At 68.5% G+C, this 111,737-nt stretch carries 104 protein-coding genes, 4 pseudogenes and 3 riboswitches (1 of these 111 running past the window's edge); of the genes and pseudogenes, 54 read left to right on the top strand and 54 right to left on the bottom strand.

The features are described from left to right. Positions 1–745: the 5' portion of a uroporphyrinogen-III C-methyltransferase gene (cobA, locus tag Q3A80_RS11160; protein ID WP_446329100.1), read on the bottom strand. Its footprint begins 65 nt before the window's first position; the window shows 745 of its 810 coding nt (coding positions 1–745); the start codon lies at positions 743–745; its stop codon lies off the left edge, out of view. A gap of 110 nt (positions 746–855) precedes the next feature. Beyond that, positions 856–1,090, bottom strand: a riboswitch (cobalamin riboswitch). A gap of 69 nt (positions 1,091–1,159) precedes the next feature. Continuing rightward, positions 1,160–3,298 carry a TonB-dependent receptor gene (locus tag Q3A80_RS11155; RefSeq protein ID WP_446329099.1) on the bottom strand — a complete coding sequence of 713 codons (2,139 nt, stop codon included), beginning with the start codon at positions 3,296–3,298 and terminating at the stop codon, positions 1,160–1,162. Between the two features lie 153 nt (positions 3,299–3,451). Continuing rightward, a riboswitch (cobalamin riboswitch) is annotated at positions 3,452–3,714 on the top strand. Between the two features lie 189 nt (positions 3,715–3,903). Between Q3A80_RS11155 and Q3A80_RS11150 the strand changes: the two genes are divergently transcribed. The 8 genes from Q3A80_RS11150 (at position 3,904) to Q3A80_RS11115 (ending at position 13,312) form a co-directional block, all read left to right on the top strand. Then, positions 3,904–4,962, top strand: a complete 1,059-nt coding sequence (locus tag Q3A80_RS11150; RefSeq protein ID WP_446329098.1) for a HoxN/HupN/NixA family nickel/cobalt transporter — start codon at positions 3,904–3,906, stop codon at positions 4,960–4,962. Positions 4,963–4,988: 26 nt separating this feature from the next. Continuing rightward, positions 4,989–6,086, top strand: a complete 1,098-nt coding sequence (cobW, locus tag Q3A80_RS11145) for a cobalamin biosynthesis protein CobW (protein WP_446329097.1) — start codon at positions 4,989–4,991, stop codon at positions 6,084–6,086. 4 nt (positions 6,087–6,090) lie between these two features. Further along, positions 6,091–9,909: a cobaltochelatase subunit CobN gene (cobN, locus tag Q3A80_RS11140; protein WP_446329096.1), complete on the top strand. Its 3,819-nt coding sequence runs from the start codon at positions 6,091–6,093 to the stop codon at positions 9,907–9,909. Next, positions 9,906–11,012, top strand: coding sequence for an ATP-binding protein (locus Q3A80_RS11135; protein WP_446329095.1), 1,107 nt, complete (start codon positions 9,906–9,908; stop codon positions 11,010–11,012). The genes cobN and Q3A80_RS11135 overlap by 4 nt, the downstream gene beginning before the upstream one ends. A gap of 68 nt (positions 11,013–11,080) precedes the next feature. Next, entirely contained in the window at positions 11,081–11,701 is a 621-nt protein-coding gene (locus Q3A80_RS11130; protein WP_446329094.1) for a vWA domain-containing protein, read from the top strand. 83 nt (positions 11,702–11,784) lie between these two features. Then, positions 11,785–12,237 (top strand): YaiI/YqxD family protein, encoded by a 453-nt coding sequence (locus tag Q3A80_RS11125; RefSeq protein WP_021160082.1) that lies wholly within the window; start codon positions 11,785–11,787, stop codon positions 12,235–12,237. 121 nt (positions 12,238–12,358) lie between these two features. Continuing rightward, positions 12,359–12,949, top strand: coding sequence for a DUF1993 domain-containing protein (locus Q3A80_RS11120; protein ID WP_446329093.1), 591 nt, complete (start codon positions 12,359–12,361; stop codon positions 12,947–12,949). 39 nt (positions 12,950–12,988) lie between these two features. After that, positions 12,989–13,312: a low molecular weight protein tyrosine phosphatase family protein gene (locus tag Q3A80_RS11115; protein WP_446329092.1), complete on the top strand. Its 324-nt coding sequence runs from the start codon at positions 12,989–12,991 to the stop codon at positions 13,310–13,312. 316 nt (positions 13,313–13,628) lie between these two features. On the opposite strand, the gene Q3A80_RS11110 is transcribed toward Q3A80_RS11115, so the two are convergent. Then, complete coding sequence (locus Q3A80_RS11110) at positions 13,629–13,868, bottom strand: hypothetical protein (RefSeq protein WP_446329091.1); 240 nt, start codon at positions 13,866–13,868, stop codon at positions 13,629–13,631. A 275-nt stretch (positions 13,869–14,143) separates the two neighbouring features. Here Q3A80_RS11110 and Q3A80_RS11105 point away from each other — a divergent pair. The 4 genes and pseudogenes from Q3A80_RS11105 (at position 14,144) to Q3A80_RS11090 (ending at position 18,924) form a co-directional block, all read left to right on the top strand. Then, positions 14,144–15,323: pseudogene (locus Q3A80_RS11105) on the top strand (CaiB/BaiF CoA transferase family protein). A 186-nt stretch (positions 15,324–15,509) separates the two neighbouring features. Continuing rightward, positions 15,510–16,811, top strand: coding sequence for a CitMHS family transporter (locus Q3A80_RS11100; RefSeq protein WP_446329090.1), 1,302 nt, complete (start codon positions 15,510–15,512; stop codon positions 16,809–16,811). A 142-nt stretch (positions 16,812–16,953) separates the two neighbouring features. Then, positions 16,954–18,120 (top strand): acyl-CoA dehydrogenase family protein, encoded by a 1,167-nt coding sequence (locus Q3A80_RS11095; RefSeq protein ID WP_446329089.1) that lies wholly within the window; start codon positions 16,954–16,956, stop codon positions 18,118–18,120. A 60-nt stretch (positions 18,121–18,180) separates the two neighbouring features. Beyond that, positions 18,181–18,924, top strand: a complete 744-nt coding sequence (locus Q3A80_RS11090) for an IclR family transcriptional regulator (protein WP_446329088.1) — start codon at positions 18,181–18,183, stop codon at positions 18,922–18,924. 111 nt (positions 18,925–19,035) lie between these two features. On the opposite strand, the gene Q3A80_RS11085 is transcribed toward Q3A80_RS11090, so the two are convergent. The 5 genes from Q3A80_RS11085 to cobG form a co-directional block, all read right to left on the bottom strand. Beyond that, the gene (locus tag Q3A80_RS11085; RefSeq protein WP_446329087.1) at positions 19,036–20,391 is read right to left on the bottom strand and encodes a chitinase; all 1,356 of its coding nucleotides are present in this window, start codon (positions 20,389–20,391) and stop codon (positions 19,036–19,038) included. A 372-nt stretch (positions 20,392–20,763) separates the two neighbouring features. Beyond that, positions 20,764–22,497, bottom strand: coding sequence for a precorrin-3B C(17)-methyltransferase (gene cobJ / locus Q3A80_RS11080; protein ID WP_446329086.1), 1,734 nt, complete (start codon positions 22,495–22,497; stop codon positions 20,764–20,766). After that, positions 22,494–23,228: a precorrin-2 C(20)-methyltransferase gene (locus tag Q3A80_RS11075; protein ID WP_446329085.1), complete on the bottom strand. Its 735-nt coding sequence runs from the start codon at positions 23,226–23,228 to the stop codon at positions 22,494–22,496. Before Q3A80_RS11075 ends, cobJ begins: the two co-directional genes overlap by 4 nt. After that, positions 23,225–23,851, bottom strand: coding sequence for a precorrin-8X methylmutase (locus Q3A80_RS11070; protein WP_446329084.1), 627 nt, complete (start codon positions 23,849–23,851; stop codon positions 23,225–23,227). The genes Q3A80_RS11075 and Q3A80_RS11070 overlap by 4 nt, the downstream gene beginning before the upstream one ends. Beyond that, positions 23,844–25,217, bottom strand: coding sequence for a precorrin-3B synthase (gene cobG / locus Q3A80_RS11065; RefSeq protein ID WP_446329259.1), 1,374 nt, complete (start codon positions 25,215–25,217; stop codon positions 23,844–23,846). The genes Q3A80_RS11070 and cobG overlap by 8 nt, the downstream gene beginning before the upstream one ends. A gap of 107 nt (positions 25,218–25,324) precedes the next feature. Next, positions 25,325–25,513: riboswitch (cobalamin riboswitch) on the bottom strand. 204 nt (positions 25,514–25,717) lie between these two features. Between cobG and cbiE the strand changes: the two genes are divergently transcribed. From cbiE to cobM, 4 genes are read left to right on the top strand one after another with little or no spacing between them, the layout of a single operon-like run. After that, positions 25,718–26,953, top strand: a complete 1,236-nt coding sequence (cbiE, locus tag Q3A80_RS11060; protein ID WP_446329258.1) for a precorrin-6y C5,15-methyltransferase (decarboxylating) subunit CbiE — start codon at positions 25,718–25,720, stop codon at positions 26,951–26,953. After that, positions 26,953–28,041, top strand: a complete 1,089-nt coding sequence (locus Q3A80_RS11055) for a cobalt-precorrin-5B (C(1))-methyltransferase (protein WP_446329083.1) — start codon at positions 26,953–26,955, stop codon at positions 28,039–28,041. Before cbiE ends, Q3A80_RS11055 begins: the two co-directional genes overlap by 1 nt. Continuing rightward, positions 28,038–28,769: a cobalt-precorrin-6A reductase gene (locus tag Q3A80_RS11050; protein ID WP_446329082.1), complete on the top strand. Its 732-nt coding sequence runs from the start codon at positions 28,038–28,040 to the stop codon at positions 28,767–28,769. The genes Q3A80_RS11055 and Q3A80_RS11050 overlap by 4 nt, the downstream gene beginning before the upstream one ends. Before the next feature lie 43 nt (positions 28,770–28,812). After that, a complete protein-coding gene (gene cobM / locus Q3A80_RS11045) occupies positions 28,813–29,541 on the top strand; it encodes a precorrin-4 C(11)-methyltransferase (protein WP_446329081.1) in 729 nt (242 codons plus the stop codon). Positions 29,542–29,707: 166 nt separating this feature from the next. On the opposite strand, the gene Q3A80_RS11040 is transcribed toward cobM, so the two are convergent. After that, positions 29,708–30,412: a glutathione S-transferase N-terminal domain-containing protein gene (locus tag Q3A80_RS11040; protein WP_446329080.1), complete on the bottom strand. Its 705-nt coding sequence runs from the start codon at positions 30,410–30,412 to the stop codon at positions 29,708–29,710. 604 nt (positions 30,413–31,016) lie between these two features. On the opposite strand from Q3A80_RS11040, the gene Q3A80_RS11035 reads away from it, so the two are divergent. The 6 genes from Q3A80_RS11035 to Q3A80_RS11010 all read left to right on the top strand — a co-directional run bounded on the left by Q3A80_RS11035 (position 31,017) and on the right by Q3A80_RS11010 (position 36,251). Beyond that, complete coding sequence (locus tag Q3A80_RS11035) at positions 31,017–32,183, top strand: ABC transporter substrate-binding protein (RefSeq protein ID WP_446329079.1); 1,167 nt, start codon at positions 31,017–31,019, stop codon at positions 32,181–32,183. A gap of 49 nt (positions 32,184–32,232) precedes the next feature. Next, on the top strand, positions 32,233–33,312 hold the full coding sequence (locus tag Q3A80_RS11030; protein ID WP_446329078.1) for an ABC transporter ATP-binding protein: 1,080 nt from the start codon (positions 32,233–32,235) through the stop codon (positions 33,310–33,312). 49 nt (positions 33,313–33,361) lie between these two features. Beyond that, entirely contained in the window at positions 33,362–34,234 is an 873-nt protein-coding gene (locus Q3A80_RS11025; protein WP_446329077.1) for an ABC transporter permease, read from the top strand. After that, positions 34,234–35,157, top strand: a complete 924-nt coding sequence (locus Q3A80_RS11020; RefSeq protein ID WP_446329076.1) for an ABC transporter permease — start codon at positions 34,234–34,236, stop codon at positions 35,155–35,157. The genes Q3A80_RS11025 and Q3A80_RS11020 overlap by 1 nt, the downstream gene beginning before the upstream one ends. A gap of 185 nt (positions 35,158–35,342) precedes the next feature. Continuing rightward, entirely contained in the window at positions 35,343–35,780 is a 438-nt protein-coding gene (locus Q3A80_RS11015; protein WP_446329075.1) for a hypothetical protein, read from the top strand. 258 nt (positions 35,781–36,038) lie between these two features. Next, positions 36,039–36,251 carry a hypothetical protein gene (locus Q3A80_RS11010; protein WP_446329074.1) on the top strand — a complete coding sequence of 71 codons (213 nt, stop codon included), beginning with the start codon at positions 36,039–36,041 and terminating at the stop codon, positions 36,249–36,251. Positions 36,252–36,530: 279 nt separating this feature from the next. On the opposite strand, the gene Q3A80_RS11005 is transcribed toward Q3A80_RS11010, so the two are convergent. Continuing rightward, entirely contained in the window at positions 36,531–36,770 is a 240-nt protein-coding gene (locus Q3A80_RS11005) for a hypothetical protein (RefSeq protein ID WP_446329073.1), read from the bottom strand. On the opposite strand from Q3A80_RS11005, the gene Q3A80_RS11000 reads away from it, so the two are divergent. The 5 genes from Q3A80_RS11000 (at position 36,769) to Q3A80_RS10980 (ending at position 41,490) form a co-directional block, all read left to right on the top strand. Continuing rightward, positions 36,769–37,959: a CaiB/BaiF CoA transferase family protein gene (locus tag Q3A80_RS11000; RefSeq protein ID WP_446329072.1), complete on the top strand. Its 1,191-nt coding sequence runs from the start codon at positions 36,769–36,771 to the stop codon at positions 37,957–37,959. The genes Q3A80_RS11005 and Q3A80_RS11000 overlap by 2 nt on opposite strands. An 18-nt stretch (positions 37,960–37,977) precedes the next feature. Then, on the top strand, positions 37,978–38,940 hold the full coding sequence (locus Q3A80_RS10995; RefSeq protein ID WP_446329071.1) for a hydroxymethylglutaryl-CoA lyase: 963 nt from the start codon (positions 37,978–37,980) through the stop codon (positions 38,938–38,940). Between the two features lie 25 nt (positions 38,941–38,965). Beyond that, positions 38,966–39,349 (top strand): VOC family protein, encoded by a 384-nt coding sequence (locus tag Q3A80_RS10990; protein ID WP_446329070.1) that lies wholly within the window; start codon positions 38,966–38,968, stop codon positions 39,347–39,349. A 289-nt stretch (positions 39,350–39,638) separates the two neighbouring features. Then, positions 39,639–40,466 (top strand): alpha/beta hydrolase, encoded by an 828-nt coding sequence (locus Q3A80_RS10985; RefSeq protein ID WP_446329069.1) that lies wholly within the window; start codon positions 39,639–39,641, stop codon positions 40,464–40,466. 130 nt (positions 40,467–40,596) lie between these two features. Next, positions 40,597–41,490: a LysR family transcriptional regulator gene (locus Q3A80_RS10980; protein WP_446329068.1), complete on the top strand. Its 894-nt coding sequence runs from the start codon at positions 40,597–40,599 to the stop codon at positions 41,488–41,490. 79 nt (positions 41,491–41,569) lie between these two features. Here the strand turns inward: Q3A80_RS10980 and Q3A80_RS10975 are convergent, their stop codons facing one another. From Q3A80_RS10975 to Q3A80_RS10965, 3 genes are all read right to left on the bottom strand, one after another. Next, the gene (locus Q3A80_RS10975) at positions 41,570–43,027 is read right to left on the bottom strand and encodes an MFS transporter (protein WP_446329067.1); all 1,458 of its coding nucleotides are present in this window, start codon (positions 43,025–43,027) and stop codon (positions 41,570–41,572) included. Next, positions 43,024–43,215, bottom strand: coding sequence for a hypothetical protein (locus Q3A80_RS10970; protein WP_446329066.1), 192 nt, complete (start codon positions 43,213–43,215; stop codon positions 43,024–43,026). The genes Q3A80_RS10975 and Q3A80_RS10970 overlap by 4 nt, the downstream gene beginning before the upstream one ends. A 201-nt stretch (positions 43,216–43,416) precedes the next feature. Then, a complete protein-coding gene (locus Q3A80_RS10965) occupies positions 43,417–44,637 on the bottom strand; it encodes a hypothetical protein (protein WP_446329065.1) in 1,221 nt (406 codons plus the stop codon). 535 nt (positions 44,638–45,172) lie between these two features. Between Q3A80_RS10965 and Q3A80_RS10960 the strand changes: the two genes are divergently transcribed. The 4 genes from Q3A80_RS10960 to Q3A80_RS10945 all read left to right on the top strand — a co-directional run bounded on the left by Q3A80_RS10960 (position 45,173) and on the right by Q3A80_RS10945 (position 47,504). After that, the gene (locus Q3A80_RS10960) at positions 45,173–46,273 is read left to right on the top strand and encodes an NAD(P)H-dependent flavin oxidoreductase (RefSeq protein ID WP_446329064.1); all 1,101 of its coding nucleotides are present in this window, start codon (positions 45,173–45,175) and stop codon (positions 46,271–46,273) included. A 137-nt stretch (positions 46,274–46,410) separates the two neighbouring features. Continuing rightward, positions 46,411–46,782 carry a GFA family protein gene (locus Q3A80_RS10955; RefSeq protein WP_446329063.1) on the top strand — a complete coding sequence of 124 codons (372 nt, stop codon included), beginning with the start codon at positions 46,411–46,413 and terminating at the stop codon, positions 46,780–46,782. Next, a complete protein-coding gene (locus Q3A80_RS10950; protein ID WP_446329062.1) occupies positions 46,779–46,922 on the top strand; it encodes a hypothetical protein in 144 nt (47 codons plus the stop codon). The genes Q3A80_RS10955 and Q3A80_RS10950 overlap by 4 nt, the downstream gene beginning before the upstream one ends. Positions 46,923–47,048: 126 nt before the next feature. Beyond that, positions 47,049–47,504 (top strand): MarR family winged helix-turn-helix transcriptional regulator, encoded by a 456-nt coding sequence (locus Q3A80_RS10945; RefSeq protein WP_446329061.1) that lies wholly within the window; start codon positions 47,049–47,051, stop codon positions 47,502–47,504. A 160-nt stretch (positions 47,505–47,664) separates the two neighbouring features. On the opposite strand, the gene Q3A80_RS10940 is transcribed toward Q3A80_RS10945, so the two are convergent. The 7 genes and pseudogenes from Q3A80_RS10940 to Q3A80_RS10910 form a co-directional block, all read right to left on the bottom strand. Continuing rightward, on the bottom strand, positions 47,665–48,414 hold the full coding sequence (locus Q3A80_RS10940; protein WP_446329060.1) for a GNAT family N-acetyltransferase: 750 nt from the start codon (positions 48,412–48,414) through the stop codon (positions 47,665–47,667). Between the two features lie 140 nt (positions 48,415–48,554). Further along, on the bottom strand, positions 48,555–48,884 hold the full coding sequence (locus Q3A80_RS10935) for a DUF4148 domain-containing protein (RefSeq protein WP_446329059.1): 330 nt from the start codon (positions 48,882–48,884) through the stop codon (positions 48,555–48,557). A 73-nt stretch (positions 48,885–48,957) separates the two neighbouring features. Next, positions 48,958–49,284, bottom strand: a complete 327-nt coding sequence (locus Q3A80_RS10930; RefSeq protein WP_446329058.1) for a DUF4148 domain-containing protein — start codon at positions 49,282–49,284, stop codon at positions 48,958–48,960. Positions 49,285–49,348: 64 nt separating this feature from the next. Next, positions 49,349–49,768, bottom strand: a complete 420-nt coding sequence (locus tag Q3A80_RS10925) for an organic hydroperoxide resistance protein (RefSeq protein WP_446329057.1) — start codon at positions 49,766–49,768, stop codon at positions 49,349–49,351. A gap of 274 nt (positions 49,769–50,042) precedes the next feature. Continuing rightward, a pseudogene (locus tag Q3A80_RS10920) lies at positions 50,043–50,513 on the bottom strand (RidA family protein). A 288-nt stretch (positions 50,514–50,801) separates the two neighbouring features. Then, positions 50,802–51,104, bottom strand: a pseudogene (locus Q3A80_RS10915) (helix-turn-helix domain-containing protein); the annotation flags it as partial. Positions 51,105–51,460: 356 nt separating this feature from the next. Then, entirely contained in the window at positions 51,461–51,946 is a 486-nt protein-coding gene (locus Q3A80_RS10910) for an aminoacyl-tRNA deacylase (protein ID WP_446329056.1), read from the bottom strand. Between the two features lie 468 nt (positions 51,947–52,414). Here Q3A80_RS10910 and Q3A80_RS10905 point away from each other — a divergent pair, with 468 nt between their 5' ends. Beyond that, a complete protein-coding gene (locus Q3A80_RS10905) occupies positions 52,415–52,702 on the top strand; it encodes a YciI-like protein (protein WP_446329055.1) in 288 nt (95 codons plus the stop codon). A gap of 19 nt (positions 52,703–52,721) precedes the next feature. On the opposite strand, the gene corA is transcribed toward Q3A80_RS10905, so the two are convergent. Then, positions 52,722–53,699 carry a magnesium/cobalt transporter CorA gene (corA, locus tag Q3A80_RS10900; RefSeq protein ID WP_446329054.1) on the bottom strand — a complete coding sequence of 326 codons (978 nt, stop codon included), beginning with the start codon at positions 53,697–53,699 and terminating at the stop codon, positions 52,722–52,724. A 179-nt stretch (positions 53,700–53,878) separates the two neighbouring features. Between corA and cydX the strand changes: the two genes are divergently transcribed. After that, positions 53,879–54,031 (top strand): cytochrome bd-I oxidase subunit CydX, encoded by a 153-nt coding sequence (gene cydX, locus Q3A80_RS10895; protein ID WP_446329053.1) that lies wholly within the window; start codon positions 53,879–53,881, stop codon positions 54,029–54,031. Next, on the top strand, positions 54,028–54,654 hold the full coding sequence (locus Q3A80_RS10890) for an AAA family ATPase (RefSeq protein ID WP_446329052.1): 627 nt from the start codon (positions 54,028–54,030) through the stop codon (positions 54,652–54,654). The genes cydX and Q3A80_RS10890 overlap by 4 nt, the downstream gene beginning before the upstream one ends. A gap of 105 nt (positions 54,655–54,759) precedes the next feature. On the opposite strand, the gene Q3A80_RS10885 is transcribed toward Q3A80_RS10890, so the two are convergent. Continuing rightward, complete coding sequence (locus Q3A80_RS10885) at positions 54,760–55,860, bottom strand: saccharopine dehydrogenase family protein (protein ID WP_040144221.1); 1,101 nt, start codon at positions 55,858–55,860, stop codon at positions 54,760–54,762. Positions 55,861–56,494: 634 nt separating this feature from the next. Next, positions 56,495–56,959 carry an Lrp/AsnC family transcriptional regulator gene (locus Q3A80_RS10880; protein ID WP_006481526.1) on the bottom strand — a complete coding sequence of 155 codons (465 nt, stop codon included), beginning with the start codon at positions 56,957–56,959 and terminating at the stop codon, positions 56,495–56,497. A gap of 333 nt (positions 56,960–57,292) precedes the next feature. On the opposite strand from Q3A80_RS10880, the gene Q3A80_RS10875 reads away from it, so the two are divergent. Together Q3A80_RS10875 and Q3A80_RS10870 are read left to right on the top strand one after the other, a co-directional pair. Beyond that, the gene (locus tag Q3A80_RS10875; protein ID WP_446329051.1) at positions 57,293–57,838 is read left to right on the top strand and encodes a Spy/CpxP family protein refolding chaperone; all 546 of its coding nucleotides are present in this window, start codon (positions 57,293–57,295) and stop codon (positions 57,836–57,838) included. A gap of 129 nt (positions 57,839–57,967) precedes the next feature. After that, positions 57,968–58,399: a PGDYG domain-containing protein gene (locus Q3A80_RS10870; RefSeq protein ID WP_446329050.1), complete on the top strand. Its 432-nt coding sequence runs from the start codon at positions 57,968–57,970 to the stop codon at positions 58,397–58,399. A gap of 58 nt (positions 58,400–58,457) precedes the next feature. Here the strand turns inward: Q3A80_RS10870 and Q3A80_RS10865 are convergent, their stop codons facing one another. From Q3A80_RS10865 to Q3A80_RS10830, 8 genes are all read right to left on the bottom strand, one after another. Then, positions 58,458–58,820: a DUF3022 domain-containing protein gene (locus Q3A80_RS10865; protein ID WP_446329049.1), complete on the bottom strand. Its 363-nt coding sequence runs from the start codon at positions 58,818–58,820 to the stop codon at positions 58,458–58,460. Between the two features lie 12 nt (positions 58,821–58,832). Then, complete coding sequence (locus Q3A80_RS10860; RefSeq protein WP_446329048.1) at positions 58,833–59,621, bottom strand: YhfC family intramembrane metalloprotease; 789 nt, start codon at positions 59,619–59,621, stop codon at positions 58,833–58,835. Positions 59,622–59,675: 54 nt separating this feature from the next. Next, the gene (locus Q3A80_RS10855) at positions 59,676–60,719 is read right to left on the bottom strand and encodes a LacI family DNA-binding transcriptional regulator (protein ID WP_446329047.1); all 1,044 of its coding nucleotides are present in this window, start codon (positions 60,717–60,719) and stop codon (positions 59,676–59,678) included. 361 nt (positions 60,720–61,080) lie between these two features. Beyond that, a complete protein-coding gene (locus tag Q3A80_RS10850) occupies positions 61,081–62,046 on the bottom strand; it encodes an NAD(P)-dependent oxidoreductase (RefSeq protein WP_446329046.1) in 966 nt (321 codons plus the stop codon). A gap of 5 nt (positions 62,047–62,051) precedes the next feature. Then, positions 62,052–63,332 (bottom strand): MFS transporter, encoded by a 1,281-nt coding sequence (locus Q3A80_RS10845; RefSeq protein ID WP_446329045.1) that lies wholly within the window; start codon positions 63,330–63,332, stop codon positions 62,052–62,054. Positions 63,333–63,496: 164 nt separating this feature from the next. Next, on the bottom strand, positions 63,497–64,489 hold the full coding sequence (locus Q3A80_RS10840; RefSeq protein ID WP_446329044.1) for a sugar kinase: 993 nt from the start codon (positions 64,487–64,489) through the stop codon (positions 63,497–63,499). Between the two features lie 28 nt (positions 64,490–64,517). Beyond that, a complete protein-coding gene (locus Q3A80_RS10835; RefSeq protein WP_446329043.1) occupies positions 64,518–65,282 on the bottom strand; it encodes a sugar phosphate isomerase/epimerase in 765 nt (254 codons plus the stop codon). Between the two features lie 162 nt (positions 65,283–65,444). Then, positions 65,445–66,338: a LysR family transcriptional regulator gene (locus tag Q3A80_RS10830; protein ID WP_446329042.1), complete on the bottom strand. Its 894-nt coding sequence runs from the start codon at positions 66,336–66,338 to the stop codon at positions 65,445–65,447. 111 nt (positions 66,339–66,449) lie between these two features. Between Q3A80_RS10830 and Q3A80_RS10825 the strand changes: the two genes are divergently transcribed. Both Q3A80_RS10825 and Q3A80_RS10820 read left to right on the top strand, forming a co-directional pair. Continuing rightward, positions 66,450–67,535 carry a YeiH family protein gene (locus Q3A80_RS10825; RefSeq protein WP_446329041.1) on the top strand — a complete coding sequence of 362 codons (1,086 nt, stop codon included), beginning with the start codon at positions 66,450–66,452 and terminating at the stop codon, positions 67,533–67,535. A gap of 115 nt (positions 67,536–67,650) precedes the next feature. Next, positions 67,651–69,384: a ClcB-like voltage-gated chloride channel protein gene (locus Q3A80_RS10820; RefSeq protein WP_446329040.1), complete on the top strand. Its 1,734-nt coding sequence runs from the start codon at positions 67,651–67,653 to the stop codon at positions 69,382–69,384. 82 nt (positions 69,385–69,466) lie between these two features. On the opposite strand, the gene Q3A80_RS10815 is transcribed toward Q3A80_RS10820, so the two are convergent. Continuing rightward, positions 69,467–70,087 (bottom strand): TetR/AcrR family transcriptional regulator, encoded by a 621-nt coding sequence (locus Q3A80_RS10815; RefSeq protein ID WP_446329039.1) that lies wholly within the window; start codon positions 70,085–70,087, stop codon positions 69,467–69,469. Positions 70,088–70,273: 186 nt separating this feature from the next. On the opposite strand from Q3A80_RS10815, the gene Q3A80_RS10810 reads away from it, so the two are divergent. The 4 genes from Q3A80_RS10810 to Q3A80_RS10795 all read left to right on the top strand — a co-directional run bounded on the left by Q3A80_RS10810 (position 70,274) and on the right by Q3A80_RS10795 (position 77,300). After that, positions 70,274–71,383: an efflux RND transporter periplasmic adaptor subunit gene (locus Q3A80_RS10810; protein WP_446329038.1), complete on the top strand. Its 1,110-nt coding sequence runs from the start codon at positions 70,274–70,276 to the stop codon at positions 71,381–71,383. Then, positions 71,380–74,523 carry an efflux RND transporter permease subunit gene (locus Q3A80_RS10805; RefSeq protein ID WP_446329037.1) on the top strand — a complete coding sequence of 1,048 codons (3,144 nt, stop codon included), beginning with the start codon at positions 71,380–71,382 and terminating at the stop codon, positions 74,521–74,523. The genes Q3A80_RS10810 and Q3A80_RS10805 overlap by 4 nt, the downstream gene beginning before the upstream one ends. 2 nt (positions 74,524–74,525) lie before the next feature. Continuing rightward, on the top strand, positions 74,526–76,142 hold the full coding sequence (locus Q3A80_RS10800; protein ID WP_446329036.1) for an efflux transporter outer membrane subunit: 1,617 nt from the start codon (positions 74,526–74,528) through the stop codon (positions 76,140–76,142). A 129-nt stretch (positions 76,143–76,271) separates the two neighbouring features. Continuing rightward, positions 76,272–77,300, top strand: coding sequence for a MerR family transcriptional regulator (locus tag Q3A80_RS10795; protein WP_446329035.1), 1,029 nt, complete (start codon positions 76,272–76,274; stop codon positions 77,298–77,300). Positions 77,301–77,516: 216 nt separating this feature from the next. On the opposite strand, the gene Q3A80_RS10790 is transcribed toward Q3A80_RS10795, so the two are convergent. Then, positions 77,517–78,899 (bottom strand): sigma-54 interaction domain-containing protein, encoded by a 1,383-nt coding sequence (locus Q3A80_RS10790; protein ID WP_446329034.1) that lies wholly within the window; start codon positions 78,897–78,899, stop codon positions 77,517–77,519. 250 nt (positions 78,900–79,149) lie between these two features. Between Q3A80_RS10790 and Q3A80_RS10785 the strand changes: the two genes are divergently transcribed. The 3 genes and pseudogenes from Q3A80_RS10785 (at position 79,150) to Q3A80_RS10775 (ending at position 82,173) form a co-directional block, all read left to right on the top strand. Next, the gene (locus tag Q3A80_RS10785) at positions 79,150–80,034 is read left to right on the top strand and encodes an MBL fold metallo-hydrolase (RefSeq protein ID WP_446329033.1); all 885 of its coding nucleotides are present in this window, start codon (positions 79,150–79,152) and stop codon (positions 80,032–80,034) included. A gap of 93 nt (positions 80,035–80,127) precedes the next feature. After that, positions 80,128–81,348 (top strand): annotated as a pseudogene (locus Q3A80_RS10780) (NAD(P)/FAD-dependent oxidoreductase); the annotation flags it as partial. A gap of 18 nt (positions 81,349–81,366) precedes the next feature. Beyond that, positions 81,367–82,173 carry a sulfite exporter TauE/SafE family protein gene (locus Q3A80_RS10775; RefSeq protein ID WP_446329032.1) on the top strand — a complete coding sequence of 269 codons (807 nt, stop codon included), beginning with the start codon at positions 81,367–81,369 and terminating at the stop codon, positions 82,171–82,173. Positions 82,174–82,284: 111 nt separating this feature from the next. Here the strand turns inward: Q3A80_RS10775 and Q3A80_RS10770 are convergent, their stop codons facing one another. The 4 genes from Q3A80_RS10770 to Q3A80_RS10755 all read right to left on the bottom strand — a co-directional run bounded on the left by Q3A80_RS10770 (position 82,285) and on the right by Q3A80_RS10755 (position 86,370). Next, positions 82,285–83,106, bottom strand: coding sequence for an ABC transporter permease subunit (locus Q3A80_RS10770; protein ID WP_446329031.1), 822 nt, complete (start codon positions 83,104–83,106; stop codon positions 82,285–82,287). Next, positions 83,103–84,032, bottom strand: a complete 930-nt coding sequence (locus tag Q3A80_RS10765) for an ABC transporter permease subunit (RefSeq protein ID WP_446329030.1) — start codon at positions 84,030–84,032, stop codon at positions 83,103–83,105. The genes Q3A80_RS10770 and Q3A80_RS10765 overlap by 4 nt, the downstream gene beginning before the upstream one ends. Beyond that, on the bottom strand, positions 84,029–85,189 hold the full coding sequence (locus Q3A80_RS10760) for an ABC transporter ATP-binding protein (protein WP_446329029.1): 1,161 nt from the start codon (positions 85,187–85,189) through the stop codon (positions 84,029–84,031). Before Q3A80_RS10760 ends, Q3A80_RS10765 begins: the two co-directional genes overlap by 4 nt. Before the next feature lie 86 nt (positions 85,190–85,275). Then, on the bottom strand, positions 85,276–86,370 hold the full coding sequence (locus Q3A80_RS10755; protein WP_446329028.1) for a polyamine ABC transporter substrate-binding protein: 1,095 nt from the start codon (positions 86,368–86,370) through the stop codon (positions 85,276–85,278). Between the two features lie 340 nt (positions 86,371–86,710). Between Q3A80_RS10755 and Q3A80_RS10750 the strand changes: the two genes are divergently transcribed. Next, complete coding sequence (locus tag Q3A80_RS10750) at positions 86,711–86,914, top strand: DUF1289 domain-containing protein (RefSeq protein ID WP_446329027.1); 204 nt, start codon at positions 86,711–86,713, stop codon at positions 86,912–86,914. 80 nt (positions 86,915–86,994) lie between these two features. Here the strand turns inward: Q3A80_RS10750 and Q3A80_RS10745 are convergent, their stop codons facing one another. From Q3A80_RS10745 to Q3A80_RS10735, 3 genes are all read right to left on the bottom strand, one after another. Next, on the bottom strand, positions 86,995–87,636 hold the full coding sequence (locus Q3A80_RS10745) for an OmpW/AlkL family protein (RefSeq protein WP_446329026.1): 642 nt from the start codon (positions 87,634–87,636) through the stop codon (positions 86,995–86,997). A gap of 65 nt (positions 87,637–87,701) precedes the next feature. Next, on the bottom strand, positions 87,702–88,892 hold the full coding sequence (locus tag Q3A80_RS10740) for an NAD(P)H-dependent flavin oxidoreductase (protein ID WP_446329025.1): 1,191 nt from the start codon (positions 88,890–88,892) through the stop codon (positions 87,702–87,704). A gap of 129 nt (positions 88,893–89,021) precedes the next feature. Beyond that, positions 89,022–90,458 carry an aldehyde dehydrogenase family protein gene (locus Q3A80_RS10735; RefSeq protein ID WP_446329024.1) on the bottom strand — a complete coding sequence of 479 codons (1,437 nt, stop codon included), beginning with the start codon at positions 90,456–90,458 and terminating at the stop codon, positions 89,022–89,024. A gap of 257 nt (positions 90,459–90,715) precedes the next feature. On the opposite strand from Q3A80_RS10735, the gene Q3A80_RS10730 reads away from it, so the two are divergent. Next, entirely contained in the window at positions 90,716–91,081 is a 366-nt protein-coding gene (locus tag Q3A80_RS10730) for a hypothetical protein (protein ID WP_446329023.1), read from the top strand. Between the two features lie 22 nt (positions 91,082–91,103). Here the strand turns inward: Q3A80_RS10730 and Q3A80_RS10725 are convergent, their stop codons facing one another. Next, entirely contained in the window at positions 91,104–91,568 is a 465-nt protein-coding gene (locus Q3A80_RS10725; RefSeq protein WP_446329022.1) for an Lrp/AsnC family transcriptional regulator, read from the bottom strand. 133 nt (positions 91,569–91,701) lie between these two features. Here Q3A80_RS10725 and Q3A80_RS10720 point away from each other — a divergent pair, with 133 nt between their 5' ends. Then, positions 91,702–92,748 (top strand): zinc-dependent alcohol dehydrogenase family protein, encoded by a 1,047-nt coding sequence (locus Q3A80_RS10720; RefSeq protein WP_446329021.1) that lies wholly within the window; start codon positions 91,702–91,704, stop codon positions 92,746–92,748. Positions 92,749–92,959: 211 nt separating this feature from the next. Here the strand turns inward: Q3A80_RS10720 and Q3A80_RS10715 are convergent, their stop codons facing one another. After that, positions 92,960–94,552, bottom strand: coding sequence for an ABC-F family ATPase (locus Q3A80_RS10715; RefSeq protein WP_446329020.1), 1,593 nt, complete (start codon positions 94,550–94,552; stop codon positions 92,960–92,962). A gap of 168 nt (positions 94,553–94,720) precedes the next feature. On the opposite strand from Q3A80_RS10715, the gene Q3A80_RS10710 reads away from it, so the two are divergent. Next, positions 94,721–95,173, top strand: coding sequence for a lipocalin-like domain-containing protein (locus Q3A80_RS10710; RefSeq protein ID WP_446329019.1), 453 nt, complete (start codon positions 94,721–94,723; stop codon positions 95,171–95,173). Between the two features lie 129 nt (positions 95,174–95,302). On the opposite strand, the gene Q3A80_RS10705 is transcribed toward Q3A80_RS10710, so the two are convergent. Continuing rightward, a complete protein-coding gene (locus tag Q3A80_RS10705; RefSeq protein ID WP_446329018.1) occupies positions 95,303–97,612 on the bottom strand; it encodes an AsmA family protein in 2,310 nt (769 codons plus the stop codon). A 153-nt stretch (positions 97,613–97,765) separates the two neighbouring features. On the opposite strand from Q3A80_RS10705, the gene Q3A80_RS10700 reads away from it, so the two are divergent. Together Q3A80_RS10700 and Q3A80_RS10695 are read left to right on the top strand one after the other, a co-directional pair. Further along, on the top strand, positions 97,766–98,467 hold the full coding sequence (locus Q3A80_RS10700) for an ABC transporter ATP-binding protein (RefSeq protein WP_446329017.1): 702 nt from the start codon (positions 97,766–97,768) through the stop codon (positions 98,465–98,467). Then, positions 98,464–99,267, top strand: coding sequence for an ABC transporter permease (locus tag Q3A80_RS10695; RefSeq protein WP_446329016.1), 804 nt, complete (start codon positions 98,464–98,466; stop codon positions 99,265–99,267). The genes Q3A80_RS10700 and Q3A80_RS10695 overlap by 4 nt, the downstream gene beginning before the upstream one ends. Positions 99,268–99,309: 42 nt before the next feature. On the opposite strand, the gene Q3A80_RS10690 is transcribed toward Q3A80_RS10695, so the two are convergent. The 3 genes from Q3A80_RS10690 to Q3A80_RS10680 all read right to left on the bottom strand — a co-directional run bounded on the left by Q3A80_RS10690 (position 99,310) and on the right by Q3A80_RS10680 (position 101,752). Continuing rightward, positions 99,310–99,783, bottom strand: coding sequence for a PliI family lysozyme inhibitor of I-type lysozyme (locus tag Q3A80_RS10690; protein WP_446329015.1), 474 nt, complete (start codon positions 99,781–99,783; stop codon positions 99,310–99,312). Positions 99,784–100,023: 240 nt separating this feature from the next. After that, entirely contained in the window at positions 100,024–100,575 is a 552-nt protein-coding gene (locus Q3A80_RS10685) for a DUF6013 family protein (protein ID WP_446329014.1), read from the bottom strand. A 160-nt stretch (positions 100,576–100,735) separates the two neighbouring features. Then, positions 100,736–101,752, bottom strand: coding sequence for a zinc-binding alcohol dehydrogenase family protein (locus tag Q3A80_RS10680; RefSeq protein WP_446329013.1), 1,017 nt, complete (start codon positions 101,750–101,752; stop codon positions 100,736–100,738). A 130-nt stretch (positions 101,753–101,882) separates the two neighbouring features. On the opposite strand from Q3A80_RS10680, the gene Q3A80_RS10675 reads away from it, so the two are divergent. Together Q3A80_RS10675 and serB are read left to right on the top strand one after the other, a co-directional pair. Further along, positions 101,883–102,824 carry a LysR family transcriptional regulator gene (locus tag Q3A80_RS10675; protein ID WP_446329012.1) on the top strand — a complete coding sequence of 314 codons (942 nt, stop codon included), beginning with the start codon at positions 101,883–101,885 and terminating at the stop codon, positions 102,822–102,824. A 189-nt stretch (positions 102,825–103,013) separates the two neighbouring features. Beyond that, positions 103,014–103,859, top strand: coding sequence for a phosphoserine phosphatase SerB (gene serB / locus Q3A80_RS10670; RefSeq protein WP_446329011.1), 846 nt, complete (start codon positions 103,014–103,016; stop codon positions 103,857–103,859). Positions 103,860–103,935: 76 nt separating this feature from the next. Here serB and Q3A80_RS10665 read toward each other — a convergent pair whose 3' ends face one another. The 4 genes from Q3A80_RS10665 to rimO all read right to left on the bottom strand — a co-directional run bounded on the left by Q3A80_RS10665 (position 103,936) and on the right by rimO (position 108,269). Continuing rightward, positions 103,936–105,120 carry a cystathionine beta-lyase gene (locus tag Q3A80_RS10665; RefSeq protein WP_446329010.1) on the bottom strand — a complete coding sequence of 395 codons (1,185 nt, stop codon included), beginning with the start codon at positions 105,118–105,120 and terminating at the stop codon, positions 103,936–103,938. Between the two features lie 110 nt (positions 105,121–105,230). Beyond that, positions 105,231–105,773, bottom strand: coding sequence for a hypothetical protein (locus tag Q3A80_RS10660; RefSeq protein WP_446329009.1), 543 nt, complete (start codon positions 105,771–105,773; stop codon positions 105,231–105,233). 204 nt (positions 105,774–105,977) lie between these two features. After that, positions 105,978–106,904 (bottom strand): sugar kinase, encoded by a 927-nt coding sequence (locus Q3A80_RS10655; RefSeq protein ID WP_446329008.1) that lies wholly within the window; start codon positions 106,902–106,904, stop codon positions 105,978–105,980. A 3-nt stretch (positions 106,905–106,907) separates the two neighbouring features. Continuing rightward, positions 106,908–108,269 (bottom strand): 30S ribosomal protein S12 methylthiotransferase RimO, encoded by a 1,362-nt coding sequence (gene rimO, locus Q3A80_RS10650; protein WP_446329007.1) that lies wholly within the window; start codon positions 108,267–108,269, stop codon positions 106,908–106,910. 285 nt (positions 108,270–108,554) lie between these two features. Here rimO and Q3A80_RS10645 point away from each other — a divergent pair, with 285 nt between their 5' ends. Next, positions 108,555–108,809 (top strand): hypothetical protein, encoded by a 255-nt coding sequence (locus Q3A80_RS10645; protein ID WP_446329257.1) that lies wholly within the window; start codon positions 108,555–108,557, stop codon positions 108,807–108,809. A 79-nt stretch (positions 108,810–108,888) separates the two neighbouring features. On the opposite strand, the gene Q3A80_RS10640 is transcribed toward Q3A80_RS10645, so the two are convergent. The 4 genes from Q3A80_RS10640 to Q3A80_RS10625 all read right to left on the bottom strand — a co-directional run. Continuing rightward, positions 108,889–109,686: a lysozyme inhibitor LprI family protein gene (locus tag Q3A80_RS10640; RefSeq protein ID WP_446329256.1), complete on the bottom strand. Its 798-nt coding sequence runs from the start codon at positions 109,684–109,686 to the stop codon at positions 108,889–108,891. Between the two features lie 397 nt (positions 109,687–110,083). After that, positions 110,084–110,650 carry a polyhydroxyalkanoate synthesis repressor PhaR gene (phaR, locus tag Q3A80_RS10635; protein WP_011549704.1) on the bottom strand — a complete coding sequence of 189 codons (567 nt, stop codon included), beginning with the start codon at positions 110,648–110,650 and terminating at the stop codon, positions 110,084–110,086. Between the two features lie 118 nt (positions 110,651–110,768). After that, positions 110,769–111,509, bottom strand: a complete 741-nt coding sequence (locus Q3A80_RS10630) for a 3-ketoacyl-ACP reductase (protein ID WP_059583517.1) — start codon at positions 111,507–111,509, stop codon at positions 110,769–110,771. A gap of 119 nt (positions 111,510–111,628) precedes the next feature. Further along, a partial coding sequence (locus Q3A80_RS10625; protein WP_446329255.1) for a hypothetical protein occupies positions 111,629–111,737 on the bottom strand: 109 nt, incomplete at its 5' end.

The following is a 111,737-nucleotide window of genomic DNA, read 5'->3' as shown; positions in this document are numbered from 1 at the left end:
TCACGACGATCGCGGGCGAGCCGATGCCGGTCGCGCTCACGCGTTCGACGATCGTATCGAGCGTCGCGAGCACGTGCCGCTGCACGTCGCGCGTCGCGTTCTCGATCGCCGCGCACGGCGTGTCGCCGGCAAGGCCGCCGTCGCGCAGCGCGGCCGCGATCGCATCGAGCCGGCGAATGCCCATGTAGATCACGATCGTCATCCGCGTCGCGGCGAGCGCGCGCCAGTCCGGTTCGTCGGCGCCCGCGCCGTGGCCCGTGACGAAGATCACGCCCTGCGCGTCGCCGCGATGCGTGACCGGAATGCCGAGCGCGGCCGGCGCGGCGATCCCGGCCGTGATGCCGTTCACGACTTCGACCGGGAAACCGGCCGCGCCGAGCGCGAGCAGTTCCTCGCCGCCGCGGCCGAACACGAACGGGTCGCCGCCCTTGAGCCGCGCGACGCTGCGGCCCGCGCGCAGGTGCGCGAGCATCGCCGCGACAATCGCTTCCTGCGGCGTCGACGCATGGCCGCCGCGCTTGCCGACATGCTCGATGCGCGCGTCGGCGCGCGCGTGGCGCAGCACGTCCGGGTTCACGAGATCGTCGACCAGCAGCACGTCGGCCGCGGCGATCGCGCGCACGGCTTTCAGCGTGAGCAGATCGGCGTCGCCGGGGCCGGCGCCGACGAGCCAGGCGCGGCTCACCGGGCGCGGCACGGCGCGCACCGTGCGGTAGCGGTGGAAAGGGGACAGCGAGCGGCACATCGGCGGCCGGCGGACAGGCAGGGCATGGCGGATCGGGCGAAACCCGCGCACGCGCGGGCGGAATGCGCACCCGATCCGTCCCCCGCGGACAGGGCGTTCGGCGAGCCTTTGGCTCGCCCCTTGCGTCGGCCGGTATCCGGGCTGGCCGCTTGCCAGGCCGCAGCCTTCCCGCCCTGGCGGGCAGTGGCATCGCGGGCGGCCTGGGCGCGTGCGGGGGAACCGCGGCGCGCGGGCGGCGTACCGTTGCGGGGACAGCACAGGCCCGGCGGATTCCCGCCTCCTGTTTCCCGTTTAACTGCATGCGCGGGAATGCGCATGCGAGCACCGAACGCGGCGCATACGATAGCACAGGCTTGCACGATGCAAGCCGCCCGGCGCGCCGGCTGCGCGGGGCCGGCGCGTGGGCCGCCGGGATCAGAACCTGTACGCCGCCGTCAGCGTGAACGTCCGCGGCGAACCTGGCATGATCTGCGCAGTGCTCGTCGCGTTCGAGTAATAGTCGCGATCGGTCAGGTTGACGGCCGCCAGCGTCACTTCGAGGTCGCGTGTCCGGTATCCGGCCTTGCCGTCCCAGCGGACGTAGCCGGGCAGCTTGAGCAGATTGTCCCGCTCGGCATGGCGCGCACCTTCGTAAATCAGCCCGAGTTCCGCGAAAAAGCCGAGCAGCGGCGCGTGGCTGACGAACAGGCTGCCGTTCGACGACGACACGCCTGCCGGCCGCTTGCCCGCGTACTTCGGCTCGGCATCGACCACCCGCGCGTGCTGCCATCCGATGCCGCCGCGCACGAACCAGTCGCCCGCGAGCCGGCCCGCGACGCCCAGTTCCAGTCCGCGATTGCGCTCGAGGCCGGTCAGGTCAAAAAATCCCGGCCGGATCGGATCGGCGACGCGGCGGTTGTACAGGTCGAGCTGGAACAGCGCGAGAGTCGTACTCAGTGCGCCGCCGCGCCAGTCGCTTTTCACGCCGACTTCGTATTGGCGCGTGTATTGCGGGCCGAGATCGTTGGCATTGCCGCGTGCGTTCGGCGTGATTCCGATCAGGTCGCCGCCGACCGGCGCAAAGTTCTTGCTGTACGACGCATACATGCTGTGCGCAGCGACCGGCGACCACACGACGCCGAGCCGCGGGCCCCACGCCGTCGTCGTGCGCCGCGAGCGCAGGTTGTCCAGAACGTTGCTGGAATCGACGTCGAAGCGTTCCCAGCGCAGGCCGCCGAGGAGCTTCCACGATCGTCCGAGCTCGACCCGGTCCTGCGCGAAGACCGCATAGTCGCTGACACGATGGCGGTTCATCGCGAACGGCCGGAGGGCCGAGCCGGCAGGTACGGCGCTGTCCGGTCCAGTGATCGGGACCGGTGCCGCGCCCGCCTGCAGGAGCTTCGGCGCGCGCCGTTGCCAACCGTATTCGATGCCGAGCAGCAGGTCGTGCAATGCCGGCCCTGTCGCGAGCCTGCCGCTCAATTCGATGCCGGTCTGCACATTGAGATGCGTCATGTCCTGCACGTAGCGCGCACGCGGCACGTGTCGGTAGTCGCGCGGTTTCGCGACGTAGCTCTGCGTGACGTAGGTATTGTCGAACGTGCTGTGCAGATCCAGCACGCTCAGCGCGTGCCGGACCTGCCAGTCGCCGCCGAGCGCGTGGGTGAAGACCGAGCGCCAGTTCATGTTCGCGTCGCGGATGGTGTCCTGGCCCGCTGCGCCGAAAAACGTCGTCCGCGACGCGGCCGGCAGCGAGAACGCGACCGGCCTGCCGGCCGCGTCGACCTCGGCGACCGACGCGGGCAGACCGCGATCGGGCACGCGCTTGTAGGCGTCGTATTCGAACTGCAGCAGCCAGCTTCGCCGCGCGTCCTGCCATTTGATCGAAGGCGCGACGTACTGGCGTGTGCCGTCGACGTGGTCGCGGAAGCTGCGTGCATGTTCACGCCCGGCGTTGAGCCGCATGCTCCATGCGCCGGACAGCATCCGGTTGAGATCGACCGATGCGCCGAGACGTCCGTCACTGCCTGTTGCGGCCGAGACATTTCCGAAGTTCTCCGGCAACGGTTGCTTGGTGATCCGGTTGATGACGCCGCCGCCGCTGCCGCGCCCGTACAGCGCTGCGGCCGGCCCCTTCAGCACTTCGATGCGCTCGATGTTGCCGAGGCTGCGCACGTATTGCGCATCGTCGCGCATCCCGTCGAGCAGCAGGTCGCCTGCGCCGGAAAAACCGCGAATGCGGAACGAATCGAAGCGTGTATCGGACGTGTTCGACATGCCCGGCACGCCGGCCAGCGCATCGGCAAGCGTGCGGCCGCCGTAGGACAGCGCTTCGTCGACCGAGACGCTGTCGACGGTTTGCGGTACGTCACGCGGGTCGCTGGCGGTGCGGGTCGCCGTGCTCACGCTGTCGGGACGAGGATCGTACGGGTGGCGGCGGCTGCGCACGTCGATCGCGGACAGTTCGTCGTCGAACTCGGCCGCCGCGAGGGGGGACGGCGCAACGCCCGCAATCGAGCACAGCGAAAGGGCCAGCAAAGGAAAACGCCATCCGGATATCTGCCGTTTTGACATGAATATTCAAGGATCACTGAATGAGCCGCCTCGCGTTGCCGTTGCGTCAATGCCGTGTTGTTGTCGGGCAAAGTTTATCTCGTTCAGGTGAAAACGACAATCATTCGCGTTTGCCGGCTGCCGGCCGCCTTGACGCTCCCCGCCCCGCCAACCTACACTCGCACGCGTTTTGGTGCTCGCGCGTGCTGCTCCGGCGCGCGCAGTTAAACGGGAAACAGGGAGCCTGCCTGCACCGCAGTCGAGCCAACCTGTGCTGCCCCCGCAACGGTAAGCGAACGCGTCGCGCCCAGCGCGACGCAGCGCCGCTTCGCCGCATGCCTGCCGCATGCGGACGACCGCCACTGGATGCCATGCATCCGGGAAGGCGAAGCGGCGTGTTCGTCAGCCCGGATACCGGCCAGAACGTGGGGTTCAGCGCCGCGGGGAGGCGGCGCATCGTCCACGGCCGCAGTACGCCCGACGCCCGAGCGTTTTCCGCTTCCCCCGCCGATCCGTCCGTCGCCTGCATGCGCAACGGGCCGGGGCGGCGAGCGGCAGGCGGCGCGGGCAGGGCCGGCGGCAGCCGTGTTGGCATTCATCATGTCGACCGTTCGCAAAGGAGCATCATGCTCGACTCGTTCTTCCGCCTGTTCAACGACAGCCCGTCCGGGCTGCGCGGCAAAATCGTCGCGATCTACTCATTGCTCGTCGCCTTCAACATCGCCGCGTGGATCTGGGCCTTCGTCGCGTTTCGCGACCAGCCCGTGCTGTTGGGCACCGCGCTGCTCGCGTACGTGTTCGGGCTGCGCCACGCGGTCGACGCCGACCATATCGCCGCGATCGACAACGTCACGCGCAAGCTGATGCAGGAAGGCCGCAGCCCGCTCGGCGCGGGCCTGTTCTTCTCGCTCGGGCATTCGACGGTGGTGATCGTGATGTCGGTGGCGGTCGCGCTGACCGCGGCGTCGCTCGCGCGCTTCGAGAGCATGAAGACCTGGGGCGGCGTGATCAGCACGAGCGTGTCGGCGTTCTTCCTGCTGGTGCTCGCGGCCGCGAACCTGCTGATCCTGATCTCCGTGTACCGGACGTTTCGCGCGGCGCGTCGCGGCGACGCGATCGTCGATGCCGATCTCGACATGCTGATGAACCAGCGCGGCGTGCTCGCGCGCCTGTTCCGGCCGCTGTTCCGCCTCGTGTCGCGCAGCTGGCACCTGTATCCGGTCGGCTTCCTGTTCGGCTTCGGCTTCGATACCGCGACCGAGATCGCGCTGTTCGGCATTTCGGCGACGCAGGTGCAGGGCGGCATGTCGTTCTGGTCGGTGATGGCGCTGCCGGTGCTGTTCACCGCGGGGATGACGCTCGTCGACACGACCGACGGCATCCTGATGATGGGCGCGTACCGCTGGGCGTACGTGCGGCCGATCCGCAAGATCTACTACAACATGACGATCACGTTCGTGTCGGTGCTGGTCGCCGCGCTGATCGGCGGCATCGAGGTGCTGGCGCTGCTCGCGGACAAACTGTCGCTGCAGGGCCCCGTCTGGGATTTCTCGACGATGGTCGCATCGCATTTCGGGATGCTCGGCTACGTGGTGATCGGTCTGTTCCTCGCGTGCTGGATCGTGTCGGCCGCGATCTATCGCGTCAAACGCTACGACGAGATCGACGTGACGCTCTCGGCCTGACTCCCTCATTCGACACAGGACTTACCATGACCCTACGCAAGCTGCCCGTCACGATCGTCACGGGCTTTCTCGGCAGCGGCAAGACCACGCTGATGCGTCACATCCTGCAGCACGCGCAAGGCCGCCGCATCGCGGTGATCGTCAACGAATTCGGCGAACTCGGCATCGACGGCGAAATCCTGAAGGGCTGCGGCATCGGCTGCGACGACGCGGCGGGCGCCGATGGCGCGCAACGCGAAGCGTCGGGCCAGCTGTACGAACTCGCGAACGGCTGCCTGTGCTGCACCGTGCAGGAGGAGTTCTATCCGGTGATGGAAGCGCTCGTCGAGCGCCGCGCCGACCTCGATCACGTGCTGATCGAGACGTCGGGCCTCGCGCTGCCGAAGCCGCTCGTGCAGGCGTTCAACTGGCCGACGATCCGCAACAGCTTCACGGTCGACGCGGTCGTGACCGTCGTCGACGGACCGGCCGCCGCGGGCGGCCAGTTCGCGGAGAATCCGCAGGCCGTCGACGCGCAGCGCCGCGCGGACCCGAACCTCGACCACGAATCGCCGCTGCACGAGCTGTTCGCCGATCAGCTGTCGTCCGCCGATCTCGTGATCGTGAACAAGGCCGACCTCGTCGCCGACGCGCAATTCGCCGAGATCGAAGCCGCGATCCGCGACGAGATCCCGCCGCACGTGAAGATCGTGCGCGCGACGCGCGGCGAACTGGATCTCGCGATGCTGCTCGGCCTCGAAGCGGCGTCGGAGGAAACGATCCACCTGCGCCACGACCATCACGGCTCGGCCGACGACGGCGATCACGACCACCATCACGACGATTTCGATTCGGTCGTGGTATCGGGCGACGCGGGCTCGCGCGATGCGACGATCGCGGCGCTCCAGCGGGTCGTCGAGACCCATACGATCTACCGCGCGAAAGGCTTCGCCGCGCTGCCCGATGCGCCGATGCGGCTCGTGATCCAGGGCGTCGGCCGTCGCTTCGACAGCTATTTCGACCGCCGCTGGCAGGACGGCGAAACGCGCGCGAGCCGCTTCGTGCTGATCGGCGAGGATCTCGACGCGGCCGCGTTGCAGCGCGCGTTCGACGCGGCCTGCGCGGCCGAATTGCAGCAGGCATGACGCGATGCATTTGCTGCGCACCACGCCGGGCGGTTTCGTCGACGATACGCAGGGCGTCGTCCGGATCGATCAGCAGCCGGCCGATATCGTGATCCTGAGCTCGGCCGACACGACGCTGTCGCTGCTCGCGAGCGTCGTGCCGAAGCTGCCGGCCGGCTTCCCGAGCGTGCGGCTCGCGAACGTCACGTTCCTGCGGCAGCCGGCGTCCGTCGACTTCTACGTCGACGACGTGCTGCGTCACGCCAAGACGGTCGTGATCGATCATCTCGGCGGCGAAGCGTACTGGCCGTACGGGATCGAACAGGCGGTGTCGCTCGCGTCGAAACGCAAGCAGCAGCTCGCGATGTTCTCGGGCGACCTGCAGGAAGACCCGAACCTCGTCGCAAAGAGCACGGTCGCGCCCGCGCTGTGCCGGCTGTGGTGGCGCTACCTGCGCGAAGGCGGCATGCACAACGCCGAAGCGCTGCTGCGCAGCATCGCGTTCCATACGCTCGGCTTCGGCGACGAACCCGAGCCGCCGCGCCCGCTGCCGGCCGCCGCGCTGTATCACCCGGCGCGCGACCCGGCGAGCGTCGACGACTGGCGCGCACGCTGGACGCCCGGCGCGCCGGTCGTCGCGATCCTGTTCTATCGCGCACACTGGCAGGCTGCGAACACGGCCGTATTCGACGCGCTCGCCGATGCGCTGGTGCGCGAAGGGCTCAATCCGCTGCCGATCGCCGTCACGTCGCTGAAGGACGCGGTGAGCCGCGAGATCATCGCGCAGCTGTGCGACACGCAGCGCGTCGCGCTCGTGCTGAACACCACGGCGTTCGCGGCCGGCGCGATCGACAGCGCCGAGCCGGACGTGCTCGCCGGCGACGCGCCGGTGCTGCAGGTGATCCTGTCCGGCGGCAATCGCGACGCGTGGGCGGCCGACAACCAGGGGCTGCATGCGCGCGACATCGCGATGCATATCGCGCTGCCGGAAGTCGACGGGCGCATCGTCACGCGCGCGGTGAGCTTCAAGGGGCTCGCGTATCGCTGTCCGCACACCGAAGTCGACGTCGTGCGCTATCAGCCGGACGCCGAGCGGATCGCATTCGTCGCGGCGCTCGCGCGCGGCTGGTGCCGGCTGCGCACGCTCGGCAATGCCGACAAGCGCATCGCGCTGATCCTCGCGAACTATCCGCAAAGCGAAGGGCGGATCGGCAACGGCGTCGGGCTCGATACGCCGGCGTCCGCGTTGCGCGTGCTCGCGGCGCTGCGCGACGCCGGCTATGCGGTGGCCGATCTGCCGGCCGACGGCGATGCGCTGATTGCGCGGCTCACCGAAGGCGTGACGAACGATCCGGCCATGCGCGCGCTGCGCCCGGCGTTCCAGAGTTTCGCGCTGGCCGACTACGTCGCGCATTTCGCGCGGCTGCCGGCCGCCGTACGCGACGCGCTGAACGCGCGCTGGGGCCCGCCCGAAGCGGATCCGACGCTGCGGCACGGGCGCTTCCCGATCGCCGGCTGGCGCGCCGGCAACGTGTTCGTCGGCATCCAGCCGTCGCGCTCGCGCGACGACAACGACTATGCGAGCTACCACGATGCGGAGCTCGTGCCGCCGCACGCGTATCTCGCGTTCTATTTCTGGCTGCGCGATGCGTTCGCGATCGATGCGGTCATCCACCTCGGCAAGCACGGCAATCTCGAATGGCTGCCGGGCAAGAGCGTCGCGCTGTCCGACGCGTGCTGGCCCGACCTGACGCTCGGGCCGCTACCGCATCTGTATCCGTTCATCGTCAACGATCCGGGCGAGGGCAGCCAGGCGAAGCGCCGCGCGCAGGCGGTGATCGTCGATCACCTGATGCCGCCGCTCACGCGCGCGGAAAACTACGGCCCGTTGCAGGACCTCGAGCGGCAGGTCGACGAGTACTACGAAGCGTTGATGGTCGATGCGCGGCGCGCGAAGCTGCTGCGCAAGACGATACTCGCGACGATCGCCGAGCATCGGCTGCACGACGAGCTGAGCGTGTCGCCGCCGCGCGATGCGGGCGACGAGGACGCGCTGCTCACGCGCGTCGACGCATGGCTGTGCGAATTGAAGGAAGCGCAGATTCGCGACGGGCTGCACGTGTTCGGCGCGTCGCCGGTCGAGCGCCAGCGGCGCGACACGCTGCTCGCGCTCGCGCGCTTTCCGGTCGGCGACGGCAACGGCGAACGCGCGGGGCTGATCGGCGCGCTCGCGCGCGATCTCGCGCTCGGCGACGGTTTCGATCCGCTCGCGGCCGACTGGGCCGTGCCGTGGACGGGCCCGCGGCCGGCCGTGCTGCAGGCGCTCGACGCATCGCCGTGGCGTCATGCGGGCGATACGCGCGAACGGCTCGAACGGCTCGCGCAGCAGTGGCTCGATGGGCTGTGCGCGGCCGACGGCGGCACTTCCGACGAGATCGCCGGCGGCGCGGTGCCGCCAGGCGACTGGCCGCACACGCTCGCGGTCATCGAACGCGTGCGCACGGCATTGATACCCGCGCTCGACGCCTGCGGCCGCGAGGAGCTGCGCCAGCTGCTGCGCGGGCTCGACGGCCGCTTCGTGCCGCCGGGGCCGAGCGGCTCGCCGTCGCGCGGCCGTCCCGACGTGCTGCCGACGGGCCGCAACTTCTATTCGGTCGATACGCGCGCGGTGCCGACGCAGGCCGCGTGGTCGCTGGGACTGAAATCCGCGCAGCAGCTGATCGAGCGCCATCTGCAGGATCACGGCGACTATCCGCGCGCGATCGGCCTGTCGGTCTGGGGAACGGCGACGATGCGCACCGGCGGCGACGATATCGCGCAGGCGTTCGCGCTCATCGGCGTGCGGCCGAAATGGGCACACGGCAGCCATCGCGTGACAGACTTCGAGATCCTGCCGATCGACATCTTCGACCGGCCGCGCATCGACGTGACGCTGCGCGTGTCGGGTTTCTTCCGCGACGCGTTCCCGAACCTGATGCATCTGTTCGACGCGGCCGTGCAGGCCGTCGCCGCACTCGACGAGCCCGAGGAACTGAACCCGATCCGCGCGCGGATCGAGCGCGAACGCGCGACCTGGATCGCGCAGGGCGTGGCACCGGACGAAGCGCGGCGCCGCGCCGGCTGGCGCGTGTTCGGCGCGCGGCCGGGCAGCTACGGCGCGGGCCTGCAGGACCTGATCGACCGGCGCCGCTGGCAGACCGACGCCGATCTCGCCGACGCGTACCGCCAATGGGGCGGCCATGCGTATGCGCAGAACAGCGCGGGCGACGCGGCGCCCGACGTGTTCGGCGCGCGGCTCGCGACGATCGACGTCGTCGTGCAGAACCAGGACAGCCGTGAACACGACATCCTCGACTCGAACGACTATTACCAGTTCCAGGGCGGAATGACGGCGGCCGTGCGTCACTTATCCGGGCGGCAGCCGAGCATCTATCACGGCGACCATGCGAACCCGGCCGCGCCGAAGATGCGCACGCTGCGCGAGGAAATCGCGCGCGTGATCCGCTCGCGCGTCGTCAACCCGAAATGGCTCGACGGCGTGAAGCGCCACGGTTACAAGGGCGCGGCCGAACTGGCCGCGACCGTCGACTACCTGTACGGCTATGACGCGACCGCGCGCGTGCTGTCCGATCACCAGTACGCGCTCGTCGCCGACGCGTACCTGTTCGACGACGACACGCGCGCGTTCCTCGAACGCCACAATCCGCACGCGCTGCACGGCATCTGCGAACGCTTCGTCGAAGCGATGCAGCGCGGGCTGTGGCAGCAGCCGGGCGACTATCGCGAGCGGATCGAAGCGGTCTGGCTCGACAGCGAACAACTCCAGGAAGGGGAGCGACGATGACCGATCCGACAACCCGTCGCGCCCGCGCGGCATTTCCGTTCACGGCGCTCGTCGCGCAGCAGCCGCTGCAGCAGGCGCTGCTGCTCGCGGCGATCGACCCGTCGCTCGGCGGCGTGCTCGTCAGCGGGCCGCGCGGCACCGCGAAATCGACCGCCGCACGCGCGCTCGCGGAGCTGCTGCCGGAAGGCGAATTCGTCACGCTGCCGCTGTCGGCGAGCGACGAACAGGTCACGGGCACGCTCGATCTCGCGCATGCGCTCGCCGACAACGGCGTGCGCTTTCGGCCGGGGCTGCTCGCGCGCGCGCATCGCGGCGTGCTGTACGTCGACGAGGTGAACCTGCTCGCGGACGGCCTCGTCGACACGCTGCTCGACGTCGCCGCGAGCGGCGTGAACGTGGTCGAGCGCGATGGCGTGTCGCACGCGCACGACGCGCGCTTCGTGCTGGTCGGCACGATGAATCCCGAAGAAGGTGAACTGCGCCCGCAACTGCTCGACCGCTTCGGGCTGATGGTCGAACTCGAGAACTGTTTCGACGCCGCGCAGCGCGAACGGATCGTGAAGGCGCGGCTCGCGTTCGATCTCGATCCGGACGCGTTCCGTGCGCGCCATGCGGCCGCGCAGCGCGAACTGCGCGAGCGGATCGATGCGGCGCGCGCACGGCTGGCGTCGCTGGATTTCGGCGATGCGGTGCATGCGCGCGTCAGCGCACTGTGCATCGACGCCGCTGTCGACGGCCTGCGCGCCGACCTCGTGATGTTGCGCGCCGCGCGTGCGCTCGCGGCGCTGGAGCAGGCCGACGCGGTGACGGTCGCGCATGTCGAATGCGTGGCCGACGCGGTGCTGCGTCATCGGCGTCACGCGCATACGCCACCGTCGTCGGGCGCGTCGAGCGCGCCGAATACGTCGCAATCGGACGGAGAACGCGGCCGCGACCGCGACGGTCGCTCGCCGCCGGACACGCGCGGCCATTCCGACGATCGCGCCGGCACGGCAACCAACGACGCGTCGGCATCGCAAGGCGACTGGGGCTACCTGCCGCCCGAACCGGCCGGGTTGCGCGACGTGAAAGGCGTGGTGCCGCTGCCGCTAAAAAAACGCTGAGCCATCGAGCCGACGCCGCCGCGAACACCGTTCGCGGTCCTCGATGGCAGCCAGGCGCTGCCGCGCGCGTGCCGGGTACGGTGCGCGCCGGCACGGCCATTGCGTGGCCCGCGACGCTCGCCGCGAAGCGCGGCGGCCCGCTGCACGCCGGCCATCTGCGTTTTCGCAAACAGGCCGGCGCGCCGCGCGCGCTCCATTGCTTCGTGCTCGACTGTTCGGCATCGATGCTGTCGCACGAACGGCTCGCACTCGCGAAAGGCCTGATCGTCGCGTATTTCGACCAGGCCGCGCGCGAGCGGATGGAAACCGCGCTGATCTGTTTCGGCGGCGACGGCGCCGCGCGGCGCTTCGGCCCGGCCGTGCCGCGCTGGTGGAACGCACGCTGGCTCGAACCGGTCGACGGCGGCGGCGGCACGCCGCTCGCGGACGGCATCGCGGCCGCCGCGCAACTGCTGGCGCGCGACGCACGCCGCGCGCCGGTGTCGGCGCCGGACAAGCAGCGCTGGCTGTGGGTGCTGTCCGACGGACGCACGCGCGAAACGCCGCCGAAGCCGGCAGATGCCGATCACGTCGTGTTCGTCGATTTCGACGACGCGGCCGTGCGGATCGGGCAGGGAAAGCGGCTCGCCGATGCATGGGGCGCGCAATGGATGACGGCAGCGTCGCTGAGCGCGGGGGCGGCCGGCTGATCGACTCATCGGACGATCGATTGCACGGAACGCGCGGCGGCGCTGCGCTATGATCGCCGTTTCTGCTTACCGGAACGCCTGCCATGCAAGTACTCGTCGATGCCGACGCGTGTCCCGCCGTCATCAAGGACATGCTGTTTCGCGCCGCGCGTCGTGCCGAGATCTGCGTGACGCTGGTCGCGAACCAGTTCCTGCGCACGCCGCCGTCGCCGTTCATCAAGGCGGTGCAGGTGCCGGCCGGCTTCGACGTCGCCGATGCGCGGATCGTCGAGCTCGCCGAAGCCGGCGATCTCGTGATCACCGCCGACATCCCGCTCGCCGCCGCCGTCCTCGACAAGGGCGCGCATGCGCTCGACCCGCGCGGCAACTGGTTCAGCCGCGAGAACATCGAGGAACGGCTGTCGACGCGCGCGATGATGGACCAGCTGCGCAGCGCGGGCATCGACACGGGCGGCCCTGCGCCGTTCAGCGCACGCGACGGCAAGGCGTTCGCGTCGCAGCTCGACCGGTTTCTCGCGCGCCACGGCAAGCCCTGACGCACGCGCGTGCCGGCGCGGCGATGCGTCACGGGTTTCGCGCCGGATCGTCCGCTGCGGCAGAATACGCATTCGCGCCGTCATCGATCGCGACGCGCGAACGACCCATCGGAGGACATGCATGTCACTGACACAACTCCTCGTTCCGACCTTCACCCAGATGCTGCGCGCGCAATCCGCGTGGCTCGACAAGGCCGTCGCGCACCGGCAGGCCGCGTCCGATGCGTCCGATGCGCCCGATGCGCCCGATGCGCTGCTGATGCTGAAGCTCGCGCCCGACATGTATCCGCTCGCCGCGCAGGTACGGTTCTCGTGCTTCCAGGCGATGGAACCCGTGCACCGGCTGCGCGGCGAGCCGCTGCCGGAGGCGCTGCTGGCGCTGCGGGAAGCCGGCTGGCATGCGGATGCGCAGCCGGGCACGCTGAGCGATGCGCAGGGCATTCTGTCCGGCACGATCGGCTTTCTCGGCGAACTGGCGCCCGATGCGCTCGATCACGGCGCCACGCGGCCGATCGCGCTCGAATTGCCGAACGGCATCGCGTTCGACTTGACCGGCGAGCAGTACGTGCGCGACTGGGCGCTGCCGCAGTTCTACTTTCACGCGATCGCCGCGTACGCGATCCTGCGCCATCACGGCGTCGAGCTCGGCAAGGCCGACTACGTGCCGCACATGCTGGCGTACGTGCGGCCCGGCACGATTCCGCAGGGTTGAACGCGTGAGCCAACGATCCGGCCGCAGCGCGCGGGCGTGATGCGCGCGCTGTTCATCTGCAGCCGCAACCGGCTGCGCAGCCCGACTGCCGAAGCTGTCTTCGCGGCATGGCCGGGCGTCGAAACCGACTCGGCAGGCCTCGCGCCCGACGCGGACACGCGTTTGTGCGCGGCGCAGCTCGAATGGGCCGAGATCGTGTTCGTGATGGAGCGTGCGCACAACGCGAAGCTGTCCGCCCGGTTCGGCGCGCTGTTGAAGCACAAGAAGATCGTCTGCCTCGATATTCCCGATCGCTACACGTACATGCAGCCCGAACTCGTTGCGCTGCTCGAGCGCAAGGCCGGGCCGTTGCTGCGCGGGTAAGCGGCGCCGGGCCGGTTCAGCGAGAACGAAGCGCGCCGTCGGCGAGGGCTCCGCTGTCGGCGAGGGCTCCGCTGTCGGCGAGGGCCCGCTATCGTCGAGGGCCTCGAGCCGTGCTTTCTCGATCAGCTTCCGATGGCGGCGTCCCGCGGCATCTCGCCCGACGCCGGATCGATCGTGCCGTTCCCAGTGCCCGGCGCGACGGGGGGCGGGGCGTGCGGCTCGCCTGATCACCATTGCGACACCGCGCAAACCGCTACGCCGCTCCTGCCTGGTGTTCGCTGGCCTGACACATGGGTATCGCGTCACGCAGCATCGGTCACACGTGCGTGTAGATCGCCGGGTGACCCGGCTTCCCGGATCGTCCATCGCGCCGTTTGTGCAGAGCCCGCCGGTGATGCGGCGGCGTCACGTGCGGGCGCGCGGGCGCGGGCCGGGCCTTCGGCGCGGCAGCGCGCGGCTGCGCCTGTCCTTCGCCGAAATGGAAGGTCTGGGTCTGCGCGCGGGCGGCGCCCAGCGTCGACACCAGCACGAGCGCTGCGAGCAGGATGCGTTTCATGGATTTCGCCTTTCTTCAGCCCGGATGAGCCGTTCCCGACAGCTTAGCGAACCGCGGCCCGGCGCCGCAACCGGCCGGCGTTCGGTGTCGATTCCCGTCGCGCCCGGCGGCATGCGTTGCCCGGTCGCCTGGGCATACCCGGCTTGACAACGAAATTCCCGAGTGTGAATATAAATTCACGCACAAGAATTATCATTCCAGTCCGGGAAACCGGGGCGCGATGGACGCCCCGGCGACACCGGCGGTCCGAACAACCGGAGTCAGGAGCGAGACGCATGGCGGAGCACGAGCAGCAGGGCGCGTTGGCGGGGTTGCGCATCATCGATCTGTCGCGGGTGCTGGGCGGCCCGTACGCGACGCAAATCCTCGCCGACCACGGCGCGGAGGTGATCAAGGTCGAACCGCCGTCCGGCGACGAGACGCGCACGTGGGGCCCGCCCTTCGACGGCGACACCGCGTCGTATTTTCTCGGCGTGAACCGCAACAAGCTCGGCATCGCGCTCGACCTGACGCAGCCGGAGGACCGCGAGCGGCTGCTCGGCCTGCTCGAGCACGCCGACGCGCTCGTCGAGAACTTCAAGATCGGCACGATGGAGCTGGGGGCTCGGTTTCGATGCACTGCACGCGCGCTTTCCGCGCCTCGTGTATTGCCGCGTGTCGGGCTTCGGCGCGGACGGGCCGCTCGGCGGGCTGCCGGGCTACGATGCGGCCGTGCAGGCGCTGGCCGGGCTGATGAGCGTCAACGGCGAAGCGGGCGGCGCGCCGCTGCGCGTCGGTGTGCCGATCGTCGATCTCGTGACCGGGCTGAACGCGGCGCTCGGCGTGCTGATGGCGCTGCGCGAACGCGATGCGAGCGGGCGCGGGCAGTTCGTCGAGTCGACGCTGTTCGACTGTGCGCTGTCGATCCTGCATCCGCATACGCCGAACTTCTTTCATTCGGGGAGGGCGCCGGTGCGCACCGGCAACGCGCATCCGAACATCACGCCGTACGACAGCTTCCCGACCGCGAGCGTCGACATTTTCCTCGCGGTCGGCAACAACGGGCAGTTCGCCGCACTGTGCGACGTGCTCGGCACGCGCGACTGGCTCGACGATCCGCGCTTCGCCGACAACCGCGCGCGCAGCGCGAACCGCGCGGCACTGCGCGCGCTGCTCGAAGCGGCGCTGGCTGCCCACGACGGCGCGGCGCTCGCGGAGCAACTGATGCGCCGCGGCGTGCCGTGTGCGCCGGTGCTCGGGCTCGACGCGGCGCTCGACCATCCGCACGTCGCGCATCGGCAGATGAAGGTCGAACTTGGCCGGCATCGCGGCATCGCATCGCCGATCAAGCTCGGCCGCACGCCGGCCACGTACCGGCGGCCGCCGCCCGCGCTGAACGAACACGCGGCGCAGGTGTTTGCCGGCGATCCGCGCGACGATGCGGACAACGACGACCGCGAGCCACGCCGGAACTGACCCGCAACGCGGCGCGGCCGGCGACACGCGTGACGGCGCCGAAAACGACGACCACGGTCAACGCCGGAACCGCTCCGCAACGCGGCGCGCCGCCGTGCACCGGCGCCGAGTACCACGTACCACGTACGCCCTTTGGACACATGCCGGCCCGCGCACCGCGCGAGGCCGCGCAACAGGAGACACATCATGCTCGCATGGATCGGCGCGATCGCGATCGTCGCGCTGTTCGGCCTGATCATCACGAAGCGGCTGTCGCCGCTCGTCGCACTGATCGTCGTGCCGGTAGTCGCATCGCTCGCGGCCGGCTTCGGCCTCTCGACCGGCAAGTTCATCGTGCACGGCGTACAGAACATCGGGCCGATCGCCGGCATGTTCGTTTTTGCGATTCTATTTTTCGGAATCCTCACTGACGCGGGCATGCTCGATCCGATCATCGCGGGCGTGCTGCGCGTGATCGGCTGCCATCCGCCGCGCATCGTGATGGGCTCGGCGCTGCTCGCGCTGCTGATCCATCTCGACGGGTCGGGCGCCGTCACGTTTCTCGTCACGCTGCCCGCGATGATGCCGCTCTATACGCGGCTCGGGATGGACCGGCGGATCCTCGCATGCGTCGCGTCGATGGCCGCCGGCGTCAACTTCCTGCCGTGGGTCGGCCCGATGCTGCGCGCGTCCGCGGCATTGCACATTCCGGGCTCGGCGATCTTCACGCCGATGATTCCGGTGCAGATCGTCGGGCTCGTGTTCGTGTTCGGCACCGCGTACGTGCTCGGTGTGCGCGAGGCGAAGCGGCTCGGGCTCGATCGCGCCGGCGCGGCCGCACTCGCGATCGCGCCGCGCGAGCTGAGCGACGCCGAGCGCGCGCTGCGCCGCCCCGGACGCTTCCGGATCAACGTCGCGCTGACGCTCGTCGTGCTCGGCACGCTGGTATCGGGCGTCGTCGACCCGATGGTGATGTTCATGCTCGGCACGGTGGCCGCGCTCGTGATCAACTATCCCGACGTGCGCGCGCAGCGCGAACGGATCGACGCGCATGCGAAGGCCGCGCTGATGATGGCGAGCGTGCTGCTCGCCGCCGGCGCGTTCACCGGGATCATGTCCGGCACCGGGATGCTCAAGGCGATGGCCGAGGTCGTCGTCGCGCACGTGCCGGTCGAGCATGCGCGCCACATGCCGTTCGTGCTCGGCCTGCTGTCGATGCCGCTCAGCCTGCTGTTCGATCCCGACTCGTTCTACTTCGGCGTGCTGCCGGTGCTCGCGGAAAGCGCGAAGCTGCTCGGCGTGCCGCCGATCCAGATGGCGCAGGCCGCGCTGCTCGGGCAGATGACGACCGGTTTCCCGGTCAGTCCGCTCACGCCCGCGACGTTCCTGATCGTCGGCCTGACCGGCGTCGAGCTCGCCGAGCACCAGAAATTCACGATTCCGTTCCTGTTCGCCGCGACCGTGCTGATGGTGTTCGCCGCGGTCGCTGCGGGCGTGTTTCCGTTGTGACGGCGCCCGGATCGGTCGCTTCGCGTGTTGCCGCCGATGCAGCCGCCCGCCAACGGCGCCTGCGTTGGCGCGGCAACTCCGCAGCGGCCCGGCGTTGTCCTGAGAACGGCGCGGCCGTTCACGTTTTCCTGGAGAGCAATCCATGCAGTTCGACCTGACCGACGACCAGCGCACGATCGAACGCGCGATCGAGAAAATCTGCGAGCGCTTCGGCGACGACTACTGGCTCGAACGCGATCGCGCGGGCGGGTTTCCGTCCGATTTTCACGCGGCGCTCGCCGAGGCCGGCTGGCTCGGCATCGCGATGGACCCGGCCCACGGCGGCGCCGGGCTCGGGATGACCGAGGCCGCGCTGATGATGCGCACGATCAGCGCGTCGGGCGCGGGCCTGTCCGGCGCGTCGGCCGTGCACATGAACATCTTCGGGCTGAATCCGGTGCAGGTGTTCGGCAACGACGCGCAGAAGGCGCGCTTCCTGCCGCCGCTGATCGCCGGGCGCGACAAGGCCTGCTTCGCGGTGACCGAGCCCGACGCGGGCCTCGACACGACGCACCTGACCACGCAGGCACGCCGCGACGGCGATCATTACGTGCTGAGCGGCCGCAAGATCTGGATCTCGACCGCGCAGGTCGCGAACAAGATGCTGATCATCGCGCGCACGACGCCGCTCGACCAGGTCGCGAAGCCGACCGACGGTCTGAGCCTGTTCTACACCGATCTCGACCGTTCGCGCGTCGAGGTGCGCGAGATCGAGAAGATGGGCCGCAAGGCCGTCGATTCGAACATGCTGTTCATCGACAACCTGCGCGTGCCGAGCGACGACCTGATCGGCAACGAAGGCGACGGCTTCCGCTACCTGCTGCACGGGCTGAACCCGGAGCGGATCCTGATCGCCGCCGAGGCGATCGGCCTCGGACAGGCGGCGCTGCGGCGTGCGACGCAGTATGCGTGCGAGCGCGTCGTGTTCGGTCGGCCGATCGGGCAGAACCAGTCGATCCAGCATCCGCTCGCGCACGCGTGGATGCAGCTCGAGGCGGCGTGGTTGATGGTGATGAAGGCCGCGACGCGCTACGACGCGGGGCAGTCGTGCGGCGCGGAGGCGAACGCCGCGAAGTACCTCGGCGCGGAAGCCGCATTTCAAGCGTGCCAGACGGCGATCGCGACGCACGGCGGGATGGGCTATGCGAAGGAATACCATGTCGAGCGCTACCTGCGCGAGTGTATGATTCCGAGGCTCGCGCCCGTGAGCCCGCAACTGATCCTGTGCTACATCGCGGAGAAGGTGCTCGGGCTGCCGAAGTCGTACTGACCGTAACGACCCGGCGGTTCGCCCGGCGCGCGGCTTCCCGTTCCGAATCAAGCGCTCGTCATGGACGTCAAACTCGTTGCCCGCACGCTCGACCTGTTCGAGCTGTTCGCCGCCGAACGGCGGCCGCTGCCGCTGACCGAACTCGCGCGCCTGCTCAATGTGCCGGCGTCGAGCTGCCTGGCGATGGCGCGCACGCTCGTGAGCCGCGGCTATCTGTACGAGGTGCGCAAGCGCGGCGGCTACTACCCGACGCGGCGTCTGCAGACCGTCGCCGCCGCGATCGACGCGACCGATCCGGTGGTCGACCTCGTGCATCCGCATCTGGTCGCGCTGCGCGATGCGAGCCGCGAGACGGCCGTGCTCGGCAAGATCCAGGGCGCGTCGGTCACGTATCTCGACGTCGTCGAGTCCGAGCAGGCGATCCGCTATACGCGCCAGCCGGGCGAGTTGCGGCCGCTGCATGCGAACTCGATCGGCAAGGCGATCTTCGCGGAACTCGCGCACGACGCGCAGCAGGCGCTCGGCGCGCAGTTGTCGTTCGAGCGCTTCACCGATGCGAGCGTGCCGGACCTGCCGGCGCTCGTCGCGCAGACCGCGCGGTTTCGCGAACTCGGCTGGGCGGAGAACTTCGGCGAAAGCGCACCCGAGCTGTCGGCGATCGCGGTCGCGCTGACGCTCGACGGCGACTGGTACGGGCTGTCGGTCGTCGGGCCGACCGAGCGGATCCGCCAGCATCGCGACGCGCATGCGGCGCTGCTGGTTGATGCGAGAGCGCGGCTGCTGGCGGAGCAGGGGCGGGGGTAGCAGGGGCTGTGAAGCGCGGCACTCGCTTCGGCGGCCGTTCGCCGGGATGCCGGGCAGCATCCGCGAATGGCCGCGGGCCATCATGCGCCGGTGCGTCGCGACTTCACGACGTCAGGACTTGACCCACACGCCGCCGGCGCTCGGGTTGTCGCCTTGCGTCCACCATTTCGCGCAATATTTCGCGCTTTGATAGATGACGCACGTGCCGCCCTGGTACGCGGTCGTTGCCGACCAGACGGGTGTGCCGCCACCGACGGGCTTCCAGGCCGCGGCCTGACCGGGCACGTCGCCCTGCGTCCACCATTGCGCCTGGTACGTCGTGCCCTGATAGGTGACCGTCGCACCGGCCGTATAGACCTGGCCGGCCGACCAGGGCGCGCCGGGCTGAGGCGTGCCGCCACCGGAGTCGCCGCCGTAGTTCGGGTCCTGCGTGACGCCCGCACCCCACTTGCCGCCGAGCTTGCGGAAGATCGACGCAAACGCGTACGGCTGCTGCGCGATGCCCGAGCAGGTCGGCGCCACATACGCGCCGTTGTTCGGGCACGGCTGATCGCGGCCGACCGACCAGTTGCCGAAGAAACCGTAACCGTTGTTGACCGCCGCGTTCAGCACGCTGTGCGCATTCGCGAGCGTGAAGGTTTCGCCCTGCACGTCGTTCATCCCGATCATCGGCGTGACGCCGACCAGCTGCCACAGTTGCGCGCCGGTCTTCGGCTGGCCGGCTGACTTGAACGCCGTGTCGAGCTGCGCGTAAAGCGCCTGCGCGGCGCCGATCGCGGCCGCGCCCATGTCGATGTTCGTGGGGCCGTAGTCCATCGTCATCAGGTTCACCACGTCGAACGCGACCTTGTTCGCGATCGCCGCGGTGACGACGTTCACGCCGTCCTGCGTGAGCCCTGTCGGCATCGTCGGCAGCGTCAGCGTCACGTGCAGCGGCTTGCCTTTCGCCGCGTAATCGGACTGCAGTTGCGCGACCGCCTGGAAATTCCGCGTGACGGCGGCGCTGTCCTGTTGCGACGCGCCTTCGATGTCGAAGTCGACATGCGTGAGGCCGTACGTGTCGATCACCGTCTGGTAGGCCGTCTTCAGCGCGGTGACGGTCGAGCACGCCTGCATCAGCGGCGTGCCGTTTGCACCGCCGAACGACACGGCGATCTCACCGCCTTTCGCGCGATAGCTCGCGATCGACGTCGACAGCGACGCGAGCAGATCGCCGCGCGCGCCGTTGCCGATCGGCTGCACGCCGCCCCAGGACGGCGCGCAGCCGCTGCCGGCGACCACGAATGCGAGCGTGAACTGCTGGATGCCTTGCTGGACGCCGATCCGGTCGACCAGCGGCGTCGGGTAGAGCGTCACGTCGACGAACGGCGCATAAACGCCGGCGCCGTGGGACACGCTCGCCATGGCGAGCAGGCAGCTCGCGGCGAGCGCGCGCGGGATGAATCGCGGCAACACGTTGTTGTTCATTGTGTTCTCCAAGTGGAAGAGGGATACGCTGGCCCGCGTATCGCCGCGGGCGGATACAGCCCATGCCCGCCCGGCGGCGTGCCCATCTTGGAGGATTCGCGTCGAATCGTGAACGCTTAGGTGTTCTTTTCGTTATTCGATTACCGATACGTAACGATCTTGCCGATTCGATCGCATATCGAAACGCGGGGCGGGCGCTTTTTCCGACGGGCGGCAACCGGCCGACGTGATCGGGCGCCCGCACGCGACGGATACCGGCGAACACCACGCGCACCCGAATGGACCGGTTGCAGCGAACCGGCATCGCGGGCCGGGAAACCGGTCATCGAGCGACGCAGTCTGCGCGCGGCGTGCCCTGTGCAGCGGCGCCGCTCAGCGATACCACCGCGGCGTATAAACCCACTCACGCCCGCCACCGATCGCGAAACGCCGCGTCGTCGACGAACCGACGATCACCATCGTACGCATGTCGACCTGATCGCTGCGCAGTGCGCCGAGCGTCGTCGTCGCGAGCGTCGCGCCGGGGCGGCCGATGTCGCGGCCGAGCACGACGACCGTATCGGCCGCGCGGTGCGCGCGCACGGCGTCGAGTGCCCGATCGAGCTGCCACGGCCGCGCACGCGAGATCGGGTTGTAGAACGCCATCACCAGATCGGCCTGCGCCGCATGCCGCAAGCGCGTCTCGATCACGTCCCACGGCTTCAGGTTGTCCGACAGCGAGATCGCGCAGAAATCGTGGCCGAGCGGCGCGCCGGCCTGCGCGGCCGTCGCGAGCGACGCCGACACGCCGGGCTCGATCCGCAGCTCGACTGCCGCCCAGTGCGGATCGCGCGCGTCGTCGAGCGCCTCCAGCACGGCCGCGGCCATCGCGAACACGCCGGGGTCGCCCGACGACACGACCGCGACGCGCCGGCCCGCGGCCGCCAGCTCGAACGCATGGCGCGCGCGCTGCATCTCCTCGCGATTGTCGGTGCCATGCACGCGCTGGTCTGCGCGGAACGGGCCGGCCATCGTCACGTAGGTCGTGTAGCCGAGGATGTCGGTCGCGTCCGCGAGCGCGCTGCGCGCGGCGGGCGTGAGCCACGCCGCATCGCCCGGGCCGAGGCCGAGCACCGTCAGGCGGCCGCGCGCGCGGCCGATCGTTGCCGGATCGACCGGCTGTGCCGCGACCGCGCAAGCAAGGCCGTTGGAGGTCGCGCGCAGTGTGTGCGCGACGCGCAACGTGCTTCCAAGCAGCGCGGCGGCATCGGATGCGCCGGCGCGAACGCGTTCGTCATCGGCGTCGAAATCGGCGAACCGCAGCGGCACGCCGAGCGTCCGTGCGGCCGCTTCAACGTGTGGATCGCCGAGCAACGCGGCCGGCGCGACGAGCGCGGCGAGCGCCAGCCGTGCGAGCCCGTTTGCATCGAGCAATGCGTCGATGCGTTCGGCAAGCGATGCCGCAGCGTCGGCCGACACGCTGCTCGCATCGATGCCGACGACGACGCTGCGCGGATGAATCACGAGCTCGTCGCGCGCGCCGCGCCATGCTTCGGGCGTCACGCGGATCGCATGCGCGGCCGCCTCGTCGCGCGGCAGCGCGACGTCGTCGAGCCATGGCGCCGTGCCGTCCACACGCGTGGCCGCACCCGCGAGCAGGTCGGACACGAAGCGCTTGCCTTGCTGCAGATCGGCGAGCGCGTAGCCGTCGGGCGGATTGAGCACGCATGCGCCGAACCGCAGCTCGCCGCTCGTCGTGATCGCCGGCGCGACCCCGAGGCAGTCGGCGATTTCGCGCGCGATCACGTTCACGCCGGTCAGTCCGCCGAGCAGCGGCACGACGGCCGAGCCGTCTTCCGCGACTGCGAGCACTGGCGGCTCGACACCCTTGTCGGCGAGTGCGGGCGCGACGCAACGGATCACGATGCCGGCCGCGCACAGCGCGACGATCGGCAGCCCGCGCGCATAGAGTTCGCGCAGGTGCGTGCCGAGTTCGTCGAACGGCACGTCGGCGTCCACGCGTGATGCGAGCCCGTGCACGACGGCACCCGGATAGCGCGCCTGGATGCGGCGTGCGGTGTCGAGCGCGCCCGCGCCGAGAATCACGATCGCGGGCGGAGTCGTCATCCTTGCCATTTTTCCCCCGGCACGACGAGCAGCGAGAAATACGGCGACGCCATCGGATCGACTTCGTCGAGCGGCACGATGCGCTGCGTCGCCATCGTCGCGCGTTCGACGTACAGCGCGCGCTTCGCGAGCCCGAGCTCGTCGAGCACGCGCCGCACCTTGTCGAAGTTGCGGCCGAGCTTCATCACGACGGCCGCGTCGGCCTGCGCGAGCCGCGCGCGCAATTCGTGCTCGGGCAGCACGCCCGACAGCACCGACAGGCTCTGGTTCCGATAGACGAGTGGCTGGCCGAGCACGGCCGTGCTGCCGAGCATCGCACACACGCCGGGGATCACTTCGGTGTCGTAGCGCGGCGCGAGGCGGTCGTGCAGATACATGTACGACCCGTAGAAGAACGGATCGCCTTCGCAGATCACCGCGACGTCGCGCCCCGCATCGAGATGCGACGCGACGATCTCGGCGGCCGTGTCGTAGAAGTCGGCGATCACCGTCTCGTAGCAGAGCGGCGGCGCCAGCGCCTCGGTCGTCACCGGATAGACGAGCGGCAGTTGCGTCTGCGTATCGACCAGGTGCGCCTCGACGATCCCGTACGCATTGCCTTTCTTGCCCTTCGCGACGAAATACGCGACGACCGGCGCCGCCTGCAGCACCCGCAGCGCCTTGATCGTCATCAGTTCAGGATCGCCGGGGCCGACGCCGACCCCGAACAGACGTCCGCGCACGGTTTTCATTCGGCCTCCGTCGCGAGTGCGTTGACGGCGGCGGCGGCCATCGCGCTGCCGCCGCGGCGGCCGAGCAGCGCGACGTACGGCACGCCGCGGCTGTCGGCGTCGAGCATCGCCTTCGACTCCGCGGCACCGATGAAGCCGACCGGAAAGCCGAGGATCAGCGCGGGGCGCGGCGCGCCGGCGTCGATCATGTCGAGCAGGTGGAACAGCGCGGTCGGCGCGTTGCCGATCACGACGACGCTGCCGGCCAGGTGCGGGCGCCACAGTTCGAGCGCGGCGGCCGAACGCGTGTTGCCGAGTTGCCGCGCGAGATCGGGGACTTCCGGTTCGCCGAGCGTGCAGATCACGCGATTGCCGGCCGGCAGCCGCGCGCGCGTGATGCCTTCGGCGACCATCTTCGCGTCGCACAGGATCGGCGCGCCGGCCGCGAGCGCGGTGCGGCCCGCCGTGCCGGCGCCGGCCGAGAAGCGCAGGTCGTACACGACATCGACCATCCCGCACGCATGGATCACGCGCACCGCGAGTTTCTCGAGATCGGGCGGAACCCGCGACAGGTCGGCCTCGGCGCGGATCGTCGCGAACGACTGGCGGTAGATTTCCTGCCCGTCGCGAATGTAGTCAAGCATCGGTGGTGTCCTGGCTGTGCCGCGCGCCCGTCAGTCGGGCCGCGGCCTGGTCAATCGTCAGATGGCGCGCGAGCGGGGCGCCGAGGCCCGCGCCGGCGTCGCGCCGGTAAAGATCGTAGTGCGCGGGCGCGACCGCGACGAGCGTGTGCGTCGCCGGATGCGGCAGCGCGCAGTGGCGCTCGCAACCGGTCACGTGCACGTCGAGCGGATGGCCGACGCGCGCGGCGAGCGCGAGCGCATCGCGTTTCGTATCGGCGTGCGACTTCGCGCAGCCCGCGCTGCCGGCGCACGCGACCAGCGCCGCGAGCGGATCGGACGGCGTGCACACGAGACCGAGCGCCGCCAGCGCGTCGAGCACGGCAGCCGCGCGTTCGTGGCGCACGCCGTGCACGAACACGCCTTGCCACGGCGTCATCGTCAGCGTGCCGTCGCCATCGGCTTCGGCCAGGGCCGCGAGCCGTTCCAGCTGCGTCGCGTCGAGCCGCCCGAGCACGAACTGCGCGCCGACGCTGCAGCGGTTCGCGTCGCGCGACGCTCGCGCGCCGAAGCGCAGCGCGGCGTCGGCATGCGGCCGGCGCCAGCCGGCCAGTGCGCGATCGGCTTCGAGCGGGAAGGGCGCGTAATGCTGCGCGCGCGCGCGCAATGCCGGTTCGGCGCCGCTCGCGAGCAGCGCACGCATCCGCGTGACGTCGGCCGGCGCCAGATCGAGGAACGCGAGCAGCAACGCGCGCACGAGCGCGACGGCCTGGTCGGGCGCGACGTCCAGCGAAGCGGGGCGGTCGTCCGGCGCGACGGGCGGGCAGCCGGCCAGGCCCGCGGCCATGCGCAGCGCGCCGTCGCCGCGGCGCCAGGCGGCGAGCCAGATGTCGTGCGGATGATCGAGCGCCGCGACGGATTCGCCGCCGTCGAGCTGGATCGCGAATTTCGGCGACAGTTCACCGCGGCGCGGCTCGCGCGCGAGCATGTCGAGCAACGGCGTGGCGAGTGCGCGGCTGTCGAGCAGCGCGTGGGGATCGCGCCCGGCGAGCGGGCTGAGCATCAGGTTGCGGACGTCGTCGCTCGCGGCGAGCGCGGCGCGGCTGTCGTTCGTGACGGCGGCAGCGCCATCGGCGCTCGGGCGCGGGCCGAGCCCCGCATCGAGCAACGCGTCGGCCAGCGCATCGGCCGCGCCGTCGCGGATGCCGCGCAGCTGGAGATTCGCGCGGTTGGTCGCGTCGATCGCACCGGAACCGTACGCGCGGGCCGCTTCGGCGATCGCGCGCGCCTGCCGTGCGTCGACGCTGCCGCCGGGCAGCTTGATCCGGCACAGTCCGCCGTCGGCGGCCGCGACGACGCGCACGAGCCCCGGGCAAGCCGACGGGCGCACGACAGGCGAGGCAGGATTCGAATCGGGGGCGGATCTCAACGGGATACCGGGACAGTGTCGCGCCGCGGCCAACGCATCGGTACACCCCGCCCGACGCCGACTGGCACGCACGCACTTTCAGGCCGGCAGGTCTCCTGGCTGACAGGTCGACGCCTGCTCCCGGCCTTCCCGGTGAAACCAGTGGCGTGAGGGGGAGATCGGCTCGCTGTCTACAGTTGCGGGGGCAGCCACAGCGGCGCGATGCGCCCTGTGTTCCCTCTTCGGCCCCGAAGGGCACCGGCGAACGAACGGCCGTAGGATACCCGATTTCACCGGCGCTTCGCGACCGCAGGACGGGCACCGCGCTTGCAGCGGAACACGGCCCGGCGGCGGCAACCCCGCAGATGAAACGCGCGGTGGAACACGGTACCATGCCGACTTTCGCAATGCGGACCGCCGCATCGGCGCCCTCACGGCCGCCGCGCGGCGACTCGATGGAACCGGACGATGGGGAAGGGTGCATGACGGCGTGGCTGACGGTAGTGGGCATCGGCGACGACGGTTACGCGGGGCTCGGTCGTAGCGCGCGGCGTGCGCTGCTCGATGCGACGCGGGTCGTCGGCGCGAAGCGGCATCTCGACATGCTGCCCGCGCGGCTGCGCGCCGAGCGCGAAGCGTGGCCGTCGCCGTTCGAGCTGTCGGGCCTGCTCGCGCGCCGCGGCGCGCCCGTGTGCGTGCTGGCGAGCGGCGACCCGATGCTGTTCGGCGTCGGCGCGACGCTCGCGCGTGCGCTTTCTCCGGACGAATGGCGCGTGCTGCCCGCGCCGTCGTCGCTGTCGCTGGCGGCCGCGCGGCTCGGCTGGGCGCTGCAGGACGTCGGCACGGTGTCGCTCGTCGGCCGTCCGCTCGCGACGCTCGCGCGCCACCTGCTGCCGGGCCGGCGCCTGTTCGTGCTGAGCGCCGACGGCCGCACGCCGGCGACGGTCGCCGCCGAACTCGCCGCACGCGGCTTCGGCCCGACCCGCATCAGCGTGTTCGAACATCTCGGCGGCCCGCTCGAGCGGCGCATCGACGGTCTCGCGCAGGACTGGAACATCGACGAAACCGCCGCGCTGAACCTCGTCGCGCTCGACTGCGAGGCCGGCCCCGATGCGCCGCGCCGCGCGCTGACGCCCGGCCTGCCCGACGACGCATACCGCCACGACGGCCAGCTCACCAAGCGCGACATGCGCGCGCTGACGCTCGGGCGCCTCGCGCCCGCACCCGGCGAACTGCTGTGGGACGTCGGCGCGGGCAGCGGTTCGATCGGCATCGAATGGATGCGCGCGCATCCGTCGTGCCAGGCGATCGCGATCGAGTCGCATGCGGAACGCCAGCGCTTCATCGAGCACAACCGCGACGCGCTCGGCGTGCCGGGCCTGCAACTCGTCGCCGGGCGCGCACCCGATGCACTGTCGGGCCTTGCTGCACCCGACGCGATCTTCATCGGCGGCGGTGCGACCGCGGCCGGCGTGCTCGGCGCATGCTGGTCGGCGTTGAAACCCGGCGGCCGGCTCGTCGCGAATGCGGTCACGCTGCAGGGCGAGCTCGCACTCGCCGCGTGGCGCGACGCGCACGGCGGCACGCTCACGCGCGTGTCGCTCGCGCATGCCGAGCCGCTCGGCCGCTTCGACACGTGGCGGCAGCCGTTGCCCGTCACGCTGTACGACGTGCGCAAGCCCGATTCCACCGGCACGGACCTCGCGGAACCCGCGTGATGCGCGACGAAACCCCCGAACAGCCGGCGCCGCTGCGCTTCGGCTACACGACCGGTAGCTGCGCGACCGCGACGTCGCTCGCGGCCGCGCGCCTGCTGCTGACGGGGCACGCGGACGATGCGGTCGAAATCGTGTTGCCGAAGGGGCAGCACGTGATGATGCGGCTCGAGTTCTGCCGGGCCACGGCCGACGGCGCCGAGGCCGGCACGATCAAGGATGCCGGCGACGATCCGGACGTCACGCACGGCGCGCTGATCTTCGCGCGCGTCGCGCTGGCCGCCGCGCCGGGCGTGCGCTTTCATGCGGGGCCGGGGGTCGGCACGGTCACGCGCGCGGGGCTCACGCTGGCGATCGGCGAACCGGCGATCAATCCGGTGCCGCGCCAGATGATGACCGCGCACCTCGACGCGCTCGCGGCCGAATGCGGCTATGCAGGCGGCTTTGAAGTAACGATCGGCGTCGACGGCGGCGAGGCGCTCGCGCTGAAGACGATGAACCCGCGCCTCGGCATCGTCGGCGGATTGTCGATCCTCGGCACGACGGGCATCGTGCGGCCGTTCTCGTGCTCCGCGTATATCGCATCGATCCACCAGGGCATCGACGTCGCGCGCGCGAACGGCATCGCGCACATCGCCGCGTGCACCGGCAACGCGAGCGAGGATGCGATGCGCGCGCACTACGGCCTGCCCGACATGGCGCTGATCGAAATGGGCGATTTCGCCGGTGCGGTGCTCAAGCATCTGCGCCGGGCGCCGATCGAACGCGTGTCGATGTGCGGCGGCTTCGGCAAGCTGAGCAAGCTCGCGGCCGGCCATCTCGACCTGCACAGCCGGCATTCGAGCATCGATCTGCAGCTGCTCGCGCAGTGGGCGGCAGAGGCCGGCGCGAACGATGCGCTGCAGGCCGCGATGCGCGCGGCGAACACCAGCCAGGAAGCGCTGAAGCTCGCGCTCGCGGAAAACGTGCCGCTCGGCGACATCGTCTGCGCGCACGCGCTGCGGGTCGCACGCGACATCGTGCCGGCATCGGTCGCGGTCGAAATGTTCGCGATCGACCGGCAGGGCCGCTTCGTCGGGTGCGCACGATGAGCGCGCGCATCCTGTTGCTCGGCGGCACCGGCGACGCGCTGAAGATCGCGCGTGCGCTCGGCCCGCACCATGTGTACAGCCTCGCGGGCCTCGGCAAGGTGCCCGACGACTTGCGCTGCGACGTACGCGTCGGCGGATTCGGCGGAGCAGCGGGGCTCGCCGCGTATCTGCGTGGCGCCGGCATCGGCCTCGTGATCGACGCGACGCATCCGTATGCCGCGCAGATCAGCGCGAATGCCGCGGCCGCCGCGCACGACGCGGGCGTGCCGCTGTGGGCGCTGCGCCGCGCGCCGTGGACGCCTCAGCCCGGCGACGACTGGCGAATGGTCGACGACTGGGCCGGCATCGAGGCCGCGCTCGCGCCGTTCCGGCGGCCGCTGTTCACGCTCGGCCGCGAACCGCTCGCGCATCTCGACGCGATCCCGCCGCATCAGTTCTGGCTCGTGCGCTGTCTCGACCCGCATCCGGGCAACGCGCGCGCGCAGGTCCTTGCCGCGCGCGGGCCGTTCACGCTCGACGGCGAACGCGCGCTGTTCGCGCTCGCCGGTATCGACGTCGTCGTCAGCAAGAACAGCGGCGGCGCCGCGACCGAGGCGAAGCTCGACGTCGCACGCGAGCGCAGCGTGCCGGTCGTGATGCTGCGCCGGCCGCCGCTGCCCGACGCCGATCGCGCGTTCGACTCGGCCGCCGCGCTGCTCGATGCGCTCGATCCGGCCGCGCGCGCGTGACGCGGCGCGAACGACCGCCTAATGAATTGACGGAGAATTTTCGATGACGGTGTATTTCATCGGCGCGGGCCCCGGCGACCCGGAGCTGATCACGGTGAAGGGCCAGCGTCTCGTACGCAGCTGCCCGGTGATCCTGTATGCGGGTTCGCTCGTGCCGCCGGCCGTGCTCGACGGCCATCGCGCGGAGCAGGTCGTCAATACGGCCGAGCTCGACCTCGACGCGATCGTCGCGCTGCTCGCCGGCGCGCACGCGAAAGGGCAGGACGTCGCGCGCGTGCATTCGGGCGACCCGTCGCTGTATGGCGCGATCGGCGAACAGATCCGCCGGCTGAAGGCGCTCGCGATCCCATACGAAATCGTGCCGGGCGTGACGGCCACGGCCGCGTGCGCGGCGACGCTCGGTGTCGAGCTGACGCTGCCGGGCATCGCGCAGACGGTGATCCTCACGCGCTTCGCCGGCAAGACGACGATGCCGCAAGGCGAAGCGCTCGGCTCGCTCGCCGCGCATCGCGCGACGCTCGCGATCCATCTCGGCGTGCGGCATCTCGCGCGGATCGTCGACGAAGTGCTGCCGCATTACGGGCCCGAGTGCCCGGTCGCGGTGATCTATCGGGCGAGCTGGCCCGACGAGGAACGCGTGACCGGCACGCTTGCCGATATCGTCGGCAAGGTGCAGGGTACGCAGATCGAGCGCACCGCGCTGATCCTGATCGGGCGCGTGCTCGATGCGCAAGGGTTCGCGGATTCGACGCTGTATGCGAGCGCCGGCTGATCGCGCATGCGCCGGCCGGACCCCGGCGCGGCAATCGCTGGCGTCGCTCGCACGTTAACGCACGGGGGATTCCCGGAACGCTGAAACGACGCCGGAAACCCGCCCGCCGCGCGATGCGGCGGGCAGCAGGGACAGCGGGCCGCACACCGTGCGCCCGCTGCGCGGCTCAATCGCGTGCCGGGATGTTGAGCCCGCGCGCGACGGCCGGGCGCGCGACGAACGCGTCGAGCGCCCGCGCGACATGCCGGAACTCGCTGAAACCGACGAGATCGCCGGCTTCGTAGAAGCCGACCAGGTTGCGCACCCACGGGAAGATCGCGATGTCGGCGATCGTGTACGTATCGCCCATCACCCACTGGCGGTTCGCGAGATGCGCGTCGAGCACGCCGAGCAGCCGCTTCGATTCGGCGACGTAGCGGTCGCGCGGACGCTTGTCCTCGTAGTCGCGGCCCGCGAATTTGTGGAAGAACCCGACCTGGCCGAACATCGGCCCGATGCCGCCCATCTGGAACATCACCCACTGGATCGTCTCGTAGCGGCCCGCGAGATCCTTCGGGATCAGCTGGCCCGTCTTGTCCGCGAGATAGATCAGGATCGCGCCCGATTCGAACAGCGGCAGCGGCCGGCCGTCGGGGCCGTTCGGGTCGATGATCGCCGGGATCTTGTTGTTCGGATTCAGCGACAGGAATTCGGGCGACAGCTGGTCGTTCGTGTCGAAGCGCACGAGGTGCGGCTCGTACGGCAGGCCGGTTTCCTCGAGCATGATCGATACCTTGACGCCGTTCGGCGTCGGCAGCGAGTAGAGCTGGAGACGGTCGGGATGCTGGGCCGGCCATTTTTTCGTGATCGGGAAGGCAGACAGATCGGGCATGGAGGTTCGCTCGTCAACGTGAAGGATCCGCGCTCCGCGGGCCCGTCGCGCGACGCTGACAGCCGCCGACACGGCGGCAGGGACGAGACGGTCGCGTCGGCGGGCCTGCGGGGCGCGCCGAAAGCGCCCACTGTAGCCGATCCCCGCGATCGCTGCAGACGACGGCCGCGATGCGGACCGGAGCGCGCGACGCCGCGCGACGCCGTCAGACTATGTGCTGCAGCCAGGCGATCGCGGCTGCGGTGCCGACGCGCGTGCAACCGGTTCAATGGCGCGATGCGAAGCAACCGGTCGTCGACGCGATGGCGCCCGGTTCGCGCCGAGCGTTCGAGCGCCGGACAGGCCCCGCGTCGGGTCGGCACATCGTCCGGCGCAGCGCGTGTGAACCGATTCCATTCCGGCTCGCCGCGATATACGACGTCCTAACACATCGCCGTCGAAAGTTGCCGCGGAATCGCTCAATCTGCAAATCCTCGACGACCGGAAGGTTTTTGTTAGGGAAATTCCCGCCCCGCGCCGCTCGGTTTTTTGTTGACCGACATCGTATAACGCCGTCATGATTTCCCGAAAGAAAGGTCCCACCCACCGACCGAAGCGAGGAGACATGAATACAACCACGATCGCGCGCCGCGTCCGCCGGATCGCCCTGGCGCTGGGCCTGACGCTGTCGGCCGCAGCGGCCGTCGCGGCCCCGGTGTCGCTGAATGTCGTCGACGTCGCCGGCAACCTGCAGCTCACGCAGAAGGCCATCGAGGCGTTCAAGGAAAAGAACCCGAATCTCGTCGCGAACGTCACGTTCACGAATGCGCCCGCACCGCAGTTGCCGGGCAAGATCAAGGCGATGCAGGCGGCAGGGCGCTCCGACATCGACCTCGTGCTGACCGGCACCGACGCGCTGGCAGCCGGCATCGAGCAGAACCTGTGGCTGAAGCTGCTGCCCGACAACGCGGGCGCGTTCCCCGGCGTGCTCGACAAGTACGCGCCCGGTCCGCGCAAGATGCAGGATCTCGCGCAGGGGTTCGGCCTCGAGGTGACCTACATGCCGGCCGGCCCGCTGCTCGAATACAACCCGGCGAAGGTCAGCGATCCGCCGAAGACGCCCGAACAGCTGCTCGCGTGGTGCAAGGCGCATCCGAACAAGCTGATCTACGCACGCCCGGCGAATTCCGGCCCCGGCCGCACGTTCCTGATGGGGTTGCCGTACGTGCTCGGCGACAAGAATCCGCAGGACCCGATCAACGGCTGGGACAAGACCTGGGCGTTCCTGAAGCAGCTGAACGAATGCGTGCCGTACTACCCGGGCGGCACGTCGGCGGTGATGAAGGAGCTCGGCGAAGGCACGCGCGACATGACCGTGACCGTCACCGGCTGGGACCTGAACCCGCGCGCGCTCGGCATCGTGCCGGCCGATTTCCGGATCCAGGCGTTCGACAACATGACGTGGGTCAACGACGCGCACTACATGGTGGTCCCGAAGGGCGTGCCGAAGGAGAAGCTCGACGTGCTGTTCAAGCTGATGAATTTCCTGCTCGAACCGGCGCAGCAGGCGATGACCTACGACGACGGCTATTTCTATCCGGGCCCGGCGGTGAAGGGCGTGACGCTCGAGATGGCGCCCGCGCACAGCCAGGATGTGATCAGGAAATTCGGCCGCCCGGAATACGCGAAGCTGCTCGCGGATCGTCCGCACGTGCAGCCGCTCAACGCGCAGGCGATGGTCGCCGCGTTCCAGAAGTGGGACCGCGAGATCGGCTCGCAGAAATCGAAATGACGCATGAACCCGCGGGCGCTCGCGCGCCCGCGCCGATGGAGTTCGCGTAATGAAGCACAGTTTCGAACGGTTGCGGCTCGATGGCGTGTGCCGCAGCTTCACCAATGCGGAGGGCGCACAGGTCGCCGCGCTGAACGGTCTCGATCTCGACATCCGGCGCGGCGAGTTCATCGCGCTGCTCGGCCCGTCCGGCTGCGGCAAGTCGACCGCGCTGAACTGCATCGCCGGGCTGCAGCCGCTCACGAGCGGCGGCATCTGGCTCGACGACACGCGCATCGACGTGCTGCCGCCCGAGCGCCGCGGCTTCGGGATGGTGTTCCAGAACTACGCGCTGTTTCCGCACATGTCGGTGCTCGACAACGTCGGCTTCGGGCTGAAGATGCGCGGCGTGCCGAAGCAGGAAACGCGGCGGCGCGCGCAGCAGGCGCTCGAACTCGTGCAGCTCGTCGGTCACGAGGGCAAGCTGCCCGGGCAGTTGTCCGGCGGCCAGCAGCAGCGCGTCGCGATCGCGCGCGCGATCGTCATCGAGCCGCCGCTGGTGCTGATGGACGAGCCGCTGTCGAACCTCGACACGAAGCTGCGCATCGAGATGCGCGCGGAGATCCGCCGCATCCACACGCAGCTCGAACGCGCGACGATCTACGTGACGCACGACCAGGACGAGGCGCTGTCGATGGCCGACCGGATCGTCGTGATGAAGGAGGGTGTCGTGCAGCAGGTCGCGTCGCCGAAGGACGTGTACACGCGCCCGCACAACCTGCACGTCGCGCGCTTCATGGGCTATCGCAACGTGCTGCCGTTCACGCTCGAAGGGATGGCCGGCGACTACGTGAACGTCGGCGCGGCCGGCGTGCGCATCACCGGCGTGCCGATGGCCGGCTTCGACAGCAAGGACGTGCTGGTCGCGCTGCGCCCGGACGACTTCGAGCGCGCGGAGCCGGGCGCCGACAACGGGTTCGACGCGACCGTCGAGACGGTCGAATACGGCGGTCGCGACTCGCTGATCCGCGCGATCACGCCGTTCGGCGCGATCTGGGCCCGCGTGGCCGGCGAATTCGCGGAAGGCGAGGCGCTGCGGCTGCGCGTGGCGCCGGCGCGCACGCTCGTCTATGCGGGAGACGGACAATGAGCGGCCTGCACAACCCGGCGTGCGCGGCGGCGTCCGGCCCGGAGGCCGCATGAGCACGCTCGCGACCGGCGGCGCGCCGCGCGACGCGAAGGCGTGGCTCGTCACGCCCGCGCTCGCGTTCATCGTCGCGCTGTTCATCTATCCATTCGCGTACGGCCTCGTGCTGTCGTTCCAGCCGATGAACGGCGGCGGCGCGCTCGCGAACTACGTGCAGTTCTTCACCGACACCGCGATGTGGCCGACCGTGCTCGTCACGCTGAAGCTCGCGGTGCCGGCGACGCTGATCAACGTCGGGATCTCGGTGCCCGTCGCGTTCGCGCTGCGCCGCAATTCGCCGTACCAGAAGTTCGTCACGACGCTGCTGGTGATTCCGGTCACGCTCGGCACGGTACTCGTCGCCGACGGGATGCTCACGTATTTCGGCCCGAACGGCTGGTTTCCGCAGGCGCTGCGGGGGCTGCACCTGTACACGGACGAAGTGCGCCTCACGCACAACTACTGGGGCGTGCTGCTGTCGCTGATCGTGTCGGGCTTTCCGTTCGCGTTCCTGCTGATGCTGTCGTACATCAGCGGCATCGACCCGACGCTCGCGCGCGCCGCGGCCACGCTCGGCGCGAATCCGTGGCAGCAGTTCCGGCAGATCTACCTGCCGCTGCTGGTGCCGGGGCTGACGATGGCCGCGTGCCTGTCGTTCGTGCAGGCATTCTCGGTGTTCCCGTCAGCGGTGCTGCTCGGCGCGCCGGCCGGCCCGACGCGCGTGATCTCGATCGCGGCCGCCGAAGCCGCATTCGAGAGCTACGACTATTCGCTCGCGTCGGCGATCGCGATCGTGATGGGCTTCGTGCAGCTGCTGGTGGTCGCGTCGATGCTCGGCGCGCGCCGCTTCTTCTATACCGGTCCGGTCACGGGGGGCAAGGGCTGATGGCGACCGACAATCATGCGGCGCCGGCGTGGCCGCCGAAGCACAGCCCGCCCGGCGCGCAGCCCGTCAACGCGATGAAGCCGCAGAAGATGCGCGGCAATCTCGCCGGCCGTGCGTGGAAGGCACTCGTGTGGGGGCTGATGGCGTTCTTCCTGCTGAACGTGATGCTGCTGATCGCGACCGTCGCGGTGAATTCGGTCGCGACGCGCTGGTTCGGCACGCCGCTGCCGCAGGGCTTCACGCTGCGCTGGTACGCGAAGGCGTGGGAAGACTTCCAGCTCGCGAGCGTGCTGTGGGTGACGGTCGAGGTGGTCGGCGCGGTCGTGCTGCTGTCGGTCGCGCTCGGCGTGCCGGCCGCGTATGCGCTCGCGCGCGTGCAGTTCCGCGGCAAGCGCTTCGCGCTGCTGGTGTTCCTGCTGCCGCTGATGGTGCCGCCCGTCACGTACGGGATTCCGATGGCGACCGTGATGTACAAGGTCGGGCTCGCGGGCACGCTGTCGGGCGTGATCCTCGCGAACCTGGTGCCGGCGCTGCCGTTCGTGATCCTCGTGATGACGCCGTTCATCGAGCAGATCGACCCCAATCTCGAGGCCGCCGCGCGCATCTTCGGCGCGAACACGTGGCGCTATTTCCGCTACGTGCTGCTGCCGCTGCTGGTGCCCGGCATGCTCGCGGCGGGACTGCTCGTGCTCGTGCGCACGATCGGGATGTTCGAGCTGACCTTCTTCACCGCGGGCCCGAGCACGCAGACGCTGGTCGTCGCGCTGTATTACGCGGTGTTCTCGACCGGCGTGCGCGCGCCGCAGTCGATCGATGCGATGGCGATGATCTACATGGCCATCACGCTCATATGGGTCGTGATCGCGCTGCAGTTCGTGAGCCCGACGCAGCTCGTCAGCCGCGTGAAGCACGAGCGGCCGTAGACGTCGCGGGCGACGACTGCACGGGCGTGATGCCGTGATCCCGGCGCGAGTCGGCCGTGCAATTCGTTACAAATGGATACCGCGAACGGCGCGTGGACGTTGCAGACTACGCGGCGTACCGGCTCGGCGATGCGTTCACTGGCATCGCCGGATGCCGCCCGACGTTCACCGATTCACGGAATTCCATGAAGCTTCAAACGCTGCTGACGCTCGGCTGTGCCGCCACGCTGCTCGCCGCCTGCAACCTGATCCACGACGGTCCCGGATCGAGCGACGTCGACGCCGCGGTGCGCCGCGCGCTCGAGGCGGAAAATCACGGCGGCCTGAACGCGCTGTTCGGCCAGCCGCTGCCCGTGTCGGCCGACGTGATCTCGGCGAAACCCGACGGCGACTGCAGGAAGGCCGGCGAACGCACGTACACGTGCGACGTCGTGGTCACGTGGCGCAATACCGACTACGCGCCGTCGCGCGCGAATCTCACCTTCGTGCAGGCGGCCGACGGCTCGTGGCAGACGTCGGGCGTCGACGCCGCGATCGCGACCGGCGCGGCCAAATCGCTGATCGACAAGATCGGCAACGCGTGGCCGGGCAATGCGGCCAGCGGCGCGTCGGCGCCGCAGTGACGCGCCTGCGACGGGCTGCGTCGTCCTTTCTGCCGCACGCGCGACAGCACGATGCCTGCGCATCGTCACGGGCCTTCCGTTGAACACACGCGTTCGGTTCTCGTTCGATCGGCGCTCGGGCGGGGGGCGCCGGGCGACGACGAAACGGGGCGCGAACATCGCACACCGGCGGTCGACGCTATCTTCGGTATGCCGGACGGGATATAGGGAAAACCCTTAATTTGAGATATAATCGTCGGGTAGAAGAAAGGTCGAATCATGCCCGAACGTTTCCAATCCCTTGAAAAGTTTGTGTTTTCCCTGATCGTGATGTCGGCGGTCGCGTGCTCCGCATTCCTCGCGTACGAGCGTCACCCCGAGATCAAGATCGCCTTGCACGAAGGCGAAGCGCTGATGCGCGAAAGCGCCAAGTATTCGGTCATCTGCTCGCCGTCCAAGATCGATCCTTGCGTCGAGATGTCCGCTTACTGAATCCAGCCGGCGCGGTGACCGCTCGCCGCTGATTCCTGCCGGCGCGTGGCCGATCGCCAGCCCCGCGCCGGCGGCGCACGTCGCGAACCCGCACACCGGTTCCTGCCGGGCGCATGGCGCCCGAACACTGCTTCCCCGTCTTGCCCGATTCCGCTGCGGCGTGCTGACCGCAGTGCGTCGTCACGCCGTCACGCCGTCATGGCTGCACGCGCTGCACGCGCTGCACGCCGGCGTGTCGCTCCCCGCTCGAGTCTTTCCGACCGCCACCCTCGGCCGCCGTCACGATCTGCCGCGGTTCGCCGCGCGCGAATGCAGCGACGTGCCGACGGGCGGCGCGGCAGAGCGCAGTTGTCGCATCGTCGCTTGCCCACGCGACCTGCGCCGTCCGGATGAACGCCGCCGCGCGCCTGCCTTTCCGTCCGGGAAAGGCTGGTTGAGCATCGATCGATTTTCGCGCGCGCCGAACGCCGTCATGATCGCCGTCATCGACAACACGCATTTTTCATCGGAGACAGCCATGACGAGACCCCTGGACGGCATCCGCGTACTGGAACTCGGCCAACTGATCGCCGGGCCGTTCGCGGGCCGGATGCTCGCCGAATTCGGCGCGGACGTGATCAAGGTCGAGCCGCCCGGCGTCGGCGACCCGCTGCGCAAATGGCGGCTGCTGCACGACGGCACGTCGGTGTGGTGGGCCGCGCAGTCGCGCAACAAGCGCTCGCTGTCACTCGACCTGCGCACGCCCGAAGGGCAGGACGTCGTGCGCCGCCTCGTCGCCGAAACCGATGTGCTGATCGAGAATTTCCGGCCCGGCACGCTCGAGGGCTGGGGGCTCGGCTGGGACGTGCTGTCCGACATCAATCCGGGCCTCGTGATGTTGCGCGTGTCGGGATTCGGCCAGACCGGCCCGTATCGCGACCGGCCCGGCTTCGGCGTGATCGCGGAGGCAATGGGCGGCCTGCGGCACCTGACCGGCGAACCGGGCCGCACGCCGGTGCGCGTCGGCGTTTCGCTCGGCGATTCGCTGTCCGCGCTGCACGGCGTGATCGGCATCCTGCTCGCGCTGCGGCATCGCGAGCAGCAGGGCGGCAATGGGCAGGTCGTCGACGTCGCGCTGTACGAATCGGTGTTCAACATGATGGAAAGCCTGCTGCCCGAATACTCGGCGTTCGGCGCGGTGCGCGAGGCGGCCGGCAGCAGCCTGCCCGGCATCGCGCCGACCAATGCGTACCGCTGTCGCGACGGCCGGTACGCGCTGATCGCCGGCAACGGCGACAGCATCTTTCGCCGCCTGATGGAGTTGATCGGCCGCCCCGATCTCGGCAACGACCCGGCGCTCGCGCACAACGACGGGCGTGTCGCGCAGGTCGCGCGCATCGACGCGGCGATCGGCGAATGGAGCGCGCGGCACGACCTCGACGACGTGCTGGCCGCGCTGAACGACGCGCGCATTCCGTCCGGGCGCATCTACGACGTCGCGGACATCGCGGCCGACCCGCACTACCGTGCGCGCGACATGATCGTCGACGCCGCGCTGCCCGACGGTACGCCGGTGCTCGTGCCGGGCATCGTGCCGAAGCTCGGCGCGACGCCGGGAGCTATCGAGCGTCCGGCACCGGCACTCGGCGCCGATACCGGCGCGGTGCTCGAATCGATCGGCATCGATGCCGCGACACGCGCCGACTGGCACGCGCGCGGCGTGATCTGAACCGCACGGGGCAACGACATGAACCAGCAGCCCGGACGGCTCTACATCCACGAAGTCGCGACGCGCGACGGTTTCCAGAACGAAGCGGCGTTCGTCGATACCGACGACAAGATCGCGCTCGTCGACGCATTGAGCGCATGCGGCTACGCGAAGATCGAGGTCACGTCGTTCACGTCGCCGAAGGCGATTCCGGCGCTGCGCGACGCGGAGGCCGTGATGCACGGCATCGTGCGCGCGCCGGGCGTCGTCTATACGGTGCTCGTGCCGAACGTGCGCGGTGCCGAGCGCGCGCTGTCGTGCGGCGTCGACGAAGTGAACCTCGTGATGTCGATGAGCGAGAGCCACAATCGCGCGAACCTGCGGATGACGCGCGAACAGTCGTTCACGCAGCTGCGCGACGTGATCGACGCGGTGCGCGGCACCGGCGTCGCGGTCAACGTGTCGCTGTCGACCGCGATGGGCTGCCCGATGGAAGGCGACGTGCGCGCCGAAACCGTGCTCGCGTGGATGCAGCGCTTCGCGGATCTCGGCGTGCACGGCTTCACGCTGTGCGACACGACCGGGATGGCGTATCCGTCGCAGGTGCGCGACCTCGCCGCACGCGCGCGCGAACGCTTCGGCGCGCTGCAGCTCACGCTGCATTTTCACAACACGCGCGGGATGGCGCTCGCGAACACGCTCGCCGCGCTCGATGCCGGCATCGACCGCTTCGACGCATCGCTCGGCGGCCTCGGCGGCTGCCCGTATGCGCCGGGCGCGACCGGCAATGCGTGCACGGAGGAGCTCGTGCACATGCTCGCACTCGACGGCTACGATACGGGCATCGACCTCGCGGCCGTGCTCGCCGCGGCCGCACGGCTGCCCGCGCTGATCGGGCACGACGTGCCGAGCCAGATCCTGAAGGCCGGGCGCCGCTCGGACCTGCATCCGCCGCCGCGCGGCGAAGCCGGCGACATGCCGGCGCAGCGGGCTTTCTCGTGAATGGAACAGGACAGGAGCGATCCACATGGCGCTGATCGACCACCTCGATCATCTCGTGCTGACCTGCGTCGATCCGGAGCGGACGAAGCACTTCTATACGCAAGTGCTGCAGATGCAGCTCGAAACCTTCGGCGCGGGCCGGCTCGCGTTCCGCTTCGGCAACCAGAAGATCAACCTGCACGTGCGCGGCGCGGAATTCGAGCCGAAGGCGCACGTGCCGGTGCCCGGCGCGCTCGATCTGTGCTTCATCGCGGCCGTGCCGCTCGACGACGTGATCGCGCATCTGCAGCGCGTCGACTGGCCGATCGTCGACGGGCCGGTCGAGCGAACCGGCGCGACGCAGAAGATCCGGTCGGTGTACGTGCGCGATCCCGACCTGAACCTGATCGAGATCTCCGAGTCGATCTGAGCGGCAGCGGATGTGCCGCGCGGCGGCCGCCGTGCCGCTTCGTCAGGCTGCGTCGCGCCGGCCCGTCCGTTCGCGCCTGCGCCGGCACCAGCGCAAGCGCGGTGCGCGCACAAGCACGACAGTCCTTCGCCGAAAGCGGACAGACCCACGCCGCACCCGCCGATTCCGGATAGCACGGCCCGCGCACGCTGCGGACAATGGCGCAACGGCGCCGGTTCGTCCGCCGCCTTCGCAGCGGGGCTGCCGTCGACGTCCCGCCTATCCGCCATTCGACCCGGACACTTTCCGCATGACGATCCTCTATCGCGGCATGGACCGCGCGGCGCTCGATGCCGCCTACCTGAACACGAAGGCCATTCCCGATTTCCCGGCGGTGCTCGCGTCCTGCCAGGCGCGCAGTGCGGCACTCTACGAAGCGACGCGCGGGCAGCGCGACCTGCGTTACGGCGCGCGTCCCGCGCAGCGCTTCGACTGGCTGCGGTGCGGCCGCCCCGACGCGCCGGTGTTCGTGTTCATTCACGGTGGCTACTGGCAGCACTGCGCGAAGGAGGATTTCGCGTACGCAGCGGCCGGACCGCTCGCGCGCGGCTTCGACGTCGTGCTCGCCGGATACACGCTCGCACCGGCCGCCTCGATGACCGACATCGTCGGCGAGATCGGCGCATTGCTCGACTATCTCGCCGCCGATCCGGACGGCCTCGGCACCGCAGGCCGCGCGATCCACCTGAGCGGTCATTCCGCGGGCGGCCACCTGACGGCCGTGCACCGCGCACATCCGGCCGTCGTGTCGGCGCTCGCGATCAGCCCGCTCGTCGATCTCGAACCGATCTCGCTATGCGTGCTCGGCGACAAGTTGCAGCTCACCGCGCACGAGATCGCCGCGTACAGCCCGCTGCGTCACATCGGGCCCGGCGCGCCGACCGTCGTCGCAGTCGGCGCGGCCGAGCTGCCGGAGCTCGTGCGGCACGCGCACGACTACGCGGACGCATGCGCCGCGGCCGGCGAACGGATCGCGCGCGCATGGTTGCCCGGCATGCGGCACTTCACGGTGCTCGACGATCTCGCGACACCCGACAGCGCGATGCTCGCCGCATTGCACGCACTCGCGCCGCACTGAGCCCGCCGTTTTGCGCCGTCGTGCATCGCGCTGCGCGATTTCGCGCCGCGCGCGGCCGGGCGTATGATCGGCATCAGGCCGCTCCGGCGCGGTCCGCGCGCGCCGCATGCCCATCCCCAGGACCTTCATCATGGTGAACCCGCTTCATTTCGATCTGCAGTCGCTGCGCGTGTTCGCGCTCGTGGCCGAGCACGGCAGCCTGACCAAGGCGGCCGAACACGGCCAGCTGACGCTGTCGGCGCTCAGCAAGCGGATCGCCGAACTCGAGAGCGTGACCGGCAGCGCGCTGTTCGTGCGCCATGCGCGCGGCGTCGAGCTGACGCCCGCGGGCCGCGCGCTGCTCGACCATGCGGCGAAGGTGATCGAGCAGGTCAACCGGATGGCGCACGAAATGAGCGATTACGTTGCCGGCGTGCGCGGCCACATTCACGTGTGGACCAACACGTCGGCGATCGTGCAGTTCCTGCCGGCCGATCTCGCCGCGTTTCTCACCGACAACCCGGGCATCAAGATCAGTCTCGAGGAACGGCTGAGCCACGAGATCGTCGATGCGCTCGCGTCCGGCAAGGCCGATCTCGGCGTGTTCGCGGACAACGTGCCGGCGCCCGGCATCGAACGCCGGCTGTACCGGCGCGACGAACTCGTGCTGCTCGTGCCGCGCAACCATCGCTTCGCCGCGCACGACAGCATCCGCTTCGCCGATACGCTCGACGAAGACTACGTCGGCCTGAGCGACGGCAGTTCGCTGCTCGCGCGGATGACCGACGCCGCGTTCGCGGCCGAGCGCTCGTTGAAGCTGCGCATCCAGGTATCGAATTTCGACGGCGTGAGCCGGATGATCGAGGCGGGGCTCGGAATCGGCGTGCTGCCGCGCGATACGGTGACCGGCGAGCGCGCGTCGCGGCTCGGGGTCGTGAAGCTCGACGACGCATGGGCGACACGCACGCTGTGGGTCGGCGTGAAGGCCGGCACGGTGCTGACCACCGACATCGCGAAGCTGTTCGATTTCATGTCGGCGCGCTGAACGTGCCGAACGTGCTGAATGCGTTCAGCACGCGAAGGGCACGGCGCACGCATTCGCATGCGCCGTGCCGGTAGAAGCGTCATACCGGATTGATGTCGTCCTGGCTGCGCCGTGTGGTCAGCGGCCCGAGCACGCGCAGCGTGACCGCGACGATGCCGAGCGCGACCGAGATCACGCCGAACATCGCGCCCGCGCCGTGTTCGGCCAGCACCGGCAGCAGCATGAACGGCAGCGCGCCGCTGACGATGCGCGACAGCGCGTACGTGCTGCCGATCGCGGTCGAGCGCACGCGCGCCGGGAAGATCTCCGCCTGATACACGTGATACGCGTTGCTGAACACGTTCGATGCGCAGGTCGTCAGGAACCCGAAGCAGACGATCAGCACCGTGTTGCCCGAATACGCGAAGCACAGCCCGAATGCGGCGATCGACAGGATCGACGCGATCACGAGCGTGCGGCGCTCGATCCAGTTCAGCAGCGGAATCGACAGCAGCGAGCCGATCGGATAACCGATGAACGACAGTGCGATGAACAGCGTGCTGTCCGTCACGTCGAAGCCGCGGCTCTTGACGACCGTGCCGGCGAGCGTGCCGAACCCGTAATAGCCGAACCCCTGGAACAGGTGGAACACCGCGAGCATCAGATAGCGCGCGCCGTACGGCCGGCGGCGCAGCAGCGCGATGCGCTCGCCGACGCTCAGCGGCCGCTGCGGCTCGACCGATGCGGCGAACTGCGCGGGCACGCGCACGCCGGCGCTGTCCGCGAAGCGCCGCGCGGCGGCATGCGCGTCCGCCGTGCGGCCCTGCGCGAGCAGCCAGCGCGGGCTTTCCGGAAGACGGTGCTGGACCAGCAGCACGTACACGGCGCCAAGGCTGCCGATCGCGAGAATGATGCGCCAGCCGGCCACGCCCGCCAGATGCAGCGGATTGAGCCACAGCGCGAGGAAGCCGACCAGCGGCACCGCGACGTACGAAGTCGTGTACGCCCACGCGGCGAGCCGTCCGCGCTTTTCCTTCGGCAGGATTTCGGACAGGAAGCTGTCGGCGACCGGATAGATCGCGCCGACGCCGATGCCCGTCAGGAACCGGCACGCGACCAGCATGTCGGCGTTCACGGAGAACGCGCCGATCAGCGAAAACGCGCTGTACCAGACGAGCGTCATCAGGAATGCCTTGCGCCGGCCGATCCGGTCGGCGAGGCTGCCTAGACACATCGCGCCGACGAACATCCCGATGAACGCCGACGCGAGCAGCAGCTTGAAATCGGCGCTTTGCCGGCTCAGCCCGTATTCGTTCTGCAGCGCGGAGCCGATCGTACTGACGAGGAATATCTCGTACATGTCGAAGAACAGCCCGATGCCGATCACCCAGACGACGAACCGGTGCAGCGCACCGACCGGCAGGTCGTCCATGAATTCGCCGAGCGTGGTGCCGCGGGCGGCGACGGTGGGCGGCTCCGCTTCGGCGCGGGCCGAAGCCGGTAGGGCGGACGCGGGGCGGCCCGCCGTGCCGCCAAGATCGAGGGATTGGCTGTTCATCGTGTCTCCAGATTATCGATTTGCCGTGGCGCGATGCCCGGCCGTTCGCGGCCGCCGTCACGGGCACGGTCGCGCGACGCGACGGCGAGGCCCGCAACATCATCGAAACGTCCGAAGGCGCGGGCGGTGCCGATCGTCCGAGACATGGTCGGCGAATTCGTGCGGCGCGATAATTGCGGATGCTTCAAGCATCCTTTCCCGACCAGAAAGGCTGCGGAACGCCCGCCGGACGGGCGTCGGAAAGCGCGCCGGCCAGAGCGGGCGCGTCAGGGCAGGGAAAACCATGGGGCCGACTTGCGGGGTCGGCGATCGCGAACGTCAGGTATCGCCGGTTGATATCGGCAGGGCCGGCCGGCATCGCACGATGGAGCGGGGGCCGCGGCACACTTTTAATCAGCCGGCGTCCGTCTGTCGACGTGACGAATCAGGCGACCGTCATTGCGATGCACAAGGACTGGAATAGCCACCTGCGGCGGCGTGCCGGCATCGATACCGACACCGGCATCGACACCGGCACTGTCGGCCCCGGCCTGCTCGTGCCGGACCGTATCCGACGCAACGGCCTGCAATCGCTCGGCCGTCTGCGGCGCGATGCCGAGTTGCGCGGCGGCCTGCTCGTGCGGGCCGAACGTGCGCACATCGACGCCCGCGATCTGCTGGAACAGCACGAGCGCGCTGAGATAGGCGCCGAGCACGCCCGGATGCAGATAATCGGGCCGCGACATCGGCGGATCGCCGTGCGCATGCCTCCCGTACCACAGCAGCGGCGCGCCGGACGGCGCATACGGATCGGGATCGGCGACGCCGGTCGTCCACGCCCGCTGCCACGCGCGGCCGACCGGCGCGACGGCGACGATCGACGGGTCGGCCCGGCGTGCGCGCTCGAATGCATCGCGATACGCGGCGACGATGTCGGCGATGCGATCGAGGTAGCGCGCGCGGAAGCCGTCGCTGCCCGGCTCGCCGGCGAGCGCTTTTGCGCGATCGGCGCTCGCCCACGTCTCATACAGGTAGACGCGCGCGTGCGGCGCCGCCGCGCGAATGCCGCGCGCGAGCGTCGCGACGCTGGTACAGAAACCGGCCGGATCGCTGGCGCGGCTGTGCGTGAGCGCGAACGGCAGCGGCTTCGCGCTCAGTTCCTGCAGCACGACCGCATCCCACACGGGCCGGTTGATCACATCCGACGCGACGCGCGCATGTTTCGCGAGACTCGTCGCCGACATCGCCTCCAGATGAACGTCGTAGTCGAGCCCGGCTTCGACGGCGAAGCGCGCTAAGATGCCCGGAATCCCGCCCCACGGGCCCGGTTCGAACTCCGCGCGGGCGCCGGTCTGCCCGAAGTTTTCGTCGACGACCCGTGCAGCGTCGCCGATCGCGCCGCTGCCGGGCCGCATCGCGCCGTACGAACGCACGGGCGCGTAACGGCCATGCGTGAGGCTGTCGCCGACGAACAGGATCCGTTGCGGCGCGCGTGCAGCCGGCGCGCGCGCCTGATCGGCGGCAGCACCCGCGCTCACCGGCCCGGCAATCAGCCATGCGGCAACGCACGCCAGCATGCGACGCGCGACGACGCAACGGAGCGGCGGCAGCTCGGCAGGCTTTTCAGTCATCGCAGGGTTTCGCGTGGACGCATGGCCGAAGTATTTCACGAAGCGACGCGGCGGCGCCGACGAGCACCGGCGTGTGCCTGCGGTAGACTGCTCGCTGCGCTTCGCGCCCCAATGACACGATCACTCGCGGCCACTCGCACGCCATGGACCGAATCGATGCGACGCAGGTGTTCGCCGCCACGCCGGACGACGGCAGTCGCGCGGGCGCGAGCCGCCGTCTCGGCCGTGCTCCGGCGGCAGTCGAACGCCTTCCGCGGCGCGCTGGCGTCGGCGCTCGCCGGGCACGTCGTCACGCGGCGGTGTGGCGTAGCATGGGCGGCAATGCATCGGTCACGGCGTTCGGACGCGATGCTGCATGAATGCATCGCGTCCTGCACCGACCGGCGGCATCGCCCGGCCGGCGGGTTCGCCACGGTGACCGCGTGACGGGCTTCGCGCGATGCGCGGCAAACGCGTCGCGCGCCGGCCCCGACCCAGTCGCTTCGGCTACCCAGGCCGCAGCATTCCGTTCCCGGACGTTGCAGGAGGCAACGACATGAATCGACCGACCGACAACCGGACGCTGTTGCGCACGCTCGGCATCCGCACTCCGATCATCCAGGCACCGATGGCCGGCGTCAGCACGCCCGCGCTCGCGGCTGCCGTGTCGAACGCGGGCGGCCTCGGCTCGCTCGGCGTCGGCGCGACGAATGCCGAAGGCGCACGCAAGATGATTCGCGACACGCGCGCGCTCACCGACCGGCCGTTCAACATCAACCTGTTCTGTCACCAGCCGGCCCGCGCGGACGCAGCCGTCGAACGCGCGTGGCTCGACTGGCTCGCACCGGCATTCCGCGAGCAGGGCGCGACGCCGCCCGCGTCGTTGTCGGAGATCTACACGAGCTTCGTCGAAGACGATGCGATGCTTGCGATGCTGATCGACGAAAAGCCGGCCGTCGTGAGTTTCCATTTCGGGTTGCCGTCCGACGAGGCGATCGCGATGTTGAAGCGCGCGGGCATCACGCTGTTCGCGGCCGCGACGCATCCGGACGAAGCCCGGCAGATCGCCGCGGCCGGCATCGACGCGATCGTCGCGCAGGGCATCGAGGCCGGCGGTCACCGCGGCGTATTCGATTCGACGGCGCACGACGACCGGCTCGGCACGTTCGCGCTGACGCGCCTGCTCGTGCGCGAATGCCCGCTCCCCGTGATCGCGGCCGGCGGCATCATGGACGGCGACGGCATCGCCGCGGCGCTCGCGCTCGGCGCGCAGGCCGCGCAGCTCGGCACCGCGTTCGTCGCATGTCCGGAGACGTCGATCGACGACGGCTACCGCCGCGCGATCCTCGGCGACGCGGCGCGCCGCACGACGTTCACGAGCGCGATCTCGGGCCGGGTCGCGCGCGGCATCGCGAACCGGCTGACCGCGCTTGGCGACGATCCGCACGCGCCCGTCACGCCGGCCTATCCGATCGCATACGACGCGGGCAAGGCGCTGCATGCGGCCGCGAAGGCGAAAGGGGAGTTCGGCTACGGCGCGCAATGGGCCGGGCAGGCGGCGCCGCTCGTCCGGCCGCTGCCGGCGGCCGAACTGTTCGCGACGCTCGAGCGCGAGACCCGGGCGGCCATCGCGCGGTTGCAGCACGTGCTGGACTGATTCCGGCCGGGCGCCGCGCGTATCGCCGGCCGCAGAATTGCAACGCTCCGTATCCACGCCCGGCGCGGATACAGTGCGATACATGGCAATGGGCCGCGCCCGCTATAAAGCAGACATGACTTCTCGAGGAGCACGACATGTCTGCTGCATGGTTCACCGGATCCTGCCATTGCGGAGCCGTCAGGTTCGAAGTCCGGACCGCGCTCGCGCCGGCCGCTCGCTGCAACTGCAGCCTGTGCCGCCGTCGCGGCGCGCTGATGAGCCCGATGTTCGCCGCCGCCGATCTGAAGATCGTCGCAGGCGAGGGCGTGCTGACGACCTACCGTTTCAACACGCACACGGCCCGTCACTATTTCTGCAGCCGGTGCGGCGTCTATCCGTTTCATCAGACCCGCAAGGATCCCGCGTGCTGGCGCGTCAATCTCGGCTGCCTGGACGGCGTCGATCCGTACGCGCTCGATGCGTCGGTCGCCGACGGCGCGAGCCTTTCCGTCGTGGAGGACGCATGAAACGCTGGCTGATGATCCTGCTGTTCGCGGCGGGCGGCCTCGCGACCGAAATCGCACACCCGGTGCAGTGTTCGCTGCTGCCGGTCGGCCGGCAACGGAATGGCGGGCGCCGCGGCCGGAACGACGATCGCCGCGACTGAGCGCGGGCGACGGTCGCGTACACGGCATGCTGTTGATCGGAAACGATAATCATGCTCCCGATAAGATCGCATGCGATATATAATGCATTCATCTGCGGCCAATCCCGGGTCGATGGAGGAACGCTGATGAAACCGACCGAAGCACAAGCGCCGGCCACGCCGAAGCTGTCCGAATTTCTGTGTTTTGCGATCTACTCGACGAACCTCGCGTTCGGCAAAGCCTACAAGCCGATTCTCGAGGAACTCGGCCTCACGTACACGCAATACATCACGATCATTGCGCTGTGGGAGGAGGGCAATCAGACGGTCGGGCAGCTCGGCGAAAAGCTGTTCCTCGAATCGAACACGCTGACGCCGATCCTGAAGAAGCTCGAGGCGATGGGCTATCTGGAGCGGCACCGCGATCCGTCGGACGAGCGTCAGGTGCTCGTGAGCCTGACGAAAAGCGGCCGTCGCGTGCGCGAGAAGGGGCTCGACATGAACCTGGTCGAAGCCACCGGGCTCAAACCGGACGAATTCGCGAAGATGCAGAAGGCGATCGTCACGCTGCGCGGCAACCTGATCGATTCGATCGACGAGTAGCAGCCGGACTGACGCCACGTCGATATCGAGCCGGCGACGCGGTCGTCGCCGGCCGGGTCCGCGATTTCCGTCCTGTTTCCGTTTGTCGGCCTTTCTTGCCTTCCCGCCTTTTCCGGTCTTTTCCGGTCGTCAGCACCTGCGCATGGCGTCGACCGGGCCGTTACGGCGCGCCGTGCGGCCGGCCCGCGCCGGTATCATCGCGCCCCAGCACCAGCAGATGCATGTCGCGACGCAACACGAAACCGAGCGCGCGATAGCGGTCGACCGCGCCGTGATTCGACGTGAGCACGTGCAGGAACGGCGTTTCCCGCCGCGCGCAGATCGTCGCGACCAGCGAGCGGATGAGTCCTGCCGCAAGCCCCTGGCCCCGAAATTCCGGATCCACGCAAACCGCGCTGATCTCCGTATGGCCGCCGGCCCGTAGCCGCTGACCGGCCATCGCGACGAGCCGGCCTTGCCTGCGTACCCCGATAAAACCGCCGAATTCCACCGTGCGCAGGCCGAACGGGCCCGGTTCCGTCGTTGCAATCAGTTCGAGCATGTCGGGCACGTCTGCTTGCGCGAGCCCAACGTGCTCGAACGCGCGCACCTGCGCATCGTCGAGCGTTCCGTGCCACGTCATCTGATGCAGCATCGCGCGCCAGACCACGACAAAGCCGGGCGGCGTCGGGATCTCGTCCGGCGTGACCAGCGACGCCGGTCCATGCGCGTCGATCAGTTCACGTAATGCGTCGAAAGCGGCCGCGCTGCGATCGGCCACGCCGGCAAACGGCGCGAGCGCCGGCGGAAACCGCCGCGCGCGTTCGCCGCCGAGCGCGAAGCGCTGCTGCTCGCCGGCGAGCGCATGCCAGATCGCGTTATCGAGCGGATGCGTTCCGCCTGTTTCGTGCGCCGTCGTCGCATCCCGCATCGCCCGCTCCCTGGTTGAAGACTGTCCGTTGCACAGCATAGACGCGATTGCCGATACGAGTGGCTGGGCAAAAAAAGCGCATACGATTATATCGCATGCGCTTTTTTTGACGGACAGGATCGCCGTCTTCGGTGCCGCGCTCAATGGCCGAAATAGATCGAGCGCTCGGCCGTTTCCATCGCAGCGCGGCTACCGGATTGCGTTGCGCCGTCGGCATTGCTGCCGTAACCGGATGCTTCGGTATCGGCCACTGCCGCGCCGTTGTCGCGAACCCGCTTCAGCGCGGCCTGCAGATTGTCCGGATAGTTCGGGTCGTTCGGGCGATTCGGCAGGTAGCCGGCTTGCCCGAGCGCGGCCAGTTCCGCACGCACTTGTGCACGCGTCACGGTGCTTTCGCCGGCGAAGGCCGGCGCGGTCATGGAAGCCGACACGGCGACGAGCAGCGCTGCAATCAGTTGGGTCTTCATCATTCAACTCGAGGGAAAGGAAAGCGTTCAGGGTTGCGTACCGTACGCCGGCAATCGGCGCCGATCGCGGTTGCGTTCAATGCCCGAAGTAGATCGAGCGCTCGGCAGCGCGCATCACGGCGCGGCTGCCCGACTGCGTAGCCGCTGCAGCGTCGCTGCCATAACCGGACGTCGACGTATCGGCCGTGACGGCGCCGTTCGTGCGGATCCGCGTCAGCGCGACCTGCAGATCATCCGGATAGTGCGGATCGTTCGCACGGCCCGGCGCGTAACCGGCTTGCTGCAGCTCAACGAGTTCCGCACGCACTTGTGCACGCGTGATGGCGGCTTCACTGGCAAAGGCCGGCGCGGCAACGGTAGCGGACACGGCAACGAGTACGGCAGCGATCAGTTGGGTTTTCATCATTCACCTCGACAGGAAAAAGCAGAACATAGGTAAGGCGGCGCCGGGCCGCCCGATGCGGCGTTCAGACGATGCGGATCTCGACGTCGATGTTGCCGCGCGTCGCCTTCGAATACGGGCAGGTTTGATGCGCGGTGTCGACGATGTGCTGCACGACGTCGCGATCGAGGCCCGGCACGCTGACGTTCAGGCGCGCCTGCAGGAAGTACGCGTTGCCGCCCGTGCCCAGGTCCACTTCGGCGTCGACCGCGAGATCGGTGGGCAGCGTGACCTTCGCCGCGCGCGCCGCAAGCTGCATCGCGCCGATGAAGCAGGCCGACCAGCCGGCCGCGAACAGTTGCTCCGGATTCGTGCCGGTGCCGGCGCTGCCCGGCGACGACAGCTGGATGTCGAGGCGACCGTCGGAACTGCGTGCCGCGCCGTCGCGGCCGCCGGAAGTGGTGTGCGTCTTGCCCGTGTACAGCACTTTTTCGATCTTGCTCATCGTTCACTCCGTCAGATTGGAAGGTTTTTCTCAGATGCGATTAGATCGCATGCGATGCAGTTTGGTCGACGCATGCCGCCTCGTCAAGCGGATTCGATCAAATCGCATACGATATTTTATATTTCAATGTATCCGGATCGTGGTGAGCATTGTCGGACAAGGCGGCCAAGCGATCCATCGCTGCTATTTCGAGAATGGTCTGAAGCCGAAATACAGGTGCGGGCAGGGGAGCCGGTCGTCGTAACGGCGGCTACCCGAGGCGCCGGCTGTCCGGTTACGCCGGGCGGATCTCGGCGATCAAGACCAGGATCACGGTCGCTTCAGCCGGCGGCTGGCGCTGGGAACAGGGCAAGCGCGCGTGTCCGGCCTTGTCGCCGAGCCCCGCGGCGAACAGGTCCGATGCGCCGTCGGTCACGGCCGGCTGACCGTAGAAGCCGTCGGCCGACGCGACCTAACCCTCGATACGGACGATGTGAGGCAGGCGATCGAACCCGCCCGGATGCTTGTCGATCCGCGCGAGCACGTTCAACGCCGCGAGTTGCGCCGCTTGCCGCCCGTCATCGACGCTCGGCCGTTCGTCCACGCGATTCGTATAAGCGAGCTTGCCGTCGACGAGCAACAGGTGCCCGGATACGCACAGCAGGTTGCCGGCTTCGCTGACCGCCGTATAGCTACCGAGGGGCTGCGGCGTTTCGGGTAGCGTAAAACCGAGGTCACGCGCCGGAGACTTCCGCTTTTTGCCCATGCTATCCGGATAACTTTTCTTATCACAATAGCCTTATTGTTTACACAAACTCCCGGGTACGAAAACGCGCCCGATCCGCATTCGCGCGCAGCGCGGAAGAGGGCCGGTACTGCCATCGTGCGCGCTCGGTGCGCCATCCGTCGCTCCGAACGCTGCGCAAAAGCGGGCGCGGAGCCGATTGATGCGGCTGCCCGCGATCACGCGCTGGAACGCGTTACGGACATGCTGTGGACGCAACCGGATGCGCTGCTGGCGCTTGCGCGCGCATCGATCGATTCGCGCTGGATGCGACAACTGCAGCCCGTGGCATTCCCAGAGCTTCTCGCACGCCAGCGTCGGGCCAAAATCGGCGTAGCGCTCGCGAATCAATGCCAGCGCCCGCTGCGCCTTTCCAGCCGGCAACTGATGGTTGCTCGGGCGTCCACGCTTGCCTGACACCAATCCAGCCACGCCGGCCGCGCGATAGCGCGATACCAAACGCTCAATCTGCCGCCGACTGACGCCAAGCCGCTCCGCGGCTCGCCACGGCATCAGCCGTCCTTCAACGACCGCTTCGACAACTTTGAGTCGATCCAGCTCGCGCATGCTCATGGTGATCGTCTTGGTGTTGTTGGCCACGAGAGACTCCTGGTTGACCAGCAGAAGCCGCTCAGGATGAACCAATCAGCCGCCAACTACGACATTTCAACTTTGCCCAGCTACGACATTACAACTTTGCTCCTACATCTCTCTGGTTGATAATTATGATTATGTCAAATTACAAATTTAGCCGCGAACATCCCTGATCTCCCGGCCGGTCTTCACCCCAAACCAGCCCGGCAGCCCCTGACAGCCACGCTTTCCAGACCCGCACCAGCCGCGGCGAAATCGACAGCCCGCACTTGCCCCCGACGGCGTCCGCCGGACGCCGTCTCCATCCACGGCTAAACCTCCCGCGCCCAACGCAGTCAGGAAACCCACATCCCCTGCATCTTGTGCGAGAAATGCGCGCGCTCGGCCGTCTCCATCAGCGACAGGAATTCGTCCTGCATCATGTGGATCAGCGCCTCGTGGTCGCCGGCCTCGAAATACACTTCCGGCTGCTGCGCGAGCTGTTCCTCGAGGAATGTCTTCATTCCGTACGCCATGCACACCGGCGGCAACGCGCCCATGTCGCAGTCCTTGAACAGCTCGCGCAGTTCGATTTCCCTGGCGAGCACGAGATGACGGCCGGTCTTGACCCAGAGGTCCGACAGCCGCACCGCGTGCGACGTCGGCAGCACGGCGGCGACGTAGCCTTCGTCGTCCTCGAGCAGCACGGTTTTCGCAAGGCGATCGCCGGGAATATGCGCGGCGGCGGCCGTCTCCATGCTGGTATGGCTATACGGGTGGTACAGGATTTCGTACCGCGATGACTTTTGGCGCAGGCAATCCTGCAGGGTGGCTGATACCATGGCACACCTCGTCTTGGCGAATCGGCCGAACAAAGTTCGCTCCGGATTCGTTCAGCATAGGTCGCATTGCGGCCGATGGAAATACCGCCGCTCGGTACCCCGCCAAGCCATCGGACGCGCCGGAGTCGGCCCTTTGCCGGAAGCACCACCGCCCTTGCCTTCATGTGAAATCCGGCCCCGGAATACGCTTGTGCAACCCTCTTTTTCTGAAGACAAGACCCGCGATGACGGTTCAGGCGCGATGGGCCGGGTCCACTGTGACGGCGAACCAGCGCTAGACCGTTAGTTGCATTTAAAGGCAGGAAACCGATGCCGGATATCACGCGCGCAGATTTCCGCCGGTGCTGCGATGCAGTCGCCGGCGAGCCCCCGCAAACCCCGCCGACAAACGCCGAACCGCGCCCTATACTGAGCCAGATACCAAGCCAGCCGCCCGCCATCCCGCAGCGGCCGATTCGAGGAGCGACCATGCACTACCAGCTGATCTACGAACTCGTCGACGATTACCTGTCCCGGCGCGAGCAATACCGCGCGCAGCACCTCGCACTCGCACGGGCAGCGACCGAACGCGGTGAACTCGTGCTCGCCGGCGCGCTGCAGGATCCGGCCGACCAGGCCGTGCTCGTGTTCGAGGGCGATTCGCCGGAGGCCGCCGAATCGTTCGCGCGCGCCGATCCGTACGTGCAGAACGGCCTCGTCAAATCGTGGCGCGTGCGTCCGTGGCGCGTGGTGGTCGGCAAGCACGCACCGAGCTAACCGCGCGGCGCGGCTCCGACTACAGCCATCCCGCCCGCTTGAAGCGCCACCACAGCGCGAGATCGGCCACGAGCATCACGCCGATGCAACCGTAGAAGCCGTACTTCAGGTGCAGCTCGGGCATGTTCGCGAAGTTCATCCCGTAGATGCCGGCGATCATCGTCGGGATCGCGAACAGCGCGGCGAACGAACCGAGCCGCTTGGTCACCTCGTTCTCCGCGAGCGAGATCATCCCGAGATTGACCTGGATCGCGGTCACGACCATCTCGCGCCGCCCTTCGATCGTCTTCACGATCCGCTGCAGATGGTCGTACACGTCGCGGAAGTAATGCTCCATCCCGCTGCACACCTGCGGGATGCGGCCGCCCGTCAGCTTGGCGAGCGGCTCGATCAGCGGCGCCGTGTGCTGATACAGCATCACGAGCCGCCGTTTCAGCGAATACAGATCCTCGATGATCGCGCGCGACGACGCGGGCGTGGCCTTCGTGAAGATGCGGTCCTCGAGTTCCTCGAGCTCGGTGCCGAGCGTCTCGAGGATCGGAAAGTAGCGGTCGACGACCTGGTCCATCAGCGCATAGAACACGAACGCCGAGCCTTCCTGCAGCAGGTGCGGTTCACGCTCGCAGCGCTTGCGCACCTCGCGGAAATCCTGCTCGGTATGGTTGCGGATCGACAGCACGTAGTTCGGGCCGACGAACACGTTCAGCTCGCCGACCTTGAATTCGCCGTCGTCCTCGAGCTCGACCGTGTGCAGCACCGCGAACAGCGAATCGCCGTACTCCTCGATCTTCGGCCGCTGATGTCCCTTGCGGGCATCCTCGAGCGCAAGCTCGTGCAGCCCGAACTCCTCGCCCATCAGGGCGATCTCGTCCGGCGTCGGATCCTTCAGCGCGACCCACACGAAACACTCGGGCTTCGACACGTAGTCGCTGATGGCGTCGATGTCGATGTCGGCCAGCTTGCGGCCGTCCTGGTATGCAGCACAGTTGATCAGCATGTTGTCCGTGATGTTGCCGTTTCCGCATCAGTTTACCGGTTTGACGCGCGGGCAGCCCGGCTTGCGCGGCGCGCCGATATTGGTCATGATCGGGCTGCATGCGCCGCGGCACGCGCACGGCATCGCTTCGACACGCGCACGGCACGGCCGTGCGGCCCAACCGTCAGGGAGACAGACCCATGTGGTATTTCGCGTGGATACTCGGCATCGGCGTGGCGCTCGGCTTCGGCATCATCAACGCGATGTGGCTGGAAGCGGAAGTGTTCTCGCGCGGCGACAAGCGCGGCGACGCAGCGCGCTCGGGCTCGGGCTCGGGGAGCCGGTATCCGTGACACACCTGGTGTTCTTCTGCGGTCATGCCGGCACCGGCAAGACCACGCTCGCGAAGCGGCTGATCGGTCCGCTGATGCGCGCGACCGGCGAGGCCTTCTGTCTGCTCGACAAGGACACGCTGTACGGCCGCTACAGTTCCGCCGCGATGGGCGCCCTCACCGCCGATCCGAACGACCGCGACAGCCCGCTCTACCTGAAGCACCTGCGCGATCCCGAATACCAGGGCCTGCTCGACACGGCGCGCGAAAACCTCGCGCTCGGCATCGGCGTGCTCGTGGTCGGCCCGCTGTCGCGCGAAGTGCGTGATCGGCGCATCCTCGATCGCGCATGGCTCGGCATCGGGCCGGACGTCGCGCTGACGGTCGTGTGGGTCCATACGGCGGAAGACGTCGCGCACCAGCGGATCGTCGCGCGCGGCAATCCGAACGATGCGTACAAGCTCGCGCACTGGGACGAATACCGGCAACGCCGTTTCGTGCCGACCGGCCACGAATGCGACGGCATCGTGATGTTCGACAACACCGCGCCGTCCGACGCGGACGTCGATGCGCTGCTGTACCGCATCGCTCCGCCCGCGCCGCCCGCACCGCAGGCGACGATCGTGCCGCCGTTGCCGGCTTGAGCGGCACCGCCGCCCTCCTCCCGCTCGCTCGTCTCGCCTGAAAAAAACAACGCCGGAAGCGCTGTTGCGCTCCCGGCGTCGCACGGCCCTCGTGCCGCGGATCCGTCAGGCGACTTCGTGCACGCGCTCCATCGTGCCGCCTTCGTACAGCTTGCCGAAGCGGTTCGCGAGGAACGCCTTCAGCGACACCTTCTCCTGCGGGATGAAACCGCTCTGCGGCAGCTTCTTTTCGCGGAACAGATCCAGCACCGCGCACATCGCGCCGGCCGTCGTGATCTGGATCGCGCTCATGTGCATCCCGCACACGTCCTTCGCGAAGATCTTGCGGGTGAACACGTCCTGCACCAGCTGGCCGTCCTTCACGCCCGTCACCGTGACGAACACGAGCACGACGTCCTGCTTCGTCGACGGCACCGCGCGGCGCATGATCGACTTCAGCGTGTCGCGGTCGCTCGACAGGCGCAGGTCCTCGAGCAGGAACTGCACGAGTTCGCGGTGGCCCGGATAGCGGACCGACTTGTAGTCGAGCGTCTCGACCTTGCCCGACAGCGTTTCGCACAGCGTGCCCAGGCCACCCGACGTGTTGAATGCCTCGTATTCGGTGCCGTCCAGCGAGAAGTGCTCGAGGCCTTCCAGCGGCTGCACCCACTGTTTGCGGCCGTCGCGGATCGCTTCGCACGGCTGGCAGTATTCGTTGATCAGGCCGTCGACGCTCCACGTCAGGTTGTACTTCAGCGCGTTGGTCGGATATTCGGGCAGCGCACCGACGCGCATCTTCACGTCGCGCACTTCGCTGAAGCCGTTCACGAGCTCGTGTGCGGCGATGCCGATGAAGCCCGGCGCGAGGCCGCATTGCGGCATGAACGCGCGGTCCGAACCGTCGGCCAGCTCGCGGATCGCGTGGGTCGCGCGCACGTCTTCGGTCAGGTCGAAGTAATGGACGCCGGCCGCCTTGGCCGCCGCGGCGACGTTGACCGCGAGGTAGTACGGCAGCGCGTTGACGAGCGCATCGAAGCCCTTCACGGCTTCGCGGATCGCATTGGCGTCGGCCGAATCGACACGTTGCGTCGCGATGCCTTCGCGCGACAGCTTGGCGAGCGCATCCGCATCGCGGTCGAACGCGACGACTTCGTAGTCGCCCGTTTCACGCAGCATGTGAGCAATGGTGTGGCCGATCAGACCTGCGCCGACGATGGCGATTTTCATGCGCTTATCTCCTGATGATGGGTTTGGTGTTGGTGTACGGCGTCGAGCCATGAACACAGTTTAGGGACGCTCAAAATCAGTTCCAAGACGAAGAATGATGCGAAACGACCGATTAAATCGACGAAATGACGACACTATTGGTCACTTTGACCAAAGCATCTAAAAATCGCGTATATGACGCGTTGCAACGCGGCCGCTACAGAGGCGTCGGGACGGATAGAAAGGAGCGGGAAAAGCGGCTCACGCGCGAGCGCGAACGGCTCGGGCGCTGACCACGCGACAGGCGGCCGGCGGCCGGTGCAACGCCGCATGCGCGACTGCGCACGAAGCAACGCGACACGCTTCGGCGAACGTCAATGGAAGGTAAGAAAAAAAGGCGGCGCGATGAATCAAACTGCTCCGCGGCGTCGCGGCATCACCCACGACGCCGCCTGCGCCGCGTCATTCGCCAAGACAGGCACCGACGCAACGACGCACGCGCGACGCTGCGCGAGGCAACGCCCCGCACTTCGGCGAACGGAAACGTAAACGGAAACGGAAACGGAAAGTGAGAAAGGAAAACCGGCGCGACGAATCGAACCGCGACGCGGCATCACGACATCATGGCATCACCCGCGACGTCACCGGCGTCGCGTCACCCGCCGATCGTGCCGCGATCGATCTTGCGCGACAGGATGATAGACGTCGTCGTGCGTTCGACGCCTTCGAGCGTGCCGATCTGGTCGAGCAGGTCGTTGAGCCGTTCCGGCGAATCGGCACGCAGCCACGCCACGTAGTCGTATTCACCGCTCACCGCACAGAGCAGCTGCACTTCGGGCATCCGGTCGAGCTTGCGCAGCACGTCCTTGCCGAACTTCGGCGTGAGGATGATGCCGACGTACGCGTAGATGCTCGCATCGAGCACGTCCTGCCCGAGCCGCACGCTGTACCCGGCGATCACGTTCGTGCGCTCGAGCCGTGCGATCCGCGCGACGACCGTCGTACGCGCAACGTCGAGCTGCCGCGCGAGATCGGCGACGCTTGCGCGCGCATCGGCTTGCAGCAGTGCGACGAGTTGCCGGTCGAGGTCGTCGAGTTGGTCGAGGCGAGGTGGACGCATGAGGCTGGGCCGACGTGCAGCGCGCCGGCGAAATGGAACGTGACGCGATGATAGCGCCGAACGCCGGTGCGCCCAAACGGCCTCGCACGCCGTCACGCGCGACGCATTCGCGCCGCCCCTCTTTCCCGGGCGATGCGCGGTGCGCCGGCCGAACGCTCTCGGCATTCGCCCGCCCGTCATGCCCCTTTCAATTTCGATTCGTATCGGATGTAAGCAAGTGTCGCTTTCGCTGCCGCGTCGCATCCGACGTGCTACTAATAACGGCGACGCGAGATGCGCTTGCGGCAGTCGCCGCCGCGCCCGCTCGCACGCCACCACCCCGGAGAGCCAATCATGAAGAAAATCTCGCTCACCCTCGCCATGCTCGCCGTGACAGCCGGCGCATTCGCGCAAACGCAGCCGCAATCGCAACCGGCGCCGGCCGCCGCCATGGCTCCGGCCGCGTCGGCGCCAAGCGCCGAACAGCGCGCGGCGCGCCATGAAGCGCGCATCGAGCAGCGCATCAAGTACCTGCACGACCAGCTGAAGATCACGTCGGCGCAGGAGCCGCAATGGAAGACGTTCGCCGACACGATGCGCGCGAACGGCGACACGATGGGCCGCCTCTATCGCGAACGGATGGAAAGCCACAACGTGTCCGCGGTCGACGACATGAAGCAGTACGCGGAACTCGCGCAGGCGAACGCGGACGGCGCGAAGAAGCTCGCGGACGCGTTCGCGCCGCTGTACGAGAGCTTCCCGGCCGAGCAGAAGGCACTGGCCGACACGACGTTCCGCAGCTGGCTGCACCACGGCGGCGAACAGCGCGGCAAGGGCAAGGCCAGAAAGGAAGGCAAGGCAGCAGCCGCGCCGGCCGCAAGCGCGCCCGCCCAGCCCTGACGGCCGCCCCACCGGCGCCGCGCGCTCGCCCGGGCGAAACGGCGCCGCGCCTCCCCGCGGCATTCGGCGCGTCACACGGCGCGCCGAATTCGGGATAAGCTCCCGGCTTTTCCCGCACATCCCCCCGCCATGCTCGAACTCAAGCACCTCGATCTGCGTACCGACCCGCAGGCCCGTCGCGTCGTGAAAGACGAAACCGTCACGGTCGCCTTCGCGGACGCCGACGGCGAACTGATGAGCCTCGAAGGCCCGAACCGCTATGTCGCGGGCGACGCGCTGATCACCGGCTCGACCGGCGACCGCTGGGTCGTGTCGCGTGAGCGCTTCGACGCGAAGTACCTGCCCGCCGATCCGGCGCTCGCGCACGGCACGCCGGGCGCATACCGGAACCGGCCGGCCGTCGTGCTCGCTCGCCGGATGGACGAGCCGTTCACGATCGCGCGCTCGGAAAACGGCGACACGCTGCGCGGCATCGCCGGCGACTGGGTAATGCAATATGCGCCGGGCGACTATGGCGTCGTGCAGGCACAGCGCTTCGCGCAGGTTTATCGCGACGCGTAAGCGCGCCGCGTAACGCGCGCGGCACCGGCATCGCGCCGGCGCGCGCCGACGTCACCGTTCACGCGAAGTCTTCGTCGAGTTCGAGTTCCGTGTCGCGCTCGACGGCTTCTCCCGCCGCGTGCCGCTCCTCGAGCGAGCCGAGCATCGCTTCCGTGTACGCATGCAGCACCGCATGGCTGCGCGCCCGCTGCATCGGCCGCAGCGCCAGATAGCGCGCGAGCGCGGCCGGCACGATCCGGATGTCGAGCGTCATCCGCTTCGGCGCGGAGCCGAACCGCATCGCGAGCCACTGCACGGACAGGAAGCGCCCGCGTTCGTCGCTGCTTTCGGTGAAGCGTGTCTGCTCCGGAAAGAGATCGCAGATCACGCGCGCGAGCCCGTCGAATTCGGCGCTCCGGCATTCGATCAGATAGTCGTCCATTCCGCCTCTCCGTCAGGCCGCCGCACGCGGCGACCGGCACGTCTTCACCAGCACGGCGACCAGAATCGCGGCCAGCACGAAATACACGGCCTCCAGCGCACCGGCCGGCAGCACGCGCACCTGGTACAGCAGCGCCGGCGCGGCCGCGAGCGCATGCAGCACGATCGCCAGCGGCAGCACGGCCGCGCGCCCGGCACGCACACCGCGCCAGACCAGCACCGACAGCGCGAGCTGCACGACGAACGCCGCACAGCGCTCGATCAGCAACAGCAGGATCGACTGTGCCGACAGCGTCGCGAGCATCACGTGCAGCCGCACGACCGTATCGCCCGGCAAGTCTGCAAGCTGGCCCTCGAGCTGCCCGCGGCTCGCGAGCCATGCGAGATACGACCACTGGCCCCACACGAGCACGCCGACGAACCACGCTTCGGCACCGGCATGACCGATCCCGTAGCCGATGCCACGGCCGTCGCCGGCCGGCGCGCCGTAACGGCGCGCCAGGAAGCGCATCCCGAGATAACGGCCGAGCTCCTCGAACACGGCGGTCGCGAGCGCGCTGTACGCGACGAACGCGAGCGGCTGCGTGAGCCAGCCGCCGGCGGGCGTCTGGCTCAGCACGAGGCCATGGAATGCGCGTTCGAGAATCATCGCGAACAGCGTGAAGACGGCGACGCCGACGATCGTGTCGCGGCGGTCGAGCGCAAGCGGCTTGCGCAGGGTACGGAACAGAACGAACGGCAGTAGCGCGATGATCAGCGTGGCGGCGATCAGCACCGCCAGCGTGACGGGGGCGACAGTCATGTATTTCCTTGGTTCAGGCAGCGCACCTGACGCGCTGCGTGCCCCGAATGATACTCAGCTTGCGGTCGACGCGCGCGCGATCAGCTCGCCCGCCAGCATCGCGACGCGCACGTCGCCGGCCGCGCCGTCGATGCGCTCGTGCACGAATTCGACGGCCTTGTAGCCGATTTCGTAGGTCGGCTGCCGGATCGTCGTGATGCCGATCAGCTCGGCCCACTCCGGATCGTCGATCGACAGCAGCGCGGCCTTGTCCTGCCATGCGGCGCCGAACCGCGCGCGCAGGTGGCGCGCGATCGCGAGCGCGACCGGCGCGTTCGCCGCGAACAGCGCCGCGCGCACGCCGCGCCGCATCGCGTCGTCGACGCGCACGTCGAGATCGGCCAGCGCCGCGTCGGTCGCGGCCGGCTCGTTCAGGTCCAGCACGATCGTCGGCGGCACCGGCAGCCCGCGCGCGTCGAGCGCCGCGCGGAACGCGGCCTCGCGCAGGCGCCGCGAACTGACGCGCTCGAACGGCTGCACGATGAAATGGATCGCATCGAAGCCGTGCGCGACCAGGTGCGCGAGCGCCGTCTCGATCGCGTCGGTGTTGTCGAGCCCGATCAGGTCGGCCTCGAAACCCTCGACCGTCCGGTCGACGAGCACGGCCGGGATGCCGGCGCCGCGCAACGGGCGCAGCACGTCTTCGTCGGCGCCGAGCGCGTTGACGATCAGCCCTTCGACGCGGTAGGTCGTCAGCAGCTGCAGAAAGCGCCGCTCCATCTCGACCTCGTTCGCCGCGTGACAGATGAGCGGCATGTAGCCGAGCGCGTGGCACGCGGCCTCGACGCCTTGCAGCACTTCGACGGTATACGGATTGGTCAGGTCGGCCGCGAGCATGCCGAGCAGCCGGTTGCGCCCGCGCTTCAGCCCGCGCGCCATCTGGTTCGGCCGGTAGTTCAGGCGCGCGATCGCCGCCTCGATCCGCTGGCGCAGATCGGCGGACAGCACGTGCGTCTCGCCGTTCAGATAACGCGAAACGCTGGTCTTGCCCGTGCCGGCTTCGCGTGCGACGTCGCTGATCGTCGCCGGACGCTGCGTGGAAGGTTGCGAATCGCTCAAGTCGTGCCTCGCGACGTACGATCCGCGCCGCATCGTGCGTGGACGGACCTTTGTTGTTGGATACGAAAGCCACCCGGCGGACGCCGCCGGCCCCTGCTGCGCGGCCGATCGGAGCCGGCGCGCTCGCGCCCGCGCCAGTCGCCCGCGCCGGTCGCCCGCGCCGGTCGCCCGCGCTGGTCGCCTGAAACCGACAGCGATCGGCCGCACCGGAACTGGCACCGATGCCCGTCGCCGGACGCCGCCGGCCGTACGGCCGGGTCGTCGATGCGACGAGCGGGCGATCATAACGCAGCCTGCCCTCCCGCACCAAGATCATCGCCTCTAACGGCGCCGGCGGCCATGTCCGGCCGGCTGCCGCCGCTCACGCACGCGCGAGCGCGTCGGGATTGACGAGGTTCGTGCGCAGCGTGCCGGCGAGCGCGCCGACCAGGTTTTCCGCAGCGCAGCGCGCCATTGCGTGGCGCGTCTCGTGCGTCGCCGAGCCGATATGCGGCAGCGCGACGACGTTGCTCATCCGCAGCAGCGGCGAATCGGCCGCGAGCGGCTCCTTCTCGAACACGTCGAGCCCCGCGCCGCGGATCGTGCCCGCGGCGAGCGCGTCGATCAGCGCGGCTTCGTCGACCACCGGCCCGCGCGACGCATTGATCAGGATCGCGCCGCGCTTCATCTTCGCAAATTCGGCCGCGCCGATCAGGTGATGCGTTTGCGGCGACAGCGGCACCTGCAGGCACACGAAATCCGACTGCGCGAGCAGCTCGTCGAGCGTCACGCGGCGCGCGCCGTACTGCATTTCGGCTTCGGTGTGCGCGGAACGGTTCGTGTACAGCACCTGCATCCGGAAGCCGAGCGCGGCGCGGCGCGCGACCGCGCCGCCGATCCGCCCGAGCCCGACGATGCCGAGCGTCTTGCCCTGCACGTCGGTGCCGTACAGATCCGGGCCGATGCTGCGATGCCAGTGGCCGGCCTTCACCCATTCCGCCAGTTCGACCACGCGCCGCGCGGACGCGAGGATCAGCGAGAACACGGTGTCGGCCGTCGATTCGGTCAGCACGTCCGGCGTGTGCGCGAGCACGATGCCGCGCCGCGTGAAATCCGCGACGTCGAAGTTGTCGTAGCCGACCGAGATCGTCGACCAGGCCTTCAGCCGCGGCGCGCGATCGAGCATCTGCGGCGTGATCTTCAGGCTCGCGCCGATCGCACCGTCGGCATCGCCGAGCGCATCGGCGAGCGCGTCGGCGCCGTCGGCCTGCACGAGCTCCGCGTGCTCGCGCAGGTACGCGAGGACGTCATCGGGCAGCGGCTTGTACGCGACGATACGAGGCTTCATCGTTTTCATTTTCCTTGCAGCGGCGTCGCGAGCGCGTGCGCATCGCGCGCCTGGGGTTTGACGGACAGCGTGAGGATCACGGCGGCGACGAGCGCGGCGCTCATGAACGCATACGACGCGAGCGGCGAGCCGGTCGCGCCGTTCAGGTAGCCGACGAAATACGAGCCGACGAACGAGCCGAGCGCGCCCATGCTGTTGATCAGCGCCATCGCGCCGCCGGCGACGTTGCGCGGCAGCAGCTCCGGCACGATCGCGAAGAACGGGCCGTACGGCGCGTACATCGCGGCGCCCGCGACCACCAGCAGCGCATACGAGATCCAGAAATGCGACGAGCCGAGCGCATACGACGCGGCGAATGCGGCCGCGCCGACCAGCAGGAACGGCCACACGAAGCCGCGGCGCGAGCCGACCTTGTCGGACGCCCACGACGCGACCAGCATCGCGATCGTCGCCGCGAGGTACGGCAGCGCCGACAGCCAGCCGGTCGCGACCATCCCGAGCTCCGAACCGTTCTTGACGATCGACGGCAGCCACAGCACGAAACCGTACACGCCGATGCTCCAGCAGAAGTACTGCGCGCACAGCTTGATCACGGCCGGCGAACGAAACGCCTCGCCGTAGTTGCGCACCGGCTTGATCGCCGCCTGTTCGGCCGCGAGCGCGGCGTCGAGATCGCGCTTTTCCTGCGCGTCGAGCCACGGCGAATCGGCCGGCTTGTCCTGCACGAGGAACCACCAGCACACGGCCCAGATGATGGCCGGCACGCCTTCCGCGATGAACATGTGGCGCCAGCCGAATTCGTGCACGAGATAGCCCGACACGATCGACATCCACAGCACGGTGACCGGATTGCCAAGGATCAGGAACGTGTTCGCGCGCGAGCGTTCGTTCTTCGTGAACCAGTTGCTGATGTAGATCAGCATCGCCGGCATCACGGCCGCCTCGACCACGCCGAGCACGAAGCGGATCGCCATCAGCGACGGGATGTTGGTGACCACGCCGGTCAGCGCCGCGCACGCGCCCCACAGCACGAGGCTCGCGAACACGAGCTTCTTGACGCTGCGGCGCTCCGCATAGATCGCGCCCGGAATCTGGAAGAAGAAGTAGCCGAGGAAGAACAGCGCGCCGATCAGCGACGACAGGCCCTTGCTGATGCCGAGGTCCTGGTTGATGCCGGCCGCGGCCGCGAACCCGTAGTTCGCGCGGTCGAGGTAGGCGAGGCTGTAGGTGATGAAGACGATCGGCATGATCGTCCACCAGCGTCGGGCTGCAAGATTGGCTGCCATCTGAGTGTCTCCTTGGGTGATCGGAGTGGGCGGGTCAAACGCCCGGCTCCGCTCCCGTCCTTTGGGAATCGACCGGGGCCGGCGCGGCTGCGCCGGATCCGGTCTCATGCAAAACCGTGCACGAAGCACGCAATGGGTCCGCGGATTGTGCCGTGTCCGGCCTCTCATTGCGCGGAGACGGTTTCCTCTAAGCGATCGGCGCGATTGCTGACATTTTCGAGCCGATCGAGCGCCGCGCGGGTCGGCAGGCCTTCCGAATCGCCGATCACCTGGATCGCGAGCGCACCGATGCGGTTGCCGCGCGCGACGGCCTGCTCGATCGACCGGCCTTCCAGCAGCGCGCTGACCACGCCGACCGCGAAGCCGTCGCCGGCGCCGACCGTGTCGACCACGTTCGCGACGCGCTCGCCGGCCACCGTGCCGTCGCGGCCGTCGGCCGTGCGGAAGTACGCGCCGTCAGCGCCCAGCTTGATCACCACGCCGCGCGCTCCCTGGGCCAGGTAGAAGCCCGCGATGTCGGCCGGCGTGTCGTGCCCCGTGAGCTGCTGCCCTTCGGCCAAACCCGGCAGCACCCAGTCGGCGAGCGTCGCGAGCGCGTTCAGCGTCTTCGCCATCACATCGGCGGACGGCCACAGCGTCGGGCGCAGGTTCGGATCGAACGAGATCGTCTTGCCGGCCGCGCGCATCTCGCGTGCGAGCTTGAAGGCGAGCTCGCACGACGTCGCGGAGATCGCCGGCGCGACGCCCGTCAGGTGCAGGTGGCGCGCGCCGAGCACGTAGTCGGCCAGGTAGTCGTCGCACGACAGGTGGCTCGCGGCCGAACCCTTGCGGAAATATTCGACGGTCGGATCGCTGCCGTCGTCGTTGCGCGACTTCAGCTGGAAGCCGGTCGGATAACGCGGATCGACGGTCACGCACGATGCGTCGATGCCTTCGCGCGCGAGCGTGTCGAGCACGTAGCGGCCGAACGAATCGCGGCCGACCCGGCTCATCCAGCCGACCCGGAAACCGAGCCGCGACAGGCCGATCGCGACGTTCAGGTCCGCGCCCGCGATCCGTTTCGTGAATTGCGCGGCGTGCGCGAGGTGGCCCGGCTCGGCGGCGACGAACATCGCCATCGCTTCGCCGTAGGTCACGACATCGAGTGCTGCTTTCATGAATGAATTCCTCCGTATCCTTCCGGCATCACGCGGCGGCGAGCCATGCCACGCGCCGGCCGGCATCGCCGGCCAGATCGGCCGCATCGAACGGGAACTCGATCCCGCGCGGCACCGCTCGCGGCAGCACCGCGAGCACGCCCGTGACGAGCGGATCGCCCGCCGCCGGCGCCACCGCGAAACGGCGCGCGCCCTCGCCAACGACCGCCTTGCAATGAATGTATTCCACGTGCGGCGCCAGTGCGTGCGCGCACGCGAGCGGCGCTTCGCCCGGCCACTGCCAGTTGCCGATGTCGAACGTCATGCCGAGCGCATCCGGCATGCCGGCCGCGCTCAGCGCAGCGAACAGCCCGCGGAACTGCGCGAGCGCGCCGCCGACCGGCAACTGGCCGTTCTCGACCACCACACGGGCCCGCGCGCCGCGCGACAACGCGACGATCTCGGCCGCATGGGCTTCGCCCGCGAACCCGCCGAGCTGGAACTTCACGAAGCGCGCGCCGAGCGCGTCGGCTTGCGCGAGCGTGTCGCGCAATGCGTCGGCGTCGAGCGCGCCGGTTTCGGTGTACAGCGTCGCCGGCGTCGAATAGACCGACCACAAGCCCTGCGCGGCCAGTTCGGCGCCGAGCGCGGCCAGCGCGCCGGGCGTCGCGTCGTCTTCCGACGCGAACAGTTCGCGCCGCACCTCGAAGCCGGTCGCGCCGGCTGCGGCTGCGGTCGCGATGAATGCGCGGTGGCCCTGCTGGCGCACCCGGTCCATTCCGAATGCGCTCGCCACGATCACGATGTCTGCCATTTCTGCCCTTTTTTCACCGGAATGGAACCGGTTCCATTTACTTGAGACGGATGGTGCGCTTCGCGTGTTGGGCACGCCATAGAGAAAATCCCTAAGAGCTGCAGGCACGCGCCCACGCGCCCGTGACGGGCATCCGACGTTCCCGGTGCGCGCGCGCACCGCCTAGCCTGCGACGTGCGCGAGGCTCATCTCGAGGAACTGCGCGGCGACGCGCGACGGCGCGTTGCCGTGCGGCACCAGGATCGAGAAATGGCGTGTGAGCGGCGCGGGCGTCAGCGAGCGCGGCACGAGCGCCGCCTCCTCGTGACGCAGCGACATCGCGGACACGAAGCCGACGCCCATCCCCGCCCGCACGGCCTCCTTCACGGCCTCGACGCCCGCGATCTCGAACGCGACGCGCATCGGCGCGCCGCCGTGCGCGAACGCGCGTTCGACGAGCTGCCGCACGCCCGAGCCCTCCTCGCGCAGCACGAGCGGATGCGCGGCCAGTGCGTCGAGCGTGACGCCCGCGTCGTGCTCGTGGGCCGCGAGCGGATGTCCGGCCGGCACGACCGCGACGATCTCGTCCTCGTGCCACGCATGCACCGCGGTGCCGGGCGGCAGTGCCTCTCCGGGCGGCCCTTCGATCATCGCGATGTCGAGCGACGGCAGCGCGGCGACCACGTCGGCCGTGTTGCCGCTCATCGTGTGGATCGCGACCCGCGGCGCGCGCGGCTGGAACGCCGCGATCAGGTACGGCAGCAGGTAGCTCGCCGGTGTCGTGCTCGCGCCGATCCGCAGCGTGCCGGCGTCGAGCCCGCGCACTGCGTCGCGAAACGCCCGAGCCTGCGCGAACGTGTCGCGCTGCGCGTTCGCATATTGAGCGAGCTGTTCGCCGACCGGCGTCAGGCGGATGCCGCGGCCGTCGCGCTGGTACAGCGGCTCGCCGAATTCGTCCTGCAGCAGGCGCAACTGGCCCGACACGGCCGGCTGCGACAGATGCAGCGCGACGGCCGCGCGGCTGATGTTCAGATGTTCGGCGACGGCCGCGAACGTTATCAGTTGATCCGGGGTCATGGGGATGAATTATCGGCTTTCCGGATAGTTTACGTCACAAATCACAATTTTTCATATCGATATAACCAAATTAGGATTAGGCCATCGCAACCCGTTTCATCACGGTGCCCCATGTCCACTGCCCCGAGTCCCCACATCAGCGCCGCCGCGCCGTCGATGCGCGGCCAGTTGAACGGCGTGCTGTTCGTCGCGTTGTTCGCCGCCGCCGTCACCAGCCTGTCGCAGCTTCCGGCGATCGCCGCGCTTGGCCTGTCGCCGCTGATCGTCGGCATCGTCGCCGGCGCGCTGTACGGCAATGCGCTGCGCGACGGCATGCCCGCGAGCTGGGCGGCCGGCGTCAACTTTTCCGCGCGCAGGCTGCTGCGCATCGCGGTCGCGTTCTTCGGGCTGCGCGTGAGCCTGCAGGAAATCGCGCAGGTCGGCCTGCCGGGCCTGACGGTGTCGGTGCTGGTCGTCGTCAGCACGCTCGCGATCGGCACCTGGGTCGGCATGAAGGTGATGAAGCTCGATCGCGACGCGGCGCTGCTGACCGCGGCCGGCAGCGCGATCTGCGGCGCGGCCGCCGTGCTCGCGTTCGAATCGACGCTGCAGTCGAAGCCGCACCAGAGCGCGATGGCCGTGGGCAGCGTCGTGCTGTTCGGCACGCTGTCGATGTTCGTGTATCCGCTCGCGTATCACGCCGGTCTGCTGAACCTCGACCCGGCCGGCCTCGGCCTGTTCTTCGGCGGCACGATCCATGAAGTCGCGCAGGTCGTCGGCGCGGCGAGCGACATCAGTCCGGAAGTCGCACACGTCGCGACCATCGTGAAGATGACCCGCGTGATGCTGCTGGTGCCGGTGCTGCTGACGCTCGGCTGGTGGCTCGCCCGTTCGTCTCGGTCGGCACGCTCGGCCAACGCCGGCGCAGACGGCGCGCACGGCAAGCGCAAGGTCGCGGTACCGTGGTTCGCACTCGGCTTCCTCGGCTTCGTGATCGTGAACTCGCTGAACGTGCTGCCGACCGACGTCACGCACACGCTGAACGTGCTCGACACCTTCGCGCTGACGATGGCGATGACGGCGCTCGGCATCGAGACGCGTGTCGCGCAGATCCGCGAGGCCGGCCCGCGCGCACTGACCACCGGCCTGATCCTGTACGTGTGGCTGATCGCCGGCGGGTATGCGATCACCTGGGCCGTGCAGCACTGGCTTGGCTGAGCCGCGCGCCCACGCCGCGACACGCGCCGCGCCCGACGGGAAGGTCCCGCGGGCGCGGCGCAGTGCTATGCTTCGCGTCGTTTTCCTTCGTCTCCTTCATCTCCCACTTTCAGCCGTGCTCTCGTTCCTGCTGAAGCTGCGCACCCGCGCCCAGACGCTGTTCCGCCTGTCGGACGCCCATACGATGCTGATCTGGTCGGCGATCGTCGGCGTCGGCGGTGCGTTCGCCACGATGACGTTCCGCGAAGGCATCGACCTGATGCAGCACCTGATCTCCGGGCACAGCGGCAGCTTCGTGCAGATGGCGAGAAGCCTGCCGTGGTACGTGCGCTTCTGGATGCCGGCCGCGGGCGGCCTCCTCGCCGGCTGCGTGCTGCTGCTCGCGACGCGCGGCGACCGGAAATCCGGCAACACCGATTACATGGAAGCCGTCGCGCTCGGCGACGGCGTCGTGCCGGTGCGGCAGAGCCTGTGGCGCAGCGTGTCGTCGCTGCTGACGATCGGCAGCGGCGGCTCGATCGGCCGCGAAGGCCCGATGGTGCAGCTCGCGGCGCTCGCCGCGTCGCTGGTCGGCCGCTTCGTGCACTTCGACCCGCCGCGCCTGCGCCTGCTGGTCGCATGCGGCGCGGCCGCCGGTATCACGTCCGCATACAACGCGCCGATCGCCGGCGCATTCTTCGTGTCCGAAATCGTGCTCGGCACGATTGCGATGGAGAGCTTCGGGCCGATGGTCGTCGCATCGGTCGTCGCGAACATCGTGATGCGCGAATTCGCCGGCTACCGTCCGCCGTACGAGATGCCGGTGTTCCCGCCGGTGACGGGCCCCGAGGTGCTGCTGTTCGTCGTGCTGGGTGCGCTGTGCGGCGTGCTCGCGCCGCAGTTCCTGCACCTGCTCGATGCATCGAAGAACCAGTTCAAGCGGCTGCCCGTGCCGCTGCCGGTGCGGCTCGCGCTCGGCGGCCTCGTGGTCGGCGTGATCTCGGTGTGGATTCCGGACGTGTGGGGCAACGGCTACAGCGTCGTGAACAACATCCTGCATGCGCCGTGGACCTGGCAGGCGCTCGTCGCGGTACTGGTGTTCAAGGTCGTCGCGACCGCCGCGACGGCCGGCTCGGGCGCGGTCGGCGGCGTGTTCACGCCGACGCTGTTCGTCGGCGCAGTGTTCGGCTCGCTGTTCGGGCTCGCGATGAATGCGCTGTGGCCCGGCCACACGTCCGCGTACTTCGCGTATGCGATGGTCGGCATGGGCGCGTTCATGGCCGGCGCCACGCAGGCGCCGCTGATGGCGATCCTGATGATCTTCGAGATGACGCTCAGCTACCAGGTCGTGCTGCCGCTGCTGGTGTCGTGCGTGTTCGCGTATTTCGTCGCGCGCGCGACCGGCACCACGTCGATGTACGAGATCACGCTGCGCCATCACCAGGACGCGCAGGAACGGCTGCGGCTGCGCACCACGCAGATGCGCGAGCTGATCCAGCCCGCGCAGACGGTCGTGCCGCTCACCGCGAGCGTCGCCGACATGACGCGCGTATTCCTCGAATATCCGGTGAAGTATCTGTACGTGACCGACGACGCCGGGCGCTTTCGCGGCGCGGTGGCGTTGAAGGACATCACGTCCGACCTGCTCGACAAGCGCGACACGACCGACAAGACGGCCGCGCACTACGCGCATACGCCGTTTCCGCTGCTCACGCCCGACATGCCGCTCGCGACCGCGCTCGAACGCTTCATGGCATTCCAGGGCGAACGGCTGCCGGTGATCGAAAGCGAAGCGGAGCCGACGCTCGCGGGCGTCGTCTACAAGACGTCGCTGCTCGACGCGTACCGGCGGATGACCGGCGAGCGTTGACGCACGGCGTGCGGGCGCGGTGTCCGGTGTCCGGTGTCCGGCAGCATCCGCCCGCCGGCCACCGAATGCCTGACCCGATCGTTCAGTCCGGCGCGCGCCCCAGCACGACCCGCGCGAAGAAACCCGCGAGCACCGCTTCGGCCGCGTCGGCCGACACGTGCTGCGGATCGGCGGTGTAGTACGACTGCACGCCGTCGCACAGACACATCAGCCCGAACGCGAGCGTGTCGGCCGGCAGCAGCAACGGCGTGCCCGCGCGCTCGGCGAAGCGCTGGATGAATTCGGCCATCTGCAGCCGCTTGCCATGCAGGAACTGGTTGAAGCGCACGCGGAACTTCGCGTCGCGCGCCGCCTGCAGCTTCGCCTCGCCCCACAGCAGCGAATATTCGTCGTCGCGAAACAGCGTGCGGTAGTACGCGAGCGCCGTCGACTCCATCTGCTCGCGCGGGCCGCCTTCCTCGAAGATCGCTTCGAAATCGGCGCGCACGGAGTCATGGTCGCGCTCGAGCAATTCGAGCAGCAGCTCCGACTTGCTGCGGAAATTCGAATAGAACGCGCCGCGCGTATAGCCGGCCGCCGCCGCGATGTCCTCGACGCTCGCCGCGACATAGCCTTTCTTCAGAAAAATCCGGTGCGCGGCATTCAGCAGACGTTCGCGCGTCTGGTCCCTGCTCTGCTCGCGAGTTAAGCGCTGTGGTTTCATGGCGCGCAGTCTAGCACCAACTTCCTTTCGGATTCATCTTTGCATTCAGATACAGGTGTGTATTAGAATCCGCCACAGTTTTCGAACGACGTCGTTCGACTGACCGTGCGCGCCCGCGGGCGCCACTCGGGGCAAGCGCGCCGCGCTTGCCGGCTTCGTTCCGCTCTCACCTGATCTGGGGGTTTCGTGAATCGCTCCGGTTCCCGCGCCGTGCTGCTGGTCGGCACCGCGCTCGTCCTTGCCGCCTGTCATCCGAAGGAAGCCGCGCCGCCGGCATCGCGTCCGGTCGTCGCGCTGCCCGCGCACGCCGACGGTGCCGCCGCCGCGGCCACGCTGCCCGGCGAGATCCAGCCGCGTTATGCGACGCCGCTGTCGTTCCGCATCGCGGGCAAGATCATCGAGCGCAAGGTGCGGCTCGGCGATACCGTGAAGGCCGGCCAGGTCGTCGCACTGCTCGATCCGTCCGATGTCGAGAAGAATGCCGCCAGCGCGCAGGCGCAGTTCGATGCCGCGTCGCACAGCCTCGCGTTCGCGAAGCAACAGCTCGACCGCGATCGCGCCCAGGCGCACGAGAACCTGATCGCCACCGCGCAGCTCGAACAGACCGAAAACAGCTACACGTCGGCGCTCGCGCAGCGCAACCAGGCGCAGCAGCAGCTCGCGCTCGCGAAGAACCAGCTTCGCTATGCGACGCTCGTCGCCGATCACGCGGGCACCATTACCGCCGAGCAGGCCGACACCGGCCAGAACGTGTCGGCCGGTCAGGCCGTCTACCAGCTCGCGTGGTCCGGCGACGTCGACGTCGTCAGCGACGTGCCGGAAGCGATGCTCGCGGCGCTTGCGCCAGGCCATGCGGCGAGCGTCACGCTGCCGTCGCTGCCGGGCCGCCGGTTCGCCGCGAAGGTGCGCGAGATCGCGCCGGCCGCCGATCCGCAAAGCCGCACCTGGCGCGTGAGGCTCACGCTCGCCGCACCCGATCCCGCCGTGCGCCTCGGAATGACCGCGAACGTCGCGTTCGACGGCGCGCCGGTGGCCGCGGACACGCCGAGCATCACGCTGCCCGCGACCGCGCTGTTCCACGACGGCCAGCATCCGGCCGTGTGGGTCGTGCGCACGAAGGACGACACGCTCGAGCTGCGCCGCATCGACGTCGCGCGCTTCAACGAACGCACGGTGACCGTGTCGCACGGGCTGCAGCCGGGCGAGCGCGTCGTGCTGCAAGGCGTGCATACGGTCAGCGCCGGCGAGAAGGTGCGTCCGGTCGCGCCGCTGCATCCCGAGGATTTCGCGTCATGAGCGGCCCCCGCGAAGAAGGCCGCTTCAACCTGTCGGCATGGGCGCTGCGCCACCAGGCACTGGTCGTCTACCTGATCGCGCTCGCGACGCTCGCGGGCATCCTCGCGTACACGCGTCTCGCGCAATCCGAAGACCCGCCGTTCACGTTCCGGGTGATGGTGATCCGCACGTTCTGGCCCGGCGCGAGTGCGCGGCAGGTGCAGGAACAGGTGACCGACCGGATCGGCCGCAAGCTGCAGGAAACGCCGGCCATCGACTTCCTGCGCAGCTATTCGCGCCCCGGCGAATCGCTGATCTTCTTCACGATGAAGGATTCCGCGCCCGTGAAGGACGTGCCGGAGACCTGGTACCAGATCCGCAAGAAGGTCGGCGACATCGGCTATACGCTGCCGCCCGGCGTGCAGGGTCCGTTCTTCAACGACGAATTCGGCGACGTCTACACCAACATCTGGACGCTCGAAGGCGACGGCTTCACGCCCGCGCAGCTGCACGACTATGCGGACCAGCTGCGCACCGTGCTGCTGCGCGTGCCGGGCGTCGGCAAGGTCGATTATTTCGGCGATCCGGAACAGCGGATCTTCATCGAGGTGAACAACGCGCAGCTCACGCGCCTCGGCATCTCGCCGCAGCAGCTCGGGCAGGCGATCAACGCGCAGAACGACATCTCGTCGGCCGGCGTGCTGACGACCGCCGACGATCGCGTGTTCGTGCGGCCGAGCGGCCAGTTCGACAGCGTCGACGCGATCGCCGACACGCTGATCCGCATCAACGGCCGCACGTTCCGGCTCGGCGATCTCGCGACCGTGAAGCGCGGCTACGACGATCCTCAGGTCACGCAGATGCGTGCGAACGGCCACGCGGTGCTCGGCATCGGCGTGACCATGCAGCCGGGCGGCGACGTGATCCGGCTCGGCAAGGCGCTCGACGCCGAATCGAAGGAGCTGCAGGCGCAGCTGCCGGCCGGGCTCAAGCTGACCGAAGTGTCGAGCATGCCGCACGCGGTATCGCATTCGGTCGACGACTTCCTCGAAGCGGTCGCCGAAGCAGTCGCGATCGTGCTGGTCGTGAGCCTCGTGTCGCTCGGGCTGCGCACCGGGATGGTCGTCGTGATCTCGATCCCGGTCGTGCTCGCGGTCACCGCGCTGTTCATGTACCTGTTCGACATCGGGCTGCACAAGGTGTCGCTCGGCACGCTCGTGCTCGCGCTCGGGCTGCTCGTCGACGACGCGATCATCGCGGTCGAGATGATGGCCGTGAAGCTCGAACAGGGCTACAGCCGCGCCCGCGCCGCCGCGTTCGCGTATACGAGCACCGCGTTCCCGATGCTCACCGGCACGCTCGTCACGGTGTCGGGCTTCCTGCCGATCGCGCTCGCGAAATCGAGCACCGGCGAGTACACGCGCTCGATCTTCGAGGTGTCGGCGATCGCGCTGATCGCATCGTGGTTCGCGGCGGTCGTGCTGATTCCGCTGCTGGGCTTCCACCTGCTGCCGGAGCGCAAGAAGCATGCGCATGAGGCGCACCTGCCGGACGATCACGAGCACGACATCTACGACACGCGCTTCTACACGCGGCTGCGCGGCTGGATCGACTGGTGCATCGAGCGGCGCTTCGTCGTGCTGCTGATCACCGGCGCGCTGTTCGTCGTCGCGCTGATGGGCTTCACGCTGGTGCCGCAGCAGTTCTTCCCGAGCTCCGATCGCCCCGAGCTGCTGGTCGACCTGCGGCTGCCGGAAGGCGCATCGTTCGCGGCGACGCTGCGCGAGACCGAACGCCTCGAGAAGATGCTCGACAAGCGGCCGGAGATCGATCACACGGTGAACTTCGTCGGCAGCGGCGCGCCGCGCTTCTACCTGCCGCTCGACCAGCAGCTGCAGTTGCCGAACTTCGCGCAGTTCGTCGTCACCGCGAAATCGGTCGAGGATCGCGAGAAACTCGCGAGCTGGCTCGAAACCACGCTGCGCGACCGGTTCCCGGCCGTGCGCTGGCGCCTGTCGCGGCTCGAAAACGGGCCGCCCGTCGGCTACCCGGTGCAATTCCGCGTGAGCGGCGACGACATCGCGCAGGTGCGCTCGATCGCCGAGAAAGTCGCGGCGACGATGCGCGGCGACGCGCGCACGGTGCACGTGCAGTTCGACTGGGACGAGCCGGCCGAGCGCTCGGTGCGCTTCGAGCTCGACCAGAAGAAGGCGCGCGAGCTGAACGTGACGTCGCAGGACGTATCGAGCTTCCTCGCGATGACGCTGTCCGGCACGACGGTCACGCAGTACCGCGAACGCGACAAGCTGATCGCGGTCGACCTGCGCGCGCCGCGCCCCGATCGCGTCGATCCCGCGAAACTCGCGGGGCTCGCGTTGCCGACACCGAACGGGCCGGTGCCGCTCGGCTCGCTCGGCCGCTTCACGCCGACGCTCGAATACGGCGTGGTGTGGGAGCGCGACCGCCAGCCGACGATCACCGTGCAGTCCGACGTGCGCGCCGGCGCACAGGGCATCGACGTCACGCATGCGATCGACGGCAAGCTGAACACGTTGCGCGCGCAACTGCCGGTCGGCTACCAGATCAACATCGGCGGGTCGGTCGAGGAAAGCGCGAAAGCGCAGAGCTCGATCAACGCGCAGATGCCGCTGATGGCGATCGCCGTGTTCACGCTGCTGATGATCCAGCTGCAGAGCTTCTCGCGCGTGCTGATGGTCGTGCTGACCGCGCCGCTCGGGCTGATCGGCGTGGTCGGCACGCTGCTGCTGTTCGGCCAGCCGTTCGGCTTCGTCGCGATGCTCGGCGTGATCGCGATGTTCGGGATCATCATGCGCAACTCGGTGATTCTCGTCGACCAGATCGAGCAGGACATCGCGGCCGGCCACGGACGCTTCGACGCGATCGTCGGCGCGACCGTGCGGCGCTTCCGCCCGATCACGCTGACGGCCGCGGCCGCCGTGCTCGCGCTGATCCCGCTGTTGCGCTCGAACTTCTTCGGGCCGATGGCAACCGCGCTGATGGGCGGGATCACGAGCGCGACCGTACTGACGCTGTTCTACCTGCCCGCACTGTACGCCGCGTGGTTCCGCGTGAAGCGCGACGAACGCGACGAACGCGACCCGCACGACGGCGGCCCGCCTGCCGCGCCGTCCGGAGCCTGATCATGGAATTGTCGATGAACCTGAAAACCAAGGCCGCACGTGCGCTTGCGGCCGCGAGCCTCACGGGCCTTGCAGGCCCGCTGGCCGGCTGCGCATGGTTCGCCCCGAGCGGCGAGCCGCCCGCGATGCCGTCGCCCGCGCATTACGGCGCCGCGCCGCAAGCGCAGCAGACCGTCGCCGCACAAGGCGTCGCGCAGCAGTTCGAGGTCGGCGCGCAACCGGTGCCCGACTGGTGGACGCAGTATCGCTCCGACGCGCTGAATGCACTCGTCGACGAAGGGCTGCGCAACAGCCCGACGCTCGGTGCGGCATCGCATTCGCTCGATGCCGCGCGCGAGCAGTTGCGCGGACAGATCGGCAGCTCGATGCTGCCGTCGATCGACGCGGGCGGCCAGGCCACGCGCCAGCGCGCGCTCGGCGTACCGATCCCCGCGCTCGGCGCGCCGACGCTGCTGTACGACACGTTCGTCGGGCAACTGCAGGCGAGCTACACGGTCGACCTGTTCGGCGTGTCGCGCTTCGCGAACCGCGCGCTCGCGAAGCGCGTCGATGTCAGCGCGTTCCAGCTCGAATCGGCGCGCCGCGCGCTGGCCGCGAACATCGTCACCGCGTCGATCACGGTGTCGGTGCTCGATGCGCAGATCGCGACGACCGAGCGGCTGGTCGCGCTCGCGAACGACCAGGCGCGCGACGCGCAGCGCCGTTATACGCTCGGCTCCGCGTCGCACAGCGACGCGCTCAATGCGCAGCAAAGCGCGGACACCTTCGCGGCAAGCCTGCCCGCGCTGCGCCAGCAGCGCGACACCGCCCGCCACGCGCTCGCCGTGCTGATCGGCCGCACGCCGGACCAGCCGCCCGCCGATCTCGCGCTCGCCGACCTGCGCCTGCCCGAGCAGGTGCCCGTGGTCGTGCCGTCGGACCTGCTGCAAAGCCGCCCGGACATCCAGGCTGCCGACGCCGGACTGAAGGCGGCCGCCGCCGAAGTCGGCGTCGCGACCGCGCAGCTGTTCCCGCAACTGTCGCTGTCGGCGGCGATGGGCAAAGGCGGCTTCAGCTGGCCGGCGATGCTGTCGGGCGCCGGCGCGATCTGGAACGTCGGCGCGTCGCTGAGCCAGCCGCTGTTCCATGGCGGCGCACTGCTCGCGCAGCGCCGTGCGGCGAAGGCGACGTACGAGGCGGCGGTCGACCAGTACAAGCAGGCCGTGCTGGCCGCGTTCCAGAACGTCGCCGATTCGCTCGCCGCACTCGAGCACGACGCGGAGGCGCTCGATGCGTCGTCGCGCGCCGCGCTGTCCGCACGCGGTGCATACAATGAAGCGGCCGCCCGCGTGCGGCTCGGTGCGCTGCCGCCGTCGGCCGCGCGCGCGAGCGAACTGCAGTACCGCAATGCGCGGCTCGACGAGATCCGTGCAACCGGCGCACGCTTCGCGGATACCGCGCGGCTCTATCAGGCGATGGGCACGCCGCCGGTCGACTCGGCCGCTCACACCACGAGAGCCGCGCAAGCCACGAAAGCCGGGAATGCCGATGCATCCGCCATCACCGGCAACGCGGATCACGACGTCCCCGGCGCGCAAGCTGGCGCGGCCACGCCCGACGCACGGCCGTCACCGCAGTGACGCCCATTTGCCGCGCCGCCAGCGGCACGGCGCGCGGAACCACCCCGCGCGCCGGTCTGCAATCTTCCGCTTGACCCTCACGTAGCGTAACGTTCGAGACTCCAGTGTGCGCACCGAACGGAGGAGATCATGCGGCTGAAAGTGGGAGAACTGGCGAAACGCAGCGGACTGACCGTCCGCACGCTTCATCACTATCACGCGATCGGCCTGCTGACGCCTTCGGCGCGTGCCGACAACGGCTACCGGCTGTACGACCGCGACGACATCGCCCGGCTCCACCAGATCCAGGCGTTGCGTCGCTTCGGACTGTCGCTGGCCGAAATCGGCGACTACCTGAACCAGCCCGGCACCCCGCTCGTCGAGCTCGTCGCGAAGCAGATCGCGTCGCTCGACCGCCAGCTCGCGCAGACCGCGCAGCTGCGCGAGCGGCTCGTGCACCTGCACGCGCAACTCGCCGCGGGCACGGAGCCGGAGCTGACCGATTGGCTCACCACACTGGAGTTGATGACCGTGTACGACAAATATTTTTCCGAGGAAGAACTCGCGCGCATGCCGATGTACCGCAAGAGCCAGACCGGCGACGCGGACTGGATCGCGCTCGTCGCGGAGGTGCGGGCGCTGCACGACGCGGGCGTGCCGCCCGAGGACGAACGCGTGCGCACGCTCGCCGACCGCTGGATGACGCTGCTCGTGCGCGACACGAACAACGATCCGCGGCTGCTCGCGAAGCTGAACCTGATGCACGAGCGCGAACCGTCGATGCAGTCGCAGATCGGCATCTCGACCGCGCTGCGCGACTACGTGCTGAAGGCCGTGGCCGAAACGAAGATGCGGATCTTCGAGAAGTACCTGACGCCGGACGAGATCCGCTTCATGCGTGCGCATTACGGCGAACGCGCGATGGAGTGGCCGCAGCTGATGGCGGACGTGCGCGATGCGATCGAAGCCGGCAAGCGCCCCGATTCGCCGGAAGGCCGTGCGCTCGCGCAGCGCTGGATGGAACTGTTCCGCGGCTATGCGGGCGACGATCCGGCCACGCACGCGAAATTCCGCAAGGCAATGATGACCGAGCCGGCGCTGACGAAGGACGCGTGGGCCGACCACACGCTGCTCGGCTTCATGCGCGACGCGGTGGCGCAGCTGGCGCAGGCGCGTTGATCGGGTGACGCTGTGCACGGGCGTACGGGCCGCTTGCATGCCGAGCGCCCGTGCACATGCGTCGCTCGACCGACTGTCGCTCATGCGCGCGCGACACGGCCGTTGATGGTCGTGCAGGCCGATCGCGCGCGAGTGCTTCGTCATGTCGTGCAGGAATGCGAGCCGAGACGCGCCACAGCGACAAAGAGACCGGGGGCTGCGGCCTGCGACCGCCGCTCATCGCCCGCGCATGCCGAGCCCGAGCGCCTTCATCCGCCGGTACAGCGTGCGCTCGCTCATCCCGACCTGCTCGGCCAGTTGCTTGCGCGTGCCGTCGAACGTGCTCGCGATCCGCACCAGTTCTGCGTCCGACACGCCGCGTGCGTCCGACACCCGCGTGGGCGGCGCGGCGGCTGCCGCGACCAGCTCGGCCGGCAGATGCTCGACGCGAATCGTCCCGTCGTCCGCGAACAGGCACGCGCGTTCGAGCACGTTGCGCAGCTCGCGGATGTTGCCCGGCCATGCATACGCATCGAGACACGCACGTGCCCGCTCGGTCAGCACGAACGGCCGGGCGCCCGACTCCCCCGCACCGGCGCGCGCGTTCGCGATGCGCCGCAGGATCGATTCGGCCAGCAGCGCGACGTCGCCGCGCCGCTCGCGCAGCGCGGGCAGCGCAATCGGGAACGCGTTGATCCGGTAGTACAGGTCCTGGCGAAACCGGCCGTCGTCGATCATCTCGCGCAACGGCTTGTGCGTCGCGGCGACGAGCCGGAAATCCGCGCGCAGCGCCTCGACGCCGCCGACCCGCCGAAACGTGCCCGACTCGATCAGCCGCAGCAGCTTCACCTGCATCGGTAGCGGCACGTCGCCGATCTCGTCGAGAAACAGCGTGCCGCCCTGCGCGGTTTCGACGAGGCCCGGCTTGCGCTGGTTCGCGCCGGTGAACGCACCCTTCTCGTAGCCGAACAGTTCGCTCTCGAACAGCGTCTCGGCGATGCCCGAGCAATCGACGACGACGAACGGCCCCGGCGCACGCTCGCTCGCCTCGTGCAGCGCCCGCGCGAACAGCTCCTTGCCGGTGCCCGATTCGCCGAGCAGCAGCACCGGCAGCATCGACGGCGCGACGCGCTGCAGCGCGCCCAGCGCCGCATTGAATGCATCGGCGCCGCCGACGAGCCCTTCCGCGCTCGGCTGCGCGGACGCGCTGCGCACCGTCGTCAGCCGCTCGACGTACGCGATCACGGCGCCTTGCGCGTCGAAGATCGGCCGCAACTCCACGTCGACGTGCTCGGGGCCACGCGGCGTATGGTGGATGTGCAGCACGCGGTTCAGGCTGCGCGACTCGAGCGCCTGCTTCATCGGGCAATGCTCGCCGGCCTGGTCGCACGGCACGTCGTAGTGATGCGAGACCTGGAAGCAGTGCCGCCCCACGTGCTCGACGCCCGCTACGCCGAACTGGCGCCGGTACGCATCGTTCGCTGCGAGGATGCGGTAGTCCGGATCGACGACGATCATCGGCTGCGGATCGTGTTCCAGATACGCGACGAGCGCGCGCACGTCGGGCATCACGTCGCGCGGCGGCGCGGGAACGATCGGAATGGTGTCGTGCGGATTCATCGGAAGGCTCGAAGCGGATTGGCCGGACGGACTGCCAGGCCGACTGCCAATTCTGCCACGACACTGCCACGCGTGGCAGTCCCTGTCGTAGACGGCCCGCGGCTCGCGCCTGCGCCGCGCCCGCAGCGCGCCAAAAACCCCAACTGAATCAAGCACCTGCAATATGGCTCGGCGTCCCGGCACGGATTGGCACGCTTCTTGATCGACGAAGTGCCAAATTGCAGATGCAGAACCCGATCGAGGACATCCCGTGAGCCATGCCCCCACGCTGTCGGTCGAAGGCTTTTTCGACCCGGCGACCCACACCGTCAGCTATCTGCTGCTCGACACCGAGAGCCGCGCGTGCGCGCTGATCGACAGCGTGCTCGACTACGATCCGAAATCCGGCCGCACGCATACGGCCAGCGCCGACCGGTTGATCGCGCGCGTCGCGGAGCTCGGCGCGACCGTGCACTGGCTGCTCGAAACGCACGTGCATGCCGACCACCTGTCGGCCGCGCCGTACCTGAAGGCACACGTCGGCGGCCAGATCGCGATCGGCTCGCACGTGCGCCGCGTGCAGCACGTATTCGGCACGCTGTTCAACGCCGGCCCCGGCTTCGCACCGGACGGCAGCCAGTTCGACCGCCTGCTCGACGACGGCGACACGCTCGCGCTCGGCGCGCTGACGATCCGCGCGCTGCATACGCCGGGCCACACGCCCGCCTGCCTCACCTACTGCGTCGACGATGCGACGCAGCATGCGGCGTTCGTCGGCGACACGCTGTTCATGCCCGACTACGGCACCGCCCGCTGCGACTTCCCCGGCGGCGACGCGCGCACGCTGTACCGCTCGATCGCGCGCGTGCTGGCGCTGCCGCCCGACACGCGCCTGTATCTGTGCCACGACTACCAGCCGGGCGGCCGCGACGTGCAGTTCGTCACGACCGTTGCCGAGCAGCGCCGCGCGAACGTGCACGTGAAGGACGGCGTGACCGAGGACGCGTTCGTCGACATGCGCACCGCGCGCGACGCGACGCTCGACATGCCGGTGCTGATGCTGCCGTCCGTGCAGGTCAACATGCGCGCCGGCCACCTGCCCGAGCCGGAAAGCAACGGCGTGCGCTACCTGAAGATCCCGCTCGATGCGATCTGACCCGTCCCGCCAGGAGACCGCGACATGACCTTCCGCACGCTGACCGACACGCTGTCGGTCTCGCCCCAGATCGCCGCGATGAACGACATGCGGCACGACATCGTGATCGTCGGTGCCGGCGCGGCCGGCGTCGCAGTCGCATCGAGCCTGCTCGCCCGCGACGCAACGCTCGATATCGCGGTGATCGACCCGGCCGACACGCATTACTACCAGCCAGGCTGGACGATGGTCGGCGCGGGCGTGTTCCGGCCGGCCGCGACCGCACGGCCGATGGCCGACGTACTGCCGCGCGGCGTGACATGGATCCAGGCGGCCGTCGCCGGTTTCGAGCCCGACGCACATGCGGTCGTACTCGACGCCGGCCGGCGCATCGGTTACCGCAGGCTCGTCGTGTGCCCGGGACTCAAGCTCGACTGGCATGCGATCGACGGCCTCGCTCAGACGCTCGGCCGCAACGGCGTCACGTCGAACTATCGCTACGATCTCGCGCCGTACACTTGGGAACGGGTGCAGGCGTTTCGCGGCGGCAATGCGCTGTTCACGCAACCGCCGATGCCGATCAAGTGCGCGGGCGCGCCGCAGAAGGCGATGTACCTGTCATGCGACCACTGGCGGCGCACCGGGCGCCTCGGCGCCGCGAACGTCGAGTTCCTGAATGCAGGCGGCGCGCTGTTCGGCGTCGCCGACTACGTGCCCGCGCTGATGGAGTATGTGAAGCGCTACGACATCGCGCTGTCGTTCGGCCACACCCTCGTCGCGATCGACGGGCCAGCGCGCCGCGCGACCTTCACGCGCACGCTGCCCGACGGGAGCACGGCAACGGTCGAGCGTTCGTTCGACATGATCCACGTGGTGCCGCCGCAGAAGGCGCCCGATTTCGTGCGTGCGAGCCCGCTCGCCGACGCGGCCGGCTGGATCGACGTCGATCCGGCGACGCTGCGGCACCAACGGTTCGCCGACATCTTCGCGCTCGGCGACGTGACCAACACGACCAACGCGAAAACCGTCGCGGCCGCGCGCAAGCAGGCGCCCGTCGTCGCGCACAACCTGCTCGCGTCGCTCGGCCGTGCGCACGGCGACGCCGCATACGACGGCTACGGATCGTGCCCGCTCACCGTCGAGCGCGGCAGGATCGTGCTCGCGGAATTCCTGTACGGCGGCAAGGTCGCGCCGACCTTCCCCGCGTGGCTGATCGACGGCAAGCGCCCGTCGCGGCTCGCGTGGCTGCTCAAGGCGCGCGTGCTGCCGCCGCTCTACTGGAAGGCGATGCTCAAGGGCCGCGAATGGCTCGCGAAGCCTGCGATCGCACGTTGACCGGAGCGCGAGGACACCATGCTGATTTCCCTCGTACTCGGCGGTTTCGTCGGCGCGGTACTCGGCCTCACCGGCGCGGGCGGCGGCATTCTCGCGGTGCCCGCGCTCGTCGTCGGGATGGGCTGGCCGATGCCGCAGGCCACGCCCGTCGCGCTCGTCGCAGTCGCCGGCAGCGCAGCGCTCGGTGCGCTCGAAGGATTTCGCCGCGGCCTCGTGCGCTATCGCGCGGCGCTGCTGATGGCCGTTGCCGGCGTGCCGCTCACGACGCTCGGTGTGAAGCTCGCGCACGTGCTGCCGCAACGCGTGCTGCTCGCGCTGTTCGCGCTGACGATGCTGGTGGTCGCGGCCCGGCTGCTGCGGCAGGCGCTGCGCAACGCGCACGCCGATACCGACGAATCGCCGCTGTGCGTCGGCCGCGTGAACCCCGATACGGGCCGGCTCGTGTGGTCCTGGCCGGTCGGGCTCGCGCTTGCGTCGACCGGCGCGGTCACGGGGCTGATGACGGGGCTGCTCGGCGTCGGCGGCGGCTTCGTGATCGTGCCGATGCTGCGCAAGTTCACGAACGTGTCGATGCACGGCGTGGTCGCGACGTCGCTGATGGTGATCGCGCTGGTCGGCACCGGCGGCGTGTTCGCGACGCTCGTGTCCGGCACGCATGCGCCGCTCGACATGATGCTGTGGTTCACGGTCGCGACGGCCGTCGGGATGGCGGCCGGCCGCGGCGCGTCCCGGCATCTGTCCGCACGGCACGTGCAGGCCGGCTTCGCGGCCGTACTCGTGTGCGTCGCGCTCGGGCTGCTCGCGAAGGCGGCGTTCGGCGCATAAGGCGTCGTGTAGCACACGACGCCCTGAAAACAAAACGCCCGGGCCGACTCGTCGTCGGCACCGGGCGTTTTGCGTTGCATCGGCAACCTGCGCGCGGGGACGCGCGAGCCGTCACGCGGCGAACGCCGCCATCCGCTTGCGTTCCTGGCGCAGCATCACGAAGTTCGCGATCACGACGCCGGCCGTCACCGCGACGATGAACAGCGTCGCGAGCGCGTTCATCTCCGGATTCAGGCCGAGGCGCACACGCGAGAACACGACGAGCGGCAGCGTCGTCGAGCCGGGGCCCGACAGGAACGCCGACAGCACGAGGTCGTCGATCGACAGCGTGAACGACAGCAGCCAGCCCGCGATCAGCGCCTGCGAGATCAGCGGCAGCGTGACCGTGAAGAACACCTTCAGCGGCGTCGCGCCGAGATCGAGCGCGGCTTCCTCGAGCGACGGGTTCAGCTCGCGCACGCGCGACTGCACGATGATCGCGACGTACGAGATGCACAGCATCACGTGGCCGAGCCAGATCGTGAACACGCCGCGCTCGGCCGGCCAGCCGATCCATTTCGCGAGCTCGATGAACAGCAGCAGCAGCGAGATCCCCTGGATCACCTCGGGAATCACGAGCGGTGCGTTGATCATCCCGCTGAACAGCGCGAAGCCGCGAAAGCGGCCCATCCGCGCGAGCACGAAGCCGGCCCACGTGCCGATGAACACCGACGCGAACGCGGTCAGCACGCCGATCTTCAGCGACAGCCACGCGGCCGTCAGCAGCTCGTCGTCCTGCACGAGCGCCGAGTACCAGCGAAACGAGAAGCCCGACCATACGGTGACGAGCTTCGACTCGTTGAACGAATAGACGATCAGGCTGATGATCGGGATGTACAGGAACGCGAAGCCGGCGAACAGCGCCGCGAACTGCAGGTAACGATTCGGCTTCATCGACGGCGGCCCTCCTGCTCCTTCGCCTGGAAGTGCTGGAACATCGCCATCGGCACGAGCAGCAGCAGCACCATCGCGCAGGTCACGGCCGACGCCATCGGCCAGTCTGCGTTGTTGAAGAACTCGTTCCACATCACGCGGCCGATCATCAGCGTGTTCGCGCCGCCGAGCAGTTCCGGGATCACGTACTCGCCGACCGCCGGAATGAACACCAGCAGGCAGCCCGCGACGATCCCGTTCTTCGACAGCGGCAGCGTGATCTGCACGAACGCCTTCCACGGCTTCGCGCCGAGGTCGTACGCGGCTTCGAGCAGGCGCAGGTCCATCTTCACGAGGTGCGCGTACAGCGGCATCACGAGGAACGGCAGGTACGAATAGACCATCCCGATGTACACCGCGTAGTTGGTGCGGTACAGCTCGATCGGCGTGTGGGTCAGCCCGATCCACATCAGGAAGTTGTTCAGGAGCCCGTTGTTCTTCAGGATCCCGATCCATGCGTACACGCGGATCAGGAACGACGTCCAGAACGGCAGCATCACGCCCATCATCAGCAGGTTGCGGGTCGCCGGATCCGAGCGCGCGATGTAGTACGCCATCGGATAGCCGATCAGCAGGCACAGCAGCGTCGTGATCGCGGCCACCACCACCGAATTCACGTAGGTCGCGAAATACAGGCTGTCGGTGAGCAGGAACGCGTAGTGCGACAGGTTCAGCGCGATGTGTACGACGCCGTCCGTGTACGACGCGAGCTCCGTGTACGGCGGAATGCCGAGCTGCAGCTCCGCGAAGCTGATCTTCACGACCAGCACGAACGGCACCAGGAAGAACAGCACGAGCCACGTGTACGGCCCCGCGACGACCGCCGTCGCGCCCGTCAGGTTGAAGCGCCGCACCGGCCACGCGAGCAGGGACTTGAGCGCGTTCATGACGCCAGCACCACGCCTGCCGTCGCGCTCCAGCGCACGTAGATCTCGTCGCCGAGCGCCGGCGTGTCGAGCTCGGTGATCGCGAGGCTCGACACGTTCGCGATCACCGTCTTGCCCGCGTCGAGCTTCACGTGATACAGCGAATAGCCGCCCATGTACGCGACGTTGGCGATCCTGCCGCGCGCCCAGTTGAACGCGCCTTCGGGCGGCTTGCGCGTGAGCGCGATGCGCTCGGGGCGCACCGACACCGTGACCGGCATCCCGAGCGGGCCCGTGATCCCGTGGCTCACGTACAGCCGGCTCGGCAGCTCCGGCGATTCGATGTACACGTGGTCGGGTTCGTCCTCGACGGTGACGCCGTCGAACAGGTTCGTCGAGCCAATGAACTCGGCCGAGAAGCGGCTGTTCGGATATTCGTAGACTTCGCTCGGCGAGCCGATCTGCACGATCTGCCCTTCGCTCATCACCGCGAGCCGGTTCGCCATCGTCATCGCCTCTTCCTGGTCGTGCGTGACCATGATGCAGGTGACGCCGACCTTCTTCAGGATGTTGACGAGCTCGATCTGCGTGCGCTGGCGGATCTGCTTGTCGAGCGCCGACATCGGCTCGTCGAGCAGCAGCACCTTCGGGCGCTTGACGAGCGAACGCGCGAGCGCGACGCGCTGCTGCTGGCCGCCCGACAGCTGGTGCGGCTTGCGCTTCGCGTACTTGCTCATCTGCACGAGTTCGAGCGCGGCGGCTACGCGCTCCTTCAGTTCGGCCTTCGGCGTGCCTTCCTGCTTCAGGCCGTATGCGACGTTCGCTTCGACCGACATGTGCGGGAACAGCGCATACGACTGGAACATCATGTTCACGGGCCGCTTGTACGGCGGCATCTGCGCGAGGTCCTCGCCGTCGATCAGGATCTTGCCCGACGTGACCGTCTCGAGGCCCGCGAGCATCCGCAACAGCGTCGACTTGCCCGAGCCCGAGCTGCCGAGCAGCGCGAACAGCTCGCCCTGGCGCACCGTCAGGTTCACGTTGCGCACCACTTCGGTCTCGCCGAATTTCTTCACGACGTCGACGATCTGGACAAAGTTCTCGGCGCGCGTGGCGGCGCCGGTCGAAGGAACGAAGGACGGCGCGCCCGCGACCGGCGCGCCCGACTGGCTATTCATGATGTGCTGCTTCTCTCCTGCGTTTGACGAACAAAGCCCCCGGGGGCACCAGGGGCTTCATGACTGCCGGCTCACTGCGACTCGCGTCAGCGGCCCGATTTCAGCTCGGTCCACAGACGCGTCTGCAGGCGCTGGATTTCAGGCGGCAGCGGCTTGAGCAGGAACAGCGTCTTCACGACGTCGGCCGGCGGATAGACGGCCGGGTCGTTCGCGACGTCCGGGCGCACGTACTTGCGCGCTTCGGCGTTCGCGCTCGGGTAGTAGACGGCGTTCGTGATCGCCGCGTGCACCTTCGGGTCCTCGATGTAGTTGATCCACTGCAGCGCGGCTTCCTTGTTCTTCGCGTCCTTCGGGATCGTCATCACGTCGAACCAGACCGGCGCGCCGCCCTTCGGGATGTAGTACTCGATCTTGTACGGCTTCTTCGCTTCGATCGCGCGATGCTTCGCGATCACGACGTCGCCCGACCAGCCGAACGCGAAGCAGATGTCGCCGCCGACCAGGTCGTTGATGTAGCCCGACGAGTTGAATTGCGTGATGTACGGGCGGATCTTCTTCAGCACGTCCATCGCGGCCTTGTAGTCGGCCGGGTTCGTGCTCATCGGATCCTTGCCGATGTAGTGCAGCGCCGCCGCGAACATCTGGTCCGGCGCGTCGAGCACCGACACGCCGCAGGTCTTCAGCTTCGACAGGTTTTCCGGCTTGAACAGGATGTCCCAGTTGTCGAGCGGCACCTTGCCGAGCGCCTGCTGCGCCTTCGTCAGGTTGTACGCGAGACCGGTCGTGCCGTACGCCCACGGCACCGCGTACTTGTTGCCCGGGTCGGCGCCGGCGACGAGCGCCATCAGTTGCGGATCGAGGTACTTGAGGTTCGGCAGCTTCGACTTGTCGAGCGGCGTGAAGATGCCGGCGGCGATCTGCTTGCCCGCGTAGTTGCTGGTCGGCACGACGATGTCGTAGCCCGAGCTGCCCGTCAGCAGCTTCGCCTGCAGCGTGTCGTCGCTGTCGTAGTTGTCGTAGCGAACCTTGACGCCCGTCTGCTTCTCGAAGTTCGGGATCGTGTCCTTCGCAATGTAGTCCGACCAGTTATAGACATTGAGCTGCGTATCCTTCGCCGCCGCCGCCGATGCACCCACGCACAGCGCAAGCGCTGCGAACCGGCCCGCTACCTTTGCTTTCATCCCGCTCTCCCTCCGGCCGGACCGTGTGTCCGGCTGCCGTCTGCCTCGTCATGGCGGCGCATCCCGGCACGCCGCCCCTCGAAAACCCCGAACGCTACCATCATTCGCGCTCCGTCACAAAAAAATCATGACCGTGTCGCGCAAACGGAACAGATTCCCGCCGCCGGCCGCTCGTGCGGCCCGCGCAGCGGGGCGTTCCGGGGGAATTCTATCGGGTAATCGGCGGCTGTCCATCAGGAAAACAAAGCGGCGGCGAAACCGGTGGCCGCCGGCGCAACCGGGCCGCGCCGCCCCATGCATTAAAATGACGCCCTGACGATTTCACGGCGCGACCCTTCCGATGGCCTCCAATCTCCATGACCTGCCCGACAGCCCCTGCATCGGCGTGTGCTCGACCCTCTTCGACGAAGTCTGCAAGGGCTGCGGCCGCACGGCCAGCGAAGTGTCGAACTGGGTGTTCCTGAGCGACGACGAAAAACGCGCGATCTGGGAGCGCATCACGCGCGACGGCACCGCGATGCGTTTCCAGTACGACAAGCTGTAAATCCCCCGCACAAAAAAAGAGCGGCATGCCGACTGCCATGCCGCCAACCCCAACTCTGTTCTTTTCCGCGCGCGTAGCGTCTAGAACTTCATCCCGACGCCCACGCCGACGATCAGCGGATCGATGTGCAGCGTGCCGATGCCCTTGTCGCCGAGCGTCGCATCGGTGCTCATCCAGATCTTCTTCACGTCGACGTTCATGAATACCTTCTTCGTGAGCTGCACGTCGACGCCGAACTGCAGCGCCGGCCCGAAGCTGCTCTTGCCGATCGACACACCCTGCCCGCCGACGTTGAGCCCGTTGTTGTAGAAGTACGTGTAGTTCAGCCCCGCGCCGACGTACGGACGCACCTTGCCCGCATGATTGAAGTGGTACTGCAGCAAGAGCGTCGGCGGCAGCACGCCGACGCCGCCGAGATTGCCGAGGCTCGACGTCATCTGGTGCCGCGACGTGCCGAGGATCAGTTCCACGCCCAGGTAGTCGCGGATCATGTACGTGAAGTCGAGCTCCGGCACGATCGCGTTGTTCACGCCGGTGTTGATCGCGCCGAGCGTGTCGCTGCCGCGCTCGTTCGGCTGGATGCTGATCGCGCGCAGCCGGACCAGCACGTCGCCCTGGTTGATCCCGTCGCCCGCCGACGCCGCGTGCGCCAGCGACGGCATCGCGGCGACGCTTGCCGCGACGGCGGCTGCGGTGACACATGTTCGAATCGTTTTATGCATGGTGCGGACCCTTGAAGAATGGATTCCATTCTCGCCATAGGGTCTTTGTCCCGTCTTGATATTCGTCAAGCCAGCGTAAACACCGGACGGTTTGTCGCAGGCTCCGCCGCGCGGCCCGTCAGCAGCAGATCGAGCAGATCGCGCACGCTGCGGATCGCGTTGCCGAACGGCAGCGCTTCGCGGCCGCGGAAGAACAGCCCGTTCGCGACGTCGCCGCGCAACGCGGCCGCGAGCCGCGTGTCGATGCAGAAATGGCCGAACTTCTCGATGCCGTCGCGCAGCCCGCACACGCTCAGGCATTCGAGCGCCGTCGGGCAGCGCTGCCTGAACGCGCCGAGCTTGTTGCGAATGCGCGTTTCGTTGCGCAGGTAGCGATCGAGCCACGGCGTCTTCACCGCCCGCGCAGGCAGCCCCGTCACGCTGACGAATTCGACGATGTCGTCGGGCAGCGCATCGGCCAGCACGCGCTTGAAGTTCGGGTGCGCGTCGCCTTCTGCCGTCACCGCGAACGGCGTGCCGACCTGCACGCCGTTCGCGCCGGCCGCGAGCGCCGCGCGCACCGCGTCGTGACTGTTGATCCCGCCCGCGACGATCAACGGGATCGTGTCGCGCGCGATGCCGAGCGATGCCATCAGCTGCGCGGTCTCGTCGAGCACGCGCGCGAAATCGAAGCGCGCATCGTGCATGTCGTCGATCTGCGTGACGCCGAGGTGGCCGCCCGCACGGGCGGGATGCTCGATCACGATCGCATCGGGCAGCCGCCCCTTCTTCATCCACTTCTTCAGCACCAGCGCGATCCCGCGGCTGTCCGACAGGATCGGGATCAGCGCGATGTCGCGGCCGTGCGTGAGGTCGGGCAGATCGAGCGGCAGGCCCGCGCCCATCACGATCGCATCCGCGCCCTCGTCGCACGCGATGCGCACGTAGTCCGCATGCGCGCTCACCGCCTTCATCACGTTGACCGCGATCATCCCGCGGCCTTCGCTGTAGGTCTTCGCGAGGCGGATTTCGCGTGCGAGCGCTTCGAGGTTCGCGGCCTCGAGCGTCGCGCGGTCGGGATTCGCGCGGCAGCGCGCGAGCAGGTCCGCATGGTGATGACGCAGGTCGATGCTCGCGATCGTGCCGAGCGCGCCTTCGCGCGCGACGCTGCCCGCGAGACGGTGCGCGGAAATGCCGACGCCCATGCCGCCCTGCACCACGGGCAGCAACGTGCGGCCGCGGATCGTCAGCGGCGGGAAGGAAGTGCGTGCGATCATCGGGAGCCTCGTCGAAACATCGGAAATCGGAACCGCGATGATCGACGATCCACCGGCGCGCACCTTGACGGCCGTCAATAAAAAAACGGCACGCGAGCGTGCCGTTGCGGGCGATGCGGAATTCCGCGCTCAGGCCGGATTCGCCGGCTTCAGCTGCATCGACTTGTATTCGAGATACTCTTCGAGACCGTACACGCCGTTCTCGCGGCCGTGCCCCGACTGCTTGTAGCCGCCGAACGGCGCGGCGCCGTTCCACGCGCCGCCGTTGATGTCGACCTGCCCGGTGCGGATGCGCCGCGCGACGCGCATCGCGCGCTCGTCGCTGCCCGCCCACACCGCGCCGCCGAGCCCATACGGCGAATCGTTCGCGATCCGCACCGCTTCCTCCTCATCGCGATACGTGATGATCGACAGCACCGGCCCGAAGATTTCTTCCTGCGCGATCGTCGATTTCGGATCGACGCGGCCGAACACCGTCGGCTTCACGAAGAAGCCCCTGTCGAGCCCTTCCGGCAGACCCGTGCCGCCCGTCACGAGTTCCGCGCCGTCGTCGATCCCGCGCTGGATGTACGCCTGCACGCGCTGCTGCTGCACGGCCGACGCGAGCGCGCCCAGACGCGTCGTTTCCTGCCGCGGATCGCCGGCGATGTAGGTTTCGGCCGCCGCCTTCGCGATCGCGCGCGCCTCTTCGTAGCGTGCCTCCGGCACCAGCATGCGCGTGTGCGCGGAACACGTCTGCCCGGCGTTCAGGTAGCACGCGTTGACCGTACCCTTCACCGCCGCCGCGAAATCGGCATCGTCGAGAATCACCGACGCCGACTTGCCGCCCAGTTCGAGCGCGACGCGCTTCACGCCGGCGGCGGCGAGTTCGGCCACGCGCTTGCCCGCGCGCGTCGAACCCGTGAACGACACCATGTCGACGTCCGGATCGGTTGCCAGCACCTCGCCGACGACCGGGCCGTACCCGCACACGAGGTTGAACACGCCCGGCGGCAGGCCGGCTTCGTGAATCGCCTCGGCGAGCATGAACGCGTTGAGCGGCGCGACCTCGGACGGCTTCAGCACCACCGTGCAGCCGGCCGCGAGCGCCGGTGCGACCTTCAGCGTGATCTGGTTGAGCGGGTAGTTCCACGGCGTGATCGCCGCGACGACGCCGACCGGCTCGCGCACCACCAGCGAGTTGCCGACGCTCGCCTCGAATTCGAACGATTCGGCGAGTTTCGCGTACGCCTTCCAGTTGTAGATTGGGCCGCCGACCTGGATCGCGCGCGACAGCTTGATCGGCATCCCGACTTCGCCGGTGATTGACTGCGCGAGCTCCTCGCTGCGTGCCTGCAGACGCTCGACGATCTTGCGCAGGTAGCCGGCGCGCGTCGCGGCCGGCGTCGCGGCCCATCCGTCGAACGCGGCGCGCGCCGCGCGGATCGCGTCCTGTGCATCCGATGCGACGCCCTCGGGAATCCGGCCGATCACGGCCTCGGTGCTCGAGTCGATCACGTCGATCGTGCCCGTTCCGGCCGGTTTGCGCCATGCGCCGTCGATGTAGAACTGATCGTAGATTTTCATCGCTTCCTGTCTCCCGGAAAACGGCCATTCTAACGAGTGTCGCGCGGCCCGGCGATGACGCCGCGCGGGCCCGCGAGCGCCGCCGGACGGACCGTACGCACGCCGGCGCAACGGCCGCCGAGCGCTGGTTTTCCCGACGTTGCGGCATCCGCGCCACGCCGGTGCGCCACGTGGCCCGCATCGTGCTATGTTTTTAGTATCGGCGCCGGCCGCTGCACGCCGCGCCATCCGGAATCGATGCTTTCGTGAGCGCTGCCATGACCGACGTATCCCACAACCTCGGCTCGCAAGATCGCCTGGAACTGCTGTGCTGGCTCACCTGCGGCAATCTCGGCGCGTTTTACCTGAACGAATCCTGGCCGGACGCAGCGTTCCAGGTGCAGGCCGCGCACCGCTGGCTCGACCGCCATCACCGGCAATCCGACTGGCTCGCGATCGCGAAGCTGGCCGCGCTCGCGCAGGACATCGCGAAGCGGCATGCCGACTTCGTCGATGCGTCGTGGGCGCGCGACGCGGTCGAGGAAATCGTCGATACCGACGACCTCGACTACCGCGCGAAACTGGTGCAGTGGGTGTACGAAGACTGCTGCAAGGCGCTCGCCGACAAGCGGCTGGCCGACTGAGCGCATGCGCCGCTGCGCGCCGTCACGCGATCGGCAGCCGCTGCGTCGACTTCAACTGCCGCAGCGACAGGTTCGAGCGGATGCTGAGCACACCCGGCAGTTTGCGCAGCACCCGTTCGACGAAGTGACTGTAGTCGTCGAGATCGGCGGCCACCACCTGCAGCAGAAAATCCGCCTCGCCGGTCGTGTTGTCGCACGCGAGCACATTCGGGCTTGCGTCGATCAGGCGCTCGAACTCGGCCGTCACTTCCTCGCTGTGCTGCGTGCAGACGATCTGCACGAACGCCATCACGCCGAAGCCCAGCTTCCTGCGGTCGAGCCGTGCGTGATAGCCGGCGATCAACCCCGCTTCCTCCAGCCGCCGCAGCCGGCGCCAGCACGACGTCTCGCTGAGCGAGAACGCTTCGGCGAGCCGCGCATTCGAGATGCGCCCGTCCTGCTGGAGCATGTCCAGCATCCCACGATCGATCCTGTCCAGTTGTTCCATGAAAGCTCCTTGCGGCAAACGCGCGATGGCCGCAAGGCTATCTCAAAAACATCCGTTTCTCAATCGCGAAACGAAAGAACAATCCGCTTCTTCCCGGCTATATTGAGACGATCATTCGATTCAGGAGCAGATAGTGAAAGCAGTCGTCTATGAAGCCTTCGGTGCCGCGCCGCGGCTGATGAACGTCGACGATCCGACGCCGGCCGCCGACGGCGTCGTGATCGAGGTCAAGGCGACCGGCGTGTGCCGCAGCGACTGGCACGGCTGGATGGGGCACGACCCGGACATCGTGCTGCCGCATGTGCCGGGCCATGAGCTCGCCGGCGTCGTGGTCGCCGCCGGCGCGTCGGTCACGCGCTGGAAGGCCGGCGACCGCGTTACCGTGCCGTTCGTCGCAGGGTGCGGCCACTGCCCGGAATGCCACTCCGGCAACCAGCAGGTATGCGAGCAACAGTTTCAGCCCGGCTTCACGCACTGGGGCTCGTTCGCGCAATACGTCGGCATCCACCATGCAGACCTGAATCTCGTGCGGCTGCCCGATGCGCTCGACTTTCCTACCGCGGCAAGCCTCGGATGCCGGTTCGTGACGTCGTTTCGCGCAGTGGTCGACCAGGGCCGCACGTCGGCCGGCCAGTGGGTCGCCGTGCACGGCTGCGGCGGCGTGGGCCTGTCGGCGATCATGATCGCGAATGCGATCGGTGCGAATGTCGTGGCGATCGACATTTCGGATCGCGCGCTCGCGCTCGCGCGGTCGGTCGGCGCAGCGGCGACCGTCAATGCAGCGGAAGTCGCCGACGTCGTCGACGCGGTGAAGGAGATCACGCGCGGCGGCGCCCACGTGTCGCTCGATGCGCTCGGCCATCCGGCCACCTGCTTCAACTCCATCAGCAATCTGCGCCGCCGCGGCAAGCACGTGCAGGTCGGGCTGATGCTCGGCGAGCATGCGACGCCGGCCGTGCCGATGAGCAAGGTCATCGCGCACGAGCTGGAGATCCTCGGCAGCCACGGCATGCAGGCGCATCGTTACGACGCGATGCTCGATATGGTGCATGCCGGCAAGCTCGCGCCGAGCCGGTTGATCGGCAAGGAAATCAGCCTCGGCGAGTCGATCGACGCGCTGATGAACATGAACCGGTTCGAAGGCGCGGGCGTGACCGTTGTGACGGATTTTTCGGGTTGACGGCGGCCGTGGCTTGCATCCCCGCACGCTGACGCGCCGCGGGCGTGACGTCCGCGGCCGCGCGCGCACGAGGCTGCAGCAGCGTGCTCTCGGCGCGCGCGGATTCGGCAATGATTGATGTCAAACACACGGCCCGCATGCGAAAAAGCCCGCCAGGCTTGCACCTGGCGGGCTTCCGTTACATCGGAGCGGGCATGATCGCCCGAGCCGCTTACTCCTGCCCCTGGCTCGCGAGGAAATCCTCGTAGTTTCCGCCGAAGTCGAACAGCGTGCCGTCCGTGCGCACTTCGATGATCCGGTTCGCGAGGCCGCTCACGAATTCGCGGTCGTGCGACACGAAGATCAGCGTGCCTTCGAACTGCTCGAGCGCGATCTGCAGCGACTCGATCGACTCCATGTCCATGTGGTTGGTCGGCTCGTCCATCAGCAGCACGTTGTGGCGGCCGAGCATCAGCTTGCCCCAGATCATGCGGCCCTTCTCGCCGCCCGACAGCACCTTCACCGACTTCTTGATGTCGTCCGACGAGAACAGCAGGCGGCCCAGCGTGCCGCGCACCATCGTTTCGTCGTCGCCTTCCTTGCGATACTGGTCGATCCAGTCCATCAGCGTGATGTCGTCCGGGAACTCCTCGTACGTATCCTGCGGCATGTAGCCGACGTTCGCGTTCTCGGCCCACTTCACCGTGCCGTGATCGAGCGGCAGGTTGCCGAGCAGCGAACGCAGCAGCGTCGTCTTGCCCGCGCCGTTCTCGCCGATGATCGCGATGCGCTCGCCCGGCTGCACCGACAGGTTGAAGTTCTGGAAGATCGTGCGCTCGTACTTCTTCGTGATCTCTTCGGCGACCACCGCGACGTTGTGCAGCTTCTTCTCGAACTCGAAGCGGATGAACGGGTTCTGCCGCGACGACGGCTTGAATTCCTCGATCTTGATCTTGTCGATCTGCTTCGCGCGGCTGGTTGCCTGACGCGCCTTCGACTTGTTCGCCGAGAAGCGGCGCACGAAGTCCTGCAGCTCGGCCACGCGTTCCTTCGCCCGCGCGTTCGCCGCGGCCTGGCGCTCGCGCGCCTGCGCCGATGCGAGCATGTAGTCGTCGTAGTTGCCCGGCCAGACCTTCAGCGTGCCGAAGTCCATGTCGGCCATGTGCGTGCACACCGAGTTCAGGAAGTGACGATCGTGCGAGATGATGATCATCGTCGAGTTGTACTCGTTGAGCGTGTGCTCGAGCCAACGGATCGAGTTGATGTCGAGGTTGTTGGTCGGTTCGTCGAGCAGCAGCACGTCCGGCTTCGAGAACAGCGCCTGCGCGAGCAGCACGCGCAGCTTCCAGCCCGGCGCGACGTCGGCCATCGTGCCGTTGTGGAACTTCTCCTCGATGCCGATGCCGAGCAGCAGCGCGCCCGCACGCGCTTCGGCGTCGTAGCCGCCGTATTCGGCGAACTTGCCTTCGAGCTCGGCCGCGTGCATGTAGTCGTCGTCGGTGGCGTCCGGGTTCGCGTAGATCGCGTCGCGCTCGGTCATCGCGGCCCACATTTCGGTGTGGCCCATCATCACGACGTCGAGCACGCGCACGTCTTCATACGCGAACTGGTCCTGGCGCAGCTTGCCCAGGCGCACGTTCGGCTCCAGCGCGACGTTGCCGGCGCTCGGCTCGAGGTCGCCGCCGAGGATCTTCATGAAGGTCGACTTGCCACAGCCGTTCGCGCCGATCAGACCATAGCGGTTGCCCTCGCCGAATTTGACCGAGATATTCTCGAACAAGGGCTTCGGCCCGAATTGCATCGTGATGTTGGCAGTAGAAAGCACGGCAGGTCCCGTAAGAGAGAAATCGACGGAAAACCGTGTATTTTAGCAGGTGTCGGAGAAACTGCCGACCGCACCGCTGCGGCGGCCCCTGGCACGCCCTTGCCCGGCGCCGCGCAGCCCCGTCAACACGACGGCACGCGCAGCATCGCCGTCATACCGGAACCTCGCATGCCTGCCAGCACGCTTCGCGACCAACTCGTCGGCGCATGGCGCCTCGTGTCCTACGAAGTCCGCCCGCGCGACGGCGGCACCGTCACCTACCCGCTCGGCCGCGACGTGCGCGGCTGGATTCTCTATACGCCGGACGGCTACATGTCCGCGCAACTGATGGCAGCCGGCCGGCCGCCGTATGCGGACGGCGACCTGCACGGCGGCAGCCCCGAGGAGCGCGCCGCCGCCGCGCGCGGCTATATCGCGTATTCGGGCCCTTTTAACGTCGACGACAACGGCACGCTCACCCATGAAATGGACGTCAGCCTGTTTCCGAACTGGATCGGCAACGTGCAGCAGCGGGTGGTCAGCGTGGACGGCGATCGTCTGCAGCTCGGCACCGCCGCACCCGTGACGATCGATGGCCGCGAGGTCGATGCGGTGCTCGTCTGGGCGCGCGCGCGCCGCTGATCAGCGGCGGCTCGACAGGCTGCGCACGCGCCGCGCGGCCACAGCGGGTACTGCGGTTACTGCGGTTCCTACGGCCGCGCCGGCATCGCGCCGCGCGCGGCCGGCGGCTTCCGCCGCGGCCGTCGCGCGTCACTTGCCGGCCTTTTCGGCCTCCTTCTGCGCGGCCTTGGCCTTCATCTGCCCGAACAACTGCGCGCACGGCACGTCGCGGTTGTTGCTCGGCGCGATCAGCGGGATCAGCGCCGCGAACGGATTGATCAGCCCGAGCCCGACCATCGCACCGGCGCGCAGCGCGAGCGCGCCCGCTTCGACGCCGACCTTCGGGTTCTTGAACGTGCCCTTCGCGTACAGCGGCGAGCGCAGCGAGAAAATCCGGAAGCCCTTCGTGTGCGGATGGATCTTCAGGTCGAGCGATTCGTCGCGCAGGTTGATCGGGCCGTCCATGTTGATCAGTGCATCGTCCGTATCGAGCGCGAAGACCTTCGGCTGGAGGATGCCGTCGTTCGCGACGAAATCGATCGCCGCACAATTGATGTTGACGTCGCGCGTGCCGAACAGCTTCTCGTAGACGACGTTCGCGACGTTCAGGCCCGCCGCCTCCATCAGCAGCAGGCTGATGCGGCCGTTCGTGATCAGCGCCTTCACTTCGCCGGTCGACGTCGCGGCGAGCGCGGCCGGCGAATTGCCGGTCGCCGACAGCGACGCGTCGCCGTTGATCTCGCCGAGCGCGGTCTGCATCACCTTCTGGGTCGGGAACAGCTGCTTGAGCTTCAGGTGACGCGCGCTCAGCGTGAAGCGCCCCTTGAGCGGCGTGCGGCTGCCGTCGAGATGCGCGTTCGTCGCGAGCGTGCCGCCTGCGACGCCGAACTGCAGCGGCTCGAGCGTCAGCACGCCGTCCTGCAGCAGGATGTGCGTGTACAGGTTCGTGATCGGCAGCTGCGGGCTCTTGATCAGCTTGCGGCCGGTGAACTTCACGTCCGCGTCGATCGCGCTCCAGCGTTCCGTGCGGAACGCCGCAACCGGCAGCACGCGATCCGGCGGCTGGCGCGTCGTGTCGCCGCGCTTCTTCTTGCTTGCAGCCGAGTCGGCGCCGATCACCGGCGCGAGGTCGGAGAACTGCAGCAGGTTCGATACGAGTTCGCCCGACAGCTTCGGCCGCGGCTTGCGCTGCGCCCACGTCAGCGTGCCGTGCAGATCGCTGCCGCCGACGCGGCCGTTGAAGTTCTCGTAGCGGAACGTGCTCGCGTTCTGCTTGATGTTGCCGATCAGGTGCCCTTCGGTCGCATACGGCGGCGTGTCGGGCAGCGTGATGCCGGTGAGCTGGTACAGATGCGACATCGTGGTGCCCTGCAGCCACAACCGCAGGTCGAGCGCCGCCAGATGCATCGGGTCGGTCAGCGTGCCGACGATCGCGAGCCGCGTGTCGCCGGCCTTCACGTCGGCCTGCAGCGGGAACGGCTGCGTCGCGTTCTCGATCGCCAGCACGCCGCCCACCTTGCCGGTGCCGGCGATCGGCACGTTCTTGTAGCGGCCGTCGACCTTGAGGCCGAACGCATAGGTCGGGCCGGACGGCTTCGCGGGCACGGCGGCGCCGGATGCGGCCGATGCGCCGCTCGCGCCGGATGCGGATGCAACCGTCGATGCGGAGGACGCAGAATTCACCACCGACGCAGGCAGCACACCCGATGCGGCCACGGGCGTCGATGCCGCGCTCGCGACCTGCGCCGCCGATGCGCCGGATGCACTCGATGCAGCCTCGTTGTTCGCCTTCGCGGCGAGTTGTGCGGCGCCGCGCTTGCCGACGCGCTGGGCGGACGCCGCGCGCGATTTCTGTTCCTGCTCCTTCAGCACGTCGCCGAGCGGAATCGGCTGGCCGAGCGTATCGATCCCGATCGTCAGATCGGCCTTGGTGATCGCATCGCGATAGACGACGGTACCCTTCGCGAACCCGAAGCTGTCGAGCCGCACTTTCCACTTGTTCGGTTGCCCCGATTGCTTGAACTCGAAGGTCCACGTGTTGCGGCCGTCGGCGAGCCGCTCGAGGTCGACCGCGGGATTGACGACGTCGATCGACGGAATGACGATCTGGTGTGCGAAGAGCGGGAGAATCGCGACATCGAAGTGCGCGGCATCGAGCGTGACGAACTTGGGGCCCTTCGCCCAGTCGGGGTTGCCGATCTCGAGCTGGGTGGCCGACAGGCGCGGCCACGGCACCCATGCACGCCAGCCGGTCTCGCCCTGCGGGCGCCGCCAGTCGACGCGGAGATCGCCGTTGATCGCAAATGGACGGCCGAGTGCGGTACTCACATGTTCGTTGACCCACGGTTTCGCGCGGTTCCAGTCGAACGTGACAATGAAGACGCCGGCAGCCACGATGATCAGTGCGACGATACCGACGATCCATGCAGCCGTTTTGCCGATGGCTCGGGTTAGCGTCATGGCGGTTCCGTTGTTGTTCTGCAGAGTTGGCGCGCCATGTCGGGGCACGTGCGTGAAGCGCACGAAGCACGGCATCGGCGGCTTTTCAATGGGTATTATGACGCACGCTGCGGCAACGCCCCGGCGCCATTAACGCTTTTTTTCATTTGTGACATGACAGTCCCCACCGGTCTCATCGATGCCCAGCGCATCACGCGACGCGACGCGCCCACCGGCAAGATCTTGCTGACGCCGACCGACTTCAGCCTCGCCGCGGGATCGCGAATTGCTATCACCGGACCATCGGGCTCAGGCAAGAGCGTGCTGCTGCGCGCGCTCGCGCTGCTCGATCCGCTCGACGGCGGCCATGTGCTGTGGCGCGGCAAGCGCATCAGGCGCGGCGCGATTCCGCGCTACCGGCGCAGCATCGCGTACGTGCGCCAGCGGCCCGCGCAGATGGACGGCACCGTCGAAGCGCAATTGCGCTATCCGTATTCGCTCGCGGTCTATCGCGACGCGAGGTTCGATCGCGCGCGCGTGGAAGCGCTCGCCGCACGGGCCGGCCGCGGCGCCGATTTTCTCGACAAGCGCGCGAGCGAACTGTCGGGCGGCGAAGCGCAGATCGCCGCGCTGTTGCGCGTGCTGCAGCTCGACCCCGACGTGCTGCTGCTCGACGAGCCGACGTCCGCGCTCGATCCCGATTCGACGCGCGCGATCGAAGCCCTGGTCGGCGCATGGTTCGATGCGGCGTCCGACACGCGCGCGTACATGTGGATCTCGCACGATCCGGCGCAGGCCGCCCGGATCGGCACGATGCGGCTCGTGATGCAGGCCGGCGTGCTGCATGCGGCGAACCCGGCGGAGGCCGCGCAATGAGTCCGACGCTGCAGGATCTCAGCCTCGTCGACGTCGGCATCGCCGCCGCGCTCGTCGCGGTCAACGGCGCGATCTCGGCCGCGCTGTCGCTCGGCCTCGGACGCCAGCTCGCGCTCGCCGCGGTGCGCACCGTCGTGCAGTTGCTCGCGATCGGCTACGTGCTCGGCTGGGTATTCGGCCATCCGCACTGGACCGTCGTGCTGCCGATCACCGCGCTGATGACGCTGATCGCGGGTTTCGCCGGCGCCGCGCGCGGCAAGCATGCGTACCGCGGACAGCGCATCGACAGCATCGCGTCGATCTGGTTCAGCAGCTGGATCGTCGCGGCGATCGGCCTGTTCGTCGTGATCCGCATTCACCCGTGGTACGAGCCGCAGTACGCGATCCCGATCCTCGGGATGATCCTCGGCAATACGCTCACGGGCGTGTCGCTCGGCGTCGAGCGGATGATGGAGGAGCTCACCGCACGGCGCGATCGCGTCGAGACCGCGCTCGCGCTCGGCGCGACGCGCTGGGAAGCCGCGCAGGACGCCGCGCGCCAGGCCGTGCGCGCGGGCATGCTGCCGACGCTGAACCAGATGGCCGTCGTCGGCGTCGTGAGCCTGCCGGGGATGATGACCGGCCAGGTGCTCGCCGGCCAGTCGCCGCTGCAGGCCGTGCGCTACCAGATCGTGATCATGTTCCTGATCGCCGCGGCATCCGCGCTCGGCACCGTCGGCGCGGTGCTGATGACGTATCGCCGCCTGTTCTCGGCCGATCACCGCTTTCTTGCGACGCGGCTCCTGGAACGCGCGCGGTGACGCGCGGCGTCGCGGCGCGCGCGGCGTTCGCACGGCGCGCCGTCAGCGCGCGGGGCGGCGTTTGCCGAGGGCCTCGCGCAATGCGGTCTTCACGTCGGCATCGGGCGCGAGCCCGTCGACCGACGCAACGAGCCGCACCGCGCGCGGCGTCGTCACGAAGGCCTGCGCGCCGACATAACCACCGCTGCCGGCCGAGCGTGTCGTGACGACGAGCGCCTGATGCGCTCGCGCGCCGAGGTCGGCCGTGAACGCGTCGGCAACGGTGCCGTCGCGCGCATGCAGCACACCCGTCACGTAGTCGTCGGTATCGAAGCCCGGCCCGGTGTGCGCGGTCGAATACACGCGCACCGCATAGCTGCCGGTCGAACACGGTTCGAGCGCGCCGCTCGACACGACCGCGATCTGCTGCCGCGACGGCAGTTCGACTTTTTTCACGAAGCTGCAGTCGTCGGCCGCGTGCGCATGGACGGCAACGAACGCAGCGGCCAATAGCAGCACGCGCATGCGATGTTTCATCGGATTGTCGTGTGGGAAAGATGGCGGATGCCGCCGAGGATAGCGTGACATCCGCAGGACGTCACGCGACACGTAGCGCCGCTGCCAGGGCGCGCGCTGCGTGACGAGCATGACGGAACACGAAGGAATGGTCGGCAACCGCGCGCCGCGACACAGTCACGCGCGGCGATAAACGGATCGTCCGGATACGCGGGCGGTTGGTTGCGCGCGCACCGGACGAGTCTCCGGCGCGCGGGCCGCTCAGTGCTTGATCGACACGGTCACTTTCGTGCCGTCGCTCATCGTGACCGACTTCGATCCGCCATTGGTCGAAATCGACACCCACTTGACCTGGCTCACCGACACGGCGTCCGGGCACTGCAGCGACTTGCCGCCCGCGCTCACGTTGCGCGTGCCTTTCGGCGCGGCCGCCTGGAAGCTCAACTGCACGTTCGCGATCCCCTTCGCGTCGACCGACGGCGCGAGCCGCACCTGGGTCTGGCGCACCATCGCGCCGTTCGCGTCGCGCGGCAGGTTGTCGGCGTTCGGACAGCCGTCCTGCATCGCGACCGCGCCGCCCGGCGGCACCGACTTCCAGTTGAAGTCGTCCGTTTCGCCCGAGCGGATCTTGCGGGTCTCCTGCGTATTGCCGAAGGTCTTCGAATCGACCTTGACCGTGTATTCGAGCTGCCCCGTGCCGCCGCCCTTCAGGCTGCCCTTGACCGGCGGCGCCGCGAATACGCTCGCGCTGACGCATGCCGCCGCGAACACGGCCGACCACGATGCGGCGACTGACAAGCTGCGTTGGCTCATGCTGACCTCCTTGTAATGCGGCGGCACGCGCGTGCCGCGCGGTTTTCGATGCATGATGCGTTGCCAGTCTACCGCCAAGCGGCATGCAATGCGCCGCAAACGCATCGGGTGTTACCCCGCTTGCGTTCGCGGCCGCGCATCCCGTACGCGCGATGCCGGATCAGAAGCCGCTCAGCACCAGCTTGCCGATCGCCCGCCCGCCCTCGAGCAGTTGATGCGCGCGCCGCACGTTCGCCGCGTTGATCGTGCCGAGCTGTTCGCCGAGCGTCGTGCGCAGCGTGCCGTCGTCGACGAGCCGCGCGACCTCGGTCAGGATCTTGTGCTGCTCGATCATGTCCGGCGTCTCGAACATCGCGCGCGTGAACATGAACTCCCAGTGAAACGCGGCGCTCTTCGCCTTCAGCAGCTCGACCGGAACCGGCTTCGCGTTCTCGACGATCGTGCAGATGCCGCCCTGCGGCCGGACGATTTCCGCCGCGGCCGGGAAATGACGGTCCGTGTCGTTGAAGATCAGCACGTAGTCGACGTTCGGATGACCGATGTCGCGCAGCTGCGCGGGCAAGTCGCCGAAATGGTCGACCACGTCGTCCGCGCCGAGCGAACGCACCCATTCGGCCGATGCGGGCCGCGACGCCGTCGCGATCACGCGCAGCTTGCCGAGCGTCTTCGCGAGTTGGATCGCGATCGAACCGACGCCGCCCGCGCCGCCGATGATCAGCACCGACTTGCCCGCATCGGCGCCCTGCGGCGACACGCGCAGCCGGTCGAACAACGCCTCCCACGCGGTCAGCGCAGTGAGCGGCAACGCGGCCGACGCCGCGAAGTCGAGCGTGCGCGGCTTGTGCGCGGCGATCCGCTCGTCGACCGCGTGGAATTCGCTGTTCGCGCCGGGGCGCGTGATGCTGCCCGCGTAGAACACCGCGTCGCCGGGCCGGAACAGCGTGACCTCGGCGCCGACCGCGACGACGGTGCCGGCCGCGTCCCAGCCGAGCACGCGCGGGCTGTCCTCGACCTGCGGCTTCGGCGCACGCACCTTGGTGTCGACCGGGTTCACGGAAATCGCCTCGACCTTCACGAGCAGGTCGCGCGGGCCGGGTTCGGGCTGCGGCACGTCCACGTCGAGCAGTGCTTGCGGGTCGTCGATCGGTAGGTAACGGGTCAGTCCAACGGCTTTCATCATGAGGCTCCTGCAAGGTTCGGGGAAATCTGGCGGGCCGCGGCGCGACCCCGTGAACGCCATCGTAGGACGCCCGATCATTCGAGAAAACCGCTATATTTCCTGAAACATTTTCAGGAATTCCAGAATAATGGCCTCCGATCCGATCCCCGCCGCCGACAAGCCGCTCGACCTGCTCGACGTCGGCCTGTTCGTGCGCGCCGCGCTGCTCGCGAACGTGAGCGCCGCCGGGCGCGAGTTCGGCGTGTCGGCCGCGGTCGCGAGCGCGCGCATCGCGCAGCTCGAGCGTCAGCTCGGCGCGCGCCTGTTGCATCGCACCACGCGCCGCATCAGCCTCACGCAGGACGGAGAAGTGTTCATGGCCCGCGCCGAGGCGCTGCTGGCGGCCGCCGACGCCGCGCGCGCCTCGGTCGGCCATGGCCGCAGCGAGCCGTACGGCCGGCTGAAGGTGTCGATGTCGTCGTCGTTCGGCCGCCAGCACGTCGCGCCGGTCATTCCGGCGTTCCTGCGCCGCTATCCGTCGGTATCGCTCGACCTGCGGCTGTCCGACGAGATCGTCGATCTCGTCGACGACGGCTACGACGTCGCGATCCGCCTCGGCGCGCTGAAGGATTCGACGCTCGTCGCGCGCAAGCTGGCCACGAACCGGCGCGTGCTGTGCTGTTCGCCCGCGTATCTCGCGGAACGCGGCACGCCGCGCCATCCGGCCGATCTCGCACAGCACGAATGCGTGATCCTCGGCGACCAGCGCGACTGGTCGTTCGTCACGCCGCAAGGGCGGCTCACCGTACGGGTCGGCGGCCGGCTCGTCGCGAGCAATGGCGAGGCGATCCGCGAGGCGCTCGTCGACGGCTTCGGCATCGCGATCAAGTCGACCTGGGACGTCGCCCCGCTGCTCGCGAGCGGCGCGCTCGTCACCGTGCTCGACGACTATCCGTTCGCGGACGACGTTGCGATCTGGGCCGTCTACCCGAGCCGCGCGCACGTGCCGCTGAAGACGCTCGCGTTCATCGCGTTCCTGGCCGAACACTTCGGCGATCCGCCTTACTGGGATCGCGCGGACGCGCACTGAGCATCGTCCGCCGAGCGGCGCTGGCGGCCGCGCCGGCCATGCCGCCGCGGCGATCCGGTCGCGTCCGGGCCCCGACCGGCTACAATGTCGCGTTCGCGACGCAGCGGCCCGACGCCGGACGGGGCCCGCGTTCGCAGGCAGCCGCCCGTCGGCCGCGCATGCGTTTCATTCGCTTCCAATCATTCCGTCATGACCCACAACCTCGTCATCCAGAGTCTCGCGCCGCTGTCGGACGCGCATCACAAACCGCTGCTCGCGCTGTCGCGCGGCACCCGCATCGTGCAGACCGACGAGCACGCGCTGCGCATCGAAGGCGCGAACCCGGCGCAGCGCCTCGACATCGACGCATACTGCGGCACGCATGCGCTCGACTTCGGTTTCGTCGAAGCCGGCCGTACGCTCGGCGATTTCGGCCTCGTCGTGATGGACATGGACTCGACGCTGATCACGATCGAATGCATCGACGAGATCGCCGATTTCTGCGGGCTGAAGACGCAGGTCGCCGAGATCACCGAAGCAGCGATGCGCGGCGAGATCCGCGACTTCAACGAAAGCCTCACGCGGCGCGTCGCGCTGCTCGCGGGGCTCGACGCGCACGCGCTCGAGCGCGTGTACGAAGAGCGGCTGCAGCTGTCGCCGGGCGCGGAGACGATGCTCGCCGGCGTGAAGGCCGCAGGCCTGAAGACGCTGCTCGTGTCGGGCGGATTCATGTTCTTCACCGAGCGCCTGAAGGCGCGCCTCGGCCTCGACTACGCGCACGCGAACACGCTCGAGATCGTCGACGGCAAGCTGACCGGCAAGGTGCTCGGCGAGATCGTCAACGCGGACGTGAAGGCGCGCCTGCTGCGCGACACGTGCGCGTCGCTCGGCATCGCGCCGAGCCGTGCGATCGCGATGGGCGACGGGTCGAACGACCTGAAGATGATGGCCGAAGCGGGCTTGTCGGTCGCGTTCCACGCGAAGCCCGTCGTGCGCGACGCGGCCACCGTCGCGTTCGACCACGTCGGTCTCGACGGCCTGCTGCGGCTGTTCTGATCCGCGCACGGCACCAATGAAAACGCCGGCGCGATGGTGAATCGCGCCGGCGTTTCGCTTTTCGGTTCCGGTCCGGTTATCGGCCCAGCGTGGCCTGCATCGCCCGCTCGATGTCCGCGCGCAGGTCGCCTTCGTCTTCGAGACCGATGTAGAAGCGCACCAGCGTGCCGCGATGCGGCCAGTCCGTGCGCATCGACGCCACGTCGTACGGCATCGCCAGACTGCACGCGCCGCCCCAGCTCCAGCCGATCGCGAACAGCTCGAGCGACTCGACGAAACGATCGATCTGCTCGCTGCTGTAACGTTCGTCGAACACCACCGAGAACAGGCCGCCCGCGCCGGTGAAGTCGCGCACGAACGATTCGTGGCCCGGGCAGTCCGGCAGTTGCGGATGCAGCACGGCCGCGATCTCCGGACGCGCCTTCAGCCATTGCGCGAGCGCCAGCGCGCTCTTGCCGTGCGCGTCGAAGCGCACCTGCATGCTCGGCAGGCCGCGCATCACGAGCGAGCAGTCGTCGACCGACACGCCGATCCCGCAGCGCATCCGCGCGAGCTTCAGTTGCGCGTGCAGTTCGGCGTTCGCGGTGATCGTCGCGCCCATCAGCACGTCGCTGCCGCCCGACTGGTACTTGGTCAGCGCCTGCACCGAGATGTCGACGCCATGCTCGAACGGCTTGAACGCGAGCCCGGCCGAATACGTGTTGTCGATCGCGGTGACGATGCCGCGCGCCCGTGCGGCCGTCGTGATCGCGCGCACGTCGGGCACTTCCATCGTCACCGAGCCCGGTGCCTCGATCCAGATCAGCCGCGTGTTCGGCTGGATCAGGTCGGCAATCCCGGCGCCGACGAGCGGATCGTAGAAGCGCGCGGTGATGCCGAAATCCTTTGCGAGCCAGTTGCCGAAATCGGCGTTCGGCCCGTAGATGTTGTGCGGGATCAGCACGTCGTCGCCCGCCTTCACGATCCCGAAGTAGACATTCGTGATCGCCGCGAGACCCGACGGCTGCAGCAGCGCGTGCGTGCCGCCCTCGATCTCGGCGAGCCGCTGCGCGAGCGCGAGCGACGTCGGCGTCGCATGCAGCCCGTAGCGCCACTGGTTGTCGTTGTGCCAGACCAGCTCGCGCATCGTCGCGAGATCGGGGAACACGACCGTCGACGCCCGCGCGACCGGCGGCACGAACGAACGGAAGCCGTCCGGAATGACGTCGTCGGGTTGAACGATGCGGGTTTGCAGCGCGCGCTTCGGGGTGGATGCAGTCATGGCAGCAGGCCGGGGCAAGGCCGTTCGGTTGCGGAAGATGTCGCTAGATTAGCCAAAATCGGCGCGGTTGGCCCGGTACAGTGCGCGCCGCATGCACCAAGCCAGCGCGTTCAGTCGTCGGTACGCAGGTTCATCACGCCGCCGACCGTCTCGATTTCCTGCACGCGGCCGTCGCGTACCTGCAGCGCCGCGCGCTTGCCGGCCGCCGGGTGCAGCACGACCGGTTGCGGGTCCGACTCGTCCGAATTCATCCGGTCGGCCTTCAGCTCGCCCGTCGCGTCGAAGCGGCCGATCCAGACGCCCGTGATGTTCGTGCCGTCGTTCGATTCCTCGATTTCGAGCGTGTCGCCGTCGCGATCGCCGGCGAGCAGGATCACCTCGCCCGTGTCGGCGAACTGGTATTCGCCGTGCACGCCCTCTTCATCCGTCTTCGGCCCGAGATGGACGACGATCGGCCGGTCGCCGAGCGTGCCTTCGTAGCGCGGCAGACGTGCGAACTCCGGATTCGGCCGCAACGGCCGCGCCGGCGCCGTATCGTCCTGCTGCACGCCCGATGCAGCGGGCTGTGCCGCAGCCACGCCCGGCATCGCAAGCGCCGCCGCCAGAGCGCCGGTGATCACCAGCGCCCGTTGCCATTCCGAATATCGACCCACCTTGTGTTGCTCCCTTGCTTCAGATTCGCCCGAAAATCGCGGCGATACGTGGTCCGCCGGCGATGGATGTCATCGCGAGCGTCAAGCGGCCGCCGATGCGACGGCACCGCTCGCGCGATACGCACGCCGTTCGCCACTGCCGCTCCTTCACATCGCTTGTCGCGCGTGCGAGAGGCTGGCCGCATCCGCGCTCCGCGATCCGCGTCAGCCCTGCATCAGGCGTTCCACCGCCGCGCGGTGCGGAATCGGCGCGACCGCACCGTAGCCCGTCGTCGACAGCGCCGCCGCTGCGTTCGCGTAACGCGCGGCCGCGAACGGATCGTCGCCCGCGACGATCCGCGCAACGAACGCGCCGCCGAAGCAGTCGCCTGCACCGGTCGCGTCGACGGCCTCGACCGTAAAACCCGGCACCACGCGCCGTTCGTTCGGCGTTGCAACGTACGCGCCTTCCCTGCCGAGCTTCAGCGCGACGATCTGCGGCCCGTGCTCGAGCATCGCATCGACGATCGCGTCGCGATCGTTCGCGCCCGTGAGCGCGGTAACGTCGTCCCAGCTCGGCAGGCAGATGTCGGTCTGCCGCAGCGCTTCGCGCATCACCGCGCGGGCGCGCGGCAACGGCCACAGCTTCAGGCGCAGGTTCGTGTCGAAGCTGACCTGCGCGCCGTTGCTGCGCGCATGATCGATCGCCGCGAATGCCGCGTCGCACGCGGCCGTGCCGATCGCGAGGCTGATACCCGACAGATGCACGGCCTTCGCTGCGGCCAGCGCATCGAGCGGCAGGTCGGCCACCGAATAGCGGCTCGCCGCGGAGCCCGCGCGCAGATAGTCGAACTGATGACCGTCGATGCCGTGCGTGACGAAATACACGCCGGTCGGCGCCGTGCGGTCGATCCGCACGTACGTCGTGTCGACCTGCTCCGCGGCCCACATGTCGGCCAGCAAACGTCCGAACGAATCGTCGCCGATCGCCGACACGAAACCCGTCGACGCGCCCTGGCGCGCCGCGGCGATGCAGAAATTCGACGTGTCGCCGCCGAAGCCCTGCAGGAACTCCGGACGGCCCGGCTGCGACTGGTTGAATTCGATCATCGCCTCGCCGAGCGCGAGGATCTGCGGGAACGCTGCGGTCATCGCTTACACCTCGCCCCACAGGTCGTGGCCGTCCGCGCCGGTGATCTTCACCGACACGAAATCGCCGACCTTGTAGCGCTTCGATGCCTTCGCCGCCGGCTCGACATAGACGACGCCGTCGATCTCCGGCGCATCCGCCGCGGTGCGGCCGATGCCGCCTTCCGCGCTGACCTCGTCGATCAGCACCTTCACGGTCTTGCCGACCTTGCGCTGCATGCGCTGCGCCGATACTTCCTCCGCGACTTCCATGAAGCGCGCGCGGCGCGCTTCGCGAACCTCGTCCGGCAGTGCGCCGTCGAGTTCGTTCGCGGTCGCGCCTTCGACCGGCGAATACGCAAAGCAGCCGACACGATCGAGTTCCGCTTCGCGGATGAAGTCGAGCAGCGTGTCGAACTGCTCTTCCGTCTCGCCGGGGAAGCCGGCGATGAACGTGCTGCGGATCGTCAGGTCCGGGCAGATCTCGCGCCACTTCTGCACGCGCTCGAGCACCTTCTCCGCGTTCGCCGGGCGCTTCATGCGCTTCAGCACTTCCGGATGCGCGTGCTGGAACGGCACGTCGAGATACGGCAGCACGTGGCCCTTGAACGGACCTTCGGCCATCAGCGGAATGACTTCGTCGACGCTCGGATACGGATACACGTAGTGCAGGCGCACCCACGCGCCGTACTGCGCGGCCAGTTCGCCGAGCGCGGCGACGAGGTCGGTCATGCGCGTCTTGATCGGCTTGCCGTTCCAGAAGCCCGTGCGGTACTTCACGTCGACGCCGTACGCGCTCGTGTCCTGCGAGATCACGAGCAGTTCCTTCACACCCGACTTGAACAGGTTCTCGGCCTCGAGCATCACTTCGGCAACCGGACGCGACACCAGATCGCCGCGCATCGACGGGATGATGCAGAACGTGCAGCGGTGGTTGCAGCCTTCGGAGATCTTCAGGTATGCGTAGTGACGCGGCGTGAGCTTGATGCCGGCGGCCGGCACGAGGTCGACGAACGGATCGTGCGGCTTCGGCAGGTGCGAATGTACGGCCTGCATTACTTCGCCCACGGCGTGCGGGCCGGTCACGGCGAGCACCTTCGGGTGGACTTCCTCGATCAGGTTCGAGCCGCTCGCGCTCGACTTCGCGCCGAGGCAGCCGGTGACGATCACCTTGCCGTTCTCGGTCAGCGCTTCGCCGATCGCGTCGAGGCTTTCCTGCACGGCTTCGTCGATGAAGCCGCAGGTGTTGACGACGACGAGGTCGGCGCCGTCGTACGTGCCGGAGATTTCATAACCTTCGGCGCGCAGCTGCGTGATGATTTGTTCGGAATCGACGAGGGCCTTCGGGCACCCGAGGGACACGAAGCCTACTTTGGGGGACTGGGACATCTGGAATGTGGGGGCGTGAGCGGCAAAAGCGTGAGTTTACAGCTATTTATGGGTCAGCGAGGCAAAACCGGCGGCCGGGGCGCCGGGGATCACGGCCCCAATATGCGGCACGCACACGCGAATCGAGCTGCCGGGGCATCGGAGATCGAGCCCTTTCAAGCCGGCGCCGTTCAAGCGCGGGCCGCGATCGCCCCGACACCGCCGCACGACAATCGCCCCGGCACCGCCCCGCCGCTATGCGAGAATCCCGACATCCACTCTCTTCACCTGCCCAACGGGGTTCGCATGACCACCCACATCACGATCGAATTCACCGAGCACGCGGCCGAAACCATCGGCGAGCAGACCAGCACCAGCTTTTCGTATGACCAGGGCGCGCATGTGCCGCAGCCCGGCGACTTCGTCGAACTCGAAAATTCGCGCCAGACGTTTCTCGTGATCGGCCGCGTGTTTTCGCTGAAGGCGAACTACTGCGCGGTGAAGCTCGTCCTCGACCTGCCGCCGGCGGACGAACACGAGGATTTCGGTCCGGCGCATTGAACGGAGCCGCCGAACCGCGGCGCGACCAGGTTGCAAGACCAGCCGGTGCAAACCGCATGCACGCAGGCAATCGCCGCCGTTACCGCGAATTCGGAAACGCCGCCGCCGTCAGGCATCGCTCGAACCACAGCGCATCGTCGCCATCGCCGATCGGCCAAAGCTCCGCGTCGAGCTGCGGCAGCCCGGCGGTCGGCACGGGCCCGCGATTGCCGTCGCCGGACGCCGCGGCACGTACCCATCCCGATTGCGCGCCCCCGGTGTCGCACGCGGTCGCATGCGCCTGCGCTTCGCAGAACGCGACCGTGTGCGCGTTCGCGCCGTCGACCGCACTGACCCCACGATACTGATACACGGCGCCGGTCGCCCAGTCCTCGCTCTGGCTGCACACCCGCGCGCGGTGCTGCACATGGACCGCGCCGAAACACGCATACGAAACGTGCGCGCCGCTCGCATCGTCCGGGATGAAATCGCAGTCGGCGTCGAAGCCCGTCAGCGGGCCGCCCGAGTATCTGGCAAGCCAACGGCGCTCGGCCTGCGCACGCGCGATCAAGCCGTTGCCGGACCGGTCCGCCAGCACCGCACTGCGCCGGTCGATCGCCTTGCGCAGTTCGTCGACGGCCAGCGGGCGGCCGTCGTAATCGGCAGCGAGGCGCTTGTTGCGCGCATTGATCCAGCGGCGCTGGCTGCGCACGAGCATGTCGCGGATGGCAGCGTCCGGCGCGGCCTTCAGCACGCCGTCATAGCTGGCATTCATTCGCGCGTCGGCATTGCGCAGTGTCGCATTCGCGCAGATGCGCTTTTCGATCGGCAACGTGGCTTTCGCGCAATCCATCGCGAAACCCGGTCGGCTCGCAAGCCCGATGCCCAGCAAAAACATCGACGCGAAACCGGCGAGCCTGCGCGCCGACGCCATTCGAATCCCTCGCATGCTTTCTCTCAGTCGGTTTGCTTTTTTGCCGCCAGCGCGACACGGCACCGCCCATCCTGGCGTGCCCGCGACCGGTACGCACACGCGCCGTCGGCGCGACATGTCATGGTCTTGCTTCGCTGCTGGTCTGGAGTTCGAACGACCGACGACGGTCATGGCCGCCGTGCGCGAGGGCACGGGCGGCCGATGCCGGCGATCGGGAACGACCGTCGGCGACAGCTTGCGGCAGCGGGCCGGCCGACCATCGCGATGCCGAAGCACGCGACCGGCGTCACCGCACCGCTGCGCGTCGCGGCACCGGCCGTCCGGCGGCTCGCGCCGCCGCGGCCGGCCTGCCGCGCGAGCGTTACTTCTTTTCCGGTTCCGGCGCGCCCGGCTGCTTGAACGGGAACGTGCTGAACATCGACTTCGCCTGGTTCTGCATCTGCTCCTGCATCTGCACGAACATGTTCTTCGACTGCTCGATGTAGCTCGTCATCATCCCTTGCATCATCGGCGCCTGCATGTTCATGAACTGCGACCAGACTTCCGGATTCATCGCGTTGCCTTCGTAAAGGTTCTTCGACTGATCGGCAAGCTTGTTCTGGATGTCGATGAATGCCTGGATGTTCTTTTCCAGGTACGTGCCCATCATCCCCTGCATCGCATGACCGTAGAAACGGATGATCTGCGATAGCATCGACGACGAGAACATCGGCACGCCGCCGCTCTCCTCCTCGAGGATGATCTGCAGCAGGATGCTGCGCGTCAGGTCTTCGTTGGATTTCGCATCGACGACCTTGAAATCCTCCTGTTCCAGCACGAGCTGCTTGACGTCGGTCAGCGTGATGTACGTGCTTGTCTCGGTATCGTAGAGCCGGCGGTTCGGGTACTTCTTGATGAGCCGCTCGGCCGTTTTCTTTGTAGTAGTCATGTAACGCCTTTCGGTGCAGCGTAGCGCAAGTGACAAATCCCCGCCTCCCGGTGCGGGAGGCGGGGGCCTTCGGAAACGCCAGGCTGCGCGGCCGGGCCGGCCTGCGCAGCCCGGACGTTCAGCCCATGTGCAGGCCGCCGTTCAGCGAGAAGTCGGCGCCCGTCGCGAAGCCGGAGTCGTTCGACGCGAGCCACGCGACGATCGAGCCGATTTCTTCCGGGCCGCCAAGACGACGCACCGGGATCGTCGCGACGATCTTCTCGAGCACGTCCGGACGGATCGCCTTCACCATGTCGGTGCCGATATAGCCGGGCGACACGGTGTTGACCGTCACGCCCTTCGTCGCGACTTCCTGCGCGAGCGACATCGTGAAACCGTGGATGCCGGCCTTCGCGGTCGAGTAGTTCGTCTGGCCGAATTGCCCCTTCTGGCCGTTCACCGACGAGATGTTGATGATCCGGCCCCAGCCGCGCTCGACCATCCCGTCGATCACCTGCTTCGTCACGTTGAACAGGCTCGTCAGGTTCGTGTCGATCACGGCCGTCCAGTCTTCGTGCGTCATCTTGCGGAACACGACGTCGCGCGTGATGCCCGCGTTGTTGACCAGCACGTCGATCTCGCCGACTTCCGCCTTGACCTTGTCGAACGCTGCCTTGGTCGAGTCCCAGTCGCCGACGTTGCCTTCCGACGCGATGAAATCGTAGCCGAGCGCCTTCTGGTCCTCGAGCCATTTCACGCGGCGCGGCGAGTTCGGGCCGCAACCCGCGACCACCTTGAAGCCGTCTTTCGACAGACGCTGGCAGATGCTGGTGCCGATGCCGCCCATCCCGCCCGTTACGTACGCAATTCGCTGAGACATAAATCTCACTCCATTTTTAGATTCGAGAGCTGCCGGAGGCCCCCTCTGACTTCACGTAGCGCCGGCCGAAGCCGCAATCGGCCGGCGCCCGGATCGGTTTCGCGGCGACGAGCTGCCGGTTACGGACGCTCGACCGCGAGCGCGACGCCCATCCCGCCGCCGATGCACAGCGACGCCAGCCCGCGCTTCGCATCGCGCCTGACCATCTCGTGCAGCAGCGTCACCAGA

The organism is Burkholderia sp. SR8 (assembly GCF_052851275.1).
The sequence above is the reverse complement of the archived record's forward strand: the minus strand, read 5'-3'. Positions and strand labels throughout refer to the sequence as shown.

Bases quoted from the DNA above. Each gene is read 5' to 3' on its own strand.
- Q3A80_RS11155 (WP_446329099.1), bottom strand. From the start codon at position 3,298: ATGTCAAAACGGCAGATATCCGGATGGCGTTTTCCTTTGCTGGCCCTT.
- Q3A80_RS11150 (WP_446329098.1), top strand. From the start codon at position 3,904: ATGCTCGACTCGTTCTTCCGCCTGTTCAACGACAGCCCGTCCGGGCTG.
- cobW (WP_446329097.1), top strand. From the start codon at position 4,989: ATGACCCTACGCAAGCTGCCCGTCACGATCGTCACGGGCTTTCTCGGC.
- cobN (WP_446329096.1), top strand. From the start codon at position 6,091: ATGCATTTGCTGCGCACCACGCCGGGCGGTTTCGTCGACGATACGCAG.
- Q3A80_RS11135 (WP_446329095.1), top strand. From the start codon at position 9,906: ATGACCGATCCGACAACCCGTCGCGCCCGCGCGGCATTTCCGTTCACG.
- Q3A80_RS11125 (WP_021160082.1), top strand. From the start codon at position 11,785: ATGCAAGTACTCGTCGATGCCGACGCGTGTCCCGCCGTCATCAAGGAC.
- Q3A80_RS11120 (WP_446329093.1), top strand. From the start codon at position 12,359: ATGTCACTGACACAACTCCTCGTTCCGACCTTCACCCAGATGCTGCGC.
- Q3A80_RS11115 (WP_446329092.1), top strand. From the start codon at position 12,989: ATGCGCGCGCTGTTCATCTGCAGCCGCAACCGGCTGCGCAGCCCGACT.
- Q3A80_RS11110 (WP_446329091.1), bottom strand. From the start codon at position 13,868: ATGAAACGCATCCTGCTCGCAGCGCTCGTGCTGGTGTCGACGCTGGGC.
- Q3A80_RS11100 (WP_446329090.1), top strand. From the start codon at position 15,510: ATGCTCGCATGGATCGGCGCGATCGCGATCGTCGCGCTGTTCGGCCTG.
- Q3A80_RS11095 (WP_446329089.1), top strand. From the start codon at position 16,954: ATGCAGTTCGACCTGACCGACGACCAGCGCACGATCGAACGCGCGATC.
- Q3A80_RS11090 (WP_446329088.1), top strand. From the start codon at position 18,181: ATGGACGTCAAACTCGTTGCCCGCACGCTCGACCTGTTCGAGCTGTTC.
- Q3A80_RS11085 (WP_446329087.1), bottom strand. From the start codon at position 20,391: ATGAACAACAACGTGTTGCCGCGATTCATCCCGCGCGCGCTCGCCGCG.
- cobJ (WP_446329086.1), bottom strand. From the start codon at position 22,497: ATGACGACTCCGCCCGCGATCGTGATTCTCGGCGCGGGCGCGCTCGAC.
- Q3A80_RS11075 (WP_446329085.1), bottom strand. From the start codon at position 23,228: ATGAAAACCGTGCGCGGACGTCTGTTCGGGGTCGGCGTCGGCCCCGGC.
- Q3A80_RS11070 (WP_446329084.1), bottom strand. From the start codon at position 23,851: ATGCTTGACTACATTCGCGACGGGCAGGAAATCTACCGCCAGTCGTTC.
- cbiE (WP_446329258.1), top strand. From the start codon at position 25,718: ATGACGGCGTGGCTGACGGTAGTGGGCATCGGCGACGACGGTTACGCG.
- Q3A80_RS11055 (WP_446329083.1), top strand. From the start codon at position 26,953: ATGCGCGACGAAACCCCCGAACAGCCGGCGCCGCTGCGCTTCGGCTAC.
- Q3A80_RS11050 (WP_446329082.1), top strand. From the start codon at position 28,038: ATGAGCGCGCGCATCCTGTTGCTCGGCGGCACCGGCGACGCGCTGAAG.
- cobM (WP_446329081.1), top strand. From the start codon at position 28,813: ATGACGGTGTATTTCATCGGCGCGGGCCCCGGCGACCCGGAGCTGATC.
- Q3A80_RS11040 (WP_446329080.1), bottom strand. From the start codon at position 30,412: ATGCCCGATCTGTCTGCCTTCCCGATCACGAAAAAATGGCCGGCCCAG.
- Q3A80_RS11035 (WP_446329079.1), top strand. From the start codon at position 31,017: ATGAATACAACCACGATCGCGCGCCGCGTCCGCCGGATCGCCCTGGCG.
- Q3A80_RS11030 (WP_446329078.1), top strand. From the start codon at position 32,233: ATGAAGCACAGTTTCGAACGGTTGCGGCTCGATGGCGTGTGCCGCAGC.
- Q3A80_RS11025 (WP_446329077.1), top strand. From the start codon at position 33,362: ATGAGCACGCTCGCGACCGGCGGCGCGCCGCGCGACGCGAAGGCGTGG.
- Q3A80_RS11020 (WP_446329076.1), top strand. From the start codon at position 34,234: ATGGCGACCGACAATCATGCGGCGCCGGCGTGGCCGCCGAAGCACAGC.
- Q3A80_RS11015 (WP_446329075.1), top strand. From the start codon at position 35,343: ATGAAGCTTCAAACGCTGCTGACGCTCGGCTGTGCCGCCACGCTGCTC.
- Q3A80_RS11010 (WP_446329074.1), top strand. From the start codon at position 36,039: ATGCCCGAACGTTTCCAATCCCTTGAAAAGTTTGTGTTTTCCCTGATC.
- Q3A80_RS11000 (WP_446329072.1), top strand. From the start codon at position 36,769: ATGACGAGACCCCTGGACGGCATCCGCGTACTGGAACTCGGCCAACTG.
- Q3A80_RS11005 (WP_446329073.1), bottom strand. From the start codon at position 36,770: ATGGCTGTCTCCGATGAAAAATGCGTGTTGTCGATGACGGCGATCATG.
- Q3A80_RS10995 (WP_446329071.1), top strand. From the start codon at position 37,978: ATGAACCAGCAGCCCGGACGGCTCTACATCCACGAAGTCGCGACGCGC.
- Q3A80_RS10990 (WP_446329070.1), top strand. From the start codon at position 38,966: ATGGCGCTGATCGACCACCTCGATCATCTCGTGCTGACCTGCGTCGAT.
- Q3A80_RS10985 (WP_446329069.1), top strand. From the start codon at position 39,639: ATGACGATCCTCTATCGCGGCATGGACCGCGCGGCGCTCGATGCCGCC.
- Q3A80_RS10980 (WP_446329068.1), top strand. From the start codon at position 40,597: ATGGTGAACCCGCTTCATTTCGATCTGCAGTCGCTGCGCGTGTTCGCG.
- Q3A80_RS10975 (WP_446329067.1), bottom strand. From the start codon at position 43,027: ATGAACAGCCAATCCCTCGATCTTGGCGGCACGGCGGGCCGCCCCGCG.
- Q3A80_RS10965 (WP_446329065.1), bottom strand. From the start codon at position 44,637: ATGACTGAAAAGCCTGCCGAGCTGCCGCCGCTCCGTTGCGTCGTCGCG.
- Q3A80_RS10960 (WP_446329064.1), top strand. From the start codon at position 45,173: ATGAATCGACCGACCGACAACCGGACGCTGTTGCGCACGCTCGGCATC.
- Q3A80_RS10955 (WP_446329063.1), top strand. From the start codon at position 46,411: ATGTCTGCTGCATGGTTCACCGGATCCTGCCATTGCGGAGCCGTCAGG.
- Q3A80_RS10950 (WP_446329062.1), top strand. From the start codon at position 46,779: ATGAAACGCTGGCTGATGATCCTGCTGTTCGCGGCGGGCGGCCTCGCG.
- Q3A80_RS10945 (WP_446329061.1), top strand. From the start codon at position 47,049: ATGAAACCGACCGAAGCACAAGCGCCGGCCACGCCGAAGCTGTCCGAA.
- Q3A80_RS10940 (WP_446329060.1), bottom strand. From the start codon at position 48,414: ATGCGGGATGCGACGACGGCGCACGAAACAGGCGGAACGCATCCGCTC.
- Q3A80_RS10935 (WP_446329059.1), bottom strand. From the start codon at position 48,884: ATGATGAAGACCCAACTGATTGCAGCGCTGCTCGTCGCCGTGTCGGCT.
- Q3A80_RS10930 (WP_446329058.1), bottom strand. From the start codon at position 49,284: ATGAAAACCCAACTGATCGCTGCCGTACTCGTTGCCGTGTCCGCTACC.
- Q3A80_RS10925 (WP_446329057.1), bottom strand. From the start codon at position 49,768: ATGAGCAAGATCGAAAAAGTGCTGTACACGGGCAAGACGCACACCACT.
- Q3A80_RS10910 (WP_446329056.1), bottom strand. From the start codon at position 51,946: ATGGTATCAGCCACCCTGCAGGATTGCCTGCGCCAAAAGTCATCGCGG.
- Q3A80_RS10905 (WP_446329055.1), top strand. From the start codon at position 52,415: ATGCACTACCAGCTGATCTACGAACTCGTCGACGATTACCTGTCCCGG.
- corA (WP_446329054.1), bottom strand. From the start codon at position 53,699: ATGCTGATCAACTGTGCTGCATACCAGGACGGCCGCAAGCTGGCCGAC.
- cydX (WP_446329053.1), top strand. From the start codon at position 53,879: ATGTGGTATTTCGCGTGGATACTCGGCATCGGCGTGGCGCTCGGCTTC.
- Q3A80_RS10885 (WP_040144221.1), bottom strand. From the start codon at position 55,860: ATGAAAATCGCCATCGTCGGCGCAGGTCTGATCGGCCACACCATTGCT.
- Q3A80_RS10880 (WP_006481526.1), bottom strand. From the start codon at position 56,959: ATGCGTCCACCTCGCCTCGACCAACTCGACGACCTCGACCGGCAACTC.
- Q3A80_RS10875 (WP_446329051.1), top strand. From the start codon at position 57,293: ATGAAGAAAATCTCGCTCACCCTCGCCATGCTCGCCGTGACAGCCGGC.
- Q3A80_RS10870 (WP_446329050.1), top strand. From the start codon at position 57,968: ATGCTCGAACTCAAGCACCTCGATCTGCGTACCGACCCGCAGGCCCGT.
- Q3A80_RS10865 (WP_446329049.1), bottom strand. From the start codon at position 58,820: ATGGACGACTATCTGATCGAATGCCGGAGCGCCGAATTCGACGGGCTC.
- Q3A80_RS10860 (WP_446329048.1), bottom strand. From the start codon at position 59,621: ATGACTGTCGCCCCCGTCACGCTGGCGGTGCTGATCGCCGCCACGCTG.
- Q3A80_RS10850 (WP_446329046.1), bottom strand. From the start codon at position 62,046: ATGAAGCCTCGTATCGTCGCGTACAAGCCGCTGCCCGATGACGTCCTC.
- Q3A80_RS10845 (WP_446329045.1), bottom strand. From the start codon at position 63,332: ATGGCAGCCAATCTTGCAGCCCGACGCTGGTGGACGATCATGCCGATC.
- Q3A80_RS10840 (WP_446329044.1), bottom strand. From the start codon at position 64,489: ATGAAAGCAGCACTCGATGTCGTGACCTACGGCGAAGCGATGGCGATG.
- Q3A80_RS10835 (WP_446329043.1), bottom strand. From the start codon at position 65,282: ATGGCAGACATCGTGATCGTGGCGAGCGCATTCGGAATGGACCGGGTG.
- Q3A80_RS10830 (WP_446329042.1), bottom strand. From the start codon at position 66,338: ATGACCCCGGATCAACTGATAACGTTCGCGGCCGTCGCCGAACATCTG.
- Q3A80_RS10825 (WP_446329041.1), top strand. From the start codon at position 66,450: ATGTCCACTGCCCCGAGTCCCCACATCAGCGCCGCCGCGCCGTCGATG.
- Q3A80_RS10815 (WP_446329039.1), bottom strand. From the start codon at position 70,087: ATGAAACCACAGCGCTTAACTCGCGAGCAGAGCAGGGACCAGACGCGC.
- Q3A80_RS10805 (WP_446329037.1), top strand. From the start codon at position 71,380: ATGAGCGGCCCCCGCGAAGAAGGCCGCTTCAACCTGTCGGCATGGGCG.
- Q3A80_RS10800 (WP_446329036.1), top strand. From the start codon at position 74,526: ATGGAATTGTCGATGAACCTGAAAACCAAGGCCGCACGTGCGCTTGCG.
- Q3A80_RS10795 (WP_446329035.1), top strand. From the start codon at position 76,272: ATGCGGCTGAAAGTGGGAGAACTGGCGAAACGCAGCGGACTGACCGTC.
- Q3A80_RS10790 (WP_446329034.1), bottom strand. From the start codon at position 78,899: ATGAATCCGCACGACACCATTCCGATCGTTCCCGCGCCGCCGCGCGAC.
- Q3A80_RS10775 (WP_446329032.1), top strand. From the start codon at position 81,367: ATGCTGATTTCCCTCGTACTCGGCGGTTTCGTCGGCGCGGTACTCGGC.
- Q3A80_RS10770 (WP_446329031.1), bottom strand. From the start codon at position 83,106: ATGAAGCCGAATCGTTACCTGCAGTTCGCGGCGCTGTTCGCCGGCTTC.
- Q3A80_RS10765 (WP_446329030.1), bottom strand. From the start codon at position 84,032: ATGAACGCGCTCAAGTCCCTGCTCGCGTGGCCGGTGCGGCGCTTCAAC.
- Q3A80_RS10760 (WP_446329029.1), bottom strand. From the start codon at position 85,189: ATGAATAGCCAGTCGGGCGCGCCGGTCGCGGGCGCGCCGTCCTTCGTT.
- Q3A80_RS10755 (WP_446329028.1), bottom strand. From the start codon at position 86,370: ATGAAAGCAAAGGTAGCGGGCCGGTTCGCAGCGCTTGCGCTGTGCGTG.
- Q3A80_RS10750 (WP_446329027.1), top strand. From the start codon at position 86,711: ATGGCCTCCAATCTCCATGACCTGCCCGACAGCCCCTGCATCGGCGTG.
- Q3A80_RS10745 (WP_446329026.1), bottom strand. From the start codon at position 87,636: ATGCATAAAACGATTCGAACATGTGTCACCGCAGCCGCCGTCGCGGCA.
- Q3A80_RS10740 (WP_446329025.1), bottom strand. From the start codon at position 88,892: ATGATCGCACGCACTTCCTTCCCGCCGCTGACGATCCGCGGCCGCACG.
- Q3A80_RS10735 (WP_446329024.1), bottom strand. From the start codon at position 90,458: ATGAAAATCTACGATCAGTTCTACATCGACGGCGCATGGCGCAAACCG.
- Q3A80_RS10730 (WP_446329023.1), top strand. From the start codon at position 90,716: ATGACCGACGTATCCCACAACCTCGGCTCGCAAGATCGCCTGGAACTG.
- Q3A80_RS10725 (WP_446329022.1), bottom strand. From the start codon at position 91,568: ATGGAACAACTGGACAGGATCGATCGTGGGATGCTGGACATGCTCCAG.
- Q3A80_RS10710 (WP_446329019.1), top strand. From the start codon at position 94,721: ATGCCTGCCAGCACGCTTCGCGACCAACTCGTCGGCGCATGGCGCCTC.
- Q3A80_RS10705 (WP_446329018.1), bottom strand. From the start codon at position 97,612: ATGACGCTAACCCGAGCCATCGGCAAAACGGCTGCATGGATCGTCGGT.
- Q3A80_RS10700 (WP_446329017.1), top strand. From the start codon at position 97,766: ATGACAGTCCCCACCGGTCTCATCGATGCCCAGCGCATCACGCGACGC.
- Q3A80_RS10695 (WP_446329016.1), top strand. From the start codon at position 98,464: ATGAGTCCGACGCTGCAGGATCTCAGCCTCGTCGACGTCGGCATCGCC.
- Q3A80_RS10690 (WP_446329015.1), bottom strand. From the start codon at position 99,783: ATGAAACATCGCATGCGCGTGCTGCTATTGGCCGCTGCGTTCGTTGCC.
- Q3A80_RS10685 (WP_446329014.1), bottom strand. From the start codon at position 100,575: ATGAGCCAACGCAGCTTGTCAGTCGCCGCATCGTGGTCGGCCGTGTTC.
- Q3A80_RS10680 (WP_446329013.1), bottom strand. From the start codon at position 101,752: ATGAAAGCCGTTGGACTGACCCGTTACCTACCGATCGACGACCCGCAA.
- Q3A80_RS10675 (WP_446329012.1), top strand. From the start codon at position 101,883: ATGGCCTCCGATCCGATCCCCGCCGCCGACAAGCCGCTCGACCTGCTC.
- serB (WP_446329011.1), top strand. From the start codon at position 103,014: ATGACCCACAACCTCGTCATCCAGAGTCTCGCGCCGCTGTCGGACGCG.
- Q3A80_RS10665 (WP_446329010.1), bottom strand. From the start codon at position 105,120: ATGACTGCATCCACCCCGAAGCGCGCGCTGCAAACCCGCATCGTTCAA.
- Q3A80_RS10655 (WP_446329008.1), bottom strand. From the start codon at position 106,904: ATGACCGCAGCGTTCCCGCAGATCCTCGCGCTCGGCGAGGCGATGATC.
- rimO (WP_446329007.1), bottom strand. From the start codon at position 108,269: ATGTCCCAGTCCCCCAAAGTAGGCTTCGTGTCCCTCGGGTGCCCGAAG.
- Q3A80_RS10645 (WP_446329257.1), top strand. From the start codon at position 108,555: ATGACCACCCACATCACGATCGAATTCACCGAGCACGCGGCCGAAACC.
- Q3A80_RS10640 (WP_446329256.1), bottom strand. From the start codon at position 109,686: ATGTTTTTGCTGGGCATCGGGCTTGCGAGCCGACCGGGTTTCGCGATG.
- phaR (WP_011549704.1), bottom strand. From the start codon at position 110,650: ATGACTACTACAAAGAAAACGGCCGAGCGGCTCATCAAGAAGTACCCG.
- Q3A80_RS10630 (WP_059583517.1), bottom strand. From the start codon at position 111,509: ATGTCTCAGCGAATTGCGTACGTAACGGGCGGGATGGGCGGCATCGGC.